At 43.9% G+C, this 115343-nt stretch carries 106 protein-coding genes (2 of these 106 cut by a window edge); 81 read left to right on the top strand and 25 right to left on the bottom strand.

Going from position 1 to position 115343, the window contains the following annotated elements:
• Window positions 1-396: the 5' portion of a LytR/AlgR family response regulator transcription factor gene (locus tag QEP08_RS19030; protein WP_285060262.1), read on the bottom strand. 327 nt of this gene lie to the left of the window's left edge; 396 of the gene's 723 nt are visible here — the first part of the coding sequence; the start codon lies at window positions 394-396; the stop codon falls past the left edge of the window.
• A gap of 230 nt (window positions 397-626) precedes the next feature.
• Here QEP08_RS19030 and QEP08_RS19025 point away from each other — a divergent pair, with 230 nt between their 5' ends.
• Window positions 627-905 (top strand): hypothetical protein, encoded by a 279-nt coding sequence (locus QEP08_RS19025; protein ID WP_285060261.1) that lies wholly within the window; start codon window positions 627-629, stop codon window positions 903-905.
• Window positions 906-908: 3 nt separating this feature from the next.
• Here QEP08_RS19025 and QEP08_RS19020 read toward each other — a convergent pair whose 3' ends face one another.
• Window positions 909-1193 carry a hypothetical protein gene (locus QEP08_RS19020; RefSeq protein ID WP_285060260.1) on the bottom strand — a complete coding sequence of 95 codons (285 nt, stop codon included), beginning with the start codon at window positions 1191-1193 and terminating at the stop codon, window positions 909-911.
• Between the two features lie 265 nt (window positions 1194-1458).
• Between QEP08_RS19020 and QEP08_RS19015 the strand changes: the two genes are divergently transcribed.
• The 24 genes from QEP08_RS19015 (at window position 1459) to QEP08_RS18900 (ending at window position 27877) form a co-directional block, all read left to right on the top strand.
• Window positions 1459-1866: a type IV pilin protein gene (locus tag QEP08_RS19015; protein ID WP_285060259.1), complete on the top strand. Its 408-nt coding sequence runs from the start codon at window positions 1459-1461 to the stop codon at window positions 1864-1866.
• Window positions 1867-1871: 5 nt separating this feature from the next.
• Window positions 1872-2378 carry a hypothetical protein gene (locus QEP08_RS19010; protein ID WP_285060258.1) on the top strand — a complete coding sequence of 169 codons (507 nt, stop codon included), beginning with the start codon at window positions 1872-1874 and terminating at the stop codon, window positions 2376-2378.
• The gene (locus QEP08_RS19005; RefSeq protein ID WP_285060257.1) at window positions 2375-3814 is read left to right on the top strand and encodes a GspE/PulE family protein; all 1440 of its coding nucleotides are present in this window, start codon (window positions 2375-2377) and stop codon (window positions 3812-3814) included. The genes QEP08_RS19010 and QEP08_RS19005 overlap by 4 nt, the downstream gene beginning before the upstream one ends.
• Before the next feature lies 1 nt (window position 3815).
• Complete coding sequence (locus QEP08_RS19000) at window positions 3816-5873, top strand: secretin and TonB N-terminal domain-containing protein (RefSeq protein WP_285060256.1); 2058 nt, start codon at window positions 3816-3818, stop codon at window positions 5871-5873.
• Window positions 5874-6968 (top strand): hypothetical protein, encoded by a 1095-nt coding sequence (locus tag QEP08_RS18995; RefSeq protein WP_285060255.1) that lies wholly within the window; start codon window positions 5874-5876, stop codon window positions 6966-6968.
• A complete protein-coding gene (locus tag QEP08_RS18990) occupies window positions 6958-7485 on the top strand; it encodes a hypothetical protein (RefSeq protein WP_285060254.1) in 528 nt (175 codons plus the stop codon). Before QEP08_RS18995 ends, QEP08_RS18990 begins: the two co-directional genes overlap by 11 nt.
• 12 nt (window positions 7486-7497) lie before the next feature.
• Complete coding sequence (locus QEP08_RS18985; RefSeq protein ID WP_285060253.1) at window positions 7498-8451, top strand: fibronectin type III domain-containing protein; 954 nt, start codon at window positions 7498-7500, stop codon at window positions 8449-8451.
• A gap of 7 nt (window positions 8452-8458) precedes the next feature.
• Window positions 8459-8956, top strand: coding sequence for a hypothetical protein (locus QEP08_RS18980; protein WP_285060252.1), 498 nt, complete (start codon window positions 8459-8461; stop codon window positions 8954-8956).
• 1 nt (window position 8957) lies between these two features.
• Window positions 8958-9497: a toxin-antitoxin system YwqK family antitoxin gene (locus tag QEP08_RS18975; RefSeq protein ID WP_285060251.1), complete on the top strand. Its 540-nt coding sequence runs from the start codon at window positions 8958-8960 to the stop codon at window positions 9495-9497.
• Complete coding sequence (locus tag QEP08_RS18970; protein ID WP_285060250.1) at window positions 9494-10729, top strand: hypothetical protein; 1236 nt, start codon at window positions 9494-9496, stop codon at window positions 10727-10729. Before QEP08_RS18975 ends, QEP08_RS18970 begins: the two co-directional genes overlap by 4 nt.
• Before the next feature lie 29 nt (window positions 10730-10758).
• Window positions 10759-11085 (top strand): hypothetical protein, encoded by a 327-nt coding sequence (locus QEP08_RS18965; protein ID WP_285060248.1) that lies wholly within the window; start codon window positions 10759-10761, stop codon window positions 11083-11085.
• Window positions 11066-11563 carry a PulJ/GspJ family protein gene (locus QEP08_RS18960; RefSeq protein ID WP_285060247.1) on the top strand — a complete coding sequence of 166 codons (498 nt, stop codon included), beginning with the start codon at window positions 11066-11068 and terminating at the stop codon, window positions 11561-11563. Before QEP08_RS18965 ends, QEP08_RS18960 begins: the two co-directional genes overlap by 20 nt.
• Entirely contained in the window at window positions 11551-12699 is a 1149-nt protein-coding gene (locus tag QEP08_RS18955; protein WP_285060246.1) for a type II secretion system F family protein, read from the top strand. The genes QEP08_RS18960 and QEP08_RS18955 overlap by 13 nt, the downstream gene beginning before the upstream one ends.
• A 46-nt stretch (window positions 12700-12745) precedes the next feature.
• On the top strand, window positions 12746-13081 hold the full coding sequence (locus tag QEP08_RS18950) for a hypothetical protein (protein ID WP_285060245.1): 336 nt from the start codon (window positions 12746-12748) through the stop codon (window positions 13079-13081).
• Between the two features lie 507 nt (window positions 13082-13588).
• Window positions 13589-14416 (top strand): hypothetical protein, encoded by an 828-nt coding sequence (locus QEP08_RS18945; RefSeq protein ID WP_285060244.1) that lies wholly within the window; start codon window positions 13589-13591, stop codon window positions 14414-14416.
• Window positions 14417-14418: 2 nt separating this feature from the next.
• The gene (locus QEP08_RS18940) at window positions 14419-15372 is read left to right on the top strand and encodes a hypothetical protein (RefSeq protein WP_285060242.1); all 954 of its coding nucleotides are present in this window, start codon (window positions 14419-14421) and stop codon (window positions 15370-15372) included.
• Between the two features lie 494 nt (window positions 15373-15866).
• On the top strand, window positions 15867-16916 hold the full coding sequence (locus QEP08_RS18935; RefSeq protein WP_285060241.1) for a tail fiber protein: 1050 nt from the start codon (window positions 15867-15869) through the stop codon (window positions 16914-16916).
• Window positions 16917-16957: 41 nt separating this feature from the next.
• A complete protein-coding gene (locus tag QEP08_RS18930) occupies window positions 16958-17863 on the top strand; it encodes a hypothetical protein (RefSeq protein WP_285060240.1) in 906 nt (301 codons plus the stop codon).
• Between the two features lie 6 nt (window positions 17864-17869).
• Window positions 17870-18748: a hypothetical protein gene (locus QEP08_RS18925; RefSeq protein WP_285060238.1), complete on the top strand. Its 879-nt coding sequence runs from the start codon at window positions 17870-17872 to the stop codon at window positions 18746-18748.
• A gap of 10 nt (window positions 18749-18758) precedes the next feature.
• Window positions 18759-19406: a hypothetical protein gene (locus QEP08_RS18920; RefSeq protein ID WP_285060236.1), complete on the top strand. Its 648-nt coding sequence runs from the start codon at window positions 18759-18761 to the stop codon at window positions 19404-19406.
• 10 nt (window positions 19407-19416) lie between these two features.
• Complete coding sequence (locus QEP08_RS18915) at window positions 19417-23013, top strand: hypothetical protein (protein ID WP_285060235.1); 3597 nt, start codon at window positions 19417-19419, stop codon at window positions 23011-23013.
• A 9-nt stretch (window positions 23014-23022) separates the two neighbouring features.
• Window positions 23023-26415 carry an RHS repeat domain-containing protein gene (locus QEP08_RS18910; RefSeq protein ID WP_285060234.1) on the top strand — a complete coding sequence of 1131 codons (3393 nt, stop codon included), beginning with the start codon at window positions 23023-23025 and terminating at the stop codon, window positions 26413-26415.
• A 926-nt stretch (window positions 26416-27341) separates the two neighbouring features.
• Window positions 27342-27593 carry a DUF6266 family protein gene (locus QEP08_RS18905; protein WP_349019053.1) on the top strand — a complete coding sequence of 84 codons (252 nt, stop codon included), beginning with the start codon at window positions 27342-27344 and terminating at the stop codon, window positions 27591-27593.
• Window positions 27594-27595: 2 nt separating this feature from the next.
• The gene (locus tag QEP08_RS18900) at window positions 27596-27877 is read left to right on the top strand and encodes a DUF6266 family protein (protein WP_285060233.1); all 282 of its coding nucleotides are present in this window, start codon (window positions 27596-27598) and stop codon (window positions 27875-27877) included.
• A gap of 350 nt (window positions 27878-28227) precedes the next feature.
• Here the strand turns inward: QEP08_RS18900 and QEP08_RS18895 are convergent, their stop codons facing one another.
• From QEP08_RS18895 to QEP08_RS18850, 10 genes are all read right to left on the bottom strand, one after another.
• Window positions 28228-28380 carry a hypothetical protein gene (locus QEP08_RS18895; RefSeq protein ID WP_285060232.1) on the bottom strand — a complete coding sequence of 51 codons (153 nt, stop codon included), beginning with the start codon at window positions 28378-28380 and terminating at the stop codon, window positions 28228-28230.
• Window positions 28381-28400: 20 nt separating this feature from the next.
• On the bottom strand, window positions 28401-29690 hold the full coding sequence (locus tag QEP08_RS18890) for an OmpA family protein (protein WP_285060230.1): 1290 nt from the start codon (window positions 29688-29690) through the stop codon (window positions 28401-28403).
• A 15-nt stretch (window positions 29691-29705) separates the two neighbouring features.
• The gene (locus QEP08_RS18885) at window positions 29706-30524 is read right to left on the bottom strand and encodes a hypothetical protein (protein ID WP_285060228.1); all 819 of its coding nucleotides are present in this window, start codon (window positions 30522-30524) and stop codon (window positions 29706-29708) included.
• Window positions 30518-31363 (bottom strand): AraC family transcriptional regulator, encoded by an 846-nt coding sequence (locus QEP08_RS18880; protein WP_285060227.1) that lies wholly within the window; start codon window positions 31361-31363, stop codon window positions 30518-30520. The genes QEP08_RS18885 and QEP08_RS18880 overlap by 7 nt, the downstream gene beginning before the upstream one ends.
• 94 nt (window positions 31364-31457) lie before the next feature.
• Entirely contained in the window at window positions 31458-32093 is a 636-nt protein-coding gene (locus tag QEP08_RS18875) for a response regulator (RefSeq protein ID WP_285060226.1), read from the bottom strand.
• Window positions 32062-33999, bottom strand: a complete 1938-nt coding sequence (locus QEP08_RS18870; RefSeq protein ID WP_285060225.1) for a tetratricopeptide repeat-containing sensor histidine kinase — start codon at window positions 33997-33999, stop codon at window positions 32062-32064. The genes QEP08_RS18875 and QEP08_RS18870 overlap by 32 nt, the downstream gene beginning before the upstream one ends.
• Window positions 34000-34039: 40 nt before the next feature.
• Window positions 34040-34534 carry a lipid-binding protein gene (locus tag QEP08_RS18865; protein WP_285060224.1) on the bottom strand — a complete coding sequence of 165 codons (495 nt, stop codon included), beginning with the start codon at window positions 34532-34534 and terminating at the stop codon, window positions 34040-34042.
• 21 nt (window positions 34535-34555) lie between these two features.
• On the bottom strand, window positions 34556-36052 hold the full coding sequence (locus tag QEP08_RS18860; RefSeq protein ID WP_285060221.1) for a SusD/RagB family nutrient-binding outer membrane lipoprotein: 1497 nt from the start codon (window positions 36050-36052) through the stop codon (window positions 34556-34558).
• A 27-nt stretch (window positions 36053-36079) separates the two neighbouring features.
• The gene (locus QEP08_RS18855) at window positions 36080-39295 is read right to left on the bottom strand and encodes a SusC/RagA family TonB-linked outer membrane protein (RefSeq protein WP_285060220.1); all 3216 of its coding nucleotides are present in this window, start codon (window positions 39293-39295) and stop codon (window positions 36080-36082) included.
• Window positions 39296-39491: 196 nt separating this feature from the next.
• Window positions 39492-39965, bottom strand: coding sequence for a hypothetical protein (locus tag QEP08_RS18850; RefSeq protein ID WP_285060219.1), 474 nt, complete (start codon window positions 39963-39965; stop codon window positions 39492-39494).
• A gap of 345 nt (window positions 39966-40310) precedes the next feature.
• Here QEP08_RS18850 and QEP08_RS18845 point away from each other — a divergent pair, with 345 nt between their 5' ends.
• From QEP08_RS18845 to QEP08_RS18760, 18 genes are all read left to right on the top strand, one after another.
• Window positions 40311-40754 carry a GNAT family N-acetyltransferase gene (locus QEP08_RS18845; RefSeq protein WP_285060216.1) on the top strand — a complete coding sequence of 148 codons (444 nt, stop codon included), beginning with the start codon at window positions 40311-40313 and terminating at the stop codon, window positions 40752-40754.
• A 186-nt stretch (window positions 40755-40940) separates the two neighbouring features.
• Window positions 40941-41456 carry a hypothetical protein gene (locus QEP08_RS18840; protein ID WP_285060214.1) on the top strand — a complete coding sequence of 172 codons (516 nt, stop codon included), beginning with the start codon at window positions 40941-40943 and terminating at the stop codon, window positions 41454-41456.
• Window positions 41457-41583: 127 nt separating this feature from the next.
• Window positions 41584-42039, top strand: coding sequence for a hypothetical protein (locus QEP08_RS18835; RefSeq protein WP_285060213.1), 456 nt, complete (start codon window positions 41584-41586; stop codon window positions 42037-42039).
• 393 nt (window positions 42040-42432) lie between these two features.
• Window positions 42433-42798, top strand: a complete 366-nt coding sequence (locus tag QEP08_RS18830) for a hypothetical protein (RefSeq protein ID WP_285060212.1) — start codon at window positions 42433-42435, stop codon at window positions 42796-42798.
• A 99-nt stretch (window positions 42799-42897) separates the two neighbouring features.
• The gene (locus QEP08_RS18825) at window positions 42898-43383 is read left to right on the top strand and encodes a hypothetical protein (RefSeq protein WP_285060210.1); all 486 of its coding nucleotides are present in this window, start codon (window positions 42898-42900) and stop codon (window positions 43381-43383) included.
• 163 nt (window positions 43384-43546) lie between these two features.
• Window positions 43547-43783, top strand: a complete 237-nt coding sequence (locus QEP08_RS18820; RefSeq protein WP_285060209.1) for a UPF0175 family protein — start codon at window positions 43547-43549, stop codon at window positions 43781-43783.
• A 496-nt stretch (window positions 43784-44279) separates the two neighbouring features.
• Window positions 44280-44981: a hypothetical protein gene (locus QEP08_RS18815; RefSeq protein WP_285060208.1), complete on the top strand. Its 702-nt coding sequence runs from the start codon at window positions 44280-44282 to the stop codon at window positions 44979-44981.
• A gap of 100 nt (window positions 44982-45081) precedes the next feature.
• Complete coding sequence (locus tag QEP08_RS18810) at window positions 45082-45909, top strand: hypothetical protein (RefSeq protein ID WP_285060207.1); 828 nt, start codon at window positions 45082-45084, stop codon at window positions 45907-45909.
• Between the two features lie 61 nt (window positions 45910-45970).
• A complete protein-coding gene (locus tag QEP08_RS18805) occupies window positions 45971-46336 on the top strand; it encodes a hypothetical protein (RefSeq protein WP_285060205.1) in 366 nt (121 codons plus the stop codon).
• A gap of 83 nt (window positions 46337-46419) precedes the next feature.
• On the top strand, window positions 46420-46860 hold the full coding sequence (locus QEP08_RS18800; protein ID WP_285060204.1) for a hypothetical protein: 441 nt from the start codon (window positions 46420-46422) through the stop codon (window positions 46858-46860).
• 182 nt (window positions 46861-47042) lie between these two features.
• Complete coding sequence (locus tag QEP08_RS18795; protein ID WP_285060202.1) at window positions 47043-47690, top strand: DUF6266 family protein; 648 nt, start codon at window positions 47043-47045, stop codon at window positions 47688-47690.
• 70 nt (window positions 47691-47760) lie between these two features.
• Window positions 47761-48132, top strand: a complete 372-nt coding sequence (locus QEP08_RS18790; protein ID WP_285060201.1) for a hypothetical protein — start codon at window positions 47761-47763, stop codon at window positions 48130-48132.
• A complete protein-coding gene (locus QEP08_RS18785) occupies window positions 48126-48596 on the top strand; it encodes a peptidoglycan-binding protein (RefSeq protein WP_285060200.1) in 471 nt (156 codons plus the stop codon). The genes QEP08_RS18790 and QEP08_RS18785 overlap by 7 nt, the downstream gene beginning before the upstream one ends.
• Before the next feature lie 76 nt (window positions 48597-48672).
• The gene (locus QEP08_RS18780) at window positions 48673-49863 is read left to right on the top strand and encodes an ROK family protein (protein WP_285060199.1); all 1191 of its coding nucleotides are present in this window, start codon (window positions 48673-48675) and stop codon (window positions 49861-49863) included.
• Between the two features lie 302 nt (window positions 49864-50165).
• The gene (locus QEP08_RS18775) at window positions 50166-53489 is read left to right on the top strand and encodes a SusC/RagA family TonB-linked outer membrane protein (protein ID WP_285060197.1); all 3324 of its coding nucleotides are present in this window, start codon (window positions 50166-50168) and stop codon (window positions 53487-53489) included.
• Window positions 53490-53513: 24 nt separating this feature from the next.
• Window positions 53514-55097 (top strand): SusD/RagB family nutrient-binding outer membrane lipoprotein, encoded by a 1584-nt coding sequence (locus QEP08_RS18770; protein WP_285060196.1) that lies wholly within the window; start codon window positions 53514-53516, stop codon window positions 55095-55097.
• A gap of 64 nt (window positions 55098-55161) precedes the next feature.
• Window positions 55162-56628 (top strand): alpha-L-fucosidase, encoded by a 1467-nt coding sequence (locus QEP08_RS18765; RefSeq protein WP_285060195.1) that lies wholly within the window; start codon window positions 55162-55164, stop codon window positions 56626-56628.
• Window positions 56629-56741: 113 nt separating this feature from the next.
• A complete protein-coding gene (locus tag QEP08_RS18760; RefSeq protein ID WP_285060194.1) occupies window positions 56742-58313 on the top strand; it encodes an NHL domain-containing protein in 1572 nt (523 codons plus the stop codon).
• 23 nt (window positions 58314-58336) lie between these two features.
• On the opposite strand, the gene QEP08_RS18755 is transcribed toward QEP08_RS18760, so the two are convergent.
• On the bottom strand, window positions 58337-59431 hold the full coding sequence (locus tag QEP08_RS18755) for an acyltransferase family protein (protein WP_285060193.1): 1095 nt from the start codon (window positions 59429-59431) through the stop codon (window positions 58337-58339).
• Window positions 59415-60392: an acyltransferase family protein gene (locus QEP08_RS18750; protein WP_285060192.1), complete on the bottom strand. Its 978-nt coding sequence runs from the start codon at window positions 60390-60392 to the stop codon at window positions 59415-59417. The genes QEP08_RS18755 and QEP08_RS18750 overlap by 17 nt, the downstream gene beginning before the upstream one ends.
• A 212-nt stretch (window positions 60393-60604) precedes the next feature.
• Here QEP08_RS18750 and QEP08_RS18745 point away from each other — a divergent pair, with 212 nt between their 5' ends.
• The 20 genes from QEP08_RS18745 to QEP08_RS18650 all read left to right on the top strand — a co-directional run bounded on the left by QEP08_RS18745 (window position 60605) and on the right by QEP08_RS18650 (window position 85402).
• A complete protein-coding gene (locus QEP08_RS18745) occupies window positions 60605-62131 on the top strand; it encodes a capsule assembly Wzi family protein (protein ID WP_285060191.1) in 1527 nt (508 codons plus the stop codon).
• Window positions 62132-62136: 5 nt separating this feature from the next.
• Window positions 62137-62925, top strand: coding sequence for a polysaccharide biosynthesis/export family protein (locus tag QEP08_RS18740; protein WP_285060189.1), 789 nt, complete (start codon window positions 62137-62139; stop codon window positions 62923-62925).
• 18 nt (window positions 62926-62943) lie between these two features.
• Complete coding sequence (locus QEP08_RS18735) at window positions 62944-65313, top strand: GumC family protein (protein WP_285060187.1); 2370 nt, start codon at window positions 62944-62946, stop codon at window positions 65311-65313.
• A 2-nt stretch (window positions 65314-65315) separates the two neighbouring features.
• Window positions 65316-66581 carry an MATE family efflux transporter gene (locus QEP08_RS18730; protein WP_285060186.1) on the top strand — a complete coding sequence of 422 codons (1266 nt, stop codon included), beginning with the start codon at window positions 65316-65318 and terminating at the stop codon, window positions 66579-66581.
• Window positions 66574-67134, top strand: coding sequence for an acyltransferase (locus QEP08_RS18725; RefSeq protein WP_285060185.1), 561 nt, complete (start codon window positions 66574-66576; stop codon window positions 67132-67134). Before QEP08_RS18730 ends, QEP08_RS18725 begins: the two co-directional genes overlap by 8 nt.
• Before the next feature lie 106 nt (window positions 67135-67240).
• Window positions 67241-67720, top strand: a complete 480-nt coding sequence (locus QEP08_RS18720) for an acyltransferase (RefSeq protein ID WP_285060183.1) — start codon at window positions 67241-67243, stop codon at window positions 67718-67720.
• Window positions 67717-68832, top strand: coding sequence for a glycosyltransferase (locus QEP08_RS18715; RefSeq protein ID WP_285060182.1), 1116 nt, complete (start codon window positions 67717-67719; stop codon window positions 68830-68832). The genes QEP08_RS18720 and QEP08_RS18715 overlap by 4 nt, the downstream gene beginning before the upstream one ends.
• Window positions 68829-69845 (top strand): glycosyltransferase family 4 protein, encoded by a 1017-nt coding sequence (locus QEP08_RS18710; protein WP_285060181.1) that lies wholly within the window; start codon window positions 68829-68831, stop codon window positions 69843-69845. The genes QEP08_RS18715 and QEP08_RS18710 overlap by 4 nt, the downstream gene beginning before the upstream one ends.
• Window positions 69842-71077, top strand: a complete 1236-nt coding sequence (locus tag QEP08_RS18705; protein ID WP_285060180.1) for a glycosyltransferase family 4 protein — start codon at window positions 69842-69844, stop codon at window positions 71075-71077. Before QEP08_RS18710 ends, QEP08_RS18705 begins: the two co-directional genes overlap by 4 nt.
• Window positions 71070-72371, top strand: a complete 1302-nt coding sequence (locus QEP08_RS18700; RefSeq protein WP_285060179.1) for a hypothetical protein — start codon at window positions 71070-71072, stop codon at window positions 72369-72371. Before QEP08_RS18705 ends, QEP08_RS18700 begins: the two co-directional genes overlap by 8 nt.
• Before the next feature lie 3 nt (window positions 72372-72374).
• Window positions 72375-73388, top strand: coding sequence for a glycosyltransferase (locus QEP08_RS18695; RefSeq protein ID WP_285060178.1), 1014 nt, complete (start codon window positions 72375-72377; stop codon window positions 73386-73388).
• A complete protein-coding gene (locus QEP08_RS18690) occupies window positions 73385-74545 on the top strand; it encodes a glycosyltransferase (protein WP_285060177.1) in 1161 nt (386 codons plus the stop codon). Before QEP08_RS18695 ends, QEP08_RS18690 begins: the two co-directional genes overlap by 4 nt.
• A 225-nt stretch (window positions 74546-74770) precedes the next feature.
• Window positions 74771-75340: a WcaF family extracellular polysaccharide biosynthesis acetyltransferase gene (locus QEP08_RS18685; protein ID WP_285060176.1), complete on the top strand. Its 570-nt coding sequence runs from the start codon at window positions 74771-74773 to the stop codon at window positions 75338-75340.
• On the top strand, window positions 75337-76557 hold the full coding sequence (locus QEP08_RS18680) for a WcaI family glycosyltransferase (RefSeq protein ID WP_285060175.1): 1221 nt from the start codon (window positions 75337-75339) through the stop codon (window positions 76555-76557). Before QEP08_RS18685 ends, QEP08_RS18680 begins: the two co-directional genes overlap by 4 nt.
• A gap of 135 nt (window positions 76558-76692) precedes the next feature.
• Complete coding sequence (locus tag QEP08_RS18675) at window positions 76693-78060, top strand: undecaprenyl-phosphate glucose phosphotransferase (RefSeq protein ID WP_285060174.1); 1368 nt, start codon at window positions 76693-76695, stop codon at window positions 78058-78060.
• A 75-nt stretch (window positions 78061-78135) separates the two neighbouring features.
• On the top strand, window positions 78136-79563 hold the full coding sequence (locus QEP08_RS18670; RefSeq protein WP_285060173.1) for a C1 family peptidase: 1428 nt from the start codon (window positions 78136-78138) through the stop codon (window positions 79561-79563).
• A gap of 54 nt (window positions 79564-79617) precedes the next feature.
• Window positions 79618-81342: a caspase family protein gene (locus QEP08_RS18665; RefSeq protein WP_285060172.1), complete on the top strand. Its 1725-nt coding sequence runs from the start codon at window positions 79618-79620 to the stop codon at window positions 81340-81342.
• A gap of 4 nt (window positions 81343-81346) precedes the next feature.
• A complete protein-coding gene (locus QEP08_RS18660) occupies window positions 81347-83422 on the top strand; it encodes a caspase family protein (RefSeq protein ID WP_285060171.1) in 2076 nt (691 codons plus the stop codon).
• A gap of 14 nt (window positions 83423-83436) precedes the next feature.
• Complete coding sequence (locus QEP08_RS18655; protein WP_285060170.1) at window positions 83437-84615, top strand: hypothetical protein; 1179 nt, start codon at window positions 83437-83439, stop codon at window positions 84613-84615.
• A 1-nt stretch (window position 84616) separates the two neighbouring features.
• A complete protein-coding gene (locus QEP08_RS18650; RefSeq protein WP_285060169.1) occupies window positions 84617-85402 on the top strand; it encodes a hypothetical protein in 786 nt (261 codons plus the stop codon).
• Window positions 85403-85441: 39 nt separating this feature from the next.
• On the opposite strand, the gene QEP08_RS18645 is transcribed toward QEP08_RS18650, so the two are convergent.
• Window positions 85442-86320, bottom strand: coding sequence for an NAD(P)H-binding protein (locus QEP08_RS18645; protein WP_285060167.1), 879 nt, complete (start codon window positions 86318-86320; stop codon window positions 85442-85444).
• A gap of 78 nt (window positions 86321-86398) precedes the next feature.
• Here QEP08_RS18645 and QEP08_RS18640 point away from each other — a divergent pair, with 78 nt between their 5' ends.
• On the top strand, window positions 86399-86764 hold the full coding sequence (locus QEP08_RS18640) for a winged helix-turn-helix transcriptional regulator (protein ID WP_285060165.1): 366 nt from the start codon (window positions 86399-86401) through the stop codon (window positions 86762-86764).
• Here the strand turns inward: QEP08_RS18640 and ggt are convergent, their stop codons facing one another.
• On the bottom strand, window positions 86765-88447 hold the full coding sequence (gene ggt, locus QEP08_RS18635; protein ID WP_285060164.1) for a gamma-glutamyltransferase: 1683 nt from the start codon (window positions 88445-88447) through the stop codon (window positions 86765-86767).
• Between the two features lie 210 nt (window positions 88448-88657).
• Between ggt and QEP08_RS18630 the strand changes: the two genes are divergently transcribed.
• Together QEP08_RS18630 and QEP08_RS18625 are read left to right on the top strand one after the other, a co-directional pair.
• On the top strand, window positions 88658-89782 hold the full coding sequence (locus QEP08_RS18630) for a beta-1,2-mannosidase (RefSeq protein ID WP_285060163.1): 1125 nt from the start codon (window positions 88658-88660) through the stop codon (window positions 89780-89782).
• Window positions 89783-89790: 8 nt separating this feature from the next.
• Window positions 89791-91290 carry a sialate O-acetylesterase gene (locus QEP08_RS18625; RefSeq protein ID WP_285060161.1) on the top strand — a complete coding sequence of 500 codons (1500 nt, stop codon included), beginning with the start codon at window positions 89791-89793 and terminating at the stop codon, window positions 91288-91290.
• Between the two features lie 4 nt (window positions 91291-91294).
• Here the strand turns inward: QEP08_RS18625 and QEP08_RS18620 are convergent, their stop codons facing one another.
• The 4 genes from QEP08_RS18620 to dxs form a co-directional block, all read right to left on the bottom strand.
• On the bottom strand, window positions 91295-91750 hold the full coding sequence (locus QEP08_RS18620) for a carboxymuconolactone decarboxylase family protein (RefSeq protein WP_285060159.1): 456 nt from the start codon (window positions 91748-91750) through the stop codon (window positions 91295-91297).
• A gap of 59 nt (window positions 91751-91809) precedes the next feature.
• Complete coding sequence (locus tag QEP08_RS18615; protein ID WP_285060158.1) at window positions 91810-92664, bottom strand: sigma-70 family RNA polymerase sigma factor; 855 nt, start codon at window positions 92662-92664, stop codon at window positions 91810-91812.
• Window positions 92665-92710: 46 nt separating this feature from the next.
• The gene (locus QEP08_RS18610) at window positions 92711-93820 is read right to left on the bottom strand and encodes an acyloxyacyl hydrolase (RefSeq protein WP_285060156.1); all 1110 of its coding nucleotides are present in this window, start codon (window positions 93818-93820) and stop codon (window positions 92711-92713) included.
• Between the two features lie 199 nt (window positions 93821-94019).
• A complete protein-coding gene (gene dxs / locus QEP08_RS18605; RefSeq protein WP_285060155.1) occupies window positions 94020-95951 on the bottom strand; it encodes a 1-deoxy-D-xylulose-5-phosphate synthase in 1932 nt (643 codons plus the stop codon).
• 92 nt (window positions 95952-96043) lie between these two features.
• Here dxs and glyA point away from each other — a divergent pair, with 92 nt between their 5' ends.
• The gene (glyA, locus tag QEP08_RS18600) at window positions 96044-97315 is read left to right on the top strand and encodes a serine hydroxymethyltransferase (protein WP_285060153.1); all 1272 of its coding nucleotides are present in this window, start codon (window positions 96044-96046) and stop codon (window positions 97313-97315) included.
• Window positions 97316-97332: 17 nt separating this feature from the next.
• The gene (locus tag QEP08_RS18595; protein ID WP_285060152.1) at window positions 97333-99729 is read left to right on the top strand and encodes a PAS domain S-box protein; all 2397 of its coding nucleotides are present in this window, start codon (window positions 97333-97335) and stop codon (window positions 99727-99729) included.
• Window positions 99730-100099: 370 nt separating this feature from the next.
• On the opposite strand, the gene QEP08_RS18590 is transcribed toward QEP08_RS18595, so the two are convergent.
• From QEP08_RS18590 to QEP08_RS18575, 4 genes are all read right to left on the bottom strand, one after another.
• Window positions 100100-100819 (bottom strand): ComF family protein, encoded by a 720-nt coding sequence (locus tag QEP08_RS18590; RefSeq protein WP_285060151.1) that lies wholly within the window; start codon window positions 100817-100819, stop codon window positions 100100-100102.
• Between the two features lie 68 nt (window positions 100820-100887).
• Complete coding sequence (gene rlmN, locus QEP08_RS18585; RefSeq protein ID WP_285060150.1) at window positions 100888-101937, bottom strand: dual-specificity RNA methyltransferase RlmN; 1050 nt, start codon at window positions 101935-101937, stop codon at window positions 100888-100890.
• Between the two features lie 61 nt (window positions 101938-101998).
• The gene (rluF, locus tag QEP08_RS18580) at window positions 101999-103099 is read right to left on the bottom strand and encodes a 23S rRNA pseudouridine(2604) synthase RluF (protein ID WP_285060149.1); all 1101 of its coding nucleotides are present in this window, start codon (window positions 103097-103099) and stop codon (window positions 101999-102001) included.
• 198 nt (window positions 103100-103297) lie between these two features.
• Window positions 103298-103795, bottom strand: coding sequence for a DinB family protein (locus QEP08_RS18575; RefSeq protein ID WP_285060148.1), 498 nt, complete (start codon window positions 103793-103795; stop codon window positions 103298-103300).
• A gap of 482 nt (window positions 103796-104277) precedes the next feature.
• Here QEP08_RS18575 and QEP08_RS18570 point away from each other — a divergent pair, with 482 nt between their 5' ends.
• Window positions 104278-104865, top strand: coding sequence for an RNA polymerase sigma factor (locus QEP08_RS18570; RefSeq protein ID WP_285060147.1), 588 nt, complete (start codon window positions 104278-104280; stop codon window positions 104863-104865).
• A gap of 110 nt (window positions 104866-104975) precedes the next feature.
• Window positions 104976-106130, top strand: a complete 1155-nt coding sequence (locus QEP08_RS18565) for a FecR family protein (RefSeq protein ID WP_285060146.1) — start codon at window positions 104976-104978, stop codon at window positions 106128-106130.
• A 14-nt stretch (window positions 106131-106144) separates the two neighbouring features.
• Here QEP08_RS18565 and QEP08_RS18560 read toward each other — a convergent pair whose 3' ends face one another.
• A complete protein-coding gene (locus QEP08_RS18560; protein WP_285060145.1) occupies window positions 106145-106834 on the bottom strand; it encodes a helix-turn-helix transcriptional regulator in 690 nt (229 codons plus the stop codon).
• Window positions 106835-106913: 79 nt separating this feature from the next.
• Here QEP08_RS18560 and QEP08_RS18555 point away from each other — a divergent pair, with 79 nt between their 5' ends.
• The 11 genes in view from QEP08_RS18555 to gatA are tightly spaced (at most 53 nt apart) and all read left to right on the top strand, a layout consistent with a single transcriptional unit that may run on beyond the window.
• On the top strand, window positions 106914-108092 hold the full coding sequence (locus QEP08_RS18555) for an amidohydrolase family protein (RefSeq protein WP_285060144.1): 1179 nt from the start codon (window positions 106914-106916) through the stop codon (window positions 108090-108092).
• A 51-nt stretch (window positions 108093-108143) separates the two neighbouring features.
• Entirely contained in the window at window positions 108144-109094 is a 951-nt protein-coding gene (locus QEP08_RS18550) for an NAD(P)H-dependent flavin oxidoreductase (protein WP_285060143.1), read from the top strand.
• A gap of 37 nt (window positions 109095-109131) precedes the next feature.
• The gene (locus QEP08_RS18545; RefSeq protein ID WP_285060142.1) at window positions 109132-109410 is read left to right on the top strand and encodes an acylphosphatase; all 279 of its coding nucleotides are present in this window, start codon (window positions 109132-109134) and stop codon (window positions 109408-109410) included.
• Between the two features lie 3 nt (window positions 109411-109413).
• Window positions 109414-110913, top strand: a complete 1500-nt coding sequence (locus QEP08_RS18540) for a lipopolysaccharide biosynthesis protein (protein WP_285060140.1) — start codon at window positions 109414-109416, stop codon at window positions 110911-110913.
• On the top strand, window positions 110910-111341 hold the full coding sequence (dut, locus tag QEP08_RS18535) for a dUTP diphosphatase (RefSeq protein WP_285060139.1): 432 nt from the start codon (window positions 110910-110912) through the stop codon (window positions 111339-111341). Before QEP08_RS18540 ends, dut begins: the two co-directional genes overlap by 4 nt.
• Before the next feature lie 10 nt (window positions 111342-111351).
• Window positions 111352-112404 carry a tetratricopeptide repeat protein gene (locus QEP08_RS18530; RefSeq protein WP_285060138.1) on the top strand — a complete coding sequence of 351 codons (1053 nt, stop codon included), beginning with the start codon at window positions 111352-111354 and terminating at the stop codon, window positions 112402-112404.
• Window positions 112382-113173 carry a lipoprotein insertase outer membrane protein LolB1 gene (gene lolB1 / locus QEP08_RS18525; protein ID WP_285060137.1) on the top strand — a complete coding sequence of 264 codons (792 nt, stop codon included), beginning with the start codon at window positions 112382-112384 and terminating at the stop codon, window positions 113171-113173. The genes QEP08_RS18530 and lolB1 overlap by 23 nt, the downstream gene beginning before the upstream one ends.
• Window positions 113174-113195: 22 nt before the next feature.
• On the top strand, window positions 113196-114470 hold the full coding sequence (locus tag QEP08_RS18520) for a murein hydrolase activator EnvC family protein (RefSeq protein ID WP_285060136.1): 1275 nt from the start codon (window positions 113196-113198) through the stop codon (window positions 114468-114470).
• 53 nt (window positions 114471-114523) lie between these two features.
• Window positions 114524-114883 carry a Sec-independent protein translocase subunit TatA/TatB gene (locus QEP08_RS18515; protein WP_285060135.1) on the top strand — a complete coding sequence of 120 codons (360 nt, stop codon included), beginning with the start codon at window positions 114524-114526 and terminating at the stop codon, window positions 114881-114883.
• 10 nt (window positions 114884-114893) lie between these two features.
• Entirely contained in the window at window positions 114894-115106 is a 213-nt protein-coding gene (locus QEP08_RS18510) for a Sec-independent protein translocase subunit TatA/TatB (RefSeq protein WP_285060134.1), read from the top strand.
• 42 nt (window positions 115107-115148) lie between these two features.
• Window positions 115149-115343, top strand: the 5' end (the start) of a protein-coding gene (gene gatA / locus QEP08_RS18505) for an Asp-tRNA(Asn)/Glu-tRNA(Gln) amidotransferase subunit GatA (RefSeq protein ID WP_285060133.1). 1236 nt of this gene lie beyond the right edge of the window; 195 of the gene's 1431 nt are visible here — the first part of the coding sequence; its start codon is at window positions 115149-115151; the stop codon falls past the right edge of the window.

The raw sequence follows: 115343 nt of genomic DNA, 5'->3' as shown, positions 1-115343 counted from the left end.
GATTGCAAAAAGACTGTTCATTGTTATTTTGGGTTTTTGTGCGTTAAGTGCTGACCGGGTTACTTTGTAAAAAGCCTGATTAAATCTGGATGGTTCGATGGGTTTGGAAAGATAGTCCAGACCATCCATGTCATAGGCTATGCGGGCGCATTCGTCCCGGTCTCCGGTAAAAATAATGAATTCAAAATTTGATCGCATGAGGTTAAACTGATCCTGGCCGTTCATGACAGAATCATTGATATTGATAAATGCGATATGACTGTAAACGGAAGCCGGAACGTTATAAATATTGGGATAACTGGCTGTCAGCTCAAGTTCATTGTGTACCGCAATTTGATTTTTAAGGAATTTAACCTCTTCATTGTGATCTGTAATTATAACACAAGTGTAAATCATATGGGATAATTTTTTATAGTTGATTAGTTATCCGTAGAACATCAAGGAATGTAAAGATATAGATATGACCATTAGGGGTAATAAAATTTTAGTATAAGAAATTGCTATTTTCGTCCCTGGTTTTTATATATTGGTATAAGCTCTTCGTCCTATTACGGAGAAATTTCCTAAAATGCTACAGATAATTTTTTAACCCTTATTTTCTAGCAGCTCTAAATTACACTCTTACCATGGACTTGGATCTTTACAGAAAACTTGACCTGCTTATTGCCATGGGCAACGCTGGTTCTGCGGAATTACTCGCAAAAAAACTTGACCTCGATGCGAGGCAGGTAAAACACATGATAGACGTCTTGAAAAATAGATATGATTGTCCTATTGCATTTTCAGTATCTCAAAAAAGCTACTATTATACTGAACCCGGACATTGTGTACTCAAATTCCAAAATTCGAAGATTGAGAAATTTTTAAAGGAAATTGAGTCTCTGGCCAGGAAGGTATTTGACTGATCCTTAAACTTCCGGGACAAAACCGGTCAGCAATTCACCGTCTCCATCGTAGTAATAGGTTTTGCGATGACTGTTGTAGCTGATAGGGCATTCCAATTCGTCTATCATGTAGATCAGAATTTCCAGCGCGAGGTTGATGTCGATTTCAAATTTATTTGCGAGGTCTTCAAGGGTACCGGTTGCTCCAACTTTTATGAAGTCATTGAACTGTTTGCAGTATGCAATTTGACTGTTGAAATCGAATTGGCAGAATTTGATGAACGCTTTTTTTTGTTCTTTCTTAGTCATTCCGGTTAGGAGGATTAAAATTCAGGTTTTTTTTAAAAAAAATGTCTAAAAGCATGCCACAAGAATCCGCTTACATATTTTTTGTCTAGTAAAATTTTTGTCTCTCTTTGATTACCGGAATGAGGTAATAAAAAATACCTTTTATAGTCTTTTCAGGACCCAAAATCATTTGGTTCAGCGGCCGGAAAATTATTTTAAAAAATATTTTGGTAGACAAACCGGCTGTCTACTGAACTTTTAAATTGGCTAAACAAATCCCCTAAAGATGTTTCAATATAAGGTCAAAGCTTATACGCTCACAGAAATTTTAGTGGTCCTGGTCATTATCGGGATCCTGGTATTATTGGCGCTGCCCAATTTGATGCCGCTCATCACCAAAGCCAAAACTACCGAAGCCAAGATGCAGCTGGAACATGCGCATCAGTTGGAAAAAGCTTATTTTTATGAACATAGTAAGTATTCGGGTAACTTGGCAGAGATTGGCTTTACGCAGGAGAAACTAACTACGGATGGGTCTGATGGCAAGGCCAATTACAGGCTGGAAGTGGTGTCCTCGACTGCAACGAATTTTATAGTAAAGGCGACGGCCGTTGTCGACTTTGACGGGGACGGCACCTTCAACGTCTGGGAGATAGACCAGGAAAAGAACCTTAAGGAAACCGTACAGGATTAATAGCTATGCTTTCCATCGTAATTAACCTCTCCATCCTGCTCATTTTAGCTGTAATGAGCATCCAGGATTTTAAATACCGGGCGATATCCTGGTATGCGTTCCCTGCGCTGGCCATATTCCTGATCATCGCCAATCCTGGTTTTAGTTGGGCCGAATGCCTGATGAACGCAGGTTTTATAATGGTTAACTATGTACTGGCTACGGTACTGATCAGCCTGAAAGACTGCAGGATGACCAATCTGATGAAAGCGCATATCGGGCCGGGTGACCTATTGATGCTGTTTTGTATAGCGGTATATTTCCCGACGCTCGTCTTTTTCTTGTTTTATCTTTTGAGCCTGATCCTGATTGCAATTGGTGCCGGCATCTACATGGCCTGGTACAAACCTCAGGGGTATACAGTGCCATTGGCGGGCCTGCAAAGCGCAATGCTTTTGATGCTGATTTTAACAGCGTGGATCACCGGGCTGCAGATCAGCAATACTTCGTGGATTGAAAATTACCTGTTATGAAAGAGCTGGATGAAATGACAATAGCGACCGGGCTGCTGCACGAACTGACCACTGAACAGGCCTGGCATTACCGCATATTTCCTTTTGGAGAGTTGAACGGTGTGCTTCAGTTGTATTGCGATGAGGATCAGGATCGTGATGGCCTGCAGGATGAGCTGGAGATTTTACTCGGCAGGCAGGTGTTTTTGGAAGCCCGTCCGGCTGCGGTATTGTCGAGGCTGCTGAACCAGTACTACCTCCGGGAAAATGCGATAACAGGGACAGAAAACTTAAGTCATGAGCCGTCATCTGATGATTTCCTGCAAAAACTGATCTCCGAAGCGCGGAAACTCAAAAGTAGTGATATCCACATTGAAACTTATGAAGAGAAATGCCGGGTAAGGATCCGTATTGACGGGATGCTGATCGAGCGTTACCTGCTGAGCAGGCTGGAATACCCGGCCATCATCAACAGGATCAAGATCCTGGCTAACCTGGACATTGCTGAAAAGCGATTGCCACAGGATGGCAGGATCACTTTTAAGAGCATTTTAAACGGCACGGAGCAATTTGACATCAGGGTATCGGTACTGCCCACTTTGCACGGCGAAAAAGTGGTTTTGAGATTACTGAACAATGACGCGACCAATATTGATCTTTTCAAGCTTGGCCTTTCAGAGACTGATCTGCGCAATTATTTGGAGGGTGTAAAGCGGCCCAACGGTATTGTGCTGATCAGCGGCCCTACGGGATCAGGTAAAACAACTACCCTGTATGCTACGCTCAAACTGCTCAACAAGAGTACCCGGAACATCCTGACTATTGAAGATCCGATAGAGTATACACTGGAAGGGATCAATCAGGTGCAGTTAAAGGAAAGCATCGGGCTCAGCTTTGCTTCCGCCCTGCGTACTTTCTTGCGCCAGGACCCGGATGTGATCATGGTCGGGGAGATCCGTGACCCGGAGACGGCAAATATGGCCATGCGGGCGGCGTTGACAGGACACCTGGTACTGTCGACAATCCATACCAATTCTGCATGGGGGACGATATCCAGATTGACGGACATGGGCATTCCTGCTTTTTTGGTAGCAAATACACTGAATACTTCTGTTGCCCAAAGGCTGGTACGTTTGCTTTGTCCGCATTGTAAGGCTGCCTCGCCAATGAAAGAGGCTATGTATCCGCAGAGCTTTAAGGCTTATTATCCGGTTGATGAGCAATATATAGCTATGGGCTGTGACCAGTGCTATTTTACCGGTTATAAGGGCCGCAAGGCGGTGTATGAGGTGATCCCGCTGGACAGGGAGCTTTCTGCCCTGGTGAAGGCCGGGGATATGAATGTCGATGGGATGCTAAAAGAAAAAGGGATCGGCACTTTGAGCGCCAACGCCTTTGACCTGTTTGCCGCCGGAGAGACCTCCATTGAAGAAATTTATCCTTTGTTACTGAATTGATATGAAGAAATTGATATATAATGTTAGCTCGTCATGCCGAACGAGAGCAGCGAGGAGGGATCTCTTGTCTGTGCTATTCAAGAGATCTCTCCTGCGTCGAGATGACGAGTGCATTAATAAATGGTGTCTGATTAGGACAACTGCCCTGCTACTGTTCCTCAGCCTTTCGCTTCCTTCTTTTGCGCAGCAAAGCAAGCAGGAGCGTATGGATGCGCTGGAGAAAAAGCTGGTCGGTCTGTCGGCATTTGTACCGGGGCTGAAACAAAAGGTGCAGGTAGGACTGTCCGGGGTTTCGATCCAGGAGTTTTTAAGGGCTGTGGCCCAGTCCAATCAGCTCAACATCAATGTGGACCCGATGCTGAACATCAAAGTAAGCAGCAACGTGACCAATGAGAATGCGCTGAATATCCTGATGTTCCTGGCCAAAAACTATGACCTGGAGATCAATGTGATCGGATCCATTATCACTGTAGCGCAATACAATCCGCCGGTGGTTAAGCCCAGCTTTGTGCCCAAAGACATTCCGGTGAAGTACAATGCTGCGACAGGTACATTGTCGCTTGAACTGAACAACGACAGCCTGGTGAACGTAGCACGTAAGATCAGCCGCTTATCGGGCAAGAACATCGTAGTGCCTTTTGCCCTGAACGGTAAAATGGTGACCGGTTTCTTTAATGAGGCGCCTTTTGAAACCGCACTGGAAAAGCTGGCTTATGCCAATGAACTGAAAATGTCGAAAACCAGCGACCAGGTGTTTGTTTTTCAACCTTTGGCGGAGGGAGAAGAACTGTACATCAATTCGGATAAAAACACGGATGTGCGCAAAAGCATGAAGCCTTCGCAGCAGGGTGCCGGAGGGAATGGTGCTGCTGGCGGATTTAATATCGACAAGAAAGGAAAGCTGTTGAACATTAATGCGGTAAATACCCCGATCATTGACCTGGTGAAATCGGCGGCAACAGAAACCGGCGCCAATTATTTCCTGTATTCTGACCTGAAAGGAAATATCAGTACGAAGGTAAATGACATGAGCTTTGACAACTTTTTGACTGCCATGTTCAATGGCACGGATTATACTTACAAAGTAGAAAATGGGATCTACCTGATCGGCGACAGGAAACTGGAAGGGCTGCGGAGGAATAAGGTGTTGCAGCTGCAGTACCGGTCCATCGATACCATCATGATGATGATCCCTAATGAGCTGAAAAAAGGGCTGGAGATCAAGGAGTTTAAAGAACAGAATACTTTATTGCTTTCGGGCGCGTCACCGCAGATCGCGGAGATCGAAGCTTATATTAAAGAACTGGATAAGCTGGTGCCTATGGTGCTGATCGAGGTGACCTTGCTGGACATCAGGAAGGGACATACCATAAAAACGGGTATAACAGCTGGTCTGGCTGATTCTGTGGTGAGAACTAAGGGGCAGGTGCTTTCCGGAATAGACATGACGCTCGGGGCGGGTTCTATCAATGACCTGCTGGGCAGGATCGGGAGCAACAGTGTATTTAATATAGGAAAAGTCACACCCAATTTTTATGTAAAGCTGAATGCCCTGGAGGCCAATGACAACGCCGAGATCAGGCAGGTGCCTAAACTGGCGACACTGAACGGTCATACGGCGAACCTGAGCATCGGTACCACCAGGTATTATGTGACCAAGACACAAAACGTTTTTTCCTCAGTAAATACCCAAACTGTATTTACCGAGCAGTTCAATAAGGTGGATGCGAACCTGGCCATCGCGATCAGTCCGCTGGTGTCGGGGGATGACCAGGTTACTCTTAAGATCAGGGTGGAAATCTCAGATTTCATAGGTACACCACCTGCCAATGCTCCCCCGCCGACTTCTACAAGCAAGTTTGAGTCCATCATCAGGGCACACAATGAAGACATGATCGTACTGGGCGGCATGGAGCGGACAGAGAAAAGCGAGGCGGGAAGTGGTGTGCCTTTGCTGTCGCGGATACCGGTTATCAAGTGGCTGTTTAGCAGCAGGGAACGCACAAAGAGCAAAGTGATCACGCTTGTTTTTATTAAACCGACTATAATTTATCAGTAGATGCTGGACAGGATCAGGGGATGGTTTGAATTGGGTACGCTTATCGGGGCTGAGATCAGGCTGGGTCAGGATGGTACGGAATCTGTGCAGGCTTGCACTCTGCAGATTTCCGGGGACCGGATGACTGTGAAAGATCAGCATACCGGGTTAAAAAACATAACGCATTTTGCCAAACATTATAAACCGGGCCCGCTTGCGGTTTGCCTGACCGGTAAAGGTATTCTGACTAAGCAGATTCAGCCAATTGCTGTTGCCAGCGAGCAGGTGATCAGTCAGGTACTGCCAAACGCCAATGCAGCTGATTTTTATTTTCAACTGGAGCAAAGGGACGGGCATGCTGTTGTCTCTTTAGTGAGGAGACCGGTAGCGGATGATCTGATCAAAGAACTGACAGCTCTGGGCTTCCAGGTGATCTGTTTAAGTCTTGGTGCTTTAAGAAACGGGCAGGCGACCAGTAATCTGAAACCCGAATTGATGCCTGCTTATGACAGCGCATTCCAGGTTTTACTTAAACAGGAGTTGACCGGTGTGGATCATGCAGCGCTGAATGAAAACAGGCTGCAGGCATTTGCCAGAGCAAAAGTGGGGGGCATTGCCGCGGTGTTTGGCTGCGTGATGCTGGTATTGCTGGTGATTAATTTTTTTATGTTCAGCCACTATGAAGCTGAGGCGGGCAGGCTCTCGCTCAAAAGAAACCGGAGCGGGATGCAGGTAAAGAAATTCCAGCAGATGGAATCAGATATCCAGCAAAAGACCTCGCTGATCACCAGTGCAGGCTGGGCAGGCGGCTATCCGTATTCCTGGCTTACCGGCCAGCTGATGGCCGGCCGGCCATCAGCGGTGGCCATTACACAATTTAGCATCAATCCGCTGAAAATACAGAGCGGAGCTACCAGTACAGCGGAAATATATGAAACGGGAAAGATCAGGGTAAGCGGGACCTGCGATCAGGCGGCTACTTTAAACAATTGGCTGCAGGAAGTCCGGGCAAAGGAATGGGTAAAGGATTGCGGCATCCTTAACTATGAGTTGAACAGGGAAAGCGGGAAAGGACAGTTTACGATTGATATTGAAATCAGCGATTATGAAGGATAGCAAACTAAATTTCAGGCTGCTGTTAAAGCTGATCGCCCCTCTGATGCTGCTGTTTTGTGTTGCGGCTTACCAGCTTGCTTTTAAAAAGACCTGGGAAAGTTATAAGGTTTATAAAGAACTTGAGGATGTAGCCCGGGATGCGGAAGACCTGAGCATCAGCCCGGCTTATTCTGCTGCCCGTGAATCAGGCATTGATGCTTTGTACAAGCGCTACCTGGTAGATACGTTAAGCTGGAAAAACCAGTTGTGGAACCAGTGCGCGGTACTTTCCCAAAGGTACGACTGCTCGGTCCAGGGATTCCCGGCCTGGCGGCCAGTGGCCTATGGATCGACGTCAATGTTAAGGCAGGAAGTTGTTTTTAACGGAAGTTTTCATAACCTGCTGCGGCTGCAATATGCCCTGGATACCATGCGGAATGTGGGCTTAACAGGTAGCCTGAGCTACATCAAAAAAGAAAGAGATCTGCAGACCAGTTTGAAACTGCAGTTGCTGGGTTTGCAAAAGGAGCAAAAATAAATAATCATCATTATGTTGAAAAAGAACTTATACACTATTTGTTTCCTGACGCTGCTGCTCGCGGTAATGGGCGGCTGTAAGGATTTCATAGAGCCGTCACTGGAAAACCGGGAGGTCATTTTAAAAGCGCCGGCTAATGGGACTGAAAGTAATAAATACCAGGTGGGGTTCTGGTGGGAACCGGTAACCGATGCGTTAAGGTACAGGCTGCAGGTGGTTACGCCGGACTTTGAAGCCGCGGTTTCATTGGTAAAAGATACGCTGATCGAAGGAAGGAATAAATTTGAAATGACATTGGATCCGGGTAAATACCAGTGGCGGCTGCGGGCTGAGAACGGGAGCAGTGTTTCGAAATATTTTTCCGCTGGCTTTATCATCCACGAATCCTCACTTGCAGAACAAAGGGTTACCCTAATCGCGCCTGGCTCAGGTTTCCTTACAACCGGAGCGAATGTGTCGCTGAGCTGGAACAAGCTGTTTGGTGCAACCCAATACCTGCTGCAGATCGATACGGAGAATTTCCAGGACGAGACCAGGCTTGTGTTCAACCAGGCCATCAGTGGTGACCTGTACCTGTTTAATTTTCCGAAGGATGGCACTTATCAGTGGCGGATGCGGGCAGAGAATGACACCGAAACTTCCAAATGGTCGGAGACGCGGATCATGACCAGTGATAAAACGCCCCCTGGAATTCCGTCGCCCCAGACTCCGGTGAAAGGCGCCCAGGTGATCCAGCCGGTTTCCATCAGTTGGTCCGCGGTGCCTACAGCGAAGAAATATAAACTCTACCTGTATAAAAGTGATGGGGTGACCAGTTATCCCGGATCTCCGCTGGTACTGAACACAAACAGTTATGCTTTCAATATAGCCCAGCAGGGTGAGCTGGTCTACTGGAAGGTATTGGCAATAGATGAAGTAGGAAATGAAGGCCTGGTCAGCGAATTGATGAATTTTAGTATACAGTAATCAGGGTATGAAATCTAAACCGCTCGTTTATCTATTGGGGTTTTTGGTGCTCTGTATCTGGGGAGTGATCGTTTACAGAGTCTTTCTGTCTGTGCGTGAGAAAGGGAGCGACCGGCTGCAGCTGGCCAGCACCGGGAAGATCAATAAGGTCCCTGTACCAAAGCTGTATCCAGATACTTTTAAACTGCTGCTGAATTATCCGGATCCTTTCACAGGTGCCCTGGCAAAGATGCCTGATACTGCCGGGATAAAGAACCTTGTGGGCAAGACGACGGTACCGGGAGCAGCTCCGGTGCAGGCCCCAGATCCGGTGCTGCAAATGAAATACCTGGGTTTTGTGGCCGATGGCAGGGGCAACCGGCGCGTAGCCATCATGAGTTATCAAGGCGCTGAAATGATGATGCATGAAAGCGACACGCTGAAGGGAGTTAAAATAATGGTGATAAAAAAGGATGGGGTGCTGGTGAGGTATCATGGAAAGACAACTTTAATCAAAACAGAATAGTATGAAGCGGGAAGTAAGTGTATTGTTATGTGTTTTAATGCTGGCATCATGCAAGCCTGTGGAACTGAAGCAAATTGACCTGATGAAAAGAAGGGTGGCCATACAAAGGGAGACCACGACGGTCAGGGCTGAGCTGCAGGATGAAGGAATGCTGATCCTGCCGAAGATGGAAAATACCTACTATTGGTTTGAAAAAGGAACCATCAACAGTTCCCAGGGAGCTTATTCAGGAAAAGTTTTGCACGGGCAGTTCAGGGTGTATGACAGAACGACCAAACAGGTGCTGGAATCAGGTAAATTCAGGAAGGGTTTGAAAAATGGACGCTGGCTGCTATGGAACAGTACCGGTTTGCTGAAGCGGCGTGAAATCTACAATGACGGAAACTTGGCTGGAATGACTATTAACTACGATAGTCTAGGGAAACCGGCTGATACTTTAAAGTATAAAAATGGAGTTCTGGTAATAAAAAAGCTGTCGGCTGTCGATACCAGTGGTTTCATTTCAAAAGTGAAAAGATTTTTTAAAGGGAAGAACAAATGATCCGCGCATCCGCCTTATATATCTCCCTGATTGTGTCCATACTGATCGTACTGGTCTGCGGGTCTATGCTGCTCATTGGTTTTACTTACAGGATGCAGGAACGGAAACAGGAAAGGGCGCAATTGCTCCGTGAGAATGTGGCCTCCGCCATGCTGATCCTCATGCAGCAGGACTTTAAAGCAGATACTGCGCAGCAGCTGAGTTTATACGGAAAAGAAAAGGACAGCGTATCGCTGGAAAAGAAAGCCTGGGGAATCTATGAACTGGGCCTGGCTGCAAGCTGGATCAATGCGGACACCCTCAGGAAAGCTTTTTTGATCGGGACACCACTAACCGATAGTTTGAAAGTGCTGTACCTGGCAGATGAGGACCGTCCGATGTCCATCACCGGTAAAAGCCTCATCAAAGGAACTGCTTACCTGCCGAAATCGGGAATAAAAGCAGCTTATGTAGAGTCATCAGGTTATGCAGATAAGACGCTCGTCTATGGTGCAACCAGGGATAGTGAACGCGATATGCCGGCACCGGATGCGGGCTTGCTGAAAAGCCTTGAAGATTTGCCGGCGTTTGCATCTGATGCGGACCGCTTGCAGGACACTGTAGAAAATTCATTTTTCAACCCGGTAAGAAGACTGCATGTGGAAAAGGATGATGTGTTTGTTTCCGGCTTTAAGGCAAAGGGGCATGTGATCATTTCTTCGGATAGCATGCTGGTGGTAGATAAGGACTGCATGCTGGACGGGGTGATCCTTGTCGCTCCATATGTGAAAATTGAGGATAATTTTAGCGGCAGGTTACAGGTTGTCGCAACGGATTCAATTGCTGTGGGCAATGAGGTAAAACTAAGCTATCCTTCGGCGTTGCTGGTGCTGAAAAATGACACGGCTAAACACCAGGTGAAAATTGCGGTAGGCAGGAAATCGGTCATTGAGGGGGCTTTGTTTGCCTGGGAAAAAGAAAGAAGTGTGCTGATGCCCCTGATCCAGGTTGGGGAAGAGGCGGTGATCAAGGGCGAAGTCTGGTCCAAAGGCTATGTCGCGCTGAGCAAAACGGCAAGGGTAAACGGCTCTGTTTCGGCCATCAGGCTGATGGCCAGGGTTGCTTCTGCTATTTATGAGAATTACCTGATCGATGTGAAGCTGGATAAAACCGCTTTGCCCAAATATTACCTGAGTTCAGAGTTATTGAATAAACAAGTTAAAAGCGGGAGGTTGCTGTGTTGGGTAAACTGAAGCGCCATAAAATCAAATCTGCTACGATCATGGAAACCATTGCGGCTATGCTGATCCTGATGATCAGTTTTTCGGCCGGGATGGTGATCTATAACAACATTCTGGGCGCCGGTGTGAATGACCTGGCTATGCACAGTGGTTTGGAAGCGGAATTTATAGCCGACAGCCTGATCAGAAGCGGAAATATGGAAGCACAGCAATTGTCCAGATCAGGATTGGTTTATGAAGTAAAATATACTGCTGATCAGCGGAATCCTGGTTTAGTGATCATGAGTGTAGTCTGCAGGGACGAACATAAAAAACAGCTTGCTGAAAATGTAAGGCTAATAGAATCAGATGGAAAAGGACAGGATTAAGGCATTTACGCTGATTGAGCTGGTGCTGGCGATGATGCTGGCGGCTATTGTCATGGGCATGGCTTACAGTGCTTTCACGGTCTTCACCAGGGTGTACGGAAGGTTTCACAGCAAGAACCTGGCCCATGCTGATGTACAATTGTTCAGGCAGGTATTGCAGTCGGATATGGAAAAGGCTGCACTGATAGAACTGCGTGAGGGGCAGCTGAATTTTAAAGATCCGCTGTCTTCGGAAGCTTTGAGCTATTCATTTGGAACGGATTATTTGGTCAGGACACACCATTCCGTTGCGGATACTTTTAAAATGAAGCGGCTGATCTTGCTGTCTTCATTTGAGAATTCTTCGGTTTCTGAGGGCATAGCTGACCGTTTGGTATTCAGGTTCGAACATGAGGGTGCCCCGGTGACAATGACTGCGGCAAAGGTGTATACATCGGCTGATTTATTTAATTACCAGGATTCGCTATGGAGACGATAGACATTTCAAAATACAGAAAACAGCAGAAGGGTGCTGTGAAAGGCGAGGCTGCTGCCGGTTCTAAGCTGATGGAACTGCTGTCCAAAGACATCAGTTTTGGAGGGAACGGGCTGAACGATCAGAAGAAAGATCATTTCTTTTTTGAACTGAGTACGCTGCTGGAATCGGGCATTGATCTGAAGAATAGCCTGGATCTGGTAACCCTGGAAAGTTTAAAGGACAAGCACCTGGGAATATACAGGGAGATCAAAGTTAAGGTCATAGCAGGTTTGTCGCTGGCCCAGGCGGTAAAGGATACGGGCAAGTTTTCTGACTATGATTACTTCAGCATCCAGATCGGTGAGGAAACGGGGAACCTGGCTGAAGTGCTCAAAGACCTTGCTTTGTTCTATAAGCGGAAAGTGGGGCAGCGCAGAAAGATCCTGAGTGCATTGACTTATCCTGCCATCGTGCTTTCTACCTCGGCCGGTGCCGTGTTTTTCATGCTCAGGTTTGTAGTGCCGATGTTTAGTGATGTGTTCAAGCGTTTCGGCGGGAAACTGCCCTGGATGACCGAGATGGTGATCAGGGCATCGAAGCTGATGGATGCGTTGTTCCTGCCTGTTGTGGTGCTTACCGCAGTGGTGGTTTACCTGCTTTATACTTACAGGAAACATGAACGGTTCAGAAGCATATCGAGTGCGTTGGTGTTAAAAATCCCATTGGTGAGGGAGCTGGTGATCAAGATCTACCTGGCGCGTTTTTGCAATACGATGCGTCTGCTGATCAGCACGAAGATCCCGTTACTCAGGGCGATCAGCATGTCCAGGCAGACGATCGGGTTTTATCCGATGGAGGTTTCTCTGAAGCAGGTGGAGCAGGGGATCATGGAAGGTAAGTCGCTGCATGTGAGTCTGTCTTCGTTTTCGATTTATCCGCCTAAAATGATCCAGCTGGTCAAGGTGGGTGAGGAGATCAATAAGCTGGATTATTTCTTTGAGAACATAAGCAGCCAGTATGTGCAGGAGGTGGAGTACCAGACCGGGACGATCAGTAAGCTGATAGAACCGCTGATCATTATTTTCCTGGGGTTGGTAGTCGGTTTTATTCTGATCTCTATGTATCTGCCGATGTTCCAGATGAGTAATGGTTTTTAACCCTATTGATATATCATATAATATTCCCCTAAATAAACTAACTAGCATGAGTTTAATTGACACTTTCAAAAGGCTTGAAAACCTTAACCACCACATCAGGAACAAAAGTACAGGCTCAAGGGCCGAACTAGCAACCAAAATGGAAATTTCTGTTTCCACATTGCAGGATTACATCAATTTTATGAAGGAGGTACTGAATGCTCCGATTGAGTATGACCATCATCGCAGAACCTATTTTTTTAAGCAAGATGGCAGCTTTGATTTTAGGTTTCAAGCTCGTGTAGAGCGTATTGTAGAACTGGAATTTTATGATTACCTGCAGAAATTTCTTGCGGAAAAGAATTTAAAGATGAGGGATAAGCTGGGTGGGGACGAGGCCTAGAATCCGGGTGTAAAAATAGCACACTCATGAGTGCTGTAAAAATGATATTTGAATAGGGACGCAGGTTAAAAAATGTATTTCACGTGTCTTAAAGGTAGAAAATGTTTTTTTTGATAAAAATGAGGGAGTGCAGAATGGCTGTACTCCGGTGTTTTAAATTGCTTTCGAAATAGATAGCAATGAAGAAATTAACCTCAATCTCGAAACACCTGGCTGGGTTGGCACTGATAGTGACTGGTCAGTTGGATTATTCACTTATGCAGGGGTCTTTTCTGAAAACACAAGGGAATGGAGTGTTGGCCCAAACGATAGAAATGTTGTTGTCTGGAAATCCAGTCCAGCAGGTGATGGTAACAATCTAGAAAGAATGGGGTTGGACTGGGCGAAATGAACAAGAAGCTGTTGCAAAAATTGAGGAGCTGACCCTTCATCTAATCCAGCTAAATAAAATTGTAGACGAACAATCAAAGAAAATTAAACAATTGGAAACAAATAATAAATAATGTGATGAAAAGAATTTTGCTAATCTGCTTTTTCTTTGCCAGCGTAGTTTGTCAAGCACAGACTTATGAAGCATTGAATTACAGCTTAAACGCTACTCCGGTCAATGGAGTGAATATCAGGACTAATCTTCCTTATACTAATGCGAGCCAAATGGTGACCTTAAATATAGAGGGCTATAATTATGGGGCGGCAGAGACTATATCCTTAAGTGCAGTTTATTACATCTACAATGGCGCTTTTATACAGCACTCTATTTCTTCTGCGGGAGGCTATACTCCTGAAGTCTGGCTGTCAAATAATAGCGGTTTTGTAAATGTTTTTATTAACGATAAATCCCCTTTCCAAAGGTTTAAGGTAACTGCTTTCGCAAAGGGAATAACTGAGCAAGCGGCGTGGTTTCAGGGATGGACAGCAGCAGATGAAGTTATGCAAGGTACTAATGCAGTTAACCTGGTTTACAAAAATAAGTTTAAGGGGACTTTGACTAATCTTGGAAATACACTCTTGTTAGGCAATGTTGGAGTGGGGACAAGTTCCCCAACTGAAAAGCTATCTGTAAAGGGCAAGATCAGGGCTCAGGAGGTTAAAGTGGAAATGGCGAACTGGGCAGATTTCGTTTTTGCGAAAGACTACATGTTACCTACACTTCAGGAAACAGAAAAGCATATTAAAGAGAAAGGTCATTTGCCTGGGATTCCTTCTGCTGAGGAAGTGGAGAAGAACGGGATAGAGTTGGGTGATATGAATAAGAAACTACTGCAAAAGATCGAAGAGCTGACGCTGTATGTAATAGAGTTAAATAGAGAAATCGAACAATTGAAAAATAAATGATTATGAAACGGAATTGCGTTCTCCTCGGATTTTTGATGCTTTCTAATTTTGCATTCTCGCAAACAAATGTTCTGAATACTACGGGTAATGTGGGTATTGGGACGCTAAGTCCATCTGAAAAGCTTGAGGTATCGGGTAATATCCTGATTAGCGGATCGAGCAATCCTTTTATTCAGATAGCAGGAGGCACTTCGGGTACCGGCGGTTATTTTCAAGGGTCAAAACAAGCTGGCAGTGCTGCCGGATACGGTGCGTGGGTTAACCACAACGCTTATTGGGACGGCACTAATTTTATTCAACCGAGAGGTACTTTGTCAAGCAGCTTATTTTCTTCAAATTTTCATTTAGGCTTCATTTGGCAATATGCCGCCGCCGGCGGTGTAAATGGGGCAATTATTCAGCCTGTAGAACGTATGAGGTTAAACGCATCTGGCAGGCTTGGATTAGGTACTGGTTCAATAATTTCTGCAAAATTTCATATCGTAGATGCGGCACAGCAGTTGAGGTTGGGCTATGATGATGCCAACTACAATGCTTTTACAATTGGCTCCAATGGTAGCTTAACAATTGCATCCTATGGAACAAATCCCAACGTCTCGATACTTAATGCAAATGTAGGAATAGGAACTTCTTTACCATCGGAAAAACTTTCTGTAAAAGGGAAGATCAGGGCTCAGGAAGTTAAAGTGGAAATGGCCAATTGGTCGGATTTTGTATTTGCCAATGACTATGTATTACCGTCCCTTCAGGAAACAGAAAAGCACATTAAAGAAAAGGGTCATTTACCGGGGATTCCTTCTGCTGCGGAAGTGGAGAAGAATGGGATTGAGCTAGGTGATATGAATAAGAAGTTGCTGCAAAAGATTGAGGAGCTGACACTGTATTTAATTGAAAAAGATAAAAAAATACAAGCAATGGAGCAACGGATAAATAAGATTGAGCAAAACCATAAATAATTCGGTAATGATGAAAAGAACACTTTCAGCATTTGTAGATTCGCTTCAAATTGTGCAGTAATTAATTTGAAAATGTACACTTAGATAATTTTAAGCGTATTATATACATTTTTTCGTGACCTGCCTGTTGTGCTAATCTTGAATTCAGGGTGCAGCGAAGCGCTAATGGTCAAATTTAGGAGGCTGACGGATCTGCTTGGATAATAGGCATGCCAGTCGAGAAACTACAAAGGCTGTTCATTTTTCATTGCCTATTGTGATTTCAAGAATTCAGAGTGTGAAAATAGCACACTGGTAGTGAGCAAATTGATTTTTCGAAGACAAACTCCTTCATATTTTTCTAGCAAAATGCCGCTTATTTTGTTGGAAATCCCCATTTAAATTTATTTTCAGAAAAATGAGGGAGTGCAGAATGGCTGTACTCCGGTGTTTTAATTTGCTTTCGAAATAAACGGCAATGTGGATGAATCTTCATTGCTAAAATTTAGAAAGCCATGAAATTAACTTCAATCTCAAAATGCCTGGTTGGGCTGGCACTGATAGTGACCGCGCATCTGGAGACTCAAGCACAAAATTTATTGGATATGACCGGGTGGACGGTTGGTTCAGGGACAAGTGGTATTTTTAACATTGCAGGATCTTCCACTGAGAGTGTAAGGGAATGGGGTACAGGTCCTGACGGGAAGAATGTAGTTGTATGGAAAGCTATACCATCTGGTAATAGTAGTAATGACGGCGGCTGGAATACACAGACATTCCCAGTGATTCATACTAATAAGTACAGATATACGATCTGGCTAAAGAAATCCAATTCTGCCAATGGTTCCTCTTATTTTGGCTGCGGTACCATATCGACGCTTGCAGGAGTCACCAGTTCAAATCCTTATTTCTGGGCAGGAGATCTTCCTTTACTAAATAAATGGTATTTGCTGGTTGCCTATATCCATGGTAGCAACGATACATCTACAGTACACGAAGGTGGGATTTATGATGGTGCGACGGGATCGAAGGTAAGGAGTATTGCCGATTTCAAATTCTTGCCTACAGCTGTTTCCAATTATCACCGGACTTTTCTGAACAACGATACGGCATTAAATGACCGTCAGTTTTTCTATTCTCCAAGGGTCGATGTGGTAAATGGCAACGAGCCTACACTTGCAGCACTGCTTGGACTCCAGCCTGGTTATGATAATCAAGCATATTTTTCTGGTAAGGTCGGCATAAAAACAACTGTTCCGGGCGACTATGATCTCGCAGTTAAAGGGAAAGTAAGGGCACAGGAAGTAAAAGTGGAAATGGCCAATTGGCCGGACTTTGTTTTTGCGAAGGACTATGCCTTGCCTATGTTGCAGGAAACAGAGAAACACATCAAAGAGAAAGGTCATTTGCCGGGTATTTCTTCTGCGGCGGAGGTAGAGAAGAATGGAATTGAGCTAGGGGATATAAACAAGAAGTTGTTGCAGAAGATCGAGGAGCTAACATTGTATATAATTCAATTGAATAAAAGGGTAACTGAGCTGGAAGGTATTAAATCGTCTAATTAAACTTCGTTATGGTAAAATCATCTTTATTCCTCTTATCATTCATGGCATGCCTTATTCAGGTAGCTATAGGTCAAACATTTACGCCTGTGGGAAATGCTTCTTATATCGGATTGGATAAAAATCTTTTGTTCAATGCGGCGCATAGATATCAGGTAACGCAGACCGGGACCAGGCAGTATAATTTACCGGGCCTGTTCAATGGTTCTTTTCAGGTCGAATATATTACCGGGTTTGATGGAAATGCTGAAAATGAGGTTGTCATAGAGATAGCTGGCTTGCCTTCGGTTCACGTACAGGTTGGGGCTTTTGTAGGCTTTACAGCCAGGGCCCTTCCACCTAAAAGATTCAAAATAGAAGGCTATGATGTTTATTTGGGCCTTAATGAATGGAGAACTATCGCTGATGTTGCTAACAATACCAATTCAACTTTTATTGCGGCAACTCCTAAGGGGGTTTTTACAAAATTAAGATATACGCTTCTTGAAAGTACACAGTCAACTGGTACCTATGCTGGGTATGTAGGCTTGTCTGAGATATTCTTTGTACACAATGAAGCGGCAAAGGCATATGATGGGTTGATGGTCCAGTATGGTAGCAACGGTAATGTGGGGATCGGTACCAATTCGGCTACGGAGAAGCTTTCTGTAAAAGGCAAGATCAGGGCGCAGGAAATCAAGGTGGAAATGGCCAACTGGGCGGACTTTGTTTTTGCGAAAGACTACATATTGCCAACACTCCAGGAAACCGAAAAGCATATTAAGGAGAAAGGTCATTTGCCGGGGATTCCTTCGGCTACTGAAGTGGAGAATAACGGGATTGAGCTGGGCGATATGAATAAGAAGTTGCTACAGAAGATTGAGGAGCTGACGCTGTATTTGATTCGATTGAATAAAGTGGTTAATGAGCAATCAAAGGAAATTCAAGAGTTAAAAGGGAGTCAAAAATAGACAGTTATGAAGATATTATTAGTTACCTGCTTTTTGTTAGTTGGTGAGATATGTTATGGACAAACTTATGAAGCGTTAAGCTATCATAAAAACAGTTCGCCCGTAAATGGGGTGAACATACATACAAATCTGCCGTATAACGGCACACAAATGGTGAATTTGCATTTTCAGGGGTATAGTTATGGCTCGTCAGAGACAATTTCTTTTGATATCGTATACTATATCTTCAATGACAGTTTTGTCAGTTCATCAATTTCTTCAGCGGGTTCATATACTCCGGAAGTATGGTTGACTAATAATGCGGGCCTGGTTAACATATTTATTGATGACAGGGTTTATTACCAGCGGTTTAAGATAACTGCATTCGTTAAAGGGTTGTCTGAACAAGCTACATGGTTTAGTGGCTGGACTGCTATGGATGAACCTATGCAGGGAACAAATACTAAGCAACTGGTATATAAAAATAAGTTTAAGGGTACCGTAACTAATCTTGGAAATACTTTTTTGACTGGCGATGTCGGTATTGGTACAACTAATACTCAAGGGCATAAGTTGGCAGTTAATGGTAAGATCAGAGCTCAAGAAATTAAGGTCGAGCTCGCTAATTGGCCGGATTTTGTATTTAGCAGGTCTTATAAGCTTCCAACTCTTCAGGAAACAGAAAGTCATATTAAAGAGAAAGGTCATTTGCCAGGCATTCCCTCTGCTGCGGAAGTGGAGAAGAATGGGATTGAACTTGGCGACATGAATAAAAAACTCCTGCAAAAGATAGAGGAGCTGACGCTGTATTTGATTGAAAAGGACAAACAATTAAATGAAGAACGAAAATTAAATAAAGAACAAGATGAACGGTTAAAAAAAGTCGAATTGCTCATAAAAAAATAATTAAAAAGCTATGAAAAGATTGATAACGCCGCTATTGATACTTGTTATGACCGGGGGAGTGTCCGCACAGGATAGTAATATTCTTATCTCTTTGGGCGGACCAGGTTATGGCATAAAAATAAAAAACAATTTTCCGGGGGTAACCTCTGGATTTGCAAGAGCCTTTACACTTAGTAATGAAGATGGAACTAATGATTTTATCGCATTGGGCGTATATGGAAGTGCCGAAAACGGAATTAGTACACCTAACTATGCTTATCTAGGACGAGCTTACAATAATACATATATGGTGTTTAGACCCAATGGAAATATTGGTATTGGGACAATTAATCCGACAGAAAAGCTTTCTGTTAAAGGGAAAATTAGGGCGCAGGAAGTAAAAGTTGAAATGGCGAATTGGGCTGATTTTGTCTTTGCTAACGATTATGTATTGCCCACACTTCAGGAAACGGAAAGTCATATTAAAGAGAAAGGTCATTTGCCAGGCATTCCCTCTGCTGCGGAAGTGGAGAAGAATGGGATTGAACTTGGCGACATGAATAAAAAACTCCTGCAAAAGATAGAGGAGCTGACGCTGTATTTGATTGAGCAGAAAAAGGAAATCCAAACACTAAATAGTAAGGTTGAAAACCTTCAGAAAAACCAAAAACGCTATTAATCTAGTTAATATGAATATAAAATTCTATCTCTCGTTCATTCTTATTGTTTTGGGGGTGAACCTGCAAAGCCAAGGGCAAATATCTTACAATAAGCGTGCTATGGGTGCTGTTGGAAATGCACCGAAAGTGGCAGATTATTTAAATGATGCCAGTTTAGATAATGTTGATATGTCTACCGGCACCTTGAAAGTCGGAATCCCTCTTTATGAGATTAAAGTGAATGACATCACGGTCCCTATAAGTATTAATTATACGGCTTTGGGATTGAAAGTTGGACAGGAGGCAGGAGCGCCGGGGATGGGTTGGGAATTAAACGCTGGCGGTAAGATTATAACCAATTTGCAGGGAAAAGCAGATTTCGGAGGTGGTATGAATAGCAGCAACGGCATCCCTTTTGATATTAATGCCAATCCGAGTATTTATGATCCATTTAACCAGCATAAGTCGTACACCAGAGATGTAGTGGAAGGAAAAACGGATGCGGCCTGGGATACCTATTCATATAGCCTGCCGACAGGCGCGGGTACCTATACGCAGAATGGACTTACATTTCCATACGATCCATTGTTAACAATCGACCACCCGAACAAGAAAATAAAAACTACAGATGGCATTGTGTATAGCTTTTCTTCTGGAGACTACAAGCAGTCTAAAAGAAGATCTTATTATAGTAATCAGCCTCAGCCTATGTATATCGGGGATCCCAATTTCGCAGCTGACCCTCAAACCTCCACGTGGTTTGATTATGATCTTTCACAAATTGTTTCAGCCAAGTTTAAAGATACTGTAAAATTTGAGTATGAATCAATAATGGATACGGCGAGACTTTCGAAAAAAACAAGAATATCAACGTCGGAATCTATCCCTTTTAATCGTCAAATATCGCCTTCAGGGCTTTGGGGAGGGGCTTATGAGGATCCGAATAGCAAGTATTACAGAATAGGGGAGCCGTTGATCTCGCAATCGAAAACGGAATATTTGGCCCATACCCGTATTAAAGCAATTACCTATCCAAATGGAAGAGTAGCATTTGCTTACGGGGATAACGATATTATGGGAAGGGATTTGTTGACGACAGTAAGAATCTATCAAGTCGTTAATGGGGTTACCATCACACTGAAACGATATGAATTTGAATATGATGAAACTGATGTAACTTATGGACTTTATCTTAAGGCCATACACATATATGATGGTAATGATGTCAAAATGAACTACTGGGGTTTTACTTATAACGGGAAGATGCCTGTTGCACAGAATGTTCAAAGCAAGGCTCAGGACAGGTGGGGATTCTACAACGGAAAAATACAGAATAAAACGCTTCTCGAACACCCGGACAGCGTGTATGCTTTGCGGGTCAAGAAACACTATCCGATAGCAGAATCGATGTATAATCTTTGGTCAAAGTATATACGTTATTCAAGGCAGGAAGCAATAGCGTACTACGGTATGAATTCTGGTAATATTGTAAACGGGGTGATGACCTATATGATTGACTTTGCTGACAGGCAGTTTTTATTCAACGAGGCGTTAAAAGGGACTTTGACTAAAATCAAGACTCCTAGTGGTTCTACAGTAACATACGAGTACGAACCTCATAAGTATTATTTTACCGATTACCCTAATAATAGTTATACTACGAAGTATGCTGCGGGTGGCGGAATCAGGATAAAATCAATCACAAAATCGACAGGAAAATTTGTTTTATACCAGAGTTATCTTGGGGGCACAGTTAGTAAAAAGAGATTTGTTTATGGTGAGGGTTCATATTGGGGCTATGGTGGGCCAATTGAAGCATCCGGATATGGCAATGTAACCATACCGGGGAGTGTGATAAAAACAATAGCCACTTATTACAATTCGAGTGGAAATTCTTTCACGGACTATAATAACCTGATGTTATTGTCCCATCCTGTTAATAATCTGACACAGTACGCTGGTAGCTACGGCATGTACAATGTTGTCACAGAATATACGGAAGAAGGTGATGCGGGGTTGAATTACGGTAAGACAGTCTATTATAATAATGTTGCCTTATTTGAGAAAGCACCGGACCGGCCATGGCAACCTAATGGTTATGAAACCATGGAAGATATTGGTGTTCCCTCCTCGCCTGTAAATCCTGGTGTGCAGAAAGAACAGATAATCGGTGTTATGGGAATAAAAAAGTATGCTTTTAACAAAAATACTGCAGAATATAAGCTTATTGAAGATACCAAATACGATTTTAAGAGCTTTAGCGCGCCACTTAATGCACAGACCAAATTCATTTCTTTCTTTTGTGCGCTGGGAGGCCAACTGTCTGGGCCATTGCCATCTTATACGGCGGATGCGACGTGTTATGATCTGCCAGTTGCGAACCCCGATGCACAATCACAGTATTTGTATAATCAACTGGGTGGTGGTATGGATTATTTCACCCGCGCAAATATTACGGGAGAGGGAAATACACCAAATTATCCTGGTAAATATGCATATAGTTTTGTAGATCTGGCTACGCTTGCGAATTGCATCAAAAAGGAAAAGGAGACGGTAACGCTTTATTCTGAAAGCGGATATAACACGGTGGAGACAAAGTATTATTATGATAACCCTGACCACTTACTGGCGACAAGAATTACAAGTATGAATTCGAAAGGAGATTCAACTATTAACCATATTAAATATCCGCTTGATTACCCCAGTGCTTCTTATCCGCTTAGTTTTCTTAAGAATAACAGGCTCTCGCTATCAGAACCTGTGGAAGAGGTTTCGACTTATAAGATCGGAGCTACCCAGTATGTAAAGCAAGGAACTGTGAACATGTTTAAGGTTGAAAATGATATAGTGTATAACGATAGGGTTTATAGTTTGAAGATTCCAGGAAGCGTGGTTTACAATGGCGGGTTGTATTACAATAGTTCCACAAATACGGTAGATAATAACCTTTTCAAACAACAGGTGAGCTATGACAGCTATGTTAAAGGTAATGTGACAAGGTACACCGAATCCAATGGGTCAAGCACTGGATTCATATGGGGGCACAACAATCAATATGCAATTGCAAAGATAAATAATGTGAGTGCCGGGGGTTACAACCCGAATGACGACGCGTCTTTTACCAATTTTGAAAGTGGTGATAAAGGTAACTGGACATATGCGGGTGTACCGTTATCAGACCTGTTGAGTCCGTTTGGCAAGAAAGTCTACGCGCTTACTTCTGGTGCAATCACAAAAACGAGCGCAACTTCAGCGGGTAAATACATTCTGTCTTATTGGTATAAAAACGGGGCGACCGTGAATGTCAGTGGTGCTACTGTTGGAGCGGCCGTGATAAAAAACACCAGGGCAGACTGGACACTGGCGGAAAGGGAAATAACTTATACGTCGGGTACGCTAACCATATCAGGGACGGGCAATATTGATGAGCTTCGACTTCATCCTTTTGATGCGCAAATGACTACCTATACTTATGATCCGCTCATCGGGTTAAAGTCTACCATTGATCCGAAAGGAAAGATCCAATACTATGAATATGATGACTTCCAGCGACTTAAACTAATCAGGGACCAGGATGGCAATATTGTGAAAGGTTATCGGTATTACAAAGGTACGTCCAACAACTAAGGGAAAGCCATGAAAAATTTAACACATCAATTTGTAAAGCTATTTGTAGTAGCGTTTACATCCATTGCGCCTTTTTTTGCTATGGCGCAGAACCAGCACAAAATCGTAACAAATTACGAGAACCAGAGAGAGCTGACGGCTACAGGCAGTATAACCTTCAAGGATGGATTTACGATTTCGCCGGGTACAGAATTTAAGGCTTATATCAGTCCTAACGCCGGAATTCCTGTGAATGTGATCATGAATACTTTATGGGATGCCATAGTGAGTTATGATATGCGTGCTCCGGGGATCATTGATCCGGCAGATACACTCAATGGAATAAATCAGGTAAGTGCTCAGGTGCAGACCTTTGACCATTTTGGACGTGTTATTGAAACACAGAAGATTAAAGCTACACCAGATCTAAGAGACTTGATCCAGTTTAACAGGTACGACAGCTTAGGACGAGAACCTGAAAAAGCCAAGTTCTATGCACATCAAAGTGGATTCAAAAATTATAACAGCCAGGGATATAGAACGGATTTCTATGATTTTTTCTATACTGGAAATGTGCCAAAAAAACCTTCTATTGAATTTGATCTTTATGCAAGTGAAGTCACAAGATGGGACAATTCACCATTGAATCGAGTTATCGAAGCAGCCCCTGGCAGCAATATGACTGATTGGGTGCATCGTCCAACAATGCGGTACGCTTTTCTTGCTGGTGGCGGAGATATCGCTAAATATATTGTGAATATTAACCCGTCAACAGGGGCGAGATCTTTATTTCGTGCAAATAACAATGTCGCAACTTATACTCCAACAGAAATAAACACTTTTAGTATAAAAGATGAGGCTGCAAGGGACACGACTTTGAATGGTACAGTTTACGAGATCAAGACTAAGGAAGGGCAACTAATTTTGAAGCGGCAATTCAACAGGGTGGGCGGTACAATGGAGACCTTGTCGACCTATTATGTCTATGATGAGCTTGGGAATCTGAGTTTTGTTCTTCCGCCAAAAGCAAATCCTGATGCATATGCACCAATTAGTCAGACTACACTGGACAACTTATGTTATCAATATAGATATGACTCCCAGCAAAGGATGATTGCGAAGAAGGTGCCGGGAAAAGGTTGGGAATATATGATCTATAACAAGGCAGACCAGGTCATAATGACGCAGGATAGTGTACAGCGGATGAAAGCCAATCAGGAATGGAACTTTATAAAGTATGACGGACTTGGAAGATCTGTGGTGTCAGGAATATATACACATACCGGAAGTACCGTGGGTACCAACTATCAAAGTTCCATACAGGTTGCTGCAGATGCAGTTGGTACACAAAGAGAGGTGCGTACCACAACAGGTACGGGTTATACGAGTAACACATATCCTACAACAGGGCTAACTATACTTACCATAAATTTTTATGACGATTACAATTTCCCCGGGGGGAATCCCTATCCATATACCGGATCTGATGCAAGTGGCATGACCAGGGGGCTGCTTACCGGAAGCAAAGTCGCGGTATTGGGTGCCGTGAGCAATATGCTATGGATGGTCAATTATTATGACCGCGATGGAAGGGCTGTGAAAACTTATAAGCAGCATTATAAAGGTGGTACACTTGTAGCGGGCAATTATGATGAAATCAGTAATACCTATGATTTTACAGGAGCCGTATTAACCAGCAATCGAAGTCATAAAGTGGCTGCGACTGAACAGCTGAAAGTACTCAATGAATACAGTTATGATCACGGGGGACGAAAGATCGATACCTGGCAGACGATAAATACTGGTCCAAGGATATTGCTTTCGAGACTAGAGCCCGATGAGCTTAATCAGTTGTACAGGAAGAATCTGCATTCTACCAATGGTGGTACATCATTTCTTCAGACCGTTACCTACAAGTATAACCATAGGAATTGGCTAAAGTCGATCGATGCAGGACTTCTGAATATGAGCTTGGACTATTTCATCCCAGACTGGGGGGCTTCTAATGGGAATATATATGAAATGGTTTATACAGCACCAACCAGTGGCAGCCGCACTTTTAATTATACTTATGATGGCTTGAATAGGCTAACGAAATCACAGTACAGCTATGGAAATGAGTTAAGCGAAGAGATCGCTTATGATAAAGGGGGCAACATTAGTATATTAAAGCGCGGAGTGCCGACAAATACAGCGACCTATTATGGCTATGCAAACGGGGGAATGAGTAATGTACTGGTCGCTACCGCCGGTGCGCTAATTGGTAGTTTTGGCTATGACGGCAATGGTAATGCGATCTCTGACGGAAGGAGGAATATTACTGCTATAGCTTACAACCAGTTGAATTTGCCTTCTACAGTGACCGCAATGGTTTCTGGTACGCCAACGCAGGTTGCAGCTTATACTTATGACGCGAGCGGTACGAAACTGAAATCAGTCCAGGGAGCAATGACGAAAGAATATATAAACGGAATACAATATACAAATGGGGTAATTGATTTTGTTGCTACAGAAGAAGGCCGTGCAGTGAGGAACCCTTCCACTGGAGCCTACCGCTATGAATATACGCTTAAAGACCATCTGGGAAATGCCAGGGTTTCTTTTGATGATAATAATGGTGTTGCGAGGCTAATTCAGGAAGATGAGTATTATGCGTTTGGATTAAATAGAAGTTTGTTTAACTCAGGAACAAAAAATAATTATCTTTATAATGGCAAGGAGTTGCAAACAGCGCTGAGTGATGAGTATGACTATGGCGCTAGGTTTTATGATCCGGTGATTGCGAGGTGGAATGTGATTGATCCACTGGCGGAGAAAGGTAGAAGATGGTCGCCCTATACTTATGCATTTGATAATCCGGTAAGGTTTATTGATCCTGATGGAATGTGGCCATTTCCAGGGGGGGCTCCTTGGTTATATGCGGCATTTACAGCATTTAAAGAAAAAGTAAAAAGGTCAGTAAAAGACGTATATAATGTAGCTAAAGATATGAAACCTATCCAGAAAAAGTCAACTGGTCAAGACGCGATGAGTGGATCTCTGGGTGTCGAGATTTCTAAAAAAGGTTTTCCAATTAAAGGTGGATTGGAAATGAAGATAGCCATGAATACTGAAAAGGGCCCAGCTGTTGCTGCATCTGCTTCAATAGGTATTGATAGAGTTGGCGAGGCCTCCACATCTGCTACAGCTTACTCTAATTTTAGAGGAGAACATAAAATTGAAACGGCTGCTGAAATTAAATCTGTCATTCCTAATGAAGTTCCCAATGAAATCTCAATAGATATTGGTATTGCGAAATTCACGATAAATCCAACCGAAACACTCAATTTATTTTCTGATGCTGCCAATCAAGCGAAAGAATATGCTAGGACTAGAATTGATAAAGTTATTAATGCGAAAAACTATGAGGCCCCAAAAAATTGACTATTTTGCAAGTAAATCTAAACAGTTATGCTGGTTTTCAATTGATTTTTATATATGAAAGGAAATATAAGTCTTAACTTAAAAACTATTAAAAACTCATTATTAATATTAAGTTCAAGTTATTTGACTTTGACAGCATTAATTAGTCTTTTTTTTATCACATCGATTTTATTTAGCAATTTAGGAATCGATTTTATAGCTGCGATAACTTTAGTGGTGTCTACTTTTGTCGTTTTGACTACAATATTAATAAATGTCAGGTTGATATTAAATAAACGATGGTTTAGTCAGAAATACTTGCTCACTAATTTAGTTATCTGTATAATTCAGTCTGTTTCTTTTTTTTCTGATGGCTTGAATTATAAATATATTCAAGGCTTTGAATGGGTTGGTTATTTGCATTATGACACGATCTCTGGAAAATGGGATTCCGGAGCATTTTTTTCTAAACTTGTGTTTGAATTTGTGCTAAATTTTAAATCTGCGAAGGGAGTAATGATCGGAACTAATTTTATTACCGTCTTACTTAGTTTTTATTACTATTATCTATTTAAAAAGATAAAGACGGATCAGAAAACCAAAACTCACGAGGTATAGTTTTATTATATATGGATGCGGGCATAATAACTTCTGAAGTAACTGTATCATTTCCGCAAGTCAGGTCGCGTTGTTTCTTGGATATTGGGAACTGTCTTTGCCCGAATCGAATGATGAAATAAGCAAATATTTTTTCTGCCTCTCAACGCCTGTAAATTATCTTGACAGGCGCTTTTTCATAATGGGTCCCGTACCCGCTGGACTGCCGCAGGCTATCTAATTTTTTTCCATTTGTATCGTCATGCTGCTCAGATCTGATGCTTAGCTCCCGGGAAGCTTAGCTGAAAGTTTTGAGTCGCCTGTCGAATTAACAGATTGTTAATTTTTGAATTCTTAACAAAATAGGAATTATCAGGCAAGGGATCCTGGGTGGATTTCGCAACAAAACAGCCCCAGTACTCGGAGCTTACTGGCGCTCACTAGACGTGATCAAAGGCTTGCCACGTAAAAGCAACAAGCCGCCAACTGAAGATCTGCTGAACCAGCGTGCCAGGTTTGGGCTCATTACCAGCTTCCTGAGCTGGATCAGTCCGCTGATTAATGTCGGTTACAAAGCACTGAGTGGTGTGGAAAGCCGATGAACATGGCGGTTTCTTATCACCTGAACAATGCCGTAACTGGTGTTGCGCCTAATTTTACCATTGATTATCCGAAGGTAAAGTATAGCCGTGGTAAGCTGACGCTACCGGACAACATCGCAATGGCAACTACGGTAGACGCGCAGCTGGACATCAGCTGGAGCAATCTGGGTACTGATGACCAGTTTCAGAATGCGACTGACCGGCTGACTTTAATGGTTTACAATCCGTCGAAGACCAAGTTTACCTATAAAGCAAATAATCGACTGACTATGAACGGAGGTTAAACAGACATTGACCGGAATTATCCGATGAATCTCCGGTCAATCTCCGGTAAGTCAGCGCTCAAGAAACTTTAACTGTTAAGTCCTCTACCATGTTGAAACGATTAGACAGGTCGTGAACAAAAAACTCTCATTGGTTATTGTTTCTATTTGATTGCTAATGCTATCATTTTAGGACTAATTCAAAACCTTTAACGAACCGCCTCCATGCCTATTAAGATTTCGGCATATTTTCCTGGTCCACAAGCTGCATCCAGGATTGTTTTACCGTTTACGTCTGGTAGTAATTCCAGTGTATTGGGTCTGTCACATAAGCGTTGTGAGGCTTATGGTCGATAAGTTCATTGTATCTTTCAGCTTGTTACAGCTGTTCCATTGACGGCACCATGCTCGCGTTTCAGCGGCTGGTCCTGGTCCTGCTCCTGTTTTGGGGCATTGTTTTTTTTGCAGGCGCTGAAAACCATCATCAGGCAGCACAGCATCATTAAAGTTAATTTACGGTTCATGTTTTTTTGATATCGGCAGTCTAAAGTTTTACGAATTCTACTCTGCGGTTGGCGGCTTTTCCGGTCACCGTTTTATTGTCTGCCACCGGCTGGGCGGCACCTTTTCCGTCAGTCACCATACGGTCTGCCTTTACAGCAAACTGCGAAGCGAGCAAGTCCTTTACCGAGGCTGCCCTGCGTTTGGAAAGCTGCAGGTTTGAGGCGGCGTTGCCATCGGCATCAGTATGCCCGGTAATGCTGATCTTCATTTCCGGGTTGTCATTGAGCGTCTGGGCAATTTCCTTTAGCACCCCGTAAGACTGGGCCTTAATGTCAGCTGAGTTCACGTCAAATAAAATACCGGTGGTCACCAGTTTTCCTTCAGTGACCAGCTTTGACCTCGTGTCCGGATATCCGCTGGCGACTTTCAGGTTGCTGATCAGGTAACTGTAGTTGCTTTCATTATACCCGCCGCTATTTTCACCTTTGAAGTATAGCTGGTTGATCGGTACATTCACATTGACAGCCTTAGGGACATCGAGTACCTTGTTTTCGTTGATCCACATGCGCAGGCGGCTGCCCTGTACCGCAACCGCATAGTGTGCGACTGCCCTGAGCGTATTGTCAAAAAATGGCATTTGTTTCCGGTCGCTGGAAAAAGTCTCCCGGCCAGATTGAAAACTTTTCAGGGTAATCTTCGAGGACTGGGGTTCTTTCGGTTCAATCTTAAATTCAAAAGCATTATTGACATGAGGTTCTTTCAGAAATTTGTTGGCTGTTGCTTCTTCAGCACCGCTTGCCAGGGCACCGAAATAGATTGCCGGCAAATAATAACCTGATTTGGAAGTCGCATTCAGCAAGACGTCGAATTCGATGGTAAAATCTTTTCCGAAACCGGGTATTTTAGCGCCTGCCAGATAAATGCCCTGGTTCAGCTGGACCCATTTGCCTGCAGGTTCAGTGGTTGCTACTACGACACCATTGGCATTAGAATTCCAGCTCGCCGGCAACTCGCCAACATTTTCCGCATTAAAATCCTCCGCATACAGGATTTGTTCTCCGGGGACAAAGTCAAATTTGGAATAGGTGCTGATGGACGGCTTGCCAGCTGGGGCCGCCCCTTCAGCAGCAGACGTGTCCTTGTCCTGCTTTTCCTCAAAAACTTTGTCCACTCCTTTATCCACGGCCTTATCGGCGATCTTGTTCACACCTTTTTCGACGGCCCTCTGGGCGGTTGCTTTGGCGAGTTTCTTGAGGAACTGTGCCTGGACGCAGAATGAACTAAATGAGAGCGCTGCAATGAGCAGCAATTTTGTGATTTTTGGTTTCATATCTTTTATCATAGGTTATTTCTCTTTTTTGGCGTAAAGCGGCTGCAACGCAACATCTTTCAGCATTGCATGGACGGCAAGGATCAGGCGAAGGTGTTCCTGCTGGTGGCCGTCCTGCACTTCAATATTGACATAGGGGATCTGGTTGAGCTGGGCGTAGACGGACAATGAGCCGTCAATGGCCTGCGGGCTCTGCAGCACGGCGTTGATCTGCTGCTGTTTCAGATACCCGTAAAAGCTTGGTTCAGTTACAAAGACCAGGTCATCGGCATCCATTTCAGGATTGACGTATACACTGTCGGCCGTTCCGTACAGGTATTGGCCTGCTGCGTAGGAATTGATGCTGAAATTGCCGTCTGTATTGTTGTGCAGGGTGACGATATAGCCGAGGCTGTCCGGATTGTAAATATCCAGAACTTTTATGGCCAATTGCCTGACCTGCATGACCGTCGTGGTCCCTGCTTTTGAATGACTGTATTTTTTTAGTGTTTTTGCTGCTCCGGCGTTGTTAAAGATCTGGTTGGGATCAAAAGAAAATTGCGACTGCCGGTTGCTGAATGAAATATTCCGCTCATTGCCATACTCCAGTTCGGTGATGCTGCCGCCGTTGAGCCTGCAAAAATCATGTGCCGCCAGAACGCCGGTGTTTTCATCATCGTGCAGCACCAGGAAATTCAGGCCGGGTGCGTCGTAGACAGATTTGGTGATGTATACGCTTTTTTGAGGGAACCTATGGATGACAGCATTCGATTTGAAGGTAAGGGTATCCTGTCTGCCGCTGGCTAAAACCGGGGCCAGGGATAGCATTGTAAATAAAATCAGGAGTCTTAGCATGATTTGAGCTCAAAAAATCGACGCTTGTATTTCAACGGAGTGGTCTTGAAGACGCTTTTGAACAGGCGGATGAAAGAACTGATGGAATCGAAGCCGACCAGCATGGAGATGCAGGATACCGAGTGGTTGCTCTCTTCCAGGAAATATTTTGCCCGGTCGAGTCTGATGCGCGACAAAAATTGGTTGGGGGAGAGGCCATAGGCTTCTTTGAAGTTCCGGAGCAGGTGGTTTACCGACAGACAGGAGAATCCGGCCACGTCATCCAGATTAAATTTCTTATTGTAGTTGTTGCTGATGTACTCTTTTGCGAGCGTCAGTTTTTTGAACAGTTCCTGCCGGGTGCTGGCTTTGAGTGCCCTGATCTTCCCGATGCGTTCGCTGGTCTCCCTTTGGTGTACCTGAAAATACTGGTTCAGGCAGTGACGGACAGATTCATTGATGCGCTGCTCATCGGCTTCCTGCCGGATCACCTGCTGGCACAAGTGCAGCAGGTTACTGCGCATGTCGCCGGATAGCGGGTAGAAGGACTCAAGGCCCGACAAATATGGGCTCTGGGTATGGCCGGGATGAAGGCTGTCCATGAAATCTGCGCTGACGGAAATGGAAAGCAAGTCTACCGCATCGAAGGAATCGATGATGCTTTTATAACGGGTGCCCCGGGGAAGAAAAAGAAAGCAGTCCGGAAAAATACTGACTGTCCTTTTTGCGATGATGTAATCCTGCTGGCCTTTAAGTATAAACTTGAAAGTGTAGTTGTCTTCCCGGATTTCCTCAATGGCATTGCGGAAGGTTCCGTAGCTGATCCTGTTGTTGTTACTGAGTTTCCTGATGTATTCCATTGCTTTAATTCTACGGTGGTAAAATTAAAAGCAAGGAAAACGCCGCACATCCGCAGGAAAACGGGATTTCAGAAATACGTACTTCTGCTTAATTTCAGATCAGACCGCGCTTGTAAGCTTCCTTGACCAGAGCGACCAGATTTTTAGCATTTAGCTTGTGGCCGATGTTCAGGCGGTGTGTTTGTACGGTCCTCAGGCTGATGAAAAGCTGGTCGGCAATCTCCTGGTTCGTAAATTCCTTTGCAATCAGGCCAAGAATTTCCAGTTCGCGCTTGGTGAGGATGACGTTATGGGCCGATCTTTTTTTACCCAGCAGCATTTCGTCCATCAGGTTTTTCTGGACCTGTTTGTCCAGAAACTGTCTTCCCATCATGACTTCTTCTATGGCGTGGATCATGGTCAGCTGGTCGGTATTTTTCAGCAGGTAGCCGCTGGCGCCGTTGCGGATCATTTGCTTGACATAAAAGGATTCGTCCAGGTTGGTCAATGCCAGGATTTTGACATCAGGATAATCTTTTGATACCTGTTTGCAGAGATCGGTCCCGCTGATGCCGGGCATTTGAATGTCGAGCAGTAAAACGTCAGGCACACTGACCTTCAGGTTATTTAGCAGGGATTTGCCGTCTTCAGCTGTAAAAACGATATTAAAAGGTTGTTTGTTCAGCATGGCCTTGATGCCCTGGATCACCAGCAAATGATCATCTGCTATTCCAATGTTGATTGGTATCATAAATTACGTATTCTTGGACATCAAATTCAATATATATCGTGGTTCCGTTTCCGGGCGAGGTTTCAATTTCCATGTATCCGTTTACCGCCGCCAGCCTGGACCGGAGACTGCTCAGCCCCAGTCCTTCACTTTCCTGCTGTTTCATGCCGATCCCGTTGTCTTCTACCGTCACGGAAAGCGTTTGCTCATGATAGCTCATCTGGACCAGCACATCGCTGCAGTGGGCATGCTTGATGACATTGTGGATCAGTTCCTGTATGATGCGGTAAACCAGCAGTTCAAAGTTGTCACTGAGCCTGGGGACATCGCCGACCTTGAGGTAATTGATTTTAAAATCAGGTGACTGCAGCCTGCTGAAATATGTGGAAAGCGCCTTGTTCAGCCCAAATTTGACCAGCAGCTCGGGGGCAAGGTTATGTGCGATCATCCGGATCTCCTGAGAAGCACTGTCGAGCATGGATACGGTGTGGTTAAACCGGTTCAGCAGATCAGGCGTACCACTATCGTTCTGTAAGATGCTGAGGTGCATTTTTGTTGCAGATAAGAGCCCGCCGACGCCGTCATGGAGGTCTTTGGCCAGCCGTGACCTTTCCGTTTCTTCCCCTTCTATCATGGCTTTAAGGACCTGCATTTCCTTTTCCTTCTGGAGTAACATCAAGTTCTTGTCCGCGATCTTCTGTTTGTTGCGGTACAGGAAATAGATGAGCAGCGTAGCGGCGAGCAGCAGGGAGCTGACAAAAAGGGACAGTACGATGTAAAATTTCTGCCTGGCGATTTCCCGGGCTTTGACCGAACTTTGATACTCAGCTTCCAGGCGATGGACGTTTTGCTGCAGGCCAAGATTCAATAAACGGGCATTGAGCACTTCATATTCCTTTCTGAAATGCAGTGATGCGGCCAGGTCCTGCTGCTGCTCCCTGATTTCCGAACCCAGCAGGAGCAGTTCACGGAGCATATTTTCAGACCCTGCAGTCCGGGCATAGTAAAGTGCCTTTTCCAGGTAGGCCGAGGCGTTGGTATAGTCCTGAAGTTCATAATAGGTTCTGGCCAGCCCGCCGTTGGAATAGATCAGGAAATCGGGAAACCGGGTCCTGTTGGCGTGCTGCAATGCTTTGCGGTAGAAGCCGAGTGCTTTGTTGTATTTCCGGACCATACCAGCCTGTTCTGCATAATAGATGTGGGCATAGGTCGTGTTGATGCTATCCCGCGCCGCCCGGGTCATTTTGAGCAGGCGCTCAAAGAGCTGTTCTGAAAGCTGCATCTGACCATTGAGGGCACGTGCCCGGGCAAGCTGCATGACCGTCAGAATGTTTGCTGCGGTGTTTCCGTTGACCTCACTGAGCTTTTCCGCTTTTAAAGCATAGTCGAGGGACCTTTGCTTGTCCCTCAACTCGGTAAATGCAATGGAAAGCCTGTTCAGCGAATGCTGGATCTGGAGGCTGCTGCCTGTTCTGTCGATGATCTCGGCAGCATCCAGTAAGTTGTCGGCAGCCATTTGAAAGTGCCCGAGGAAGATCCCGGTCATGCCCTTAAAGGAGTAGGACCTGGCCAGCAGCTGCTCGTTCCGGATCTTTTTGCTCAGTGCCACGGCCGATGTCGCATTTTCCAGCGCTTTTCTGTATTTTCCCTGGGTGAGAAATACATTCACACTGACGTGCCAGGCCCTGATCAGGCCTTCGGGATAGCCGGATTGTCTGGCGATCCCTACTGCCTTTTCGGCCGACCACGCCGACTTCTTAAAATCAGTATCAATATACCGGTAGGCAGAATCCAGCAGTCTGGAGATCCGGGCCGTATCTTTACTGAATTTATCGGAGCCGGTTTGTGCTGCTGCTTTCGCAAAAAGCATGCTGATCCCGGTCAGCAGGACCAGGGCTCGGTATAACCGTATGAAAGACGTTGACATTGATGTAAATATAAATCTTTTTGCCCTAATAAATTTCAGCCTATTGCTGGTCCTCCAGGAAACCGGTCTTGTGGTACCCGCTGATCTTGTAGGTATGCCCGTCAATGTTCAGGTCAAAGGAAATGGCATCGGTCGGAGTGCCGGAGCCGGGCCCTTCAGTGCCGTTGGTGACGATCCTGCCATTGGAAATGCTGAAGGTAGGGTTGTCTCCTGCAGATGTTCCGATGTTGGGAATATTGCTGCCGGAAAATGTCTGGCTGGCCAGGTCTGCGTTGATTTTTCCCTTTATGCCTATGGAGACGCCTTCATCTGAGAGGCCGCCTGCCTGGATCCATATCTGAGTGGAACTGTTGTCCGAAGTATTGAATGTGGAGAGTGCAAAAAAAGTTTCCTCATCATTACCTATATTCACATACCAGTCGCCGGACATTTTCTGCATCGCTGTTCCACCGGGTTCCTGGTCCTTTTTGCAGGACGTTCCATAAACCGACGCCCATACCATCAGGACGATCATTAGTATTCTCTGTTTTTTCATCGTTGTCAATATTTTGTTTAATTATTTGCCCCACCAGACTTTGGTATAGATCGGTACTTCGGCAGGGGTGTTTACGTTTCTGTTGCGTTCTACATCCGGAAAAAGGAACCTCCTGGGAAAGTTGCCCGCACCGGTGACGCCGTCAGGAACATAGACCCAATGACCGGGCACATAATCCGGATCGCGTGAGTATACCGCACTGGTTTTTGGATATCCGGTCCTGTTCTGTTCCAGGAAAGCCTCCAGGGCATGGGACCCGAACAGTGATGCCCACTTCTGTACAATGATCGCTTCCAGTTTTTCCTCAAAATCGCCGTCCGGATAGGCGTAGGTGGTGGTCTTCAATGCTCCGGGAGTCAGTCCTTCCTGTGCGAATGCAGCGTCAAGGCCCTTTTCATAATAGGATTTTGCCCGGTCACCGCCAAAATAACGTTCTTCGGCCTCGGCCAGCATAAAGTTTACTTCGGCCATACTGAAAAACCATACCGGATCGGTACTGCCGATGACCGGGTTGACGGCATCATTGTATTCGGGATGGGCGGCCTGGTTGCCATAATCGCCCTGATGGATGGTCGGGATGGGAGAGTCTACGCCATAGTAGGCCTGCGCACGGGGATCGTTGTTGGACTCCAGCCAGCTGACCATCGTCTGGCTTGCTCTTAAGTTATCAGGGGTATTCAGCCTCCGGAAATTGTATTCGAAAAATGGGTTGCTCAGGTTCGGCGCATCTTTATAATTGACTACGCCCGCACCCACTTCGAGGAATTCTGCATCGGCATCATACATTTTTTTTATGCCCTGCTCTGCTTCCGCTGGTTTCGCATTGACCATCCGCAGGTACATTTTTAGTTTTAAGGTATTGGCAAAGCGCTCCCAGTTGTCCATCTGTCTTTCAAACGGGGCGGTGCCGCCTTCTCCAAATACGAGGTCGATCTTGGCCTGCTCCTGGGTATGGGGGACGCTCCTGAAATCTTTGGCCAGGGCAGCATCGATCTCCGCGATCAGCGCCTTGTAAACGGTATAGCCGTCCTCAAATTTCGGCTGGGGAAATTTTTCTGGCTGGAGTGCTTCTGTATATGGTATTTTGTCGTAAAGGTCGACCAGCACTTCATAAGTATAGGCTTTCATCACGGTGTTCATGAGCAGATACCTCCAGTCTTTGCTTGCTGCTGATTTTTCAATGGCCAGCTGGTAATCGGTCAATGCACCTGAGTACAGTTCAGTATACGGGCCGCTGATGAAAGCAGATGAATTCTGAAGGTTGTAGGAATCAACGGTGCGGTACTGACTGGAGCCGTTGTTCTGGGTCCAGTATTGTGCCCATACGCCGCAGACCACCGACAGGTCGCCGCCGATTCTTCCTGCCGAGGAAAGCACCGCCGAAGGAAAAAGCGACTCAGGGTTGGCTTCTCCGATGAGCGGCTCATTTGGGTTGGTATTGATGTCTAATTTCTTGCAGCCCCAGGATAGGAGGACTGCTGCAAGAAAAGCATACCTGGCTATATGTGTTGTTTTCATGATGATAAATTTGACGTTTGACATAGATTAAAAGGTAAGATTCAGTGAAAGGCCAAAATTCCGTGTGGCAGGCCCGGTGCGGAACTCGCCGAACTCACTGGACAGGTCATTTCCGTAATTCGAAACTTCAGGGTCTATAAAACTATTGGAAGCAGGGAGCCAGGTCAGCAGGTTCCTGCCGTAAAGGGTAAGCGTCGCTTTGTCTGTACGCAGTTTCTCAGCGATGCTTTTCGGCAGCGAATAACTCAGGGTAACCTCCCTGACCTTGAATGCGGTTTTATCAAGCAGCCTGTCTTTGTAAGCCACCGCTTTTCCGGCATCGGTATAATAATAACCGAAAACCCGGGTTTCGGTAATGGGTACATTGTTTTCACGGTAGGTGCTCACACCGTTCTCCACTACTTCTATCACTGAATTGGGAACCACGAAGGTCCTTCTGTCGTTCCAGGTGGTGTTGATGGAATTGCCGACAAAGCTGAGCAGGTCTGCCGTTCCGGAATAGAATATGCCGCCTTTTTTATAGTCGAGCGTAAAACCCAGGCTCAGGTTTTTATACCTGAAGCTGTTGTTGATCCCCATGATATAGTCCCGCTGGGAATTGCCGTAAGTGCCCAGGTTGGGGGCTACTACAGGTACTCCGTTTGCGGCATTTACCACAATACGGCCTTGCGGATCGGTAAGCGGCACCGGTGCTTCAAATACACCCAGCGGTTCGCCTACCTTTGCAACGAACTGGGCGTCATAGGCAAAATTCAGGATGACGTTGGTCAGTCCGTCTGGCAGGGACAATACTTTATTGCGGTTGCGGGTAAAGGTATAGGTCAGGTCCCAGTTGAAATCAGGGGTTTTTAACAGGCTGCCCGTAAGCGCGACCTCTACACCCCGGTTGCGGACTTTACCAAAATTCACTACCCTGAAATTTACACCGCTGGAAGGGGAGGCCACGATAGGCAGGATCTGGTCATTGGTGACCCGGTTGTAGTACGATACATCGATCCCCAGGCGGTTGTTGAAAAATTTCAGTTCTGTACCCAGTTCAGCTTCGGTACTGATCTCTGGTCTGAGCCGGTCGTTCTTTAGCGTGTTGGACACGGTATAGCCCGCTACGCCATCGAACGGAAAATTGGTATAGGCCGATCCACCCAGAAATACCCTGGTCCTGACGATGGTGTTGTAAATGTTGTAAGGGTCCGTATCGCTTCCGGTCTTGCCATAGGCTGCGCGGAGTTTGAAAAGCGATATTTTCGCGCTGCTGAGGTCGGCAAGCTGAGAGATGATCAGGGAAAGATTTGCTCCCGGATAAAAATAGCTGCGCTGTGCAACCGGTAGGGTAGAGCTCCAGTCGTTCCTTGCATTCAGGGTCAGGTAAGCAAATGATTTATACCCAAGGGTGGCAGACGCATAGGCGCCAAACATCCGCCGCTCGTTGGAAGTCTGTGAGGTGGTGGGCGGGTTGGCTGAATTCTCGATCTGGTAAAAACCCGGAACGGTGAGGTCTTCAATGCTGGCATACAGCACTCTTGCGCCACGGGCATTGAAGTTTAGCCCAAGCAGGCCGGTGAGGTCAAAGTTTTCATTGAATTTTTTGTCAAAGAGGGCATTCAGCTTGGAGTCGAACTCGAAATACTTTTCTGAGCCGTCCACCACGTTGCCCACGCTTGCCTGTCTGACAAAGCCTTCATCATTTCCGCCGCCTGCCCAGCTTCCCGGGGTTGGCCGGTTTTTGGCATTCCAGATCTTTTCGGTGATGTTGCTGACGTCGACTCCCTGCTGGAACTGCAGGGTCAGCCAGCTGGCCAGCTTTGCTTTGAGATCGGCATTGCCATAAAAACGATCGCTCTTAAATGCGGATCCGTTTTCAAACACGGAATAATATGGATTTTGAGTGAAAGGGCTATAAAAACCGTCGACGTCATAATATTTGTTGTGGTAATCCTTGAAAGCTGAGATCGGAAATTCGACCGGTATCTGCAGGATGTCTTCATAGAAGGAAGAGCCCACTCCAGAATTGGCCTGCCCGGTCTGCACCGCCCTTGTGTTTTTTCCGATATAGTTCAGACCGGCACTGACGGTTATTCCTTTGTAATTGGTCGATCCATTGAGGCTGAGTGTATTGCGTTTATAGGTGTCGCTGGCCTCTGGCAAGATGCCGTTGCTGTTGATATTGCCATAGGAAAAACGGAAAGTGGACAGATCGTTGCCCCCGCTGAAGGCAATGGTATTGTTGTATTCCTGCCCGGTGTCAAACGCATCCCTGAAGCTGTTTTTCACACCCAGGTAGGGCTTGCTTTGCCGGACACCATCGACCTCAGAACCCCATTCCCTGGTCTGGCCGTCAAAACGCGCTCCCCAGCTTCCATTCTCAGCAATCCAGGCCTGGTATGCAAAACCCTGGCCATACTTGTCCTGAAGTGTAGGTACGCCAGATACCTGGGTGAAAGCCGCGGCTGAGGTCAGATCGACTTTGAATCTCCCGGCTTTTCCTTTTTTGGTCGTGATGAGGATTACTCCGCTTGAGGCCCTGGATCCATAGAGGGAACTGGCTGCGGCCCCTTTTAATATACTGACGCTTTCGATGTCATTGGGGTTGATGTCATTTGCCGCATTTCCGAAATCGTAGGATTCTTTCAAATCGCCGATGCTGTTGTTTGGAGAAACGTCTCCGGGACGGGCATTGTTGACAGGCACGCCGTCGACGACGTACAATGGCTGGTTGTTCCCTGCAATAGAAGAAAAGCCCCTGATCACGGTCTTGCTGGATCCCCCAGGTGAACCGGAAGTAGTGGCGATGTCAACTCCGGCAACTTTTCCCTGCAGGCCGCCCATAATGCTGACGGGTGCTGCCCGGTTGATCTCTTCTCCATTGATCTGGGCGACAGAGTAACCGTTTGTCCGGCTTGCTTTATTGATACCGAAGGCGGTCACCACGACCTCGGTCAGTGAGGTGTTTTCACTGCTGAGTTCAATGTTCAGGACCAGCTCGTCTCCTAGTGTCCTGGTTTGTTTTCCGTACCCGATGTAGATGAACTCCAGTACGGCGCCGGCGGGGGCCTCCAGCAGATACCGGCCGTCGGTACCTGTCACGGTGCCCCGGGGCATTCCCTGTATTTTGACGGTTACACCCGGCAGCACGCCGCCGCCGTCAGAATCGGTTACCTTTCCTGATACTTTTCTGTTCTGCGCGAGCGCAGTATGGCCGAGGAGTAAAAGGAACAGTAATTTTACGAGTAATTTCTGTTTCATGCTTTGGTTTTTGAATGATTAAATAAACAGCGAGCACATGGCTGGCTAAAGCCTGCAAATTATCGGGTTGCGAAAACAAAAAATGTCCACAGGACACCTTTTTGAAAAACGGTGATGAAATTCTGAGCAAGAAAAAACCCCTGTACGAATCTGCACAGGGGTCGAACAACTAAACCAAACTATCTAACCAAATTGTCTATAATGTGTATTTTAAGGTCAATGCAAACCGCGCAGGTTCAAAACTGCTGCCATGGCTCAGTTGCCACATCGGCCGCCAGTCAAACCCCGCAGCCAGGGGTGCTTTGGGTACTTTAAACTCCAGGCCCGCCTGCGGACGGAGCATGAAACCATTTGAGCCGGTTATAAAGTAGAATTGAGGGCCCAGGCCCAGGTTCCAGCTCAGCCCGGTGGCACCCGGGATTTGTTTGTTATACGAATACTCCAGACCGATCACCGTAAGGCCGTTTCCGAAGAGCACCATGGCCTGCCCGGCCGAACTGCCGGAAAAATAATGTTTGACATGCGGGCCCACATATGTGCCGCCGGTACCCAGGTCCAGCATTAATCCAAAGCCTGTTTTGTAAGGGCTATTTTCCTGGGCGGTTGAGATTTCTGCGGTAAAGAGTTGTGCTGCGATCATGCATGCAGCAATTAAAAAAGATTTTTTCATGAAGCGAATTTTAAATATCGTGCAAAGCTGGCAAATACGGGGGCTGAAAAATTTGCTCAGATCACCTATTTGAAGGTTCGCTTGTTTTTCTGGGGCGGGAGGTTTTTTAGGGTTCCTATAAATACTGTGGTTTTAAACAAAGGCAGTTATGCATTGTTAATAGTGGCACTTTCTCAAACAGGAAATAGCTCCTCGAGATCAACATTTATACGAGAGTTGTTAAAATAGATCTGAGAAATCAACACGGATCAAACGGGTACTTCGTCACTTTTGGTGAAAAACCTTATGTTTGACGACCCTATTAGACGGTTTGGATCTCTTGTAATAATTAATATATCGATAAATATGATTTATAGAACTGCGGAATTTTCCGATGTTAAGCAGATGCAGCGGGTGAGACATTTGGTGAAAGAAAATACGCTGAGCAACCCTAATCTTGTTCCTGATACAGATGTTATATTTTACATTTCTGAGAAAGGAAAAGGCTGGGTTTGTGAAATAGAGGATCAAGTTGTAGGCTTCTCGATTGTTGATCTTAGAGATAAGAGCGTTTGGGCATTGTTTGTAGCCCCGGAGTTTGAGCAAAAAGGGATCGGAAAGGAGCTGCACAGACTAATGATAGATTGGTATTTTGATCAGACTACTGAAAATATAGAATTAGGAACTGCTCCAAATACGCGCGCAGAGCGGTTCTATCTTTTCCAGGGCTGGACTCAAGTAGGAAGCTACCCAAACGGTGAGGTTAAATTTGAATTGAGCTATCAGCGCTGGGTTAATCGCTCTTTATAATTCTTGTATTTCCCTGTTATGAAATTAAGTAAATAAACCGATTAAGTGATTCGACCTAAACTTGAATTACAATTATTCACCAAAAGGTTAAATGCGGAATGATCGAACACTTTCGCTGAAGTATCCGGATAAACAAATGACAGGAAAAGAATATATCGAGTATAACCAAGGTAAAATAGAATAGTTATGAAAAGTATTCTGATAAGTTTTTTTGTTTTGATACTTAGTTTAAGTCTTAAGGCGCAATCTCAAAACGATTCTGTTGTAGTCTTAAAACTGAACTTAATTGACAATAGAATCAAAAATATTTTAAATAGGATAAATTTGGTTCCAGATGAAGGCGATGGAAAATCTGATAGAGTCTTCGTAATTAGATTGAAAAAAAAGGATAACTATTGTGAATTGAGATTTTCTGTTTTGCACGAAAATGATTTCAACTGGTTTTTGCTTGATAAAAAGGATAAGTTAAGAGGGTATTTTTCGTACAAACATAAAAATATTCTAGTTTTTGGGGACGACAATAATCTGTTCAAGACATCTGGTCATTTTAAAACTTTTAATTTTATTAAACTAAGCTCAGATCAGAACGAAACTATTAAGAATGAACCTCCAATAATTTTTGAACCACTTGTCTGGATATATAACATAAAAAAAGCAAAGATTAATTTCATTGGAAAGGGCAGATATTATCTGCTGGAATAGTTAGTCTCTTTTACAACCTCGACGGTTACTGGGACTGTTTTGGTGGCGCACCCGGTTTTGCAGTTGGACTTGGCTTATCTCACATAAAACAGAATATAATGGTCCGGAAGCAGGTGCTTCAGAAAAATTGGATTTTGGTGATAATGGTCAAAAATTCTATCCAAATGGTACTATCACGGCCTATAAGCCAGACTTGTTTGATAGATGGGGGGACTCGGAAAATTTTCTTGGTAAGACGTCGTATGGCATAGCAGATGGATTCTACTTAGCGACATCAATTCTGCCAGGTTCTGAGCAAAGGCATTTAAATGGTCAATCATCTTTGCCAAACGAACGTATAGGAGCTTTTATTTCAACTGCGACTACGGCATTCCCAGTTGGAAAGGTTGGTCAAATCATTCCGAAAGTAAATGCAGCTCAATTTTCCAGTTTAGTAGCAGAAACATTTTTAGCGAGGCTTGCTCCTACTACCAGGGGAATTGTAATCAAAACTGTAAATAAAGCATCTGGCTCTATTTCTGTTAAGACTTTTCCTTCTCAAGCCGCCACTATATCGAAGATTATTAATAACGATAAAAAATAATATGTAGATTAGGGTATGAGTTTTTTAGCTGATTTTTTCTCAATAGTGTTGGGTCGTTGGATTTTGGCTCGTATAGGTTTTTTTGTTAGAAGGAGTTGGTATATTGTATCGAACTTTCTTCACATTGAACGATCAGGGAACGTAAAGAGTGAATTAAACCATGTAATAAATGTGGATGAATTTAAAAATAGGATAGTTGGCTTAGTAGTCATTATAGCATTACTAATATTTTTAAAAATAATAATATAATCAATTAAGACAGCAAATAAAAAATACATAAGGTGCAAATAGTCTAAATTATTTTCAGATTTAATCACCTTCGTTAAATATCTTAGTGGTAGGCTATGCGTTTAGACATCATGCGTATTTAATCAAGAACTTTTGATAAATATTATGAAAACATGGATATGCATTTGTGTTATGCTAGTTGGCTGTGACCAACTGAACACAACTGAAAGTGATTTAAAAAAGTATCCTGAAATACAGCCCTTCATTCTAGGTCATAAAGAGTTTGAGGCTTCACATGATATTGATTTGGGATTATTAAAGTTTAGTTATAAACTGAACAAATTTTATTCCTCTCCAATAATTACACTTGATAGTATTGCTGTTCATCATAAGTGGACAATTAGTCTGTTGTCAGAAAACGAGCGGATTTACTCAAAGAGAATTAAATCTTACCCTGTCGACAATGAAGCAGACTCGTTATATCTGAAATTTGATTCGGATGAGAACCGTTTATTTTTTGAAAATTATTAAATACATATATTTAGTGCCTAGATAGTATGTGATGACATCCAAGGCAGCAAAAGAAGTTATTGTTAAACGATTTTTCATTAACCTGACATATTAACCAATATGAACCTTTTGGATCAACTAAACCTTGTAGAATATGATCTTATGAGTCAGCTTGGTAACATCCACGGATCGATAGAGAACCGCAACATTATGATTCTTAAGTTGAACATTTCAGCAAAATATGCGCGTATACACAAATCGTATCATGATGTTTATCATTCCGATCAAAATGGAGAAGCGTTAAAACGAGCTATTTTTCTGCAATGGTATGCGGCTAGCGAGCCTATGGCATTCATAGGAATTGGCGATCTGGACGATAATGTGCAAAAGTCATGTTTCACATTCCTAAAAGATATGATAGATAAATTAGGACTAGACGGTGAATTTAAAACAATGTTGAAGCATTATTATTCTGTTTCAGAATGGTATTTTGAACATTATTTTGATTTCTCCAAAATATCTAGTTATACTGAAGCCAGTAAGAAACTGTTAGATTTCGAGAATCGCGGGCAAATGGGAAAATATTGGAGATCATTGAATAAGTAATAATTCAGTGGTGTTATCGTCCTACCGAAAGAAATGACCCAGGTAATGATGGTGTCGTGAACAGTTGAATATGATTTATCTTATGAGGCCAATGTGGGTATTTCAGCGAAACTGGTTCTTCTTCAATTTTGGTGGTAGACTAGACATTTCTTATCTTTGATTCATGACTACTATAACATTGGAAGTTCCTGACAGCCTGGCGGAGTATCAAAATGATACTATAAGGTTCGTCGCGGCTAAATTATATGAGTCAGGGAAACTTTCTTTGGGGCAAGCTGCGGATATGGCAAGATTAACCAAACGTACATTTGCGGAATTGCTAAGTGACTATGGCGTTTCTCTTCTGAATTATTCTGCCGAAGACTTAAAAGATGAGCTTGACAGGATCTCGGGAATATAGTGTTATCATTACTGACTCCAGTTGTTTCATTACCTTAGATAAGATCGGGGCCTTCGAGGTACTGCGTGAAACATTTAAAAATATAGTCACGACCATTTGACAACATTATAATATTTGTTGATTATATGATTGATTGTTGGTGGTACGGATTCAGGATTGCACTTCGGCTAAGTGCTTCTTTTACTTGCTTTTCTATTCTTCTTGGAATCATTGTGCAAATTTAATATTTAATGTTGAATTTGCACGGTTAAATATGCAATTGATCTTAATGGCTCGGCGGGAACGAAGGCGATCCAAGTCATCTTCCTTAATAACAGGAATTCAGGGTGTAGAAATAGCTATGGAAAAACCACGCCATGTTATAGTGATTCGTAAAATCAGCTATACGGTGTATTCCCTATCCCCAGAATATTTTTTTAGATAGTATCGATTCCGAAATTGATAAATTATCTAAGCTTATAATGTTAAATTAGGAACAGATGATAAATTATAGAATATGTATATTGACGGGAAGAAAAAAGTGTTGATTTTTCGAATACTATGCTTAATAGTATTAGGAGGATTAGTTGTCCGTGGGTGTTTGATGCCAGGGATACAATTTTTAAGAGAATCGACCCTGGATGAGAAAGAAGTAGCGATTAGGAACGAAAAGTATAGCAAATTTTATCTTTCGTTTTTAAAAAAGGATATTCTTCAAAGTGCAGAAGTCGTAGATAATTTTTCAACCCGGTCTAAGTCCAATTATTTAGTGATTGCTTATCAGGGTACTCACATTATGCTACATAAGATTGATTTAAAAAAAGGCGTTCGGTTTGGCGAATTCGTTAAACTCGAAAAGCGGTCATTGAGTCAGTCTCCAGGTGTTGCCTATTCAGGGTCTGAAAGCTTTTTATATTCTTCTCATCCTTTCTCGTCCGTAGAAAATTTAATAATTACATTTGATGAAAAACTTACTACTCAAGTTGTCGAAAGGGATAGGTTGATAAATATTAATTTTTTAGCCACGAAGTCTACCTTCCGATATGAACCAAAGGGAGTCATTGATATGGTCTTTAAATCTGTGCATGATAATAAGCCTATTCCGATAAATGTTTTGCTTTTGCATAAAGGCAGTTATGCGTTACTAGCGGTAGCACTCCCTCTGAAAAGTGGTGGAGTCTTAAGGTCAACGTTTATCCGGGATATGTTAAATTTGTAGAGCTCATCTGTCGCCCTTTTTTGGAGAGCCAATAAGAATAATTGTACAATAATGCCCTAGTATCTGTGTGGTAAAGGGTTGGATCTTAATTTATCATAAAATGAAAAAACTATATCTCCTAATTTTGCCTTTGTTTTTTTCTTACTGTGCAAAAAAGGAATCCCACAATCCTGAGCTAAAGTCATTTAAAAAGCCTTCGATATTTATCCAGTTTGACAATACGACCTATGTTAAAGGTGAGCAAGCTGAAATCTCATTAACTGCTTCATTCAAATTTGGAGCAAGTGAAGGGTTAGAAGATGTAAAGATTAATAAATTTCAAGTGTCCTCAAGTAGTGGCGTAATTTATGAAGCTGCTAACCTAAGTATTGACTCGAGGAATTATGATGGCAAGGCGTTCAAATTTAAGACAAATGCACTTTCGGAGTCATTAAATAGTTATGTGTATACATTCTTCTATGAAAATGGTCAGCAACAAAAAGGTAAAATTGAGATCATCGCGCTGAAAGATAGAAAACTGTTAACCTGGTGGGATGGTATGAATTATTCTTACCTAGACACAATTCCAGTCAGATCGAAAATTGTGCGACCGATAACAAACCGATCCGAATTAAACAATGGTAGTAGCCTCGATTATAGGAATAAGGCCCAGGAATTTATTCAGATTGACGGCTTGTACGGCCTTATTTTTCCATTGTATGATAAAACATCGTTGAAGCTTCAGTCGATTATTGTGTTGAATGGTTATGAGCCACTTAGGCCGGTAGATCTTGATGCTGTTAAAGCTGACATACTTCAGGCAATCCCTGATTGTACGGTTTCCACATTTGGTGATGGTTATAAGTTAATTAGCGAAAGCACAAAGTTGACCATAACAATTAGCAAGGAAGGAACATTTATACTAACTGAGATTACCAAAAATCCTTAAGTTTCCCTGAAATATCCATTTTTTGACGTCACCTGTATTCTATCAGTAACTTTTGTTAAATATGAAAAAATGGATATACATTTGGGTTGTGCTAGTCGGATGCGACCAACTGAAGGTTACAGAAGATAATTTAAAGAACTATCCCGAAATACAGCCCTTCATTCTAGGTCATAAAGAGTTTGAGGGATCGCATGATATTGACCTTGGATCATTATGGTTTAGTTATAAATTAAACAAGCCTTATACCGCTCCGTTTGTTACTCTTGATAGTATTGCGGCTCGTCATAATTGGATAATTAAGTCTCCTGCAGATGACGAGCGGATTTACATAAAGAAAATTAAATCTTACCCGGCCAATAATGAAGCAGACACATTGCATCTGAAATTTAACTCGAAGAGCGATCAGTTGATTTTTGAAAATTATTAAATATAAATCATTCATAAATCAATCTGACCATATTAATGGGGACTTATCAATTCAGGAATTCAAAATGATAATATAAAGAAAAAATGAGAACGATCTTTGTTACTGCAATAGTGTTGTGTCTTTTTACTTCGATGAAGTGCAAGAAAGAAACTGAAAATTGTCATCATAAGATTAAGTTTAAAAATGGATCTTCACGTGATATTTATGCTGGGTGTTTTGACTCTTCGTCTGGCCTTTTTACTGCAAACTTCTACCAGGTTATAAAGTATGACCAGGCAAATTATAAGTTCACTATGGGCGAAATTCAGAGCGGGAAGCCAGATGGCTTCTATTTTAGGGGCTGTGCCGAAGAGGAAATTGGCGAAGCCAGTCAAGGTAAGATCTATATAGTTGTTCTTGATGCTAATATGCTGGAAAATACGGATCCGGCTGAATTAGAACGCCAGCACCATAATTTAAAAACTTACGAACTTACAATAGCTGACCTGCAAAAAATGAACTGGAGTATAGAATTCAAAGACTAATTACAGGGGCTTTTTCATAGTGGGTCCCGTACCCGGGGGACTGCCACAGGCTGTCTATATTTTTTCCATTTGTATTGTCATGCTGCTCAGATCTGATGCTTAGCTCCCGGGAAGCTTAGCTGAAGGTTTTCGGATCGCATGTCGAATTAACAGATTTATTAATTTTTTAAATTCTTAACAAAATGGGAATTATCAGACAAGGGATCCTGGGTGGATTCCGCAAGAAAACGGGGTCAGTAATCGGAGCTTACTGGCGCTCACTAGACGTGATCAAAGGCTTACCACGTAAAAGCAACAAGCCGCCAACCGAAGATCAGCTGAACCAGCGTGCGAGGTTTGGGCTCATTACCGGCTTTCTGAGCTGGATCGGTCCGTTGATTGAAGTGGGTTATAAAGCACTTAGTGGAGTGGAAACGGCCATGAATGTGGCGGTGTCTTATCACCTGAACAATGCCATCACTGGTGTTGCGCCTAATTTTACCATTGATTATCCGAAGGTAAAGTATAGCCGTGGTAAGCTGACGCTACCGGACAACATCGCAATGGCAACTACGGTAGATGCGCAGCTGGACATCAGCTGGAGCAATCTGGGTACTGATGACCAGTTTCAGAATGCGACTGACCGGCTGACGTTGATGGTGTACAATCCGTCGAAGACTAAGTTTGTCAGTGTGAAGAATGTAGTGGCAAGATCTGCGATGCAGTATGATTTTGTGCTGCCTGCTAACTTCAGCGGCGACAATGTGCATTGCTACCTGAGTTTTAATTCTGTGACAACCAAAAATCTGGTTTCTGAGAGTTACTATCTGGGAGCAACAGTGGTAATGTGATGAAAGTAGCTCCGGGGAGAGCGATTGAACCGGAGCCGCTTTTGATGAATCAATTTTTAAATCATGTGTTATGAAAATATTGAATATAAATTTAGGGAGCGCTGCGGTGAGGAATATCCCTCATGGCGGATTCCTTCTGGGGTTGCTGCTTTTGCTGTGGCCGTTGATGCAGCGGGCTGTACGGTTTAATGATGCGACGGTGGGTTATATAGACCCTAACATCTGGCTACTGATCTTGCTGAGTTTCATCGTTTTTTTGATGATGGTGGGTGTGGTATGGTGGCTTTTGCAGCGCTATTGGGTCATTTTCGGCCTGCCTACTGCAAGGAATATGGTTTCACAATTTAACGGACTTGAATTATGGCAGCAGTTAGGGTATTTCTACTTGTGGTTTGCTTTGCTTTTAATGGCTGGGGTGGGTTGTTTAATCGCCATTTGCTAGACATTGATCAGGCAAAGAGCGATGATGCGGTGTTGAGGAAGAAGCTGATCGAATTGGCGCGGACTGAACTGGGCGTTCGGGAAACTACCGGTAATAATGATGGAAAGCGGGTTGAGCAATACCTGGCGTGTGCAGGATTAAAAAAAGGTCAGCCCTATTGTGCTGCCTTTGTAAGCTTTGTTTTTGAGCAGGCTGGCTTTGATGCGCCACGTACCGGCTGGTCGCCGGCTTTATTTCCGAATGACCGGTTGGTAAAGGTTGCTGTTTCGGGCAATGTATTTGGCATTTATTTCCCGGCTTTAAAAAGGATAGGGCATTGCGGATTTATTGAAAACTCTAGAGGAGATTGGCTGGGGACCATCGAAGCAAATACCAATATTGCTGGCAGCCGGGAAGGTGATGGTGTTTATCGCAGGATGCGGCACAGAAGAGCGATTCGTAGCATAGCAGATTGGACACGCTAGCGCTTCGTAAAATATTTACGAAGAATGATGTAATTAATATAAAATTTTATATGTTTGGATATATAATCCAGATGAATTGACAGCAACTCTAAAGAAATACCGCCAGCTTCGCCGTGATGTGATCAAGCAATTGTACTTGAATCGGCTGCTCACCTTGCCGGATTTGAGCAGGCTGACTGCAAAGAGCTTGCCGCTGGTCACTACTGCTGTCAATGATTTGTTGCAGGAGGGGTATATTCTGGAGTCCGGACTTGCGCCTTCTACAGGCGGACGGAGAGCTTCTACATTCCTGCTCAACAAAGATAAACAAAAATATATTGTTGCAGTGGCTATGGATCAATTGGTTACGCGAACTGCAATCTATGATCTGCACAACAACATCAAGGTAGAGGAAGCGTCTTTTAGCTTGCCTCTTTCTGATGATCCTGCTCTGGTTAAAAGCCTGGTGGATTTCTTAAAGGATTATATTTTGAGTTCAGGAATTCCACAGGAACAGATTCTGGGCGTCGGAATAGGAATGCCGGGCTTTGTAAATGCGGAACTGGGCTTAAATCACACTTTCTTTAAATTGAAGGGCAATGTGGGGTTAAGGGATTACCTGAGCAAGGAGCTTTCTTTGCCGGTGATGATCGACAATGACTCGAGCCTTGTTGCTCTTGCGGAAATGAGATTTGGTGCAGGCAAAGCGGCAAGTGATCTGCTGGTGGTCAATATTGGCTGGGGTATTGGCCTGGGCATGGTCATTAACGGGAGTTTGTTCAGAGGTCATAGCGGATATGCGGGAGAGTTTAGCCATATTCCCATTTCTCAAAATAATAAGATCTGCTCTTGTGGCAAACGCGGTTGCCTTGAAGTAGATACTTCTCTTTTGGTGCTGGTAGACAAAGCTAAGGCGGAGATGGCCAAAGGGGTGAGTTCAAGATTGCAGGATCTGTTTGCTGACGATAGAAAATCTGCCGGTGATCATTTTCTTGATGCTGCGAAAGCAGGTGATCCGCTGGCGGTATCTATACTTTCAGAAGCAGGTCTGCTGATCGGCAAGGGTATTGCTACACTGATCCATATCATGAACCCACAGGTTATTGTGCTCGGAGGCCGCGGTTCCATAGCAGGTAAGATCCTGATGGCGCCAGTACAGCAAGCCATTAACGAATTTTGTATCCCGATGCTGGCCGAGCAGACGACCATTTCTGTCTCTCAGCTTGGCATAAAATCTGAGCTGCTTGGTGCTGCGATATTGGTGGTGGAAAACTGCCAGTTCTCTTAGTTTTATTTCAATTTTATTGAAATAACGACGTTATTCCGATGGAAATATAACGTTGACAAGTTCTCTGTATGCCATTCAGAGGCTGTTTTTCTATGATTTCGTCATTCTCTTTTTAAAATAATCACTCTTTTTTAGAATGCTAAATGCTTTTAGTGTAAAAGTATTGGCTAGTTAAAAAATAATTTATAAAGTTTCTAGGTTTCTTTGAAAAAATATTTTAAGTTTAGCCTAACTAAAAACTTAATTTTTGGATGTAGGGGCTTCTTAGCAATTATATTCTGACAAACTAAACTTAAATAACCATGAAACATTTCTACTTAGGGTGTTTGGTGCTGTTGTTATGCACATGCATAACAACAGTCTCCTATGCACAACAAACAGTTACCGGAAAGGTAACGGATCAGTCAGGACTGCCGCTGCCAGGGGTGAGCGTCCATGAAAAGGGGACTAAAAACGGAACTTCATCTAATGCTGCGGGAATTTACTCCATCACTGTAAAACCCGGGAGTGTTTTGACATTTAGTTCAATCGGATTGGTCACGAAAGAAGTAACAGTGGGTACCTCGGGGTCTTTAGATGTATCGCTTGTGGAAGACGCGAATGCATTGTCTGAGGTGGTGGTAACGGCTTTGGGTGTGAAACGTGAGTCGAAGGCCCTGGGTTATGCGGTGAATACGGTTTCCGGCAAGGACATTACGCAGGCTGGTGCAACCAATTTTGCTTCTGCATTGTATGGTAAAGCTCCGGGTGTGAGGATTGCTTCGGCTACCGGGGGTGCTACGAGTGGAGTGAATATCAATATTCGAGGAGTAAACTCTATCACAAATAAAACGCAACCGCTAATTGTCTTGGATGGTGTTCCTATTCGAGATGGAGAATTTAATAACAATGATTATTGGGGCGATCAGCGTATGAGGGGTAATGGTCTTCTTGATATCAATCCTGAGGATATTGAAAGCGTGTCAATTTTAAAGGGCGCTTCGGCCGCGGCATTGTATGGTTCGGAAGCTGTTAACGGTGTTGTATTAATTACTACTAAGAGCGGAAAAGGAAAGAGCGGATTCTCGGTAGATGTAAATGCCAATTATTCCGCCGATAAAGTTGCATACCTGCCAAGATACCAGAATGTAAGAGGTCCAGGAACACAACCTTGGTTAACTACGGTGGCAACTGCTCCTGACGGATTCGTTTATCAGGATTTAGATGGTAACGGATCTAAAGAAACGCGTGGGGTAGGTGCCTTCACGTTAAACTACGGTCCTAAATTTGATAATCAGCCGACATTGACTTGGGATGGTATGATAAGGCCATACGCTGCCCAAACCGATAATTTCGCTGATTTTTTTCAAACCGCGCATAATTCTAATATAAATGTTGCTGTGGCCAATAGCGGTGAAAATTCTAACATCCGTTTTTCTTTAACCAGACAAGATAATGAAGGTGTCAGCTACGGGGCAAAGAATGAAAAGAACATTGCCAACTTAAATAGTTCATTCAAACTTGGCAAAAAGTTTACTACAGATGTAATGGTGAATTATATTAATCAGTATACCCATAATCGTCCTTTTATGACTGACCGTATGATCAATAACTTTACGGGAATGATCAGCCGGTTTGATAATCCTGAATGGTATTATAATAAATATAAGACCAGTCGCGGGTACAAATATGTAACTGACCAGAATCAAAGTGTAACTCCTTCTGAAAACATTATCTATCCTGGTTTTAAAGCAGATGTTGCAGATTACGTCTGGAATGTAAGGGAGAATATAGAAAACGAGTTCAGTGACAGGGTCATTGGTAGTTTGACAAATACCTGGCAGATCATTGATGACTTAAAATTGCGGGTGAGGACTTCGGCGGATATGACATCAACTAAAATTGAAAATAAGAATCCCAATGAAAGACCGCTGGCTTTCGCAAATAGTGGTTCGTTTGCTTTTTCTAGTTATAGGGGAAATATTTTATATGGGGATGCCTTATTGACTTACACCAGGAAAGTCACAAATGACTTGACTTTAAGTCTGCTGGGCGGCTACACGGCAACCAGGGAAACTTATACTTCATTGCAAAGCCAGACAACTGACGGGTTAAGTGTAGAAAATTGGTTTGACTTAAAGGCTTCTGTAAACAGGGTTGGCTCAAATGACAGATATAATTTTCGAAGAAATCTTGTTAAGGATGCAATTCTAGGCACGGTGGGCGCAAGTTACAAAGATTATCTGTTTGTGGAAGGAACGATTCGCCGTGACAGGACATCAACGATGAATCCAAGGGCCAATAGCTTCGTTTATCCTTCTGTAAATTCTGGATTTGTTTTCTCCGATGCTTTACCCATGCCTGCATTTATCAGTTACGGTAAGTTGAGAGCTTCATTTGGTATTGTTGGTAACTACCCCGGAATATATGAGTCTAACGTGGCTTATACCCAAAATACTTTGGGAGCTCAGGGAGGAAGTTCAGTTTTATACAGTATTATTCCGAGTGCTTATGGGAATGAATTTATAGAGCCTGAGCGCAAAAAAGAATATGAATTTGGTTTAGAAATGAAGTTTTTAAAAGGACGTCTGGGTTTGGATGTTTCGTATTATAATGCTCAGGTTATCAATCAGATTCTGCCGTTGACTCTCCCTATGACGTCTGGTGCTTCATCAATATACGCCAATGTTGGAACATTGCGCAACCAGGGAATTGAGGTTGCGTTTAGCGGTACTCCGATTAAGTCAGCTAATTTTGGGTGGAACAGCACTATAAATTTCTCAAGCAATAAAAATGTTGTCGAGAAACTTGCTAATGGGTCGACGGAGTTGCAGCATGCTGACTATGATGGAAATGCAGCAGTCTTAAAGTCTGTCGTTGGGCAGCCTATGGGGGACCTTTATGTGCATCCTATACAGAAAAATGCGGCAGGTCAGGAATTAGTTAACAGCGACGGCCTCTACCAGATTGATGCGAACAACCTGGTTAAAGCGGGAAATGTGATGCCTAAAGTGGTTGGCGGATTTATAAATAATTTCCACTATAAGAATTTGTCATTGGATGTATTACTTGACTTCCGTCTAGGTGGTTCGGTTATGCCAACTGGTGTCAACTGGATGATTAGCAGGGGATTGCTGGAGGAAAGCTTAACCAATATGGACGCAGAACATGGGGGTATAAGTTATTACAGAGATGCAAACGGAAAGGGCGTTCAGACAAACGCAGCACAGGGACCGGGAGGCCAAACGGTCTACCATGATGGGATGCTGATTCAGGGTGTGCTTGAAAACGGTCAGCCGAATACCAATGTAATCTCACAGGCTTTTTACTATACACAAACCTATAATTGGGGAGGCCCACAATATAGTTATTCTCGTTACGAATTATACGTGAAGAAAAATAACTATGTGAAAATGAGGGAAATTAACTTGGGTTATAAACTACCTGCCTCAATAGCGAGCAAGATAGGCGCAAAGAATTTACAGGTTTCCGCTTTCGGCCGCAATCTTTTCTTTGTGTACAGGACACTGAAAGATCTGGATCCTGAACAGATGACTGGCGGTTCAAGATGGTGGCAGACAGTTAATAATGCGGGATCAAACCCAGCTACGAGAACTTACGGAGTAATGCTAAGGGCAGGATTTTAGGACTAATCAGTAAAACTAGAAAAAATGAAAAAGAAAATATTATATATAGCAATGATGTTGATGCCAGGTGTGTTGACCGTCTCTTGCAAAAAATCGAGTTTTGAGGATGCATACAGGGATCCATCAAAAGTCGTTAACAGTACAGTGGGAAAACAATTTAGCGGGATGGTTTATACGAATCGTGAATATGTGGTACCCTCATATTGGAATTATTTCGTTGTATTACGATTAACAACTAATATATACACTCAAAATGTAGGCTGGACCAATGCAATCGGTCAGTATGTGCCCGGTGCAGCAGCTGCTACAGATCGATGGAACAATTATTACAGTTTTTTAGCGCAGTATCGCGAACTGCAGAAAATCTATGGTAACTTAACCCCGGCTGAACAAATCGACAACAAAATTTATATGATTAGTGCAGCTATTTATTTTTATGATCATAGTCAAAAAGTAGTTGATCTGCATGGAGATATTCCATGGGCTGATGCGGGTAAGTTAAGCACAAATGGTGGTGCATATGGCAATTCCTATGCAAAATATCAGAATGCAGAAGAGATTTATTCCATTATGTTGGATGATCTGAAGAAATTTTCAGATGAACTACCTGCTATCAACATTAATCCTGGACTGTTGGAAGAGTTCAAGACACAAGATTTGATTAATAAAGGAAACATATTGTTATGGCGGAAATATTGTAATTCTTTGAGATTACGTATGCTCACGCGTGCTTCTTCTAAGGCCAATTTTACAGCCAGAGCTAATGCGGAAATCGCTGAGATTCTAGGCAACCCGTCGAAATATCCCCTGGTGGCAAGTAACGATGATAATATTATGCTAAAGGTTTATGATTTGAGCAGTGATATCAATGCCAAAGGCTTCCAAACAGGACTTGAAGACTGGAATGGTAATATTGCTGGTAAGAAAATGATTGACCTGATGAAAACCACTGCTGACCCAAGATTACGGGCTATGTTTGAGCCGGGAGTCAATGCTGGCGGCAATTACATTGGCTTGGATCCTGCTCTCGACGCAACCGCTCAAACAGCTCTGATAGCCGGTGGAACGCTGGCGATTTACAACCGGTCTACGATAAGCCGTAATCAATATTTTCCAGGTATACTAATTACAGCGGCAGAGGTTCAGTATTTATTAGCGGAATATTATTTGAAAGCCGGAAATGACGCAGCTGCAAAAACTTCATATGAGACTGGAATTGAACAATCTATAAATTATTATTATTGGTTGCGGACATTAAGCAATAACAATACTGCCGGTGCATTAACCCCGACAAATGCAACTCAAATAAATGCTTATAAGTCAAACGCTACAATTGCATGGTCTGGTGTAACAATTGCCAAACTTAATCTAATTGCGACACAAAAATGGCTTCATTACAGCGTAGTCCAGCCTTTGGAAAATTGGTCGGAAGTACGAAGATTGGATTTGCCTGCTTTAAGTTTCCAGACGGATAACTCGAGTGCACAGAAGACCCCACCTAATAGGTGGTTGTATCCATCTGCTGAAGCAACGTACAATACGGCCAATTACCAGACGGTTCAGGCTAAAGACAATTTGCAGACCAAAATTTTCTGGGACGTAAACTAACAATTCCTAAATTTTAACCTGAAGTGCGGCAGAACATGCCGCACTTTTTATTTAAATTGTATTTATGTTATTTTCTATTCACAACAAGTGGTCATTTTTCAAGCTTTTGATTGCGGTCCTTGTCTTGCTGTTTCTCCTGATTTTTCCAAAACGCGGTTCTGCCCAGGGCAATCTGCATCAGCAATCTTCGACCTATGAATGGCCGGCCGACCCATTGGTAAAGGCCAGGCTGGACAAATGGCAGGACCAGAAATTTGGTATGATCATTCACTGGGGCATCTATGCTGTTCCGGGGATTATTGAATCCTGGTCGGTGTGTTCTGAAGACTGGATAGAACGCGACAGCACTAAAAGCTATGACGACTATAAGAAATGGTACTTTGGCTTGAGCAAGGATTTTAATCCGGTTAAGTTTGATCCGTCGGTCTGGGCCAAAGCCGGTAAAGATGCGGGGATGAAATACCTGGTTTTTACGACCAAGCACCATGATGGTTTTGCCATGTTTGATACGAAAACTTCTGATTATAGCATTGCTAAGGGACCGTTTGCCGGTAATCCGAAAAAGGACGTGGCCAAATACGTCTTTGATGCTTTTAGAAAGGAGGGCTTTATGATCGGTGCTTATTTTTCTAAACCGGACTGGCACTCCGAATATTACTGGTGGCCCAAATATGCGACGGCAGACAGGAACAACAATTATGACCTGCGCAAACATCCCTGGAGATGGAATAAGTTCAAAGACTATACTTATAATCAGATTAGTGAATTGATGCACAACTATGGGAGTATGGATATTCTTTGGCTTGATGGGGGTTGGGTAAGGCCATTGGAAAGTGTAAATGATGAAGTACGTGCCTGGGGTGCAGCTATCCCGGCCTGGAGCCAGGATATTGACATACCGAAAATTGCCAGTATGGCAAGAGAGGCGCAGCCTGGTCTTCTGGTTGTAGACAGAACGGTGCATGGCCCATACGAAAACTACCAGACGCCTGAGCAAAAGATTCCGGAAGGACAGCTGGACCATCCCTGGGAAAGCTGTATTACGCTTGGCGGTGCCTGGGGCTTCGTAAATAATGAACAATATAAACCAGCGGGACAAGTGATCCACAGTCTGATCGAAATTGTGGCAAAGGGCGGAAGCCTGCTTCTGGGCGTGGGGCCTAAGGCTGACGGGACGGTTCCTGCTGAAGCGATCCAACGGCTCGAAGAGATTGGAAAATGGCTTAACGTAAATGGTAAGGCGATCTATAACACCCGGATTACGAAAGAGTACCATGATGGCGATACCTGGTTTACACAGTCGAAGGATGGAAGGACAAAATATGCGTTGATCTGCCTGAAGGCGGGGCAGGCAAGTGCTGAATATGTGAGCTGGAAAGGTAATGTGCCGCTGAGGGGTTCGAAAGTTATTTTACTTCAGACCGGTCAACCAATGAAATGGGGGCAAGTTGGGAAGGAGACAAGGGTATGGTTACCTAAAAATCTTCCTTCAGATTTGCCGGCGCTGGCCTTTGCATTTAAGACGCTATAGACTTGTAATTGATTGGGCAGAAGATAAATTTTTTGATTCTGTGTTTCTGTTTTGAACTTGCAAGCAAAAAGGCTTATTTTTAGCGTTTCTTTTTAAGAGTCCTATTGTCTAAAATGTTTCGCCTCCTGCTCTGTATTTGCCTATTTCCGTTCTTTGCCGCTGCACAGCCACCGGAGATCAGGTACGCTACACCACAGATTTATATATTGAACCGGACGATTGCGCCACTGGTACCTGACAATCAAGGTGGGACTGTACCAGCGGTGATCCACAATGAGGTGAGTACTTTTGCCGGGAGTGGTGCACCGGGTGGGCAGGACGGAAGAGGTGTTTCAGCTACTTTTCAAAACCCTGCTTCTATTGCCACAGATGATGATGGTAACCTGTATGTAGCGGACTCTTTTAAAAGTGTCATCAGAAAGATCACACCAGAAGGCGAAGTGACCACTATTGCAGGGGGCGGTACAGGGGCTTTCGCTGACGGGAATGGCAGGAAGGCTTTTTTTAGTGCGCCTTTTGGAATAACGCGTGATAAAAAGGGAGATCTATTTGTGTCTGATGCCAACAATAGCCGGATTCGTAGAATTAATTCCTCTGCGGATGTAACTACTTTTGCGGGGAGTGCCAGCACCGGAAAAAAAGATGGCTTGGGCACTGCTGCTACATTTTATCACATCGTTGGGATTGCTATTGATCTTTCCGGAAATCTATACATCGCTGACAGCGGCAACTCACTGGTGAGAAAGATCGCCAGTGATGGAACCGTAACGACATTTGCCGGAAATGGCAAGACTGGCAGAATTGATGGATCCAGGTTAAACGCAAGTTTCAATGTGCCGGTATGTGTGGCTACAGACGATGCTGGTAATATTTATGTTTCTGATCATTACAATCACCTGATCCGGAAGATAACGCCTGATGGGATGGTAAGTACTTTAGCAGGTAGCGGCACTGCTGGGTTTAATGACGGAAAGGGCAGTGCTGCAAGTTTTAAAAATCCATGGGGCCTGGCTGCTGACCGTGCCGGGAATGTCTATGTGGCTGACTACAGCAACAACCTGATCAGAAGAGTATCGGCAAATGGAAGGGTGACAACCATTGCGGGCAACCGTACTTTTGGTTCTGCTGACGGGCCTTTGCTGTCTGCAAGCTTCAATAATCCGATGGGAATTGCGGTGGACAAATTTGAAAACATTTATGTGGCTGATTACTTTAATCATAAGATACGCAAAATCACTTTAGGCGGTTATACCATTGACAGAGTGCTTCCGTCCGGGCTGTTTTTTGATCCCAAAACGGGTGTCATTTCAGGTACTCCGCAGGAAATCTGGCCGGCAACGGTGTATACCATAACTGGATACAATGTCCTTGGGAACAGCACTGCAATGGTCACGATCGAAGTGGGAGTATCTGTTAAAGCTTCCACAAAAATCCCAAGCGCTTTTTCTCCAAATGGTGATGGGATCAATGATACCTGGGTGATAAAAGGACTATCCAATGATCCGGGCTGCAAGGTTCTTGTTTTTAATCGGAGCGGCACTATTGTGTTTGAATCCGGGACAGGTTATGATGTGGCCTGGAATGGGGTGTATCACGATCAGATGTTGCCAGTGGGTGTTTATTACTATGTGCTCAGCTTTAGTGATGGTCAGAAATCATCAGGTTCAGTAATGGTGTTGAAATAAGGTGTTGCTTTAGATTACAGCACTTAAATCCTCTTAAATCTATTCTTTAATTTCAGAATTGGCTTTTCTGCCAGTAAATGCGAAGCCATTCCTACTGTTATGGCCACTAATATATTTTGAGGGAACTTGTTGACCCAGAGATCATTTTTATCTGTGAGGAAAAGTTGCTGCCATACATATAATGAATAAGAGGCAATACCAAGGTGCGAAATGAATTTTTTATTGAGGAAATCGGAGGCTTTTGATGGGATGTACATGGCCCAGAACAATAAGAACATGATGCTGATATTGTTCAAGGTAATTCCGACGGTCAGATTGTATGCTGCCTGCAAGTACCAGGTCAGAACCGGGGAAATCACGAACAGAAAGAACATCACTACGACGATGAGTTTTTGATTTTCGACGTATTTGAAATATTTTTCTCTGAATTGCGGCGCTTGTTCCAGCAATGCGGCCAAACAGCCGATCATGATGGCGTCGCCGCCGGTATGGAGCATTTCACTGACATGCGGCCTGCTGTTTGGAAGAAAAAGAAAGGTCACGATCCTAAGAAATGGCATGATAGCGACTATTACCAGAATGATTTTAATGAGCGTAAGTCTTTTAAATTTGACAAAGGTAACAGGCCAGAGCAGGTAAAACTGCTCTTCCATGGAAAGCGACCAGAAATGACCCATAAACCAATTTCCTTTGTCTGCTTCTGCACCTACGTCGTGGATGAACAAATGCTTATAATTCCATAGATAGAATGCAGCAAATAGTATTAGCGAATAATCCGTGAAGATATCGGGCAGAATGGTCCATTTGAGCAGAAGGATGGCAAAGATGTAAAGGAAGAATGTGGGGAAAATCCTGAACATTCTTCTGATGTAAAAATCCCGGATGTTTACTTTGCCGTTTTTTTCTTGTTCTTTGAGCAGGAGTCTGGTGATCAGGTAGCCGCTCATGACAAAAAATATCCTTACTCCAAGATGTCCGAAGCCCGAAATATAATAGACGAAGATTTTGTGATTGGCAGCAAATTCGGGGGTAGTTTGAAATGCGTGCGCAATCAATACCATAATGATAAAAGTCCCTCTTATTCCGTCAAGGCTTTTTATTCTATTCTGCCCTGACATATCTTACCTTTTTAGAAAGTTTTGCGAATGGCGTTTCTATATATCTCCAGAATAGCCACGCAAGTGCATAGGTGCAAACAGAAGCCAAAATGAACAAGATCCAATAATAGTCCGGTGAAACACGCCGTTCGAGTAAGTTGATCAGTTTGATGCCTATCGGGAAATGGATGAGATAAAGTGAATAAGAGATCTTGCCCGTAAAATCGAGAATCCCGTGTTCAGGTTGTTTGTAAAAGATGATACTTCCAATGGTGAGCGCAGCAGCTATTGCAGAACCGGGGCCTTTGTAGATAAAGACGAAGATGATCAGTGCAGTTAAAACGATGAGTTCCAGTACCGGCTTCTTTTCTGAAGTATAGATTAGATAGCCTGTAATGCCGATCAGGAAAAATATAATGTATTGGAGCAGCATAAAGTGAGCTGCCAGTGGGGTTAGGCTTAGCGCAAGAAGGGCAGGAAACCCCAATAGGACAGACAGATTTTTATAGCGGTTCAATAAAACAAAGAAAAGTCCTATAAACAGATAATACTCGGCTTCTACACGCAGGGTCCAAAATACAGGATTACTTGTTGGTACATGAGCATAGAAGAGGCTTTTAATAATTGAGACGGGCGTTTCAGGATTGGGCTGGTTCCTGAGGTGATAAGAAATTGCCGCAAGTATCAGGGTGAGCGCCAAAGCAATAAGATACGGCGGGTGCATGCGTAAAAAACGCTTGTAGACAAATTGAAAATACGATCTTACCGTATACCTGGCCAGGTGCAGACTATATGGAATTACCAATCCTGAAATGACAAAAAAGATGTCAATACTGTTTACGGTATACTTTTCAATTCCTTTAAAAAATCCGGGTAATACAGTTCCTCCTGCTATCGAATTTGCGAAATGGTTAAAGCAGACAGCCAGTACGGAAATGCCTCTTAATATTTCCAGACTTGTGAGCTTTTTAGATTTTAGCATGTTTTGATGAGGCGCAAGGCAAAAATACCTGAGACATTTAAATTTCTGTCGAAAATAAAGGAAGCGTCATGTTTTTTGCTTGTTCATTTTGTTCATTATGGTTTGGATGAATGGATTTATGGCTCGCAAGATGATGATCTATATATATTTGTTTCTGTAGATGTTTTGACTATATGAATTTACGCTTCTTTTTTCCGGTTTTCTTGTTCTGTTTGTTGTGTTCGATCGCGGTTGATGCGCAAACCTTGCCAGTTGGTCTGTTTGAGAGTACTGAAGAGGCCTTCAGAAGACAACAACTGCTCGTGAAAGATACTACTGGAGTTTCTTATATGGTCAGACCGATAAATGTCGCTCCAAAAAAAGAAGGGAAAATGATTATTTATCCTTTGCCTTTAGTTTGGAAGAACCAGATCAATGCACATCATCCGTATGGAATGAATGACGGATCTATGATCGCGTCTAAAGGTTATCAGACCCAACTGTCGGGTGGTTTTTTTGCTAAAGCCGGCCCTGTGAGCATTCAATTCCGTCCGGAGGTGGTCTACGCGGAAAACAATGACTATACAGAAATACAGGAAAGAATACATGGCGATAGGTTTACACTTGCTTACGCAGATTTTTCCAATTCAATTGACCTGCCTTCCCGTGTGGGGGACGGACCATATTCAAAGTTTGACTGGGGACAAAGCAATATCCGTGTAACATTTGATCCGGTTTCAGTTGGCTTATCGAATGAAAACCTTTGGTGGGGTCCGGGATCGAGGAGTTCTTTAGTGATGAGCAATAATGCCGCGGGATTTAAGCACCTTACTTTGAACACTTCCAAGCCAGTTAAGACTGCGATCGGTTCTTTTGAGGCGCAGATTATAGCCGGGCGGCTGGAAAATTCGGGGGTGGCTAAGCTGGAAGGGGAACTTTATACAGAGAAACCTGATGACTGGAGGTATATCAATGCAATGATTTTTACCTATCAGCCTAAGTGGGTGCCTGGATTATTTATAGGCTTTGACCGGTCTTTTGTGGTTTATAATAAAGATATGGGCAATGGATTTAGTGATTATCTGCCAATATTTTCATCAGGAACAAAGAAAAATCTGGATGCTGCTGGTCCGAACGGTGAACACACCGAAGATCAAAGGAAAAGAGATCAGTATTTTTCGGCATTCGCCAGATGGGTATTGCCTGAAAGTAAAGCCGAGATTTATGGGCAATTTGGCAGAAATGATTTTCCCTGGGATATAAGAGATGCATTGTCCGAACCAGAACATTCTCGGGCATACATTGTGGGTTTCAAGAAGTTAGTCTCATTAATCCCTAAAGACACGTATATACAATTTGGAGTAGAATTGACCCAGATGGAGGGATCAAATACGGGAAAAATAAGAGCACAGCCTGTATGGTATAAACACAGGCTTGTACCTGCAGGTTATACCAACAAGGGCCAGGTGTTGGGTGCCGGCATTGGCCCTGACGCCAATCTGCAGTCTTTCGAGGTGAGCTGGATCAACGGATTAAAAAGAATAGGGCTGAGGTTTGAAAATTTGACGAATAATGCGTCGCTCTCCAGTTTCGATAAAAAATGGTGGGACTTGTCTTTTGCAGGCAAATTTGACTGGAACTGGAAGGATTTTTTGCTGAGTTCTCAGGTGGCTTATGTCAGGTCTGTTAACTATCAATATGCTGATCCCGGAGCAAATAACCTTCAATTGCAATTTGGGATGTTATACGATTTTAAATAAAAAATATGTTAAAACAATTACGCAGCTTTTCTGCCTTATTTACAGGCGTTTTATTAATTCTTATCGTTTCTTCGTGTGGTACAGGAAAGAAAAGTGTTTATTTTTCCGATATAGGAAGTGAGAGTGTAAGTCATAAGGCTTCAGCAGAATATTTCGAACCGCTGATACAAACTGATGATATTCTGACAGTCAATATTCAAACTATTGATCCGCGTGCTACCACAGCTGTAAACCAGGGCGGCGGCACATCAGGGAACAACACAATGGGTCCGAATGATGCTGCACCGAATGGTTTTTTGGTGGATAAGGAAGGATTCATAGAGATGCCTATGCTAGGTATGATCAAAGTAGCGGAAATGAGTACTTCGGAAGCTAAAGAGGTGATCAGGAAAAAGGCTTCAACTTATTATAAGAACCCCACTATACAAGTGCGCTTTGCAAACTTCAAGATCACTGTATTGGGAGAGGTAGCTAGGCCGGCTTCCTATACCATCCCCAATGAAAAAATCTCCGTCTTAGACGCAATTTCGCTGGCCGGAGATCTTACAATCTTTGGAAAGCGGGAGGATGTGATGTTGATCCGCAACAATGGAGCGTATAAGGAAATTGCCAGGTTGAACCTCAATTCTTCAGAATTGATGGCGTCACCCTATTTTTACCTAAAACAGAATGACGTGCTGTACATCGAACCCAATAAGGCGAAGATTTCAACCAACAATGCACCTAAATTTCAGATCATCACAATAGCGATTGCTGCTGCCACGCTGATCATAACCGCAATAGCAAGATTTTAAGTTATTTTACACCACACCATGAGCAATACCAAACAGCTTCAGGATGATTTCTTCGGAGAAAAAAATCAGTTTAACTTTAAACAGCTGAACGCAAAATTTGTCAATAATTGGTACTGGTTAATCATTTCCCTTGCCATCTGTCTGTTGATTTCCTTCCTCTACCTGAGGTACACCTCTCCTGTATATGCAACGGGATCGAAAATTCTGATCACTGAAGATAAAGCTCCAAATCCGGGAGACGATGCCATGTCAAAGGCATTTGGCGGTAGATTTGGAATGGGTAACAATGCCGAGGCCGAGGCTGAAGTTTTGAGGACCCGGGTACTTATGGAAAAGGTTGTCAGAGAACTTAAAGCCTACATCAGCTATTTTCACAACGGTAATGTAAGACTTGTAGAATTGTACCATACTGCACCGTTCAAACTCACCGTACTTTCTTCACCCGACAGCATCCTGGAACAAACCATGGAGGTAAGAATAAACGGGAATAAGGTAAGTGTAAGCGGAGAGGTAGAAGTGACCGGTGAAGAGTATACGAGGGATGTAAATCTTTATCAGCAGTTTACTGTTCCCGGATTGGGTAAAGTATTGATCGAACGAGGTGTCGGAAGATCTGATCCAGACCAGTCCTATACAGTTAAAATTGGAACGGTAAGAGAGACTGTTGACGATTTTATGGAGCGTCTGGAGGTTCAGATACCGATACTTATGGTTAAGATCGTATCTCTGGATTTTACAGGTGAAGTGCCGAGAAAATCAGAAGATGTTTTAAACCGGCTTACCGCAGCCTATATAGAAAGTGCGCTTACGGATAAGAACAGAATAGCAGATAGCACCATTGCCTTTATAGAAAACAGATTGATCTATGTTGGTCAGGAGCTAGGAAGCATTGAAGGAAATGTTCAGAGCTTTAAGCAGCGCAATCAGATCACAGACCTTTCCGCACAGGCTACTCAGCTGATCACCTCTACTAAGGAATCTGTAGATGATCTTGGGAAAACTGAAACACAGCTGAGTGTCTTAAATTCACTGGAACAATATCTGAGTAATGCAAACGCCACTGAACGGATAGTCCCAAGTGGAGCACTACTTGAGGATCCGGGTTTTGCAGCGCTGATTGAAAGGTACAATACCATTGTACTTGAAAAGGAGAGGAGCAGTTTAAGCCAGACCGAGGCAAATCCTTATGTTCAAAACCTGAACACGCAAATTGCAAGCGCCAGGGCAGATATGCTCTCCAGTCTGAGGGGGCTAAAAAGATCTTTGGAAATTACAAAAAGAAGGGTCTTGTCGCAATCCAACAGGATTGCCGGTCAGGTAAGAAAGGTGCCTGCTGTCGAAAGAACCTACCTTGACTTATCCAGGCAGCAGCAGATTAAACAGGAGCTTTATGTATTTTTACTTCAAAAAAGGGAGGAGACAGCGATTTCAAAAACGTCTAATATCTCTAACTGCAGGGTGATTGAGCCACCGGTGTCCAAGGGACCGATCAGTCCAAAAAAAGTTAACTTGTATGGTTACGGATGCATCCTTGGTCTGCTGATTCCGATAGGCGTGATTTTGATGAAGGATAAATTGAATACCCGGATCATTTCCAGGACTCAGATAAGAAATTATACCCGTGTTCCTATTATTGGGGAAATCGGGCACAGTACTGAGCACAGACAGACCATCGTTGTTGCGCAGGATTCCAGAACACCAATTTCGGAGCAGTTCAGATCATTGAGGACAAACTTGTCTTTCTTTTTAAAAGGAAAGGAAAAAACCATTCTGATGACTTCGAGTATGTCTGGTGAAGGTAAATCATTCATCTCCTTAAATCTAGCAACTGTTCTTGCAATTTCAGGCAAAAGGGTAGTCATGATGGAGATGGACCTGCGCAGACCGAATCTGTCTAACAAACTGAATATTAAGAATGATTTTGGTTTTACCAATTATATCGTTAACAAGGATGTGTCTCCGGAAATGATCATCAAACCATCAGGAACTAATGAAAATCTTTTTGTGATCAGCTCCGGAAATCTTCCCCCAAATCCGGCTGAAATCATTATGAATGAGCGTACGGATCTGCTGATCAAGTACCTTGCTGAAAACTTTGATCATGTCATTATTGATGCGCCGCCAGTTGGAATGGTAACTGATGCACAGCTGTTGAGTAAATTCGCAGATCTGACATTGTATGTAGTTAGGCAACGCTACACACATAAGGATCAGCTCGTTATTCCTCAGGATATTTATGCAAATAAAAAAATGAGCAATATTGCGTTACTGGTCAATGATGTAAAGAGCAGTGCCAGCTATGGCTATGGTTATGGATTTGGCTATGGTTATGCATATGGTGCGAAAGAAGAGAAGAAAGGTCTTTTTGGAAAACTGAAAAAGAAATAGACATGAAAGGCTGGATGGAGTGGGGGCGCTTAATTTCCATCACAGGATCGGTTCAAATCCTCGTGCAGGCATTAGGCCTGATCAGTGGGATCTTGATTATACGACTTTTGTCTACCAGTGAATTTGCGCTTTATACGCTGGCCAATTCTATGCTGGCCACTACAACCGTTATGGCCGATAGTGGTATAGGTGCCGGCATCTTGTCAAATGGAGGTAAGGTATGGAACAGCAGGGAAAACCTTGGGAAAGTAATAGTTACAGGAATTGACCTCCGGCGAAAATTTGCACTGCTTACACTCATTATAGCATTACCGCTGCTTTTGTACCTGCTTATCCGTCACGACGCCAGTTGGTCTATGGCTTTACTAATTACTTTGTCATTGATCCCGGCATTTTACACGGCTTTATCCGATACGTTATACGAAATCCCTATGAAACTCAACCAGGATATCGCGGCATTGCAAAAGAATCAGTTGCAGGCTAATGTCAGTCGTTTTATATTGTTGATTTCTGCGCTTTATTTTTTGCCATTAACGGTCATTGCAATGGCCTGTACCGGTGTGACGAGGTTTTGGGCAAATGTAAAGCTGCGAAAAAGAGCACTGAAGTATGCCGATATGGAGCAGTCTGCTGATCGGGAAGTGAAAAGTGACATTGTGCAAATGCTAAAACGTACCATGCCAAGTACAATCTATTATTGTGCTTCGAGCCAAATCACCATTTGGCTGATTTCCATTTTTGGCGATACCACTAATATTGCACAGCTTGGTGCACTGGAAAGAATTGCAGGTATGTTAGGCCTTATTAGCGTGATGTTTTCGACATTGATCATTCCACGGTTCGCACGCCTTCCCCAGATTTCTAAATTACTGATATTAAGATTTCTACAGATATTGTGCGCCTTATTCCTCATAAGCTGTGCAATATGTGCAGTGTTTTATGTGTTTTCTGATCAGGTGCTGTTTATTCTCGGGCCAAAATACAGCAACTTGAATGCTGCGCTGATACTCGTAACAATAGCGGCTTGTCTTAAACTGATGGCGGGAGTTGCCAACTATCTTTCTGTGGCCAGAGGGTGGGCGATAGCTCCTGTGTTGCACATATCTGTAAGTGTTGTTGTTCAGGTGGCGCTGATCTGGTATATGGATCTGAGTTTACTCTATAATGTGCTGATCCTTTCTGTGATCAATGGGTGCATAGCATTGCTGCTCTACTGTGGTTATTTTTTTTACAGGGGTTTTACATCAATGGGGCTTTCTTATGAATAAACCGGCAGGCAATTGGCGATGGAAAAAGGTCCTCTCCGAGTTCAGGCTGTACCTGTGCAATGAGTGGGTCGCAGGGTTTCCAAGCCATACTTTCAGGAATTTTTATTACCGCAACATCATGAAGTTTAATATTGGGCCTAATTGTTCCATATTAATGCACTGTAAATTTGATTGTACTACTAACTTTAATATAGGTGAAAATTCAGTAATCAACCAACGCTGCAGACTGGATAACCGGGGAGGAATAAGTATAGGAGAAAATGTTTCCATCTCTGAGCAGGTGATCATCCTCACAGCAGATCATAACGTCGATTCAGCGGAATTTGAAGGCAGAAGTAAACCTGTGACTATTGGAGACTATGTTTGGATCGGAACAAGGGTGGTCATATTGCCGGGTGTATCTATCGGTAAGGGAGCTTTGGTGGCGGCAGGTGCGGTGGTAACCAAAGATGTAATGCCTTATGCAATTGTTGGCGGTGTGCCGGCCAGGGTCATTAGAATGCGGAGCGAAGACTTAAATTACAAAACCGGTTATCATAGATTGTTTCATTAGTATGCAGATGAAGAGAATTGTACAACAGGGGTTTTTCGTATTGAGGTTTAGATACCCAGCGAGAATAACCTCGTCTCTGCGAAAAATGTGGTATAGGTGGATGGGAATGAAGATTGGAAAAGGAACAAAAGTAGAAAATATAGTAGTCAACTGGCCTCATCAGGTTGTCGTAGGTGATAATTGTGTGCTTGAGCGCGGAGTGACCATTAAGTTTCCAGGTGTCTGGAGGCCGGGACCAATGATTGGTATTGGTAATAATACTCTTGTAGCTAAAGACTGCGAGATCAACATTACTGAAAGTCTTTCTATTGGCAATGATTGCCTGATTGCTGCGGGGTGCAGGCTGATTGATCATGATCACGGCACCGGTATCGGTGAACTGATGCGAAAGCAAGAATGTCCGGGCAGCCCAATCGTGGTGGGAGATGATGTATGGATCGGGAGTGATACTATTGTGTTAAAAGCGGTAATGATCGGTGACGGTGCTGTTATTGCGGCGGGTTCTGTGGTCACGAAATCCGTTCCTTCAATGGAAATATGGGCTGGCATTCCGGCACGAAAAATCGGAGAAAGGAAAAAGGAATGAAATTGATGCTTATATGCGGGACACTTGAACCTGGGTGTGATGGAGTGGGCGACTATGTGCGCCGGCTTAGTGCTGCCCTATTGAAAGCCGGCCATACTGTAAATGCAATTGCTTTAAATGACCAGTATATATCTGAAACTTCATATGAAAACCACGATGCTGAGGGAACTGTTCTTGCAGTGTTGAGGCTGCCGTCGCGCATGCGTTCGGCAGATAGAAATTCCGTAGCCTCGGCTTACATCGAAGAGGAAGATCCTGACAAGATAAGCCTTCAGTTTGTTCCTTATTCGTTTCATAAAAAGGGGATTCCTCTTTTGCTCGGTAAAAACCTGCAAAAGATAATTAATAACCGTGGGGTTCATATTTTGTTTCATGAGATCTGGTTGGATTCGCCCGTCGGCTTAAGGCAGAAAATTACTGCGGCAGCCCAACGACTGTTGATTTGCAGACTTGTGGCAATCTTGAAACCTGAATCTATACATGTTTCAGTGCCATTTGAAAAAATGAAGCTTGAGCAGGTTAACATTAATTCAGAAGTATTAAATCTTTTTGGGAATATCTATCCGGGCGATAAATTAAATTTAAAAGACGGAGTACCGGTTAGGCAGATTGCTGGTATGGGTTCATCTGTTCTTTATTTTGGCGTACCGCCACGCGGGTTGTTCAGAGCTATTTTTTTTCGCAAACTAATAGAGTTCTTAAAGACATATGATCAGGGGATAAGATTAATTCTGGCCTGTGGCAAATCTAACGCAAAGGATGAATTTTGCAGTTCTCTGCGTAAGATTCTTAAAGGGTATAATTGTGAAATTGTTGATTGCGGTTTTTTGCCCGCCGGGGAGTTAAGCGCATTGATGTCACAATGCCAGGCGGGTATTTCAAAATCCAAGCCTCATCTGCTTGGCAAAAGCGGGGCGGCCATAGCCATGCTTGAGCATGGTTTGCCCATATGGATGCCCAGGTGGGATGGCAAAGAACAGTTGTCCGGTGATTTCAGAAAGCAATTGATTTTTCCTGAGCTGGATCATGCGATCTGTTCGGAAAAATTAGACTATCAACCTTTAATCGGTGAGGTAGTGGAACAGTTTACAAAAACCTTACAGCGCTCATGAAAATATTGTTTATAACACATTTGTTTTATCCTAAAGTCGGAGGGATTGAAGTTAACTCTGAGATACTGGCCAATGGCTTTTGTAAAAATGGTTATGAAGTCCATTTGGTGACTTGGGCGGAAGATCCTGGTAATAAAGCTTTCCCTTATCCGGTATTCCGAAAACCTGATGTTTGGAAACTGATCAGGGAACATGTGTGGGCGGATGTTGTTTTTGAGAATAACCCCTGTTTAAGGTTGTCGTGGCCTGCATTTTTTTTGAGGAAGAAGTCTGTCGTGGCTTTGAGATCCTGGGTCAGAAGAGATGATGGACGAATCGGCTGGCAGGATAAATTAAAGATGAAATGGCTGGGCAGGGCTAAAGGTGTCATAGCCGTAAGTAAAGTTATTCGGGATGCGTGCTGGCCATCAGCCACCATAATCGGTAACCCCTATAGAAATGAACTGTTCCGCCGGCCGCCGGCTCAGATCTACTCAAAAGATTTTGTCTTTTTAGGGCGTTTGGTTGGTGATAAAGGAGCGGATATGGCAATAAAAGCGGTAGCTGGTTTGGAGAGGCCGGCGACACTGACGATAATTGGTGAGGGGCCGGAATTGGAAAACCTTAAGCGAATGGCACTTGATTTGGCCCTGGGATCAACTGTGAATTTTACAGGCCTTTTAACCGGGGAGGAATTGGTAAGAGCGCTTAACGATCATAAATATATGCTCGTACCATCTAAATTGATAGAACCTTTTGGAAATGTTGCACTTGAGGGTTTGGCATGTGGCTGTTTACCAATAGTTTCAGACGGCGGCGGACTTCCGGATGCCGTAGGAAATGCGGGAATTGTTTTTGAAAGGGGGAATCTGGATGCGCTGATTGATACAATTTCAGAGCTGTTAAACGATCCGGTAAGGGAAAATGAATTGCGTAACAATTCAGCCCTACACTTGAAAAATCACCATCCCGAATTTGTCTCAGAAAGATATCTGGAAGTAATTGAAAAGGCATTTAAACAAGATATGAGATGAGAATCCTGCTGTCACATCCTACAGGCAATCAATTTGTAAGGGCATTAATCACGTCTTTTCAGGATGCAGGTATGCTGGCTAGATTTGTTACTACAGTTGCCGTCACTGAAAATGCATATTGGCCTAAAATGCTGCCGGCAAAGTTAAGAGAGGAACTGCGACGGAGAACATTTTCCTTGCCTGCTGACCAGATGATGAGGCGTCCCCTGCTTGAAATTGCAAGAAACCTGCTGCCGAAGATTGGTTTTCATGCGGCGGTAAGACATGAAGCCGGTTTTGCCAGTTTAGACCGCGTATATTGGGACCTTGATAAGGCCATTGCCGGGAGTTTGAAGAAAATCTCCAAACGACTGGACATTGATGCAGTATATGCGTATGAAGACGGGGCACTGGAAACTTTTATCCAGGCTAAAAAACTGGGACTGACCTGCATTTATGATCTGCCTATAGCTTATTGGGAGACGGGGCGCAAATTGATGCAGGAAGAGGCGCTGCGTTTGCCACCCTGGTCTGTAACACTTGGCGGTGGTGTTGCCGACTCCGAACACAAACTTAAAAGGAAGATAAAGGAACTGGAGCTTGCTGATGTTGTGGTGGTCCCGGGCAAATTTGTAAAGGACTCTCTTCCTGTCTGGGCCCGGGGCAAAAAGATCATTCTTGCTCCTTTTGGTTCACCTGAATCTTCTAAACCTGTTCGGAAAAATGCCAGTGAGCCCCTGCGCGTTTTGTTTGCCGGCTCATTGGGACAACGCAAGGGGCTGGGCGATTTGTTTGCAGCGATGAAATTCCTGGACCCTAAAAGAATAGAATTGATAATAATGGGGGGCTTACTTGCTCCACTTGAATTTTATAAACGTGAATTTGCTGATTTTATCTATGAAAAAGGCCGGCCACATGATCAGGTTTTGGAACTGATGCGCAGCTGTGACGTTTTTTGCCTGCCATCAATTGTGGAGGGAAGAGCATTGGTTATGCAGGAGGCGATGAGTCAGGGGCTTCCTTTGGTGATCACGCCAAATACGGGTGGCGATGATCTGGTCATTGAAGGGGAGACGGGATTTATGGTGCCTGTCCGCTCGCCTGAAAAAATTGCTGAAAAACTAAACTGGTTTATTGAAAACCGGGAGGCCGCATTTATAATGGGACAGCGCGCGACAGCACATGCGGCAAAATATACCTGGAAGGGTTATGGAGATCTAATCGTTAAAGAATTAACAAGTATACATGTATAATACCTACACAATTATAAAAGACGAAGATGAAGACCGCCAGCTACTAAAAAAAATTATCTGGCTATACTTATTGCTCCTGATTTTTGAAGGAGCACTCAGGAAATGGTTCCTGCCTTTTTTGTCAAGCCCGCTGCTGATCATTCGCGATCCCATAGCCATTTGGCTGATCTATAAAGTCTGGAGCAGAGGGCTCCTGCCCTCATCGACATTGTTGAACGGAATGGTGGTGCTTGCGTCAATCGGCATTGTAACCGCCATTGTGTTTGGGCATGGAAATCTTTTTGTTGCCGGTTTTGGCGCCAGGATTTTTTTGATTCAGTTCCCGATGATCTTTGTCATTGCACGGGTATTTGATAAAGAAGATGTCATTGCAGTGGGACGTCTACTTGCCTGGATCGCAATTCCTATGACGGCATTGATCATTTTACAGTTTTACAGCGCTCAGTCGGCATTCGTAAACCGGGGGGTTGGTGGCATCGAAGGATCAGGATTTAGCGGCGCATTAGGTTATTTTAGACCTTCGGGGACATTCTCTTTTACAAATGGCACGCATTTGTTTTTTGGCCTCGTGGCCAGCTATTTATTTTATTTCTGGTTTACTCCTGGCCAGATCAGCCGATTTATATTGTATGCGTCAACTATAGCTGTATTGGTCGCTATTCCGTTTTCCATTAGCCGGAGTCTGGCATTTCAGGTCGCAGTAAGTCTCATATTCGCTCTTTTTGCTGTAGTAAGAAGACCTGAAAACCTGTTCAGGGTGCTTATGGTCGGCATTATTGTTTCGATCATTGTTGTCATTTTACTGAACCTTGATTTTCTTCAAAACTCCATTGACGCTTTTGTTGTAAGGTTTACTACCGCCAGTAATATAGAGGGCGGATTGGGTGGGACAATTGTCGACCGTTATTTTGGCAAGATGATAAGTGCATTAGAAACGGCACTGGACCAGCCTTTTTTTGGATATGGCATGGGTATGGGAACAAACGTTGGAAGTGCGCTGCTTACCGGCTCACGCAAGTTTTTAATTGCAGAGGAAGAATGGGCCCGGCTCATTGGAGAGCTTGGACCTTTTTTGGGCCTGTCGGTCATTTTCATAAGATTGGCATTGAGTATTAAAATGACCATTTTTTCTTATTATGAATTGCGAATAGGAAATATGCTCCCCTGGATGCTGCTTGGCTATGTGCTTACAAGCTTGCCTCGGGGACAATGGGCGCAGCCTACTTCGCTGGGGTTTAGCGTTATGGTAGCGGGGCTTTTGATAGCAGGAATGAAGAAACCACAAGAAGACTGACAAATGGAAGACCCTAAAATTCATGTAAATTTCTTTCAGAGAAGGCCGCGTAAAGGCTTCAGCTTCAGTGTTGAATATATTTTTGAGGATATCAGAAGGAGGCTTGCTGATAAAATCGTTCCAACAGTATATATCTCAAAATGTTATAACGATGGATATTATACAAAGATCGTAAATATTATTGAGGCTGCTTTTAGAAAGAAGGCTGACGTAAATCACATCACAGGAGAGGTTCATTTCCTTAACCTGCTGATGAAAAAGGAAAACGTGATTTTGACTGTCCTTGATTGCGGGGTGATGCCAAGAAAGAAAGGCCTGGCCAGAAAGATTGTGAAGTGGCTTTATCTTACAGCACCCGTAAACCGCTCAAAATATGTTACAGCTATATCAGAGATAACCAAACAGGAAATCATTGGGTATACCAATTGTAATCCCGATAAAATTTATGTAATACCTGTGGCAATTGATCCGTTATATATTCCGTTTCCGAAAGCATTTAACAAGGACAAGCCCTGTATTTTACATATTGGAACAGGCTTTAACAAAAATCTGTTAAGGCTCATTGAGGCAATTGAAGGAATAAATTGCAGGCTGTCTATCATTGGGAAGCTGTCAAATGAACATCTTCAGGCATTGGAAGAGAATAATATAGACTACGAAAATGAGTATAATATAAGCAACGAAAGATTGTTTGAAAAATATAAAGAATGTGACATTGTAGCTTTTGTGTCCACATTTGAAGGGTTTGGGATGCCCATTGTTGAAGGCAATGCCGTAGAAAGAGCAGTGGTGACAAGCAACGTTTCTTCAATGCCTGAGGTCGCTGCTGACGCCGCTTGCCTGGTAGATCCATATGATGTAGACTCCATAAAGGCCGGTATTTTGAAACTAATAGATGATGATGTGTACCGGGAAAAATTGATCAGTAATGGTAAACTTAACAGGCTCCGGTTTGATGCTGATGCCGTGGCGGCGATGTATCATGAACTTTACTGTAAAGCATCGATAAACAGATGATTAAGGTACTCCATATTTTGCCGAGTCTGGATCCAAAAGCCGGTGGCGTAAGTCAGGCCGTCCGGAGTGTGATCAGGTATTCGGCTGACACTGCACTAAGTCATGAGGTTTTGTGCCTGGATGATACAAAAGAAGAATATTTGAAAGATTGCGATTTTGTAGTGTACGCAATGGGCCGGGGGAAAACCGCCTGGAACTACAATCCGAGATTGCTGCCATGGCTATTGAGCCATTTAGCCAATTATAACAGGATCATCGTTCATGGTTTATGGCAGTACCAGACTCTGGCTGTTTATCAAGCGTACCGGGCCGTGGCAAACGGAATAGCCAAATTGTATATAATGCCCCATGGCATGCTTGATCCTTATTTTCAACGGGCAAAAGACCGAAAGATAAAGGCGATCCGGAATATTGTTTTTTGGAATCTGATAGAGCGTAAGCTGGTTAACAATGCAGATGCCCTGCTATTTACTTGTGATGTTGAAAAGGAACGGGCTCATGAGTCTTTCATCCGGTATAACCCAAAAGAAGAAATTGTGAGTGGACTTGGAGTTGAAAGACCGCCCTTGTTCGAAAAATCGATGACAACAGCTTTTCACAGCAGATGCCCTGAGGTAGAAAATCAACGTTATTTTTTGTTTTTGGGTAGAATACATCCGAAAAAGGGGGTTGATTTATTGATAAGATCATATATCAAACTAAGATCTTCTGAACAAGACTTACCTCTGCTGATCATTGCGGGGCCGGGGCTGGAATCTCAGTATGGGCGCAAAATGAAGCAACTTGCCAGCGAAACTAAAGACATCCTATTTCCTGGAATGCTTGATGGGCAATCTAAATGGGGTGCATTTTACGGCTGCGAGGCATTTATACTGCCAAGCCACCAGGAAAATTTTGGTATTGCGGTCGCTGAGGCTTTAGCATGCAGTAAGCCGGTTTTAATTTCTGACCAGATTAATATTTGCAAAGAAATTGAAAGGGATGGGGCTGGAATAGTTGCTTCAAATACATTGGCAGGTACCTACGATTTACTAAGGAAATGGGAGCACTTGAATGTTCCGGAGAAACAAGAATACGCATTAAATGCAAAGCTATGTTATGAGAGCCGATATAGCGAAAGCATCACACGTAAGATCATTATAGGTATAATCAAATAGCTGGTAATCAAGCGGCTGCTTTGTTCATTTTTGTGCAAAATCGCACAGTGCTCCAGATAGATACCAAAATCTGACCGGATACACAGAAAATTGCGAACATGCCTCTTCCGAAAGTGAACAGAATGAATAAAGTATAACGGCTGCGGTTCATTTATTTTCGTGAAATAGTTAATAGAAATCCATGCCTCTTTATGAGCTTTGAGGTTTTTTGTTCCAGAAGCAAATATGATAAACGCTCCCTTCCAGTCTAAAGTAAATTTGCAGTTATTCGATTCATCACATGGACTAAACAGGGACGCTTCCATACTAAAAGAGGTGTTGTGGTACATTGTTAAATGGCTTTTCTTCCTTACGGCAATTCCTTACCCAAGCTGTTTTAAAACGATTCTTCTTAAGGCGTTTGGAGCTCGTGTCGGCAAAAATGTACTCATCAAACCAAGAGTCAACATTCATATGCCCTGGAAACTGGTTATTGGAAATAATGTTTGGATTGGAGAAGAGGTGTTTATCTTAAATTTTGAGCCGGTTCACATTGGGAATAATGTCTGTATATCACAGCGTGTCTTCCTTTGTGGCGGTAACCATAATTTTAAAGATCCGGCGATGGCCTATAGAAATGGTCCCATCACATTGAATGATGGCTGCTGGATTGGTGCGAGCACTTTTGTCTGCCCGGATGTATCTGTCGGAGTTGACACCGTAGTTTGCGCCGCCTCGGTTGTCACCAGAAGCTTAAACGATAATGGCGTATTTAGAGGAAACCCTGCGGGTTTTATTAAAATGAGGTGGGAATGAGTAAAAAGAGAATATTGATTATCGGCATCAACAGTCGTCCCGAGTTTACAGGAATTGGCCGGTATACTGGTGAAATGCTGACCTGGCTGGCAGGACAGGGCCACGAAGTGACGATGGTTACCGCTTATCCTTATTATCCTTATTGGAAAATACAAAAACCTTATTCGGGCTGGTTGTATAAAAAAGAAACACCAATGCCCGGATTGACTTTATACAGGTGCCCGCTATATGTTCCGTCGGTGCCTACAGGGTTAAAGCGGATGATCCACGAGGGTACTTTTTTTATGTCTGCCTTTCTGGTCGTAGTTAAGCTACTGTTCAAAAGACGCTACGATACGGTTTTCACCATTGCCCCGCCATTTCATTTGGGCTTCCTGGCACTTTTTTATAGATTTTTTAAAGGTAGTCCAATAGTCTATCACTTGCAGGATCTCCAAATTGATGCGGCCAAAGAACTGGGGATATTGAAATCAGGGCCACTGTTTTCTGTTCTTTTTAACCTGGAGAAATTTATACTGAAAAAGGCTGATATAGTAACTACCATTTCTATTGGAATGCATGAACGGATTTTGAATAAGATAAGAAGGCCGGTTGTGCTTTTCCCAAATTGGGTCGATACAAATCTTTATCATCCAGTCAGGGAGCGCGACAACCTAAAACGGAGATGGGGTTTTTTACCTGAAGACAAACTTGTTGTTTATGCCGGGAGTATTGGGGAAAAGCAAGGCCTGGATATGTTGCTGCACATTGCTGCGACACTCGGGACTCATAAGCAGATTAAATTCATTATTTGCGGAACAGGGCCCTTTAAAGAGAAGCTGGCAGCGCTGGCCATTGAGCTTGGACTCAATAATGTTTTCTTTTTTCCATTGCAGGGAGATGATGTTTTTAATGATTTTCTAAATATAGCAGATGTGCACCTGGTGCTTCAAAAAGGAGACGCAGGCGATCTGGTTATGCCCTCCAAGCTGACAACTATACTGTCGATCGGTGGTCTGGCAATTGCCACCGCAAATCCCGGGACTACACTTTATGAGGTGATCACGGCTAATCAAATGGGCATCATTGTGTCGCCGGACAATGAGCTTGAATTGTCAAATGCAATTGTTGACTGTTTTGAATATGACCATTCACAGAAGAGGATAAATGCCAGGAATTTTGCTGAGCACAATCTTAATAAAGATGTGATTCTGAATAAGCTGAGCACTTATTTGTGATTTTCCGTTAAAGGACCCTTAGCTGTTCATTTTATTCATTGTTGTGCAGAACCATGTACTGGAGCGGTTTTTAAATACCTTTGGTATACGCTCATTCTCATGCGTAATAATATGCAAACACGGTATATATATATCTTGAGATACGTCCTGCTCATCACTGATGTAATTATGCTCAATAGCGTATATTTTGCATCTTTTCATATTACTTCATTGCTTGGACAGTCCCTTTCAGAAGAGGTATTTAAGCAATATGTTCTGGTGTGCAATCTGATCTGGTTGTTTAATACAGCTATTTTTGGCTTGTACACTTTCAAAGGCGAGAAAAAGCTCGAGAGTATATACCGCGGGACCTGGAGAAGTATCGTACTGCATATTATGCTGTTCGCTTTTTATCTGATGCTTGCCAAGGACATAAATTTTTCCCGGACGTTTCTTGCCGTGTTTTATTCCCTGCTTTCTTTTTCTTTTATTGTCAACAGATTTTTGGGGACTGCGATACAATACCGTTTTTCTGAGCGGTTTAATATTGCGCGGAAAGTCGCCGTGATGGGGTCTAACGTTACCGCACATAAGATATCTGCTTACCTGGAAAAGCAAAAGAACATACAGTTTTGCGGATTTGTCGGGGATGACGAGAATATGTATTCGTTAAACGGTATTGGTGTTTCTGAAATAACTTCGCTGAAACTGGCCGAGGCAGCATACAATGGAGTTTTTGATGTATATGTCGCAGTGGATCTTGACAGGATGACGGAAGTCGGTCCGTTGATCAGGGAAGCGGAAAGGCAGTGTATACGTCTAAAGTTCATCCCCGATTTTGGGGGTGCGCTGTCGCTGACTTATACGGTAAGTGAGCTCGGAGGTAAGTTTCCGATCATTTCATTGCGTGAGGAGCCCCTCGAGGACATGCATAACCGGTTTAAGAAACGACTGTTTGATGTGGTATTCAGCAGTTTTGTAATTGTTTTCATTTTAAGCTGGCTGTACCCCTTGCTTGCATTCTTTATAAAGATGCAAAGCAAAGGGCCTGTGCTGTTTAAACAGCAGCGTACCGGAAGAAATGACGAGCCTTTTTGGTGTTATAAATTCCGGAGCATGAGTATAAACACTAAAAGTGATGACCTTCAGGCTAGTCGTGGTGATGAACGCATAACGCCAATCGGAAAGTTTATGCGCAGAACCAGTCTTGATGAGATGCCGCAATTTTTTAATGTTTTGATGGGTGATATGAGCGTCGCCGGGCCGAGGCCTCATATGCTCAAACATACTGAAGAGTATAAGGCCATCGTCAACCAGTATATGGTACGGCAGTTTTTGAAGCCCGGGATCACCGGGTGGGCCCAGGTTAATGGGATGCGCGGCGAAACAAAAACCCAGCAGGACATGGAAGACAGGGTGAAACTCGATCTTCATTACCTGGAAAACTGGAGTGCCATGTTTGACGTGAAAATTGTGTTTATGACCGTGATCAATCTGCTGCGCGGGGATGAAAATGCCTACTAATAGGTATTGTTTTAATAAAAATCTTTAATCATCTTAGCATACGGGATAGGGACCCCGCTCAAATATGTACGCTCAATGACTAAATTAATCTGCTCAATTTTTACAGTATTTGTTGTTTTTACTTACAAATCCAGTGCGCAGCAACCATACAGAATGGGTATGAATTTTGACGACGCGTCTTATAGTGTCGTTAAAAAGAAGGCCAAACTTACACGCAGCCTGGAGTCATTGCCGGAATCAGCCTCGATAAAACAATTTTCCCCGATCCCGGGCAATCAGGGGATGTACAGTACTTGTACGGCATGGGCATCGGCTTATTGTGGAAGGACAATAGTAGATGCGGTAAAAAATAACTGGCTGGACAGGACATACATTACTGAACACGCTTATTCGCCGGCTTTTCTATTTCGCCTGTTAAGCCCTGATGATCAGTCCTGTAAATCAGGTTCTTATATATCAATGGCTTTTAGTATAATGAAAACCAAAGGGCTCATTCCTTTTAGTGAGCTTTCAGCTTCCTGCATCCCCTCTGTTTCGAATGTTCAGCTTGCGAGCGCCGGGAATGGTAGAATAAAGGATTTTATGCGCCTCTTTGATGTTAACGCGGCCCGGGATATAAAGGTGCAGTCTGTAAAGAAGTCTATTTCCGAACAGAAACCAGTCGTATTTGGGATGATATGTCCCCCGTCATTTTTTAATGTAAAAGGGGTTTGGAATCCAGTAGAAGAGGCTGATCCAAAAATCGGAGGGCATGCAATGTGTGTGGTTGGTTATGATGATAAAAAAGAAGGTGGTGCTTTTGAAATCCAAAACAGCTGGGGCACCAAATGGGGAAATGAGGGATATATCTGGATAAAGTATGATGATTTTGCGAGGTTCACCGCATATGCGTACGAATTTATTGATCTCCCCGAGGCTAAGCCCGAATTAGCCGATCTTTCGGGAAGTATCAGGTTGGTCCTGGCAGATAATAACGAAATGCCGGTTACTTTACTAACTTCGACAAGAGGACTCAAGGTGGTTCCTGCGAAGAAAACTACGGATCCCTTATCTGTGTACCAAACTGCATCAAACTACAGTTCCGGCACGAGGTTTCGCATTTACATTTCCAATAATGAACCTGCCTATGTCTATGCGATCAGCACTGATTTGAGTAACGAGGTGACCAAAATATTTCCATATGAAGATGGGATCAGCGCTGCACTAACAGATAAACGCAATGACATCGCTATTCCGGATGAGGACCATTTTATTGAATTTGATGATAAGCCGGGAAAAGATTTTCTATGTGTGCTTTACAGCCGGGACGAGCTCAACATCAACGAGCTGGTGACAAAAATTAGCAGTCAGCAAGGAAGCTTCAGCGAACGGATCTTCAAGGTACTGGGAGAAAAAATGGTTGCTCCGGCAAACACCCGGTTTTCTAAAGACAAAATTGCATTTGAAGGATTTAGTAAAGGAAAGAGCATTGTACCAATGATGGTGGAGATGGACCATAAATAAATATTTAATGGACAGAGTAAAGTCGATATTTTTTGTATTACCAAAAATAAGAAAATGAAAACATCTAAATTACTTCTTATCTCATTCTTCTTGTGCGTTTCATCAGGCATGTTGCTGGCACAATCCAAAGCACAGGAGGAACTGATCTTCCACACAGACTTTACAACAGCGGATGGATGGGACAAACAGCCCGCTGATAATTTTACTGTCCGGACAGAGAACGGTTTCCTGCTGCTGAACGAGGAAAACGTAAATAAATTCTTTGAGAAGGTGATCGACTACCAGATTGATGTGACCCGGAATTTTACCATCGAAGCTTCGGTAGCGCGTATAAAAGGTGGGGATGAGGGGTCGACATTTGGAATTATCTTTGGGGGATTCCCGGTTAAGCCGTCTGTAAACAACAGCCTTACCATCTCTTCCAGTGGTGTCATCAATTTTACTTCCTATGACAGAACTGATACGTATGTCCGGGATGAAGATACAACCGCTGCCATAAATATTAAAACAGAGCCGGGTCAATATAACAAAATAAAGATTGTGCGTATTGGTGCGTCACTGATCTGTTATATCAATGATGTGTTGGCGTATAAGAAGAATGGCATTGGAATATATGGCGGGAATATAGGCTTTGACATTGGCGAAGGCGTGACCATGGGTGTTGATTATTTAACGATAAATTATTTGCTTTCTGTTCCTGCTTCTCTCAATGCTGCGTTGGCAGATGCTGATAAAGATCCTCCGGTTATAAGCATTATAAATCCGGTTGTCACCAGGGGTTTAAAAGTTGTACAAAGCGGAAACAAAATAACGGTTTCGGGTACTGCGACCGACGATAGCGGAATTAAAGCCATAGAGGTAAACGGCCTCAGCGCCAATGTAGATGCAGCGGGCAATTTTTCCGCAAGTGTTCCACTGGCTATAGGCGATAATAAGCTCAAGGTAAAAGCTACTGACGGCAAAATGAATTCTGCTGAATTTGATTTCGTGATCAACCGGAACCCGGCTGCCAACAATAATTCACAGCCTGTACCTATTGTACCGGTAAATGCTGGAAATATGGCGTCGGGAGGTAAGTATTATGCACTTATTATTGGCATACAGGAGTATAACGACGAAAGCATAGCAGACCTCGATCAGCCTGTTGCGGATGCGAAGTCTTTGCTTGACATATTGGTTAACAATTATACATTTGAGCGGGAGAATGTGACTTTATTGGCAAATCCAACCCGTTCACAGATATTCAGCTCGCTGGAGACACTGTCCCAAAAGATAAAACCGGAGGATAATGTGCTTATTTTTTATGCAGGACATGGTTTATGGGACCCCGTCCGAAAACAAGGTTACTGGTTTCCTTCTGATGCAGGCAGACGTGACCGTTCCTCCTGGGTAACTAACGCAGATTTAAAAGAATACATTACTGCAATCCCGTCGAAGCATACACTTCTGATCACAGACGCTTGTTTTGCCGGGAGCATCTTTAAAAGCCGGGCAATATTAGCGGGTGCTCCCCGGGCAATAAAAGAATTGTACGAAATGCAAAGCCGCAAGGCCATGACCAGCGGAACTTTAAAAGAAGTGCCGGATAAAAGTGTGTTCATTGAATATCTTGTGAAGCGTCTGACCCAGAATGCCGCTAAATACCTTTCCGCTGAGCGGCTGTATTCCAGTTTTAGAGACGCGGTGATTAATAACAGCGCCAACGGACAGGTGCCGCAATATGGAGAGATTAAAGAAGCGGGCGATGAGGGTGGCGATTTTATTTTTATTAAAAAATAACAAAATGAAACTACTAACGATACTGTTTCTAACATTTTGGACTGGTGATTTATTTGCCCAATTGATGGCTTTTTCTAAGGAATCAAGAGAACTAACTGCTAAAAGCGATAAGTTACGAGGAGAAAGAAAAACATTGGAGGCTGACAAATTGTTATTCGAGGCCAATGAGAAATTTCCGAATGACAGGTTGGACTGGATTGGACATGAAAGACTAAATTCAGGTGATGTTAAAGGTGCAAACAAATGCTGGGATGCCTTGATTTCGAGCGCTAAAAAGGAACTGCTAACTACCAAAGACTCGAAATTAAAGTATGCGCTGGAGATTTTCATTGGCCAGAATTTCTACAATCATCAGGTAGTAGGTAACCTTACAATGGGTGACCCTGTTGTGGGCATACGAGCGGCCATAGGGCATTTACAATTTGGAACTAAAAAATCATTTTCACATTATCAGAAGATATCCTGTAAGCTGGCAATTGAAGCATGTTACCAAATAAATGATTTGGAAAGTTTGAAAACTATCATGTTATTAAGTGAAAAAGCTGATCATGAACGAGGTGTCTTTGAATCAAAAATTTACAGCCTATTAGTAGAGAAAAAATATGATGAAGTGATCGCACTTAACACAGCTGGTGCTAAAGGTGAGGACTACAGGCTAGCCAAAGATGTGTTAAAATCAATACTCCCTTTTGCCTACTATGGTAAAGGCGATACAGAAAATTTAAAGAAGAGTATTGACGGACTTGGCAAGATCACAATTTTTGAATCATTGTCATACTACCAGGGATTATTGGCTTTAAACCAGAAAGCGTATGCTCAGGCGATCTCTATGTTTACTGAGGCAATGGCACCACAAAAACTCTTTATCTTTGGGAAAAATAAAAGAGTAGGGGCATTTCGGTACTATACTTATCGCGCCGAAGCATATGCCGGTTTAAAAGATTACGCAAATGCTAAAAAGGAATTTGAGGCGGCATTGGTTTATAATCCAAATTATCAACCTGCATTAGATGGCCTTGCCAAACTGGAAGGAAACCAGTTTGCAGCCCTCAAAACCGACAAAACCGGGCCAGAAATTAAAATATTGGAGCCAACCAATACCCGGGGACTAAAGATTGTCGCTGCTGGAAAAGACGTCATGATCAAAGGGATGGCTTCAGATCCTTCCGGCTTAAAATCAATTACCATTAATGGACAGGCTGTATACTCAAAGGAAACAGGTGATTTTTGGGGAACAGTAGCCATGGCCGATGGTATAAACAAGTTTGAGGTTCTGGCGACCGACCTGGCAGAGAATACAAGCAAACAAATCTTTGAAATAGAAAAAGCTGCTGCAACAGTTGACGTAGTGCCAGTTGCGACAACCGAAAAGCAGGGTAAAAACTATGCTGTATTTATTGCCAGTCAGAATTATGATGATGCTTCAATTCCTTCCCTGGAAAACCCGATTGCTGATGCGATCAAGCTGAAACTCATCCTGAAGAACAGTTATAATTTCACAGACGAAAATATTTATAGCCTTTTCAATCCGCAACGTGGTGATTTTAAAAAGAAGTTCCTGGAATTGAAAGAGGCCTTACAGCCCGAAGACAACCTGGTGATCTTTTATGCTGGTCATGGCATTTGGGTTGATAAGGAGAAGAAAGGTTATTGGCTCCTTACGGATGCAGAGCGAAATGATATAAATACCTGGTTGCCAAATAAACAGGTATTGGATATGATTGCAGAATTACCTTCAAGACATACCTTACTCATTACAGATGCCTGTTTTTCCGGATCTGTTTTTAAATCCCGAAGCATTGGGGCTGATGCCCCTGCAGCATTGAAAGAAATGGACAGCAAAATTACACGTGTAGCCATTACTTCCGGCAATGATACCGAAGTGCCTGATGTGAGCGTATTTATGAAGTATCTGGTAAAAGCATTGAGCGAAAACAAAGATAAATACCTGTCTGCACAGAAAATGTTCATCACCCAGATTATCGAAGCCGTGATGACGGAATCCAAAACAGAGCCTAGATATGGAACATTAGAACTGGCCGGACATGTTGGTGGAGATTTTATATTTAGTAAGAAATAAAGACATAGATCACGTTGAAGACTTCAGTCAAATGGCTTATCAGTTTCGCACATGCATTCCTTTTGCTTGGCTTTACAGCGTGGTGGATGAATACCGGTTTCACTTATGGTGATGAGCAGCTGCTGATCAAGTGGTCGTCCATATTAAAGCGTGTTGTATTTCAGATTGACAAGGATCCGCCAAAGAAGGATTTTATTTTTATCAATCTTGCTTATGAAAAGGCACTGATCCCCAGAGAAGACGGATTAGGGAATGAAGTGATTACAGACAGGGATAAGCTTGCACATTTCTTTCAAATTGTAAAAAAACATCAGAAGCACATTAAGTTTACGTTTTGTGATGTATTTCTGCAAGGCCGGTCTGAGCATGACAGCTTGCTTGAATCGTCTGTCAATGGTATTAATAATATTGTATTCCCAACTCATTTTGCCGACCATGGCCATATTGAAAAATTGGACATCAATGTACCCCGGGCAATAGCTGATTACCGCATGGCGAGCAGCGGCTTCATGAAATTTAAATTGTTCCAGAGCGATAGTTTGCCTACGGTCCCGCTATTGCTTTATGAAAAGCTAAAGAAAACAAAAATCACCCATAATCTTGCTTTTTATCTGGATGATGGCCGGCCTAGTTTGAACTCCATGATCATAGACTACCAGATCAGGGCACATGAATTATTTGAACAGAGCGAATATCCGGTGGTTACCTTGTCGGAATTGCTGCTGCTGCCTGAAGAAGTTATGGTAAACGAGTTTTTAAAAGGCCGTTTTGTTATTTTAGGCGACTTTAATACGGACGTTCATGAAACCATATTCGGGTCAACGCCGGGAACACTCATATTAATCAATGTTTACTTAAGCCTTCAGGCAGGACAACATCTGGTCAGCGTTTGGTGGATGCTTTTTTTACTGACAGGCTATCTGGTGTTTTCCAGAATTATGCTTTTTCCTCCGCCTGAAGATGAAGATCACCCGCCTTCGTGGTTTGGCCCGCTATTGGGAAGTGCAACTTACCTGGCCGTATTTTCAATGGTTTCTTATATGCTCTTTAATCAGCATTTGCAGGTACTCATCATTACCCTATATATAAATTTACTCCGTTTTATTATCCAGCAGCGCAATGCAAAATGGGGCAAAGATGATTTTAAAAAATGGTTGCTGGAATTGAGGGAGACTTATTTTAATTTTCAATAATATGTTCAAAAAAATAATATTCGTTGTGTTGGTCGCGGCTAGTCTTGCTTTTGTTCAGACAGAGCGCTATTATGTTACTTTTATTAAGGGAACCGTTGTTCTTAAGAAGACCGGTAAACCTGTTAAGATTGGAGATGTATTGCTTCCCACGGATGCGCTGGTCTTTAAAGAAAGTAGCGGGAAAGTGTCCTGCATCAGTCCAGGTAAAGGCCGTTTTGACATTAGTGCAGGAAAGATCAGTGGCGGAAGTAAAAATGAGTTGCTCGCAGTCCTAAAGAATAACCTTGTGCCGGCAACAAGCAGTTACAGACTGAGTACAAGGTCCCTGATGTTTGAGGGATATGATCCCAAATCTTATTTTGTATCCAACGAGACCAATAATCATGTCCTGCTGATCAAAAATGAAATTTTGCCTATTGTTCCATCATATAAAATGGACAATGAGAACTTTTTCTTTGTGCAGTATGTGATAAATGGAAAAACGGAGACTAAAAAATTAAACCACGTGGTGAATGGGGTCATTTTTGATGATGAAGCCTTTTCGGGCAATCCGGCAAGTGTAAAGTTTTGCTATCAGGAACAGACTACAGCAGGTCCAAGATCTGCTATGCTTGCAGAATTTATTCCTGTTCTTGCTGAAAAGGAAGATATCAGTCAGCAGCTGAAGTTGATCGCCACGCATTCCGGGATCACTGATAAGAAGAAACTTAAAGAATACATCACCAGCCATGTATTTGACAACTATGGAAAAATAGGCGCCAGGGAAATAAATAAACTAATACAATAACATTTGTATGGCCCCGCACAGGGCCATACAAACATTTAATTAAAAGCCCGCAGCAAATTCCTCTGCAAACTGTTCAAGTTTGATCTTTCCAGCCGGATGCTCATTCCTGGCCTCATAGTCTTCCCACAGTATTTTGCTTCTGATGGCTGTGCCCATTTCTACATAGACTTTTGCGATGTCTTCGGGAAGATGACCTTCAATCATGCCGTTTAATGCCTGGTCATCACTAAATTCTACCCATGGAAGATCCGGTTTCCCTATGGCTGCGCCAAGTACTGCGGCTACTTCATTCAACCTGCGTTCATCACTGCTGATGTACCTGATGGTCTTTCCTGATATGGGCTTCTGAATTTCCTCCGCAATTGCTGCGGCGATGTCTGCCGGATGGACCATGATCAATTTATCGTCCCCGCTGTAGTTTGCCCCGATAATGCCGGCATGTTTGATCATGTCTGTATTGGCATAAAAATTAGTGTAAAAGAATGCTGCGCGGATATGTTTTACAGCAACATCACCTAGTGTGCTATATATGTTCTCGACGTCATGAATTCCGGCAATGGGACCTGTTCCTGATGGAAGATGGGCACCTATGCTGCTCAGGTTAACAACTTGTTTTACGCCGGATTTGGTTATTGCGGACGCGTAGTTCTGTCCGATTCCCGCCATATATTTTCTGTAGTCGCCCGGTGCATAATTTGGAGGCACCATAGTGTAAATGGCGTCAGCACCGCTGAAAACTGCTGTAAGGAAGGCAACATCGGTAATGGAACCGACTGCGGCTTTCGCCCCGAGTGCTTCAATGTCTTTTACCCGTTCTGCGCTGCTGGTAATGATGGTCAGTTCATGTCCTGCTGCGGTTAGTATTTCTGCCAATGGTTTACTGATGTTTCCCAGTGACCCTGTTAATGTAAATTTCATAATGTTATTTTTAATTGTCGGAAACAAAGGTATATTTGCACTTACTTTTATACAAGTACTTACCCCAAAGTATGTGTCATGACAGCAATTAAAGAAAGCTCCACCCGTAATTTTAACAAGCAGATTTCCGTTTCTTCTTGTCCTGTAAGTTATGTAATGAATAAGATAGGGGGGCATTGGAAGCCGATCATCCTATACCATCTGATGTCTGGTTCGAAACGTTATAATGAATTGAAACGAGCTATCCCTGAGATTACTGAAAAAATGCTGATCCAGCACCTGAAACAGTTACAGCAGGATAACCTGATCATCAGGACGGCACTTCCCGTTGTGCCGCCGTCCGTGAGCTACAGGCTGACGGAGGCTGGCGAGAGGCTGACCCCTGTGCTGAATGAAATGGCGAGATGGGGCCTTGATGATATGCAGTTGTCTGCGGGGGCTTAGCTAAAATCCGCCGGCCGTATCATCACCTCTTGGATCAGCACCAGTTTCAAGTGTGCCGTTTGGCCTCACCAAAATTGCGTCTACCCGGCCTATGCCGCCTCTTGATACAAATTTATAACCTTTTGCACTTAGCGTGTCCCGGGTTTCCTGATCAATTGCGCCATTTTCAACATATACTTCGTCGGGCAGCCACTGGTGGTGAAACCTGGGTGATGTCACCGCTGACTGCATATCCTGACCAAAAGCCAGCACATTGAGAATCGTTTGATACACTGACGTGATGATGGTGGAGCCGCCGGGGGTACCGATGACCATTAATAATTTTCCATTGTGTTCGACAATGGTAGGTGTCATCGAACTCAACATCCTTTTTCCGGGAACAATTGCATTTGCTGCGCCACCGATAAGCCCATAGATATTCGGCGACCCGGGCTTTACTGAAAAATCGTCCATCTCGTTGTTGAGCAGAAAGCCAGCGCCCTCAGCCACCACAAAAGATCCGTAAGAGCCGTTGAGTGTCGTGGTTACAGAGACGGCATTTCCCTCCTTATCGACAATGGAGAAATGTGTGGTCTGTTCGCTTTCATAATTGGGGATACTTCCCGGTTTGATCTCTGAACTCGGTGTTGCTCTGGCGAAATCGATGTCTTTGATCCGGTTAGTGATGTAATTGGTGTCCAGCAGTTCTTTTTGCGGAATATTAAAGAAATCAGGGTCGCCCAGATAACTGGCCCGGTCGGCATATGCCCTGCGTTCTGCTTCGACCATTAGCTGTACAGTGGAATCTTTTTGAAAGCCCCAGCGGCTTAAAGGATACTCGTCTGCTTGTTTCAATAAGGTTAATAAGGCGATGCCGCCGCTGGATGGGGGTGGCATAGAAATTATATTGTAGTTTTTGTACTTCCCTGATACCGGCTTCCGCCAAATGGCCTGATATGCTTTAAGATCCTCTTTGGTGATGATTCCTGAAGTGTGTTCCATTGTTTGAATGATCGCTTTTGCAACCTGACCTTCATAAAACCCTGCCCGCCCTTTATCCCTGATCAGTTTTAAAGTAGCTGCAAGCTCTGGTTGTATGAGCAGATCTCCGGTTTTCCAAAGTGAGTCTTTTACGTAAGCAACGGGTTTCCTGTTGTATTTCAAAAAGATTGTCCTTGTTCGGTTGAGCTCACCGGCCTGCTGTTCCGTAAGTGCGAAACCCTGTTCTGCGAGATCAATGGCGGGTTGTATGTCTTTTATCCAGCTTAGCTTTCCATATTTCGCGTGCGCTTTTATCATGCCGTCAACTGTACCGGGTATCCCGGCAGCCAGCGCTCCAAATACACTTTTTTCTGCAATGGCATTTCCCTGACTGTCCAGGTACATATCTTTGAAAGCTTTTCCCGGCGCCTTTTCGCGGAAGTCCAAAGCATTGGTAAGCCCTTTGGCGCTCCTGTAAACCAGGAAACCTCCGCCGCCGATATTTCCGGCATTGGGGTATACAACAGCAAGTGCAAATTGGACCGCTACTGCGGCATCTATAGCATTGCCACCTTGTTTCATGATTGCTACACCAACTTTAGTCGACTCAGGATGTGCGCTGACTACTGCGGCGTGGTCAAATTGCTGTGGAGGCTGGGCATGGATGCCGCAGCCTGGGATAATAGTTATCAGTAGGACAGCGAAAGGCTGTAAAAATTTCATGCCTTTAATATAATTACTTTATTTCATTTACTGAACACTGACTTCACTGACGGCCATTTCTACCAAAGTTAGGCTGTCCTATTAAACTAACTTTCATTGCCAGGCACGAAGCAATTTTCAAACGGAGATTGTTTCGTCATTGACAACGCATTTCGCTGAATCGATTTATATTTTTATGTTTATGTACTGAATGAAACCAAATGTGAATTGATGAAAAAACTATTTGCCATATTAGGGCTACTCCTGTTTGTTCAAATACAAACTCAGGCCCAGACCCCGATTACTAAACTTCCGACCTGGGCTTTAGGCCCATTTGTGCGCCCCGCTAGTGCCAACCCCGTCATTTCCCCTGATTCTACCACAAGTTTTTACGATCCGATGCAGAAGAAGCCAGTGGACTGGGAAAGCAATGATACCTTTAATCCCGCTGCTGCTGTAAAAAATGGAAAGATCTATGTGCTTTACAGGGCAGAGGATAAATCCGGCGTGGCAATCGGTCACCGTACCTCCAGGATCGGTCTTGCCAAAAGCAGCAACGGGATCACCATGAAAAGAACAGGCAAACCCGTACTTTTTCCCGCAGTCGACGACCAGCAGGAGTTTGAATGGACTGGCGGCTGTGAAGACCCACGCGTAGCGGTAACCGAGGATGGTACTTACCTGATGTTGTATACCCAATGGAATAAGAAAGTACCCAGGCTGGGATCGGCCACTTCCAGGGACCTGGTAAACTGGAAAAAGCACGGACCGATATTTCAGGATGCATACAGTGGCAAGTTTCATAACATTGCCTCCAAATCTGCTTCGATACTGACTACGGTTAAAAATAACAAGCTCGTCATTACCAAACATAAAGGGAAGTACTGGATCTACTGGGGGGAACACCATGTGTATGCAGCAACTTCAGATAACCTGGTGGACTGGTCGCCGGTGCTAAACGAAAAAGGAGAGCTGCTGAAACTGGTTTCGCCACGTAAGGGATATTTTGACAGCGGTCTTACTGAATGCGGCCCTCCGGCTATTCTTACCGATAAAGGGATTGTACTGATGTACAATGGCAAGAACTTATCAGGCACAAATAGTGATCAAAATTATACCGCTAATTCGTATTGTGCCGGACAGATGCTCTTTAGTGCAGAAGAGCCTTCGAAATTAATTGAAAGGTTGGACAAGCCTTTTTTGATTCCCGAAGCACCATTTGAAAAAAGCGGGCAATACCCTGCGGGTACCGTATTTATAGAAGGATTGGTTTATTACAAAAATAAATATATGCTTTATTATGGCTGTGCTGACTCAAGAGTCGCTGTAGCCGTATATGATCCTCCAAAAAAATAAAGCCGAACATGAAAAAGACGATTTGCCTGCTGCTTTTCTTTTGTTTTACGACCCACCTGGGAATAGCCAGGCAGACATCTCTTAAAGTAGCTGATATCTTGCAAAGTAACATGGTGGTGCAGCAAAATAAGCCTTTTAAAGTTTGGGGCCGGGCTGCCGCCGGATCAGTTGTAAATATTAAAGCAGACTGGGCGGCAACTGCTATACAGGTTACTGCTGCCGCGGATGGCAGTTTCCTGGGAATCGTAAATGTACCTCAGGTAATACCGGGTAATTTTACGAAACATAAGATCACTATAAAAACCAATAACGCTGAGGTCGTCCTCGAAGATCTGCTCATTGGCGAAGTCTGGGTCTGCAGTGGGCAGTCCAATATGCAGTTTAAACTATCGGAAGATAAAAATACAGTCACAGAACTCCCGGCGGCCAATAATCCCAACATCAGGGTGTTCAACGCCGAGCTTAATTTCAGTGCAGAACCCATTCAGGATATCAGGGGGAGATGGCTGCCCTGCACACCTGAGAACGTGAAGAACTTCACTGCAGTCGGATATTATTTCGGCAAACTGCTTCAGGAAAGGCTGAACCTCCCTGTTGGTATTATATTTTCCGGGATCGGCGCATCAAAAGTGGAAGCTTTTGTTCCAAAAGATGTGTTGTCTGCCCACCCATTACTTGATTCTGTCTACCTGAATCCTTATTTAAATAGTCCTAAGTCCAGAGAGGTCATCGATGGCGGCTTTAGCTTTGAAAAAGTGACACGTCCGTTTTTGCTGTATAATGCCATGATCCACCCGCTCAGCAATTTATCTGTCAGAGGTTTCTGCTGGTACCAGGGCGAAGGCAACCGCTCAGAAAGATATGCTTATACGCTAGCTACACAAAACCTTATCAAAAGCTGGCGTAAAAACTTCGGCCAGGGCGATCTTCCCTTTTATTATGTGCAGGTAGCACCGTTCTTCTATGATAAAGAAGATCCGACGCTAAATGACTATGCTTTCTTCAGAGAAGCACAGGAGAAAATCTCCGAAATAAACAATACGGCGATGGTAGTTAGTATGGATGTTGGGGAGGCAAAAGACCTGCATCCTAAAAATAAAAGGCCTTTAGGCATCCGTTTGGCAAAGACAGCGCTAAACCGTACTTATGGATTAGATACAGTATCCTATCTCGGTCCGCATTACCACCATTTTACCATTAAAGGCAGAGAAGTAACAGTTTTCTTTGATGAGAAGACCGTTACCAGGGGCCTCAGTACGAATGATCTTAAGGCACCATCTTTTTTCACCCTGGCTGGTAGTGACGGTATTTTTTATGACGCCCGGGCAGTTATAGACGGCAAAACGATTAAAGTCATATCAGACAGCGTAAAGAAACCCGTTGCTGTCCGCTATGCCTTTACAAACTATCCGGTTACCAACCTGCAGAATGCTGACGGCCTACCGGCGATTCCTTTCCGTTCAGACGAGTGGCCGGAAAAGAACCATCCCGGAGAACTTCTCAAATAAACCTTTATTCACGCAGGACCTGAAAACTGCCTGGTATAATGCCTGTAGCCTTCACGATCCGGTTCCAGGAATTGATTTGAGCAATCGCCAGGCTTAAGTGAGCAATTTCACCTTTGGTAAAGTGTTTCAAAAGCTTATCATGGATAAGGTCGATGTCACTGTCTTCTTCTAATCTGGTCAGTATTTCAGCATACTCCAGGACGGCCCTTTCTTTTGCTGTGTAATAGGGCGCTTCCCTCCAGGCCGAAACCGAAATTAACCGCTGCACAGTTTCTCCTGCATGTATCGCCAGTTTGGAATGCATGTCCAGGCAATAAGCGCAGCCATTGATTTGTGAAACACGTGTTCTCATCAGTTCCAGCAGCATCTTGTCCAGTCCCGAATTATTGATGAAAGCCTGTACGTGGCGCATGGCTTCTATTAAGCCTTCCGGCAGATCGCTGTTTTTTATTCTTTCCATATTTTTATTTTTTATGATGGACAAGACAAGATCAGCGGCCCCGATGTGACAGCACAGTCTTAATTTTTTATTAATTTTAATTTATCCGGATTTCTTATGATATAGATTTTGTTTATCCTTCCGTTTACAAGGTATAAAACCTGGCACTTTATCAGCGTTTTGTCCTGGAAATAGAGCAACGCAGGTTCGCCGTTGATCTTCCCCTCAGTGATCTCGCTTATTGTATTGAATTTCTTATGGAGACCTGTCAGCAATGCAGCAACGGCTTTTTTCCCGAAGACAGGCTTGAGCGCAGCAACGGCCTTTCCGCCACCGTCAGAAACCGAAGCGATATCTTCCGTAAGCAAGGCTTCCAGTTCTGCGGTACGGCCAGATCGGATAATGTCGGTGTATTTAGCAATGAAACCTTCCGGAATATTGCTTTTCATTAGACTGCCGCCCGTTCCCAGTATTTTTTTTGACCTGCTGAGCAATTGCCTGGACAGATCCGGTGTAATGCCGAGTAACTCAGAAATTTCCTTGTGTTCATAATCGAAGGCTTCTTTGAGAAGAAATACCGCCCTTTGTCTGGCGTTGAGCCGTTCCAGCAAAACCATGAGCGAATAAGACAAAATCTCCCCTGCAATGAGCTTCTCATCGGCGCGATCGGTGGCGACAGGTTCAGGCAGCCACTCCCCCGGATAATGCAGGCGGTTCCTGGAGTTCAGTTTCTTTTTCTGGTTGATTGCATGATTGATAACCATTCTGATCAGATAAGCTTTCGGATCCGCAATTTTCTCCTGATCGGTTTGCAAAAATTTAAGGAATACGTTTTGGACCACATCCTCTGCCTCGTCAACAGAACCGCAGATGTGATAAGCATAGGCTTTAAGTAATCCCCTTAAATTATGATAAAGTGTTTCAAGGTTGTGCATTGGTCATCTCTCAGAATTAAAACATTAGAAAACCCCCGGTTTGAACCTAATGTCCTAACGGCGTAAACAGGAAGCCAAACCCGACAAAATCTGCCTCCGTTTTGTGGATATATATCTTAGCCTGCACAGCTGCCCAATCCAGCACATTGTACTTCATGCCAGCTGTCCAGTAGGTATGATTGTTACGGTAGCTGTTGTAATGTAAATAATAACCGTACTTCATCATCAGAGCCAATCTTCCCATCCAGATATCAGGGCCAAGAGCAGCACCGATGCGCCAGTGCTCATATGACGTAGCAAAAGACTGATAGGTCCTGTTGAAATCGTTAGGATCAAATACCGAATGATAATACACCGCGTCTACGCCCGAACTTAAGGCAAGAATGGAACTCAGCCGGAAGTTGTAACCTGCATAAAGCCCGGTACGGAAATAACCTTCCTTACTCTGATAAACACCTCTTCTTCCCATATTGACACCAATGTCAAAACTATGTTTGTCGTGCTGAAAGTTGCTTACCTTATTGGAATCAGGCGCAGTATTTTTGCCAATGGATTGTACAATACCAAGGCTAACATTTGCAGTGTTCATCCCGTTATTTGGAACTCTTACAGCGGCATTGGAATAATGAAGGATGTCAATGCCGGCAGTGAGCTGAGTTGACGGGCTTAGTGGAGCCGCAATTTTTAAACCCGCCCTGGAGGTAAAATTGGTATGGCTGCCAATCAGGGGATTCCCATTTGTAAAGAAAGTCTTAGCCGCATAGCCGACACCAAAAGCCGGAGAGAATAACAGCTCAGTTTTGTTAAGCTTAAACAGCGAAACATTCAGCCCGGCAAGTACTGCGTAGGAATCACCAAATAAACCTTCACGTGGGTCATCCACCAGCTTAATATCGCTCATGTTCTTATAATTGAACACCAGGTCAATGCTTTTTAAGCGCATACTGCGCATCCATTGGCTGGGGTTGTCAATTGTATTGATGTGGTATAACAGTTCGCCGCCATATGCTGTACCGGTCAGTTTATGATTGGCTGTAAATACACCTACCGAAACCTGTGGGCTAAGTTCGATGCTGTTAGAATATTTTTTTTCCTGTGCATAAGAACCGGCGGCCAGTACTGATAAGAAAAGTAAAGATAAAAACGTCCTATACATTATGATCCATTATTTTGGGCCAAGTTAGCATAATCATTTACACGGAAGAAATTGTTTTTTAATTGCGCAGATACTCCCTTTTTTAATGCTTCCATCCTAAAGTTTTTCAGCATACTTTCCTTAAGATCATCAAGAAGCGCATAGAAGAAAGACAAATGCCGAAGGTGCCACGAACGGATGTTGGGTTATTGTCTTTTTATTATGAGGCCATGATCTTGGTTGTTCTGCCTATTGCAATCTTTTTAACTGCATTGATGATTGACACCGTATCGTAACCGCAAAGCGCCCAGAGTTCAGGCTGCTCTCCGTGTTCTATGAATTCATCAGGAATGCCCAGCCGGATGACCTGCGCATTGTACTTATGATCGGCCATAAATTCAAGGACCGCACTTCCGACTCCGCCTTGCAGACACCCGTCTTCTACGGTGATGATGTGCTTGTACCTGGTGAACACATCGTGAAGCAGGTTCATATCCAGGGGCTTGGCAAACCGAAGATCATAGTGGGCCGGATGTATGCCTTCACTGTTGAGCTCCTGGCAGGCTTCCACCGCAAAATTGCCAACATGCCCGATGGTCAGTATGGCCACATCCTCACCGTCGCTGATCTTTCTGCCCTTACCAATTTCCAGTGCTTTCAGGGGACGTTTCCAGTCCGTGATGGTCCCGCTTCCTCTCGGATAGCGGATGACAAACGGACCTGAGTTCTCCAGTTGTGCAGTATACATCAGATTCCGAAGTTCTTCTTCGTTCATCGGTGCCGATACCGTCATATTTGGAATACAGCGCATGTAAGCCAGATCGTAAGCACCATGGTGTGTAGCGCCGTCAGCACCCGCCAGCCCCGCTCTGTCCAGACAGAAGACCACATTCAGATTTTGTATCGCCACATCATGGATTACCTGGTCGTAGGCCCTTTGCATAAAACTGGAGTAGATGTTGCAAAATGGTACAAGGCCCTGTGTAGCCAGCCCGGCCGAAAAGGTAACGGCATGCTGTTCCGCAATACCTACATCAAATGCTCTTTCCGGCATAACCTTCATCATGATATTCATTGAAGACCCGGAAGGCATCGCCGGAGTAATCCCAACTATTTTTTTGTTGGCTTCTGCAAGTTCAACCAGCGTATGCCCAAAGACTTCCTGATACTTTGGCGGTTGCGGCTTGTCTGCCACCGGTTTTTTGATCTCTCCGGTGATCTTATCAAAAAGACCCGGAGCATGCCATTTTGTTTGGTCTTTCTCCGCAAGGGCAAAGCCTTTGCCTTTTACCGTTACACAATGCAGTAACTTCGGCCCCGGAATGTCTTTCAGGTCTTTGATCACCTGGGTCAGACGGACGACATCGTGTCCGTCCACCGGGCCAAAATAACGGAAATTCAGCGCCTCAAACAGATTACTCTGCTTCAGCAAGGTGCCCTTTATGCTTTTCTCTATTTTCTTAACAAACTTATGTGCATTCGGGCCAAGTTCAGAAAGCTTGATCAGCACATTGGAAATGTCATCCCTGAAGCGGTTGTAAGATTTAGAAGTGGTAATGTTTGTTAAATATTCTTTTAATGCACCTACATTCGGATCTATTGACATGCAGTTGTCATTCAATATCACCAGCAGGTTCGAATTTTCAATGCCCGCATGGTTCAGGCCTTCAAAAGCAAGGCCTGCAGTCATGGCTCCGTCGCCGATCACAGCGACATGCTGACGGTCCGTTTCTCCCTTATAGTGAGAAGCAACGGCCATACCCAAAGCCGCTGAAATAGAAGTGGAAGAGTGTCCGACACCAAATGTGTCATATTCGCTTTCGCTGATCTTAGGGAAACCACTGATGCCGTTAATAATCCTGTTGGTGTGGAACACCGCTTTACGCCCTGTCAGGATCTTATGCCCGTAAGCCTGATGGCCGACATCCCAAACCAGCTTGTCGTACGGGGTATTCAAAGCATAATGCAGGGCAACAGTGAGCTCTACAACACCAAGACTTGCTCCAAAATGACCGCCGTTTACACTGACTACATCTATTATATATTGTCTCAGTTCCTTACAGATCTGCTCCAGGTCCTGTTCTTTATACTGCTTGAGATCAGCAGGATAATTTATGTTCGGCAATAATAACGGACTGTTGATGTCTTCCATGCAGTAATTGTAGAATAGAAAGTACAAAGTAAGGGATTTTGTTACCAAACTAAGAAGGAAAATCTTAATTTTACAAAAATATACTTCGATAAATGACTAGAGATACTTTAATTTTTGATTTGATTGACAGGGAATTGGACCGTCAGGAACACGGTCTTGAACTGATCGCATCAGAAAACTTTGTAAGCAAGCAGGTAATGGAAGCTGCGGGCTCTTGCTTGACCAATAAATATGCCGAAGGCCTTCCGGGCAAGAGGTACTATGGCGGATGCCAGGTAGTTGACGAAATAGAGACCATTGCTATTGAACGTGCTAAAAAATTATTTGGCGCAGAGTGGGTAAACGTGCAGCCGCATTCCGGTGCACAAGCCAATGCAGCGGTAATGCTGGCAGTGATCCAGCCGGGAGATAAAATATTAGGTTTCGACCTTTCTCACGGTGGCCACCTGACACATGGTTCACCTGTAAACTTTTCAGGAAAATTGTATCAACCGTTGTTTTACGGGGTAAAGAAAGAAACCGGTCTTATTGACTATGAAAAACTGGAAGAACTGGCGCTTGCTGAAAAGCCTAAACTGATCATCGTGGGTGCATCGGCTTACTCCAGAGAATGGGATTATGCACGTGTACGCAGTGTGGCTGACAAGATTGGTGCACTCGTCATGGCGGATATTTCCCACCCGGCTGGTCTGATCGCACGCGGTTTGCTGGATAACCCGCTTCCACACTGTCATATTGTGACCACTACTACCCACAAGACTTTAAGAGGCCCGAGAGGAGGGATGATCATGATGGGCAAGGATTTTGAAAACCCATTTGGATTAAAGACCCCTAAAGGCGAGACCAGGATGATGTCATCTGTTCTGGATATGGCTGTATTCCCTGGCACTCAGGGCGGTCCCCTGGAGCACATCATCGCTGCCAAAGCAATAGCATTCGGAGAGGCACTGACCGATGAGTACTTAGCTTATGCAAAACAACTGCAGATCAATGCGCAAGCCATGGCCAAAGCGTTTGTCAGCAGAGGCTACGGCATCATTTCAGGAGGTACAGACAACCACCTGATGCTGATCGACCTGCGCAATAAAAATATAACCGGCAAACTTGCCGAAAATGCACTGGAAAAAGCCGATATTACCGTAAATAAGAACATGGTTCCCTTTGACGACCGTTCTCCGTTTGTGACTTCAGGTATCCGTGTTGGTACAGCAGCTATAACCACAAGGGGATTTAAAGAAACAGATATGGAAGAGATCGTTGAGCTTATTGATCAGGTGATCGCCAATCCTGAAGATGAAACAAATTTAGAGCAGGTAAAGCAAAGGGTAGTTGCTCTTGTAAGCCGCTTTCCGCTATATAAATAGATGGTTATCACAAGTTAATGTTACCTGAACGCTATTCATCGGCCAGTGAGGATGAACGTATTAAAGCATTGCATGATTATAATATATTGGACACTCCCACAGAGTATGAGTTCGATAACATTAGCAAACTTGCAGGTTTAATATGTAACGCACCAATAGCGTTGATCACACTGGTCGATGAGCAACGGGTCTTTTTTAAATCAATCATGGGAACATCTGCGCAGGATGTGCCCAGAGAGATCTCCTTCAGTACCTACACCATCGAAGGCAATGATGTCCTCGAAATCCCTGATATTGCACTGGATCACAGGTTTGACAAGCACCCCGGTGTATGCGGCCATCCCTATGTCCGGTATTATGCCGGTGCACCGCTGATTGACGAACAGGGTTACCGGCTTGGTGTGATCGGTGTATTTGATACTGTTCCCAGGACCATCAGCAGGGAGCAGAAAGATGGTCTGATGATCCTCGCCAGAGAGATCATCACCCATATTTCACTCAAACAAAAAAGCGCTGAGCTTGATGCCAAGACGCGTCGCTTTGAGGAGATGCTGAATCTTTCCACCGTATCACCTGAGATCCACTGCATTCTTGATTATAACGGCCGGATCCTTTTCATCAACGATGCGGTGACCAGCATCCTTGAATATTCCCCAGAAGAAGCCACAGGACTTAACATGTGGGAGTTTTGCAATAAAGAGGACATCAGCCGGCTGATCAGAGAGATCGAAGCCGGCCTTAAAAAAGGAACCAAGCAATTCAATATTGACTTCAGGATCATCAGTAAAAGCGGAGTCACCCGCTGGCTGAGCTGGAATATGGTGGCTAAGGATGGGCGCTGGTATACCTACGGACGCGATATTACCGAAAATAAACGTGTGGAGAATGAACTGATGAAGCTATCCTTCGTCGCGAGTAAGGTTGACAATGCCGTAGTGATCAACGATGCCAATAACCATGTGACCTGGGTAAACGCCGCATTTGAAAAAATCACCGGCTTTACCCTGAATGACCTGCGGGGCATGCGGCTGGGTGACCTCATTTCTGGTCCGGGGACAGATCTTGAACTGCTGGAGAAGACACGGGAGCTCAGCAGGCAGAACAAATCCTTTACAGTTGATCTGCTGGCGTACCGCAAGGATAAACAACCCATCTGGCTATCTGTGTACAATACAGTCGTATTTAATGACCAGGGCAAAGTGGATATAGAAGTGGAGATCATTATAGACATTACTGACAAGAAACGGGCTGAACAGGAAATGATGCAGGCAAAAGAACAGGCCCTGCAGCTGAGTGAAGCCAAAGAAATGTTCCTTTCTGTCATGAGCCATGAGATCAGGACACCGCTGAATGCAGTAATTGGCATGACCCACCTGTTGCTGGAAAATAATCCAAAGCCGTCACAGGTAGCAGACCTCAACATACTCAGGTTCTCTTCAGAGAACCTCTTAAACATCATCAACGACATTCTGGATTTTACAAAGATTGAAACCGGTAACATGCACCTGGAAAGCATGCCACTCAGTATAAAAGCACTTGCCGCAGATATCCTGATCTCTCTGCAGGTCAGCGCCAGGAAGAAAGAGAATAAGCTGGAACTGTCCATTGATGAGCGGATTCCGGAAAACATCCTGGGTGACAGGACCAGATTGTACCAGATATTTATTAATTTATTGGGCAATGCCATTAAATTTACTTCAAAAGGAACCGTACTACTGCATGCCAGACTGGAACGTGAGACCCTTACTGAAGCAGAGATCTATTTTGAGGTAAGTGACAACGGAATAGGTATTCCCCAGGACAAGCTGTCTTATATTTTTGAAACCTTTACCCAGGCCAAGACCGACATTTCAAGGAAATATGGCGGTACCGGACTGGGACTGGCCATCACCAAAAAACTGCTGGGGCTTTACGGTTCTGAAATTCAGGTAAAAAGCGAAGAGGATGTGGGGACTGTATTTTCATTTACCATCTGTTTCAGTAAGGTAGCAGGTATGGATAATGCCGTTGCGGTATTGCCGGCCGATATTGAGTCCTTTGCCGGCAAAAAAATATTGGTAGTTGATGACAATGAGATAAATATTCTTGTTGCAGGCAGGATACTTGGCAAATTGGGCTTTGAGCTTGACTTTGCGGGAGACGGTCTGGAAGCCATCGAAAAGATAAAATGCAACCAGTATGACCTTATATTTATGGACATCAAAATGCCGGGGATGGATGGTTTTGAAACTACAGGCATCATCCGGGAAATGGAAGGCGACTATTTCAAAACTGTACCAATTATCGCGCTCACCGCTTCAACACTGCAGGATGAAAATCTCAAATTCAAAGCATCTGGAATGGATGGACATATCTTAAAACCATTCAAGCCTGATGACATCAGGAATGTAGTTTCGGCTCATATTTCTAAATAAACTTCACCGGATTCTTTGCTAAGAATAAAGGGCCGACATTCCATTGGCATGGAAGTGTCGACCCTTAAATTAACGCTCTCACGACAAAGAAACGAATTATTATTGAATCTGCAAAAAATAAGTGCTGTTTTTTTCTTTTATCCGTAAATTAATTTTGCTAATCCATTTTAGCGACCCAGAATGCAAAGAATAGGTGTTAAAAATAAATTTCAACTCAGGTAAAGGGCGTGCTAAGGTTATAAAAGTAAAGAGCCGATACCTCTTTAAAGAAAATATCGACTCTTACCATCTAAATTAACGCTCTCGTCTATATAAACGCATTGAATTGCAAATTGTTTTGTATGCCGGCATTTTTTTTGTTTTCCTGTTTTTATTCCGCACCGGCCGCCACGGCAATGCTCAATTTGCGGATATCGCATTGCTGCAGTTCAATTGCACAGGCGGTAATGGTGGCACCTGTCGTGATTACATCGTCGACAATCAAAATGTGCTTTCCGCTGAGCTCCGCTGGCTTTACTACACTAAATGCGTGCTGTATGTTTTCATGCCTGCTGTACCTTCCTTTAAGGGTCTGACTTTCCGTTGCTATATTTCTGATCAGGGCTGTGTCATTTACCGGGATATTCAATATTGCGGACAGTCCTTCTGCTATAAATAAACTTTGATTATAACCACGTTTTCTTTCCTTGCTTTTGTGAAGGGGTACCGGAACGATGACCTCTACATCCTTGTAAAATTCAGAAATCATAAGCCGTTCTGCCATCATGTTTCCAAGCCTTATGCCCACTTCATATCGTCCATTGTATTTGAGGTTGTAAATGAGTTTTTGTGTCCTGCTGCCTTTTTTATAGCGGAGGAGGGCCATTGCTGCATGAAATGGTACTTTTCCCCAAAAATGTTTGGCTATCCTGTTGTCTTTGTGCAGGTGATGATCTGTATAGGGGAGGCGGTAGAGGCAGCTGCTGCAAATGCCGGATTCTCCACTGTTTAAATGATTGCGGCAGCCGCTGCAGAGACTGGGGAACAATAAACTTAAAAGATTTTCCGCCAATGCGGACAGGCGCTGAAAAATACGGGCAATAAAACTCATCGCCTAAGTTAGACCTTTTGCAGGGTATAGCGGTAGTCGGGCCGCCTTATAACAACACCAGCCTGGAGTTAGTTCTGCTCTTTAACAGCCAGTTGTCCGCAGGCCGCATCAATATCCTTACCCCGGCTGCGCCGGATATTTGTATTGACACCCTGGCTTTTCAGGTAGCTGGAGAACGCATCGATCTTATCCCCTTCAGCATTGATGAAATCTGCAAACTGGATCGGGTTGTATTCGATCAGGTTGACCTTGCAGGGAATGTGTTTGCAAAATCTGGCCAGTTCCATCGCATCCTCGAGCTCATCATTAAAATCATTAAAAACAATGTATTCGTAGGTTACCGGGTTCTTAGTTTTTGAGAAGTAGTACTTTAGTGCTTCTTCCAGTGCTTTCAATGAATTGTGCTCATTGATTGGCATGATCTCATTCCGTTTTTTGTCATTGGCAGCATGGAGTGACAATGCCAGGTTGAACTTTGCACCATCATCGCCGAGCTTCTTGATCATCTTGGAGATGCCGGCGGTAGAAACCGTAATCCGTTTGTAAGACATATTCAGCCCATCGGGGGCAGTGATGCGTTCAATGGACTTCATGACATTGGCATAATTCAGCAGGGGCTCGCCCATACCCATATACACAATATTGGTGAGCGGTGCATTGTAATTCTTTTTTGCCTGCTGGTCTATCAGCACCACCTGATCATAAATCTCATCAGCGTTCAGGTTCCGTTTGCGGTCCATATAGCCTGTAGCACAGAACTTGCAGGTCAGACTGCAGCCTACCTGCGAACTTACACAGGCCGTCATGCGGTCGTCCATCGGAATCAGTACCCCTTCTACGATGTTGCCGTCGTATAGCCTGAATGCGTTTTTGATGGTATGGTCATTGCTGAACTGGGAATTGTTCACTTCCACCACGTTGATGGCGTAGTTTTCATCCAGCTTATTCCTGAGTTCCTTAGAAATGTTGCTCATCTCTTCAAAACTCCGTGCAGATTTTTCCCATAACCACTGGTAAACCTGTTTGGCCCGGTAGGAAGGTTCCTTCATCGCTATAAAATGCTGCTGCAGTTGCGGAAGGTCAAGCGAACGGATGTCTATTTTTTTAGTAGGAAGCATTGATGTGCAAGGCAATTATAGATAACAAGGCAATCTGCCTGCAAAGGTACCAAAAATATTTTTAGCGCCTCTTATTCTTTGCTTTGGCTTTCCTGTCCGGCCCGCCGGTCCTGTTCCAGTCACCCTGCGAAGGGGCACTTTTGATTTTGCCCGGGGTTTTTCCAACTGCCTTGCCTTTTCCGCCCGCCGGCCTGTCTGCCCTGCTCAGCGAAGCTGTACCCTTACGCACCGAAGTTTTTTTGCCACCCGCTTTGCTAAATGTGCCTGGTTTTGCCGAAGTCCTTCCCGGAGTGATGTTCTCCATCAGGTCTTCGTCCCGTGTGGACGTGTATTTGTGAGCGGGCTTTTTAGCCGGTTTTTCTGCAGAAGGCCTGCCATCCCCCTTAACAGCCGCTCCAGTACTAACCTGGCTACCTTTTTTGCTTTTAGAAGCATCCTCAAGTGAACTCGATCTGGCTACCATATTAAAGATTTCCGTCTGTTCTTCAGGAGTCAGCTCACGCCATTCTCCCAATGGAATCCCCTTCAGGCTGATGTTCATGATCCGCACCCGCTCCAGTTTGGTCACCTCAAATCCAAAATGCTCACACATTCTTCTGATCTGACGGTTCAGCCCCTGGACCAGCGTGATCTTGAACACGTTATTGCCTTCCTTGCTGACCTTGCATTTTTTAGTCATCACGCCCAGAACCGGAACCCCTTTGGCCATACCAGCCAGAAAAGTATCGGTAATCGGCTTATTCACTGTAACCAGGTATTCTTTTTCATGGTTATTCCCGGCACGCAGGATCTTATTGACCAGGTCTCCATTATTAGTAAGAAAGATCAGTCCCTGGGAATCTTTATCTAAACGACCGATCGGGAATACACGTTCGCTGTGGTTTACGTGATCGACAATATTGCTTTTTACCCCAGCTTCGGTAGTGCTGGTAATGCCCACCGGTTTATTATAAGCGATCAAAACCGTATTCTCAACTTCTTTTGGCTCGATGGTCTGGCCGTTTACTGTTACGATGTCGCCAAAGAATACCTTGTCGCCGACTTTGGCCTTCTTGCCATTTATAATCACATTACCCTGCTCAATATACCTGTCGGCCGCCCTTCTTGAACAAAGGCCGCTTTCACTGATGTATTTATTTAACCGGGTTGTAGAATCAGACATGAGCAATGGATTATAAATTGATTTCCTAATAATTTACAAAGGAATCAATTTATAACCACATATGCTATGAAACCTTGTGATTTTTAAAATCACACCATTCCGTGCCGCCTTGTTCAAAAACAAAAGAGACTAAACTTGAAGACCATCCGGCCCCATTTTAAAATGCCGGATACCATTTTAAAAACCCATTTCATGGGCTTAAAAATTCATTTCGTCGGCACTTGGACCAAAGCTTCCCGGGATTGGTATGTCAAGCAGTCTGAGAAAGACGCCTAACTGCGCCCTGTGATGGATGATTTGGTTGATGCTCATCCTGATCACATCAGCTTTAGGATCTACACTGAAGATTTGCTCGCCGCTTCTTAGAGTCCAGCCTTTATCCAGTACATTTTCATATTCTGGGGTCAGAAGGCTTCTGCCATCTTCCAGGGACTTTTCAAAATAAGCGAGCAGTTCTTCAGTGCTATTGACATCGACTGGCAGGTAAGGGTTGTTCTCAAAATCGAGTTCGTCTGTGGTCAGCGCCATAGTGATCCAGGTAGGAAGTTCTGCGATATGTGTGGCCAGCCTTTTGATGGTCATACTTTTTTGGTGTGGCTGCCACTCAAATTTGTCTGTAGGGACCCTTTCCAGCATTTTTCGGGTTACCAGTGCCTGTTCGTTCAGTTCTTTTAAAAATTGCTTAATTCTGCTCATGATTTTTGTTATCTATTTATGATTTCAGATTGATAACACAAAGAAAAGACAGGCCACTGACAACCCTATGGCAGTGTGATTTTCTTTTTTACTAAAATAGTACAAATAGTGTCTGCCTCTTCTATGCGTATTGCCTGGTTGGTACATATGTTAATATCGAGTACGGGATGCATGCATTCTGAGTACGCCCTGAGTACGCCTTTTCTCTGAGAAAAAGGCGTACTCAGGGCGTACTCACCCCGTACTCATAGCGTACTCAGTGTTAACGCATCTATTACTTGTGTAAGAAACAGGGGCTATCCGGACAGAGGGCAATCGGATACCGGAAGCTCTGTAGGATTTTAATGTCAGTTAAAGGTAAAAGGATCTCTTGAAATCAGAGAAGTGACTTATTAACACAGATATTGTGAATAAAAGCGTATCTCAAATATTTCATTTTTCAATTTGAATAATTGATTTTTGTAAAAGAGGGACTGCGATTAATGATTGACTATAAAAGTTTTGATGATGTAGAATTACTTGGGATGCTTAAGGCATCGGACCGCCGTGCATATACGGAGATCTATAACAGGTACCATTATCTCCTGCTCAATCATGCCTATAAAAAACTGCGGGACGAGGAACTGGCTAAGGATGTAATCCAGGAATTGTTTGCTGGCCTTTGGATGCGAAGAGAACAGGAAATTAACTCGGCCAACCTGGCCGGGTACCTGTATACCATCACCAGAAATAGAATCCTGGATATTTTTGCCCATCAAAAGGTCCGTTCAAATTACGTAGAGACTTCACTGCAGGATTTTGCGCAGCGCAACAGTTATTCGAATACCGATCACCTGATCAGGGAAAAAGAATTCATGATCTATATTGAGCGGGAGATCCAGGCACTTCCAAAGAAGATGCGTGAGATATTTGAGCTGAGCAGGAAAGGTAACCTGACGCACAAGGAAATTGCGGCAAAACTAAATACATCGGAGCATAATGTGAGCAAGCAGATCAGCAATGCAATCAAAATACTGAGAAAGAAGACAGATATTTTTATCATCATTTATTTCTTGTACGGTCCTTTTTAATTCATTGGCTTACAGTTATTTGTAGTTTATTTCATTTTTTTTCAACAAAAATCTTCCTGTTCCGGCTTACTTAATCGTTTTACCTTTAAATCAGATAGCTCAAACTCTTAATGGAAAATATAAACGTTAGAGATTTACTTGCGAGATATAGCAAGGGGGAGTGCACTGAAGCCGAGATGGCATTGGTGGAGCGCTGGTATATGCAGTTTAATGAATATGGAGTTGACATTTCTGAACAGAGAATCTCAGAAATGGGCAAAAAAATATATAGTACGCTTTCAGAGGAGGCTGAGGTAAGGACAAGAAGATTGTGGATAGTACGTGTTGGAACGGCTGCGGCGGTTTTTGCGTCCTTACTTGGCGCCGTTCTATTTTTTAAGCCCGGTGACGGGCTGAAAAATGGGAAGGAAAAACAGGTTGTACAAATTGCAGGTCAGGATGAAAAGATCGCTGATAAGGTGATGCTGACATTGGCTGACGGTAAGAAAATTAATTTAACTGATGCCAGGATTGGTCTGCTGGTGCGGCAGCCAGGACTGGAGATCATTAAGGCAGGTGAGCAACTGATCACCTGCAAAATAACAGGCCCGGTAAGCCAGATGGATGCGGGATCATTAACTAAAATCACCACCCCCCGGGATGGTCAAATGGAAATCTTATTGTCGGATGACACCAAAGTATGGCTAAACGCCGCTACAACCCTCATATTCCCTATTGTCTTCGCTGACATACAAAAGCGAAGGCTTTCCCTCAGCGGCGAGGCCTACTTTGAAGTTTCTAAAGATAAAGCGCATCCTTTCTTTGTGTCGGTGCAGAACCAGATGATAGAAGTCCTCGGAACACATTTTAATATCTCGGCTTATGGTGATGAACAGGTTGTCAAAACGACCTTACTGGAAGGTGCTGTAAAAGTATCGGCCTTGTCCGGGGACGGTAAAGTAGTCCGTTCAAGCATTCTGAAGCCTGGTCAGCAGGCTATAAGTTCAGGCGAAACGATTGATGTGGTTCAGGTGGACACTGAAGATATGGTGGCCTGGAAAGAAGGAGACTTTGTATTCAGGAGGGAGTCGCTTGAAAATATCATGATAAAACTGGCGCGCAGATATAATGTGGAAGTCATCTATCAGGACAAACTGATAAGCAAACAGCGCTTTGGCGGCAGTATTTCTAACCAGGCAAAACTCCGCGAAGTGCTGGATATGCTGGAACTGACCGGAAACGTGCATTTCAGAATAGAAGGCAGCAAGGTCTTTGTCCTGCCTTAACAAATTGTTCTTGATTAGTAAGTGACCGGGAGAAATTTCATGTAGTCACTGAGTGGCATGTGGTCCTTTTTCCTGAAAGGGATGCCTGAATTTCTAACTTTTACGATCCTGGAAACCCGGAAGTCCCGGTACTCGTGTCTCATGTGGCACCAGGCGATCAGGTGCCAGTTGAACGCGTAAAAGATCAGGCCAATAGCCTCCACTTCCCGCTTGCTGCTTTCCCCGTTATTGTTTTGGTAGCCGATCTCAATGATGCACTGTCCGGAAATTGCATTCTGAAGGTCTGATAAATGGTCAAATTCATTCTCCATCAGGTGATGTGCCTGTGTTTTGATGCTTTTATTGAGCAATTCAAGCTTCTCTTTTTGCGTGTGCTTCAATACGCCTTTGACCTTGTCAAGCGCGTTGGTGTAATGGGTACGGATAGATTTATCCGCGAAGCGGGAAGCCAGGTGCTCCATGAGCAGCAGGGCGTTGGCTTCATCGGAACTAAAAGAGACGGGCGGAAGAAAATAGCCCTGCACAATGAAATAGCCTTTTGGCTGTTCAAAACTGATGGGGATGCCTTGCTCGGAAAGCGCTTTCACATCCCGGTAAACGGTACGTACGCTGATGTCAAACTGACCGGCGATCTTCTCAGCAGTTACATATTTTCTACTTTGCAATAAAATGAGGATTCCAAAAAGTCTGTCTATGCGGTTCATATGATTGCTGAGATTGCGGGTATTGCAAACTTAAATAAAAGTGTAATTTTATCGGCATGAAATTTAAAGGAATATCTGGATGATTGCGTATATCTCGGCGTCTTATGTTTATCCTGTTAATGCTGCGCCTATAAAAAATGGAGTGCTGGGGGTTGATGAGAATGGCATGATTACAGCGGTGCTTAATGCTGATGAAGCAAAAGAGGCACAAGTTGAAAATATCAGGTATTATGAAGGATTGCTGGTGCCGGGATTTATCAATACTCACTGTCACCTGGAGCTTTCCCATTTGAGGGGGCAGGTGGCACAGCATACCGGGCTGACGGATTTTGTGCAGGCAGTAATGAAACTGCGCGGTACTGATGATTCTGCCATAGAACGGGCGATGTATCAGGCTGATATGGAGATGTTCGAGAATGGTATAGCGGCAGTTGGAGATATAGCCAACCTGGCGATTTCATCGGGGGTTAAACGCAGCAGCCCAATCTACTACCACACTTTCCTGGAGGTGATGGGTTTTAACCCGGCAACGGCAAAAGCCTCTTTAGGCAGGGCGCTGGAATTTAAACCAGAGTTTGCGGGTTTCCCGCTTAGTATTGTACCACATGCACCTTATTCGGTTTCTGCGGAATTGTTTGATGAGCTACGCCTGGTGGCGGACGAACTAAACGGTCCGGTAAGCATACACAATCAGGAGACACCAGATGAGAATGCTTTTTTCGAGCGGAAGGAAGGTGGTTTTTTGAAATTGTATGAGTTTTTGGGTCTGGATACCGGTTTTTATGTGCCCAGTGGTAAAACTTCACTGCAAACGGTATTGCCGATGATGTCGGACCGGCTGAGGACCCTTCTGGTTCACAATACAATGAGCGATCATGCTGATGTGACTTTTGCGCAGGCACGGCACCCGTACCTGTACTGGTGCCTGTGTCCGAATGCCAATTTATACATAGAGAACAGGCTGCCTGATGTGGATATGCTGCGGTCGGCGGGTGCAAAAATTACCCTGGGTACGGACAGCCTGGCCAGTAATACCGGATTGAGTATTTTTGCGGAGATGCTGTGCCTGCAGGATAATTTTGAAATCCCGGCAGAGGAACTGATCCGGTGGGCTACCAGGAACGGCGCGGAGTTTTTAGGGATCGGTGACAGGTATGGCAGCCTTGAACCTGGTAGACGGCCTGGTATAAATTTGCTTGATTTTAAGGAACTGAACGGAAAGGTTGTATTGGGAAGGGAAATGAGACGTTTGTATTAAAATAAGAGTCGTTACCATTAACTACACAGATTAACATAGTTTTGCAATGACATGAGCAACAGGATTACTGAACTTTTCAACATCAAATACCCGATCGTACAGGCCGGAATGGTCTGGTGCAGTGGCTGGAGGCTTGCCTCGGCGGTGTCCAATGCCGGCGGGCTGGGTATTATCGGGGCAGGTTCTATGTATCCGGCAGTGCTGAGGCAGCACATTCAAAAGTGTAAGCAGGCTACTGACCGGCCTTTTGCGGTGAATGTACCCTTACTCTACCCTGAGGTGCAGGAGATCATGGAGATCATTACCGAAGAAAAGGTAAGTATTGTATTTACTTCGGCGGGAAATCCGGCGACCTGGACGGAATATTTAAAGAGAAATGGAATTATAGTGGTGCACGTCATTGCCAACAGCAAATTTGCGCTGAAGGCTGAGGCCTCTGGCGCGGATGCAATAGTAGCGGAAGGTTTTGAAGCGGGGGGACACAATGGCAGGGAAGAGACGACCACCATGTGCCTGGTGCCCATGATCTGTGCCCGGGTGAAAATTCCTGTGATCGCCGCGGGCGGGATAGGAAGTGGCAGGGCCATGCTGGCAGCGATGGCCCTGGGTGCCGATGCAGTGCAGATCGGTTCTGCGTTTGCGGTGGCAGAGGAGTCTTCGGCGCATCCGGATTTTAAGCACAGGATCATTAGTGCCGGGGAAGGTGATACTAAGCTCAGGATGAAAAAACTGGTGCCGGTGCGCTTGCTGAAGAACGAATTTGCAGATGCGGTGGCCCAGGCGGAAGCCCAGGGTGCAGATGCAGAGGTTCTCGTGCGATTGCTGGGACGTGCAAGGGCAAAGCTGGGAATGTTTGAAGGGGATATGGAGCAGGGCGAACTGGAGATCGGACAGGTTTCGGCCATGCTGAAGCAGGTTCGCCCGGCGGAAGAAATATTGAATGAGATCTGGAAAGAGTTTTTGATAGAAAAGGAAAGGGTCTCTGGATTAAGTTTCAAATGATAACTAAGGATATACGATCAGACAATATAATAGAGAGATGAAGAAAGTACATGTTAATATTACACTCACAGGAAAAGTACAAGGCGTTACCTTTCGGGAAACGACCAAGTATGTGGCTGACCAGTCGGGAATAAGGGGTTTTGTAAGGAATGAAAAGGACGGGTCTGTCTATATTGAGGCGGAGGCGGAGCAATGGGAACTGGATTCTTTTATAGAATGGTGTAATGAAGGACCGGACAGGGCAAAGGTGGAGCGCTGTGAGGTGGTAACCGGGGAACTGAAAAATTTTACCGACTTTGTGGTACTTAAGAAATAACGGATGTCGGTATTGAAAAAATTTCTTGGTCAGACAGCTGTATATGGCATCAGCACAGTATTGTCCAGGCTGTTCAATTTTATATTGACACCCATCTTTACTAAGGCCTATTCCAAAGTTGTTTACGGAATATTTACCAAAATGTATGCTTATGCTTCCTTGGTAAATGCAGTGCTGGCATTTGGAATGGAAAGTACTTATTTCAGATACCTGAATAAGCATGAAGATAAGAAGCAGGAGGTATACAACAATTCATTTCTGTGCATTGCGTTCATTTCCCTCCTTTTTCTGATCAGTGGGCTGGTGTTTTCGGACAGTATAGTCCATTATCTGTCGGCCAATCCAGAGCAGTTTGCTGACTATAAACATTATGTTCAGTATTTCATCTGGATCCTGGTAGTGGATGCCATTTGTGTGATACCTTTTGCCAAACTGAGATCGGAGGACAAGGCTTTTAAATACAGCACTATTAAGTTTTTAAATATTGGCTGTTTTGTGGGGTTCAACCTGTTGTTTATTTATGTGGTGCCCGCTATGATCAAACATCACTTTTTTCTCAGTGAATGGATGGCTTCCTGGTACCGGGAAAAGTGGATAGGCTATGTTTTTATTTCCAACCTGATCGCCAGTCTTGCTACGCTGGTCATGCTGGTGCCGGAATTTTTAAAGCTGCAGCTTAAATTTGATAAACCACTTTTTGTTAAAATGTTCTCCTATTCCTGGCCGGTACTTGTCGCAAACCTGTCCTTTATTGTCAATGAGAATCTGGACAAGATCGTGTTGAGCGAACTGCTGCCAAAAGAGATAGCAGACGGACAGGTGGGTATATATGGTGCGGTATGCAAGATCGCCATTTTCATGAGCATCTTTATTACTGCATTCAGGCTGGGGGCAGAACCTTTCTTTTTTAGCCATGCTAAAAACGCCAATGCGAAGACAACGTATGCAGTGATCCTTCATTATTTTGTAATTGCCCTTGCTTTGTTGTTTGTGGCGCTGATCGCTAATATTGAGATGCTCAAATATTTCATAAGCAGAGACAACGAACATATCGCCGAATATTGGGTAGGTTTGCCCGCGGTGCCTTACTTGCTGTTTGGTTATGTCTGTCTGGGTATTTACATGAACTTATCGATCTGGTACCGCCTTTCAGACCAGACCAGGTTTGGTTTGTACATCTCCGTTGCCGGTGCGCTGATCACCATCGTGCTGAATTTTATATTGATTCCCAAATACAGCTATATGGGTTCAGCATGGGTTTCTATGCTAGCTTATTTTGCGATGATGGTGATTTCCTATATTTTAGGACAGAAATATTACCCGATACCTTATAACCTGAAAAGGATCATTGGCTACCTGATCATTTCGGTGATCATGGTGGTGCTATCCTTCTGGGTGTTTGACCGGAATATTTTTATAGGTAATGCCTTGCTGTTGGCCTTTGCTGCGGGGGTATTTTATTTTGAAAAGGATCAATTGAAGCTTATTTTAGGAAAGAAATGAATATAAATATCATCAACAACTCTACACACCCGCTGCCGCAGTACGAAACTGAACATGCTGCGGGCATGGACATGCGTGCTTTTATAGAAAATGCCGTTACGATTAAACCTTTGCAGCGTGTTTTGATTCCAACTGGTTTGTACATCGAACTGCCGGTGGGTTATGAAGCCCAGATCCGTCCGCGCAGCGGACTGGCTTATAAGCATGGGATCAGTATTGTCAATTCGCCGGGTACCATTGATGCGGATTACAGGGGGGAGATAAAGGTATTGCTGGTCAACCTTTCGGATGCTGATTTTGTGGTAAACGACGGCGACCGGATTGCGCAGATGGTGGTTGCCAAACATGAAACGGTTAGCTGGAACAGTGTTGGCGAACTAACCGATACCTCACGCGGCGCGGGCGGGTATGGGCATACAGGTAAATAAAAAACAGAAGATGAAAGATAAGTGGTTTTTAACGGTATTGTTCTTCGCAGGATTGCCTGTTGTCTCTGCTCAGGAGCCTGTCGTGCCTGTGCCGGATACAAATGTGATAAAGACACTTTTCTTTGCTGGTCTGCGGGATAAACTCAGGGAGGATTATGCCAAGGCCGGTGAGAGCTTCAATAAGATACTTGCCCTGGATCCTGACAATGCCGCTGTGAACTATGAAGTGGCTGTGATCAATTTCAGGCAGAATAAACCTCTTGAGGCGGAGATTGCGATCAGAAAAGCGGTTGCTAAAGATGCCAATAATCTGTGGTATTGGAGGCTGCTCTCTGAGCTCTATAAGCGTAAGGGAGATATGGATGCACTCGTAAAGGTTTTTAACCAGATGATCAGACTGAGTCCTGATGACGATTCGTTTTATTTTGACCGGGCAAACGCTTTTCTGCTGGCAGGTAAAACAGACGAGGCTTTAAAAAGTTATGACGAATTGGAGAAGAAATTTGGCAGTTCCGATGCATTGACCAGGGCCAGAACGCGGGCCGGGAAGGAAAAGACTGCCGGACCGGAGCTGATGGGTGCTGGAGCTGTTGAGGCTGCGGTCACCTCAGAACAGGCCATGCTGATAGAGGGAGAAAAACTGTTTAAACAGGGGGACTTGAACGGAGCGCTGATACAGTTCAAGGCGATTCTCAAGATTACCGGGCAACTCTATGCGGCCTGGGAACATACGATGGCTGCCGAGATTGCCCTGGCTGCCTATAAGGATGCAATTAAAACTGGTGAAGAGGCATTGTCGCTGTACCCGAGCCAGGCAGGTTTATATTACCATATGGCGGTGGCGCTGATGAATGAGGGGCAGCATGAACAGGCGCTCAGCAATATCAAAACCGCCATGCAGCTGGATGAGGGCAATGCTTTGGCGCTGGAATGTTACGGAGATATTCTTTTTTTTAAGGGAGAAAAAGAGGCAGCTTTGCTGCAATGGAAAAAGGCACAGGCCGGAGGCAATAACTCGGGCAGGCTAAAGAGGAAGATCAATGAAAAGAAATATATTAAATAGTTTCCTGCTGTTCGCTGTGGTAGCGTTGACCATAGCCTGCAGGACAAAGAAAGTAGTAGTATCGCTGCCTAAATCAACAGACAGCACAATGGTGGCGAGCACCAGGAAATCTGAAAACATCAAAATGCTGAGGGAGAATGACCTGTCCTTTAATACGCTTTCTCTGAAAGCAAAGGCCAATCTGAATATCAATGGCAATAGTAATAATGTGACCATGAACATCAGGATGCAGAAAGATGAAAAGATCTGGGTGAGCATTACGGCTATTGCAGGAATAGAGGTGGCCAGGGCGCTGATTACTCCGGACAGCATTAAAGTAAGGAACAATTTTCAAAGTGTTTATCTGAAAAAGCCGTTTAGCTACGTCCACAGGTATACGAATAAACAGGTGGACTTTTCTTTGCTGCAGGCTATTTTTTCAGGCAATACCATTGCTGCTTTTATGAAAGAGGATGCCATGCTGGAACTGGAAAACGGGATATGGATACTGAACGGGCAGCAGCAGGACCTGGCCTACAGGGTTGTATTCAATACGCTGCTGAAAGTGGGGGTAGATAACCTGAATGATGTTACGACCGGGCGGGCGCTGAAAGTGGAATACGGAGCATATCAGAAAGTCAATGCGGCACTTTTCCCTTCCAGTATAAAGATCAATTCGATAGCGGGAAAGCAAAAGATCAGTATAGATCTTGATTTTTTAAAAATAGAAAGTAATGTTCCGCTGGAATTTCCGTTTAGTGTTCCTGTTAAGTATGAGGTAATAAACTGATTTTTTTATACTTTTGATCCAAATGAAGCCATATATATTATTACTATTCTTGTTTTTAGCAGGGTCTGCTTCTGTCGCTTTTGGCCAGAGCAGCGCTGAGCTGAAGAGAAAAAAGGAAGCCATTCAGCGTGAAATCGATTTGTTGCAGAAGAATGCGAACAAGGCGGCAAGTAATAAAAAGCTGACACTAAGCCAGATTAATGCACTGAATGCCAAGATCCGTCTGATGCAGAACAAGATTTCGGTGATCAATTCCGAGATCAAGAACCTGGACAACCAAATCCATGAGAACACCAATACCGTACATAACCTTAAAGGACAGCTGGGGCAGCTGAAAAAAGAATATGCAAGTATGATCAGGTTCGCGCAGCGCAACAAGAACGGGTATGATAAGATGATGTTTATTTTTGCGTCAAAAGATTTTAACCAGGCCTATAAGCGAATTAAATATTTGCAGCAGTTTGGACAGTACCGGAAAAAACAGGCTGATTATATACAGGGTAAGCAAAAAGACCTGAACTACAGGATTGTGATCCTGGATAAGAACCTGCGTGAAAAAAGCAGCCTGCTGCAGGAACAGGAGAATGAGCGTAAAGTATTGGGCAAGAATAAGTCTGAACAATCGCAGGTGCTGAACAAGTTTAGCAGGCAGGAGAAACAGCTGAGACAGGACATCGCTTCTCGTAAACGTCAGCAGATACAATTGGACAGGAGCATTCGCGCTGCTATTAACCGGGAGATTGAACTGGCACGGAAAAAAGCTGAAGAAGAAGAACGTGCTGCTGAAAGAGCTGCGGCCGCAAAAGCAAAGGCGGAAAATAAACCTGCACCTGTTGCGACGGCATCGAAACCGAAAACAAGCGGCGGTTATCTGACTGCTACTCCGGAATCTGCAAGATTGTCCGCACAGTTTGAAGGCAACAGGGGTTCACTTCCCTGGCCGGTTGCAGTTGGGACGATCACTGAAAATTTTGGCCGGCACATGGAGGGACAGGCTTCTTATACCAATGACGGAGTGAATATTTCTACCGCCGAAGGAGCCTCGGTAAGGGCTGTGTTTAACGGGCAGGTAAGAGCTGTGGATTCGCAGCTCGGGAGATACTATGTGCTGATCAAACATGGTGAATATTTTACCGTCTACCAGAATCTCAGATCTGTGAGTGTGTCAAAAGGAGATAATGTGACTACCAAACAAACCATTGGAGTGGTTGCGGAAACCGAAGGTGTGCCCCAGCTTCAGTTCCAGATCAGAAGGGGTATGGCTGCCCAAAATCCCGAAGCCTGGATTGCGAAATAAAAATGGGTATTAATTCATATATTTGTATAAACTAATCAGTAATAGGCAGAACGATGTATAGAGGGACAATAATTGAATTTCTGAACATGGGTGGTGGTGAGATCATGCTCATCCTCGCGGTGGTACTTTTGTTATTTGGAGGTAAAAAATTACCTGAACTGGCAAGAGGGCTTGGGAAAGGGATCAGGGAATTTAAAGATGCTTCAGATGGTGTTAAAAGAGAAATCCAAAGAAATATAAATGCTGCGGGCATTGAGGAAGAGGTAAACTCCGTTATCAGCGATGTGAAGGACGACTACCATCATGCTTACGAAGAAAAGACGGGCGGTATAGATCTTCATAAAGAAGAAGAGACAGCAATGGGTGACCCTGAAGCGCACACAAAAATAGAAACAGATAAAACTAATCTTTAACCAAAGTATCATGTTAAACACAACCATATTAATTGCTGGATTAGGCGGCACGGAGATCGCCGTCATCCTGGTCATTGTACTATTACTTTTCGGAGGCAAAAAAATACCCGAATTAATGCGTGGCCTGGGTAAAGGCATTAAAGAATTTAAAGACGGTAAAGACGGCGTTGACGGATCTGATCCGGCTGACCCGAAAAGCTCGAATACCAACAAGCCTTTGTAAGGTATCTGAGTCCGGTTTTTAATCTTAATGTATTCGTGAAATTTGAAGAAGTATAACTCCTTAGCAGAGATACAGTCCCTTATTGGTCAGAAAAAGCTGAGCTTGCCTGAACTGCTGGATTACTATTTTAAACAAATAGCCGGCAATGAACACCTCAATGCATTCAATGAGGTGTTTTTTTATTCTGCGGCTGAGCAGGCCAGATTGGTACAGGAGAAAATCGAGAAGGGGACTGCC

The organism is Pedobacter ginsengisoli, from assembly GCF_030244015.1.
Classification (GTDB): Bacteria; Bacteroidota; Bacteroidia; order Sphingobacteriales; family Sphingobacteriaceae; genus Pedobacter; species Pedobacter ginsengisoli.
The sequence above is the reverse complement of the archived record's forward strand: the minus strand, read 5'-3'. Positions and strand labels throughout refer to the sequence as shown.

Coding starts and splice junctions, on each gene's coding strand:
- QEP08_RS19025 (WP_285060261.1), top strand. CDS start 627: ATGGACTTGGATCTTTACAGAAAACTTGACCTGCTTATTGCCATGGGC.
- QEP08_RS19020 (WP_285060260.1), bottom strand. CDS start 1,193: ATGACTAAGAAAGAACAAAAAAAAGCGTTCATCAAATTCTGCCAATTC.
- QEP08_RS19015 (WP_285060259.1), top strand. CDS start 1,459: ATGTTTCAATATAAGGTCAAAGCTTATACGCTCACAGAAATTTTAGTG.
- QEP08_RS19010 (WP_285060258.1), top strand. CDS start 1,872: ATGCTTTCCATCGTAATTAACCTCTCCATCCTGCTCATTTTAGCTGTA.
- QEP08_RS19005 (WP_285060257.1), top strand. CDS start 2,375: ATGAAAGAGCTGGATGAAATGACAATAGCGACCGGGCTGCTGCACGAA.
- QEP08_RS19000 (WP_285060256.1), top strand. CDS start 3,816: ATGAAGAAATTGATATATAATGTTAGCTCGTCATGCCGAACGAGAGCA.
- QEP08_RS18995 (WP_285060255.1), top strand. CDS start 5,874: ATGCTGGACAGGATCAGGGGATGGTTTGAATTGGGTACGCTTATCGGG.
- QEP08_RS18990 (WP_285060254.1), top strand. CDS start 6,958: ATGAAGGATAGCAAACTAAATTTCAGGCTGCTGTTAAAGCTGATCGCC.
- QEP08_RS18985 (WP_285060253.1), top strand. CDS start 7,498: ATGTTGAAAAAGAACTTATACACTATTTGTTTCCTGACGCTGCTGCTC.
- QEP08_RS18980 (WP_285060252.1), top strand. CDS start 8,459: ATGAAATCTAAACCGCTCGTTTATCTATTGGGGTTTTTGGTGCTCTGT.
- QEP08_RS18975 (WP_285060251.1), top strand. CDS start 8,958: ATGAAGCGGGAAGTAAGTGTATTGTTATGTGTTTTAATGCTGGCATCA.
- QEP08_RS18970 (WP_285060250.1), top strand. CDS start 9,494: ATGATCCGCGCATCCGCCTTATATATCTCCCTGATTGTGTCCATACTG.
- QEP08_RS18965 (WP_285060248.1), top strand. CDS start 10,759: ATGGAAACCATTGCGGCTATGCTGATCCTGATGATCAGTTTTTCGGCC.
- QEP08_RS18960 (WP_285060247.1), top strand. CDS start 11,066: ATGGAAAAGGACAGGATTAAGGCATTTACGCTGATTGAGCTGGTGCTG.
- QEP08_RS18955 (WP_285060246.1), top strand. CDS start 11,551: ATGGAGACGATAGACATTTCAAAATACAGAAAACAGCAGAAGGGTGCT.
- QEP08_RS18950 (WP_285060245.1), top strand. CDS start 12,746: ATGAGTTTAATTGACACTTTCAAAAGGCTTGAAAACCTTAACCACCAC.
- QEP08_RS18945 (WP_285060244.1), top strand. CDS start 13,589: ATGAAAAGAATTTTGCTAATCTGCTTTTTCTTTGCCAGCGTAGTTTGT.
- QEP08_RS18940 (WP_285060242.1), top strand. CDS start 14,419: ATGAAACGGAATTGCGTTCTCCTCGGATTTTTGATGCTTTCTAATTTT.
- QEP08_RS18935 (WP_285060241.1), top strand. CDS start 15,867: ATGAAATTAACTTCAATCTCAAAATGCCTGGTTGGGCTGGCACTGATA.
- QEP08_RS18930 (WP_285060240.1), top strand. CDS start 16,958: ATGGCATGCCTTATTCAGGTAGCTATAGGTCAAACATTTACGCCTGTG.
- QEP08_RS18925 (WP_285060238.1), top strand. CDS start 17,870: ATGAAGATATTATTAGTTACCTGCTTTTTGTTAGTTGGTGAGATATGT.
- QEP08_RS18920 (WP_285060236.1), top strand. CDS start 18,759: ATGAAAAGATTGATAACGCCGCTATTGATACTTGTTATGACCGGGGGA.
- QEP08_RS18915 (WP_285060235.1), top strand. CDS start 19,417: ATGAATATAAAATTCTATCTCTCGTTCATTCTTATTGTTTTGGGGGTG.
- QEP08_RS18910 (WP_285060234.1), top strand. CDS start 23,023: ATGAAAAATTTAACACATCAATTTGTAAAGCTATTTGTAGTAGCGTTT.
- QEP08_RS18900 (WP_285060233.1), top strand. CDS start 27,596: ATGGCGGTTTCTTATCACCTGAACAATGCCGTAACTGGTGTTGCGCCT.
- QEP08_RS18895 (WP_285060232.1), bottom strand. CDS start 28,380: ATGAACCGTAAATTAACTTTAATGATGCTGTGCTGCCTGATGATGGTT.
- QEP08_RS18890 (WP_285060230.1), bottom strand. CDS start 29,690: ATGAAACCAAAAATCACAAAATTGCTGCTCATTGCAGCGCTCTCATTT.
- QEP08_RS18885 (WP_285060228.1), bottom strand. CDS start 30,524: ATGCTAAGACTCCTGATTTTATTTACAATGCTATCCCTGGCCCCGGTT.
- QEP08_RS18880 (WP_285060227.1), bottom strand. CDS start 31,363: ATGGAATACATCAGGAAACTCAGTAACAACAACAGGATCAGCTACGGA.
- QEP08_RS18875 (WP_285060226.1), bottom strand. CDS start 32,093: ATGATACCAATCAACATTGGAATAGCAGATGATCATTTGCTGGTGATC.
- QEP08_RS18870 (WP_285060225.1), bottom strand. CDS start 33,999: ATGTCAACGTCTTTCATACGGTTATACCGAGCCCTGGTCCTGCTGACC.
- QEP08_RS18865 (WP_285060224.1), bottom strand. CDS start 34,534: ATGAAAAAACAGAGAATACTAATGATCGTCCTGATGGTATGGGCGTCG.
- QEP08_RS18860 (WP_285060221.1), bottom strand. CDS start 36,052: ATGAAAACAACACATATAGCCAGGTATGCTTTTCTTGCAGCAGTCCTC.
- QEP08_RS18855 (WP_285060220.1), bottom strand. CDS start 39,295: ATGAAACAGAAATTACTCGTAAAATTACTGTTCCTTTTACTCCTCGGC.
- QEP08_RS18850 (WP_285060219.1), bottom strand. CDS start 39,965: ATGAAAAAATCTTTTTTAATTGCTGCATGCATGATCGCAGCACAACTC.
- QEP08_RS18845 (WP_285060216.1), top strand. CDS start 40,311: ATGATTTATAGAACTGCGGAATTTTCCGATGTTAAGCAGATGCAGCGG.
- QEP08_RS18840 (WP_285060214.1), top strand. CDS start 40,941: ATGAAAAGTATTCTGATAAGTTTTTTTGTTTTGATACTTAGTTTAAGT.
- QEP08_RS18830 (WP_285060212.1), top strand. CDS start 42,433: ATGAAAACATGGATATGCATTTGTGTTATGCTAGTTGGCTGTGACCAA.
- QEP08_RS18825 (WP_285060210.1), top strand. CDS start 42,898: ATGAACCTTTTGGATCAACTAAACCTTGTAGAATATGATCTTATGAGT.
- QEP08_RS18820 (WP_285060209.1), top strand. CDS start 43,547: ATGACTACTATAACATTGGAAGTTCCTGACAGCCTGGCGGAGTATCAA.
- QEP08_RS18815 (WP_285060208.1), top strand. CDS start 44,280: ATGTATATTGACGGGAAGAAAAAAGTGTTGATTTTTCGAATACTATGC.
- QEP08_RS18810 (WP_285060207.1), top strand. CDS start 45,082: ATGAAAAAACTATATCTCCTAATTTTGCCTTTGTTTTTTTCTTACTGT.
- QEP08_RS18805 (WP_285060205.1), top strand. CDS start 45,971: ATGAAAAAATGGATATACATTTGGGTTGTGCTAGTCGGATGCGACCAA.
- QEP08_RS18800 (WP_285060204.1), top strand. CDS start 46,420: ATGAGAACGATCTTTGTTACTGCAATAGTGTTGTGTCTTTTTACTTCG.
- QEP08_RS18795 (WP_285060202.1), top strand. CDS start 47,043: ATGGGAATTATCAGACAAGGGATCCTGGGTGGATTCCGCAAGAAAACG.
- QEP08_RS18790 (WP_285060201.1), top strand. CDS start 47,761: ATGAAAATATTGAATATAAATTTAGGGAGCGCTGCGGTGAGGAATATC.
- QEP08_RS18775 (WP_285060197.1), top strand. CDS start 50,166: ATGAAACATTTCTACTTAGGGTGTTTGGTGCTGTTGTTATGCACATGC.
- QEP08_RS18770 (WP_285060196.1), top strand. CDS start 53,514: ATGAAAAAGAAAATATTATATATAGCAATGATGTTGATGCCAGGTGTG.
- QEP08_RS18765 (WP_285060195.1), top strand. CDS start 55,162: ATGTTATTTTCTATTCACAACAAGTGGTCATTTTTCAAGCTTTTGATT.
- QEP08_RS18760 (WP_285060194.1), top strand. CDS start 56,742: ATGTTTCGCCTCCTGCTCTGTATTTGCCTATTTCCGTTCTTTGCCGCT.
- QEP08_RS18755 (WP_285060193.1), bottom strand. CDS start 59,431: ATGTCAGGGCAGAATAGAATAAAAAGCCTTGACGGAATAAGAGGGACT.
- QEP08_RS18750 (WP_285060192.1), bottom strand. CDS start 60,392: ATGCTAAAATCTAAAAAGCTCACAAGTCTGGAAATATTAAGAGGCATT.
- QEP08_RS18740 (WP_285060189.1), top strand. CDS start 62,137: ATGTTAAAACAATTACGCAGCTTTTCTGCCTTATTTACAGGCGTTTTA.
- QEP08_RS18735 (WP_285060187.1), top strand. CDS start 62,944: ATGAGCAATACCAAACAGCTTCAGGATGATTTCTTCGGAGAAAAAAAT.
- QEP08_RS18730 (WP_285060186.1), top strand. CDS start 65,316: ATGAAAGGCTGGATGGAGTGGGGGCGCTTAATTTCCATCACAGGATCG.
- QEP08_RS18725 (WP_285060185.1), top strand. CDS start 66,574: ATGAATAAACCGGCAGGCAATTGGCGATGGAAAAAGGTCCTCTCCGAG.
- QEP08_RS18720 (WP_285060183.1), top strand. CDS start 67,241: ATGAAGATTGGAAAAGGAACAAAAGTAGAAAATATAGTAGTCAACTGG.
- QEP08_RS18715 (WP_285060182.1), top strand. CDS start 67,717: ATGAAATTGATGCTTATATGCGGGACACTTGAACCTGGGTGTGATGGA.
- QEP08_RS18710 (WP_285060181.1), top strand. CDS start 68,829: ATGAAAATATTGTTTATAACACATTTGTTTTATCCTAAAGTCGGAGGG.
- QEP08_RS18705 (WP_285060180.1), top strand. CDS start 69,842: ATGAGAATCCTGCTGTCACATCCTACAGGCAATCAATTTGTAAGGGCA.
- QEP08_RS18700 (WP_285060179.1), top strand. CDS start 71,070: ATGTATAATACCTACACAATTATAAAAGACGAAGATGAAGACCGCCAG.
- QEP08_RS18695 (WP_285060178.1), top strand. CDS start 72,375: ATGGAAGACCCTAAAATTCATGTAAATTTCTTTCAGAGAAGGCCGCGT.
- QEP08_RS18690 (WP_285060177.1), top strand. CDS start 73,385: ATGATTAAGGTACTCCATATTTTGCCGAGTCTGGATCCAAAAGCCGGT.
- QEP08_RS18685 (WP_285060176.1), top strand. CDS start 74,771: ATGATAAACGCTCCCTTCCAGTCTAAAGTAAATTTGCAGTTATTCGAT.
- QEP08_RS18680 (WP_285060175.1), top strand. CDS start 75,337: ATGAGTAAAAAGAGAATATTGATTATCGGCATCAACAGTCGTCCCGAG.
- QEP08_RS18670 (WP_285060173.1), top strand. CDS start 78,136: ATGACTAAATTAATCTGCTCAATTTTTACAGTATTTGTTGTTTTTACT.
- QEP08_RS18665 (WP_285060172.1), top strand. CDS start 79,618: ATGAAAACATCTAAATTACTTCTTATCTCATTCTTCTTGTGCGTTTCA.
- QEP08_RS18660 (WP_285060171.1), top strand. CDS start 81,347: ATGAAACTACTAACGATACTGTTTCTAACATTTTGGACTGGTGATTTA.
- QEP08_RS18650 (WP_285060169.1), top strand. CDS start 84,617: ATGTTCAAAAAAATAATATTCGTTGTGTTGGTCGCGGCTAGTCTTGCT.
- QEP08_RS18645 (WP_285060167.1), bottom strand. CDS start 86,320: ATGAAATTTACATTAACAGGGTCACTGGGAAACATCAGTAAACCATTG.
- QEP08_RS18640 (WP_285060165.1), top strand. CDS start 86,399: ATGACAGCAATTAAAGAAAGCTCCACCCGTAATTTTAACAAGCAGATT.
- ggt (WP_285060164.1), bottom strand. CDS start 88,447: ATGAAATTTTTACAGCCTTTCGCTGTCCTACTGATAACTATTATCCCA.
- QEP08_RS18630 (WP_285060163.1), top strand. CDS start 88,658: ATGAAAAAACTATTTGCCATATTAGGGCTACTCCTGTTTGTTCAAATA.
- QEP08_RS18625 (WP_285060161.1), top strand. CDS start 89,791: ATGAAAAAGACGATTTGCCTGCTGCTTTTCTTTTGTTTTACGACCCAC.
- QEP08_RS18620 (WP_285060159.1), bottom strand. CDS start 91,750: ATGGAAAGAATAAAAAACAGCGATCTGCCGGAAGGCTTAATAGAAGCC.
- QEP08_RS18615 (WP_285060158.1), bottom strand. CDS start 92,664: ATGCACAACCTTGAAACACTTTATCATAATTTAAGGGGATTACTTAAA.
- QEP08_RS18610 (WP_285060156.1), bottom strand. CDS start 93,820: ATGTATAGGACGTTTTTATCTTTACTTTTCTTATCAGTACTGGCCGCC.
- dxs (WP_285060155.1), bottom strand. CDS start 95,951: ATGGAAGACATCAACAGTCCGTTATTATTGCCGAACATAAATTATCCT.
- glyA (WP_285060153.1), top strand. CDS start 96,044: ATGACTAGAGATACTTTAATTTTTGATTTGATTGACAGGGAATTGGAC.
- QEP08_RS18595 (WP_285060152.1), top strand. CDS start 97,333: ATGTTACCTGAACGCTATTCATCGGCCAGTGAGGATGAACGTATTAAA.
- QEP08_RS18590 (WP_285060151.1), bottom strand. CDS start 100,819: ATGAGTTTTATTGCCCGTATTTTTCAGCGCCTGTCCGCATTGGCGGAA.
- rlmN (WP_285060150.1), bottom strand. CDS start 101,937: ATGCTTCCTACTAAAAAAATAGACATCCGTTCGCTTGACCTTCCGCAA.
- rluF (WP_285060149.1), bottom strand. CDS start 103,099: ATGTCTGATTCTACAACCCGGTTAAATAAATACATCAGTGAAAGCGGC.
- QEP08_RS18575 (WP_285060148.1), bottom strand. CDS start 103,795: ATGAGCAGAATTAAGCAATTTTTAAAAGAACTGAACGAACAGGCACTG.
- QEP08_RS18570 (WP_285060147.1), top strand. CDS start 104,278: ATGATTGACTATAAAAGTTTTGATGATGTAGAATTACTTGGGATGCTT.
- QEP08_RS18565 (WP_285060146.1), top strand. CDS start 104,976: ATGGAAAATATAAACGTTAGAGATTTACTTGCGAGATATAGCAAGGGG.
- QEP08_RS18560 (WP_285060145.1), bottom strand. CDS start 106,834: ATGAACCGCATAGACAGACTTTTTGGAATCCTCATTTTATTGCAAAGT.
- QEP08_RS18555 (WP_285060144.1), top strand. CDS start 106,914: ATGATTGCGTATATCTCGGCGTCTTATGTTTATCCTGTTAATGCTGCG.
- QEP08_RS18550 (WP_285060143.1), top strand. CDS start 108,144: ATGAGCAACAGGATTACTGAACTTTTCAACATCAAATACCCGATCGTA.
- QEP08_RS18545 (WP_285060142.1), top strand. CDS start 109,132: ATGAAGAAAGTACATGTTAATATTACACTCACAGGAAAAGTACAAGGC.
- QEP08_RS18540 (WP_285060140.1), top strand. CDS start 109,414: ATGTCGGTATTGAAAAAATTTCTTGGTCAGACAGCTGTATATGGCATC.
- dut (WP_285060139.1), top strand. CDS start 110,910: ATGAATATAAATATCATCAACAACTCTACACACCCGCTGCCGCAGTAC.
- QEP08_RS18530 (WP_285060138.1), top strand. CDS start 111,352: ATGAAAGATAAGTGGTTTTTAACGGTATTGTTCTTCGCAGGATTGCCT.
- lolB1 (WP_285060137.1), top strand. CDS start 112,382: ATGAAAAGAAATATATTAAATAGTTTCCTGCTGTTCGCTGTGGTAGCG.
- QEP08_RS18520 (WP_285060136.1), top strand. CDS start 113,196: ATGAAGCCATATATATTATTACTATTCTTGTTTTTAGCAGGGTCTGCT.
- QEP08_RS18515 (WP_285060135.1), top strand. CDS start 114,524: ATGTATAGAGGGACAATAATTGAATTTCTGAACATGGGTGGTGGTGAG.
- QEP08_RS18510 (WP_285060134.1), top strand. CDS start 114,894: ATGTTAAACACAACCATATTAATTGCTGGATTAGGCGGCACGGAGATC.